Consider the following 82,874-nt stretch of genomic DNA (forward strand, 5'->3'; position numbering starts at 1 on the left):
CTGCTATTCCCGCCGCGCCCCAGCCAGAAGGCGGCGGCAACCTGGAATATTGTGAGCGAACCTTTCGTCAGGCGACCTTGCCCGAAGATGCTCTGGTGGAGGCTGCGGGCTGGACGCTGACCGGAGCCGTCCAGATTTTTAACGACACAACTATCATTACCGGCATGGCAAGCGCTGACGGGATGTGCCGCCCGCTGAGTTATCAAGTATTCGTGTTTAGCAAGGGGGCTTTCGTCGGCACGATATCACCCAATGTGATGGATTCTCGCACCGACGGCAGCGTGTTCAGCGTGGATCTGTATCAACCGGACGAGTTGAGCGCTCGGTTTAACCGCTATGAACCGGAGGATGCGCTCTGCTGCGCTTCGGCAGAGAGCCGATTATTTTATGAGATTGAAACTGAAGGTGAGACGGCAGTGCTAGTTCCCAATCTGCCAGCAACCACCTTCTCCAGCCCCGATGCTCAGTAGCTCAAGTCTCAATTTTTAGGCTCAAATGATATCCCTTGGTTCCAAATCTGTTCAGTCAGAGCAGGTAAAGCAAGCCGCGCTGGAGTTAGGGTTTCACAAAGTGGGCATTGCGGCCGTTGCAACCGTCGAAGCAGAATCAGAGGGACTGAACCGCTGGCTGGCGCAGGGCTATCACGCGGATATGGCGTGGATGGCAAATCCCCGACGGCAAGATGTGCGGCAAATTATGCCGGAGGTGCAGTCCGTCATCTGCGTCACGATCAATTACTACGTTGACCTGGAGCGATCGCCCGACCCAACCACCGCCCACATCTCGCGCTACGCCTGGGGACGAGACTATCACCGCGTCCTGCACAAAAAGCTGAAGGCGCTGTGTCGCTGGCTGGAGGCGCAGGGCGACGGCATCCAGACGCGCTTTTATGCCGACACAGGGCCGATTCAGGATAAGGTGTGGGCGGAACGGGCCGGGCTGGGCTGGATTGCCAAGAACAGCAACCTGATTACCCGCGAGTATGGCTCCTGGGTGTTTTTGGGTGAAGTGCTGACGAACTTCCCGCTGGAAGCAGATACACCCCACACCCAGCACTGCGGCACCTGCACCCGCTGCATCGAGGCGTGCCCCACAGGCGCAATTGTGGAACCCTTTGTCGTCGATGCCAACCGCTGCATCGCTTACCACACCATCGAAAACCGCGCCGCAGAACTACCCGCCGACATTGCCACCAACCTCAACGGCTGGGTGGCAGGCTGCGACATCTGCCAAGACGTGTGCCCCTGGAATCAGCGCTTTGCCCAACCGACGGATGTAGCCGAGTTTCAGCCCTATCCCTGGCACGTCAACCCGCCGCTGGCAGAGCTAGCCGAGATCTCGGATGAAGAATGGGGCGATCGCACGACGGCTTCGGCGCTGCGGCGGATCAAGCCGGAGATGATGCGGCGCAATGCGCGGGCGGCGATTGGCGAGGGGCAGATGAAGTGAGGATGCAAGGGGGAGAGGCGATGACAGGGGGACAGCGTGTTGAAGTATTGGCATCCCAACGAAACAGAACACGGCTCTCATCATTCTCCCCCTGCCTGATTTCCTGATCCCATCATCTCATTACAGCGTTTTTGAAGCTAGTGAGGTACGCAGAAGGCTACAAAACCTTTGTCTTTGCAGGACAGCGCGATCTCACCCTGCAAGAAAATGCTGTATCTTTCGCAGGCTAATAGCTATCTCCTTTACTAACGGTTTTTTGCCCCAACTGGTGATTCGCCTGATGTAGCCGATTGGCGATCGCCTGTCGCCAGACCAAATCGACATTCGGATCAGCAATCACCTCCTGAGCCAACTGGCGATAGAGAGCGCTGGTGGCCGCATTGACCTGTTCCAGCAGCCGGAGGTTGTGATACACGGTGCGAGGAGAGGGAGTATTCATAGGGGTCGGGGGGTAAGGGGTTGTAGAAGAAAAGGGGTAGAAACGATGAGCATTTTTCATCCCTTACGGCAGATCTGTGCTGCCCATCAAGTAGCGATCGCACTCCCGCGCTGCGCCGCGCCCTTCGTTGATCGCCCAGACAATCAGGCTCTGTCCCCGGCGACAGTCGCCCGCGGCAAACACGCCAGGAAGGCTGGTGGTGAACTGACCGTGGGCAGCTTTGATATTGCTGCGGGGGTCGCGCTCGATACCCAGGGAGTCCAGCAGCGGCTGTTCTGGGCCCAGGAAGCCCATCGCCAACAGCACCAGTTGAGCGGGCAGCACTTTTTCTGTTCCGGGAACGGGTTCGGGAATGAACTGGCCTTTGTCATTCTTTGTCCATTCCACCTGCGTAATGTGAATCGCTTTCACGTTCCCATTTTCATCCCCTTCAAACTTCGTTGTAGTGGTGAGGTACGTGCGCGGATCCGCCCCAAACATGGCTGCCGCCTCTTCTTGCCCATAGTCCATCTTGTAGACCTTGGGCCATTCTGGCCAAGGGTTGTTGGCAGCGCGTTCTAGCGGGGGTTTGGGCATGATTTCAAGCTGCACCAGGCTCTTGCAGCCGTGGCGAATCGACGTTCCCACACAATCGGTTCCGGTGTCCCCGCCACCGATAATCACTACATCCTTTCCGGCTGCGGAAATGTAGTCTTTTCCGGGTTGTTTATCGAGAACGGCGCGGGTATTTTCTGTGAGAAATTCCATTGCAAAGTGAATCCCGTTCAGGTTCCGCCCTTCAATCGGCAGGTCGCGCGGTTTGGTTGCGCCTGTGCAAAGAATCACGGCATCATAATCCCGCAGCAAGGCTTCGGCTGGCAGGTCTTTGCCGATTTCCGTATTGCAAATAAACTCGATGCCCTCGGCTTCTAACAAATCCAGCCGCCGCCGCACGATCTTTTCCTTATCCAGCTTCATGTTGGGGATGCCGTACATCAGCAGCCCACCGGGGCGATCGGCCCGCTCAAACACCGTCACCCAGTGGCCAGCGCGGTTAAGCTGGTCGGCGGCGGCCAGCCCGGCCGGGCCAGAACCGACGATCGCCACTTTTTTGCCCGTGCGGTGGGCGGGCGGTTTGGGCGTGATCCAGCCTTCTTCCCAGCCTTTTTCGATGATGGAATACTCGATGTTTTTGATGGTGACGGGCGGATTGTTGATGCCCAGCACGCAGGAGCCTTCGCAGGGAGCCGGACAGACGCGCCCGGTAAATTCAGGGAAGTTGTTGGTCTTGTGGAGGCGATCGAGGGCTTCGCGCCACAGCCCGCGATACACCAGGTCATTCCATTCTGGAATCAGATTGTTGATGGGGCAGCCGCTGGCCATGCCGCTGACCAGCATTCCCGTATGGCAAAAGGGAATGCCACAGTCCATGCAGCGGGCCCCTTGAGTGCGGAGCCGATCCTCCGGCATGGGGTTATGAAACTCGTTCCAGTCGCGAATGCGATCGCCCGGTTCGCGTTCGGTGGGCGCTTCGCGGAGAAATTCGATAAAGCCAGTTGGTTTTCCCATGGTGGTGTTTTGACGGATTAGATCTCTAAAGGGATGAGTTAGGCTAGGTTCAGCGCAGAAACGAAATCATGCAAGTTCCAGATAATCAAAGCAATAGCGACATTCGAGATGTCCTGATTCAGTTTCGAGACGAATTTATTCTGTTTCGAGATGACGTGAATCAGAAGTTTGAGCAGCTTGATAATCGGTTTGAGCAACTAGAGCAACAAGTCCAAGGAGTTGGCGGCAAGGTTGAACAGTTGGAGAATCAAGTTGAAAAGCTAGACTACAAGTTCGATGCTTATCAGAAAGGGACAGATGGGATGGTACGGATGGCGACGACCATCATCATTGCAACGGCTTCCGTTGTAGTGCTGGCGAATCTAAGTCCAGCCGTCAATGCCCTAATTACTGCCTTCTTTAAGACAACTAGCGGCACATAGGCGTTACAGAGTAGGCGCAAACCCACTCTGTAACAAGGATTTAGCTGCCGCCCACGCGGGCCACGTCGCGGGCGTTTTGCTCGAAGGCGGCAGCGAGAGCGTCATCGCCGCTGAGTCCAGAGGACATGGCAGCGGCGATCGCCTCTAGCACGCGCTTATAGTCCTTCGGCATCACCTTGACGAACTTCGGCACGGTATTCTCCCAGTCAGCCAGGACTCGCTGAGCCACAGCGCTCTGGGTATAGTCAGCGTGCTGCTGAATCAACTGGCGCAGGTCGCTGATTTCTTCAGCGTCCTCCAGGCTTTCCAGCCCCACCATTGCCGTGTTGCAGCGGGTCGCAAAATCGCCTGCCTCGTCCAGTACGTAGGCCACGCCGCCGCTCATGCCCGCAGCAAAGTTACGCCCGGTGCTGCCCAGCACGACCACCTTGCCGCCGGTCATATATTCGCAGCCGTGGTCGCCCACACCCTCCACCACCGCCGTCACGCCAGAGTTGCGAACCGCAAAGCGTTCGCCCGCGATGCCCCGCGCATACAGTTCGCCAGCGGTCGCTCCATAGAGCGCCACATTCCCGACAATAATGTTTTCTTCCGCCACAAACGTCGAACCAGCAGGTGGATAGACAATAATCTTGCCGCCGCTGAGGCCCTTACCCAGGTAATCATTCGCGTCGCCCTCCAGTTCTAGCGTTACGCCGCGCGGCACAAACGCACCGAGGCTCTGGCCCGCGCTGCCCTGGAAATGCAGATGCACGGTGTCGTCCGGCAACCCTTCCCAATGGCGCTTGGTGATTTCGTTGCCGAGGATCGTGCCGACAACGCGATTCACGTTTTTGATCGGCAGCGTAGCGCGGACGGGTTCGCCCCGCTCGATGGCGGGCTGGCAGAGATCCAGCAGCGTTGTCAGGTCGAGGGATTTTTCCAGCCCATGATCCTGTGGCATCTGGCAATAGCGGCCGACTTCTGGCCCGACTTCTGGCTGATAGAGGATTTTGGAAAAGTCCAGCCCTTTGGCTTTCCAGTGGTCGATAGCGCGTTTGGGTTCCAGCACATCCGTCCGGCCAACCATTTCGTTCAGCGTGCGGAAGCCCAGTTCCGCCATGATTTCTCGCACTTCCTGGGCGATGAAAGTCATGAAATTGACCGTGTGCTGCGGGTCGCCCGTGAACTTCTCGCGCAGCCGAGGGTCTTGGGTGGCAATCCCCACCGGGCAAGTGTTGAGGTGGCAGGCCCGCATCATGATGCAGCCCAGCGTCACCAGCGGCGCAGTAGCAAAGCCAAACTCCTCGGCTCCCAGCAGAGCAGCAATGACCACATCCCGCCCCGTCTTCATCTGCCCATCGGTTTCTACCACAATGCGCGATCGCAGATTGTTTAGCACCAGGGTTTGGTGGGTTTCCGCCAGTCCCAGTTCCCAGGGCAAGCCTGCGTGCTTGATAGAGGTCTGGGGCGATGCGCCCGTGCCGCCATCGAAGCCAGAAATCAGCACCACGTCGGCGTGGGCTTTTGAAACCCCAGCGGCAATCGTGCCCACGCCCACTTCGGAAACGAGCTTGACACTGATGCGGGCCTCGCGGTTGGCATTTTTTAGGTCGTGGATTAGTTCCGCCAGGTCTTCGATGGAGTAAATATCGTGGTGCGGCGGCGGCGAAATTAGCCCCACGCCAGGGGTTGAGTGGCGCACCTTGGCAATCCAGGGATAGACCTTCTTGCCCGGAAGCTGGCCGCCTTCGCCGGGTTTTGCACCCTGGGCCATCTTGATCTGGATTTCCTTTGCCTGGGACAGGTAGAGACTAGTCACGCCAAAGCGACCAGAGGCGACTTGCTTAATCGCGCTGTTTTTGGAATCGCCGCGCTCGTTCGTCCAGGTGTAGCGGTCGGGGTCTTCGCCGCCCTCGCCCGTGTTGGACTTGCCGCCAATGCGGTTCATGGCGATCGCCAGCGTTTCGTGCGCCTCTTTGGAAATGGAGCCGTAGCTCATTGCCCCCGTCTTGAAGCGCTTCAGAATCGCCTCCACCGGCTCCACTTCCTCAATCGGCACGGGCTGCCGTGGCTTGAATTGCAGCAATCCGCGCAGCGTGAAGTATTGTTGATTTTGCTCATTCACTAGGGCGGAATATTGCTTGAACAACTCGTAGCTGCCCTCGCGCACAGCCTGTTGCAGCGTGTGGATCGTCAGCGGGCTGAACAAGTGCGCTTCGCCATCCTTCCGCCATTGATATTCGCCGCCCACATCGAGCGTTTCGTTATCCGTCGTGCGTTCCGCGAAGGCATGATGATGTCGCAAAATCGCTTCCTGGGCAATGACCTCTAAGCCTACACCTTCGATACGCGAGGCCGTCCAGCTAAAGTAGCGATCCACGACGGCCCGATTTAGCCCGATTGCCTCAAAAATCTGCGCCCCACGATAGCTCTGGATGGTGGAAATGCCAATCTTTGAGGCGACTTTGATCACGCCCTTGGTGGCAGACTTGACATAATTTTTACAGGCCGTGGCGTAGTCCACATCCACCAGCAGCCCGTCGTCGATTATGCCCTGGAGGGTCGCAAACGCCAGATAGGGATTAATCGCGCCGCAGCCATAGCCGATCAGCGTCGCAAAGTGATGCACCTCACGAGGTTCGCCCGACTCCAGCACGATGCCGCAGCGGGTGCGCGTGCCTTGGCGAATCAGGTGGTGGTGCAGTCCCGCCACTGCCAGCAGCGCCGGGATGGGGGCCTGAGTTTCGCTGATGGAGCGATCGCTCAGGATTAAAATACTGGCTCCAGCGGCGATCGCCCCATCCGCCGCCGCAAACAGCGCATCCAATGCCTGCTCCAGCCCGGCCGCACCGGCCTGCGGGTCAAACACGATCGGCAGCGTTGCCGAGCGGAACGGCCCATCTTGTTGTGCCTTCAGCTTCGCCAGTTCTGCATTCGTCAGAATCGGCGTTTTCAGCTTGATCATCTGGCAGCTTTCGGCCACGGGTTCCAGCAGGTTGCGCTCGGAACCGATGGTGGTTTCCGCCGAGGTAATAATTTCCTCACGAATCGAGTCGATGGGCGGATTCGTTACCTGGGCAAACAACTGCTTGAAGTAGGTGTAGAGCAGCTTGGGGCGATCGCTCAGCACCGATAGCGGCGTATCCGTGCCCATTGCGCCCACCGCCTCCACGCCGTCTCGCGCCATCGGCAGCAGCAGCATCCGCAGGTCTTCAAAGGTGTAGCCAAAGGCGGTTTGCAGACGAGTGAGGTCGGCGGGGAGAGCAGCGGGAGATTCAGTTGCAGAGGGCAAACTGGCGAGATCCACCAGATACCGATCCAGCCACTCGCGGTAGGGCTGCTGGGTGACGATTTGCTGCTTTAGCTCGTCGTCGGCAATGATGCGTCCCTGATTCATGTCTACCAGGAACATGCGGCCGGGCTGGAGGCGACCCTTGTGGGCGACGCGCTCTGGCTCGATGGGCAGCACGCCCGCTTCCGAGGCCATGATCACCAGATCATCATGCGTGACATAGTAGCGGGAGGGACGCAGCCCGTTGCGATCTAGCACCGCTCCTACTACAGTGCCGTCAGTAAAGGCGATGGAAGCAGGGCCATCCCAGGGTTCCATCAGGCAGGCGTGGTATTCGTAAAACGCCTTCTTTTCCTGGCTCATGGACTCGTGAGCCGTCCAGGGTTCAGGAATCATCATCATGACGGCGTGGGGGAGCGATCGCCCGGCCAAGGTCAGCAGTTCCAGCGTGTTGTCGAAGATTCCGGAGTCACTGCCGTTGATGTTGATCAGGTTGGGGACTTTTTTCAGGTCATCCCCAAACAGATCGGACTCAAACAAGGCTTGACGGGCGTGCATCCAGTTGATGTTGCCTCGCAGGGTATTGATTTCGCCGTTGTGGGCGATGTAGCGATAGGGGTGCGATCGCTCCCAGCTTGGGAACGTGTTGGTACTAAAGCGTGAATGCACCAGACCCAGCGCACTCTCCATGTCTGGATCATGCAAGTCGGGATAGTATTTGCCTACCTGCTCCGGCATCAGCATCCCTTTATAGACCAGCGTGCGGCACGACAAACTAGCCTGATACCAGAACGGATCGATACCAGCAGTGCGAATGGCTTTGTGAACGCGCTTGCGAATGACAAATAGCTTGCGCTCGAACGCCAGATCATCGGTCAAATCGGGCGATCGCTGAATGAACAGTTGCCGCATAAACGGTTCGCTGGCCTTTGCGGTGTTGCCCAGGGATGAATTATCCGTTGGCACGTCGCGCCAGCCCAGCAGCGTTTGTCCTTCCTCGGCGATAATCTGAGCGGCGATCGCCTCTCCCCGCCGCCGCTGTTCCGGATCGGGCGAGGTGTAGGTCATCCCCACGCCATACTGCCCCGGTGCAGGCAGCGCAATGCCTTCGACTGCTGCTACTTTCTCCAAAAACTTGTGGGGAATTTGCATTAAAATTCCCGCGCCGTCGCCCGTATTGCTCTCGCAGCCACACGCGCCCCGATGATCCAGATTAATCAAAATCGTCAGCGCTTGCTCAATGATGTCATGGGATTTTTGCCCCTTCATCTGCACCACAAAGCCCACACCGCAGGCATCATGCTCAAACTGTGGATCATAGAGTCCCTGACAATCGGGCAGGTGATTCAAAACATGGGGCGGCTCAGCGGACAAAGCGTGCTGGTTCATGGCGACGACCTGAAGGCGAAACGTGAAGTTTTATCTAGACGCAGGTGTTGACTACGCTTCTAGATGCAACTGGCATTTTCTAACAGGCTTTTGGGTGAAGGTGCAGGTCTTAAGGATGTTGTCAGATCTGGCGTAGAAATGTCATCATTTGGTGTGTTTTACAACAAAGCTGGGACGCAAAACCGTTGCAGAAGTTATTAAAAATTCACTCGATTTGAGCAAGCGTTATTCTCTAGGAAAGCCCTGAGAGCTAAGTACATCTCACTTTATGTGCCTCGCTCTTTTCTGGTCTGCCAAAAGCTTTAAGCCAGGGTAGCCCTAAAAATATCCCTAAAAATATAAGGATGGGCCGCGCACCGTGCGGCCCATCCTTATGCCCTTATGCCAAGAATCATTACTTTTCGGGCACTGCCTAACCCAGAAAAGGGTGGAGGCTAAGAAATGCTGCGTCAAACAGGTTAGGGCTTGAACAAGGAGAATTTAGGGAGATCTGACTGCGTCAGTCCTGAGAGATCGGGAAGGATCAACCTACTTAGATTCAGCCCATCAAGATCACGTTATCAATGACGTGAATCACGCCATTGTCCGCTTCCACGTCGGGCATCACCACCGTCGCATTTTTCACCTCAAAGGCATCGGACAGATCAAGCGGAATTACTGAGCCTTCGACAGAAGTCAGGCTTTTCAGTCCCTTGAGATCCGCCTGGGTGTACTTACCAGACACGACATGATACTTCAAAATGCGCCCAAGCTGCGGCGGATTTTGCACAAGGGTTTGAATAGTGCCGGGTGGCAATTTGGCAAAGGCATCGTCGGTTGGTGCGAACACAGTGAACGGCCCGCCGCTCTGCAACACCTCTACCAGACCCGCCGCTTGAACTGCTGCGACGAGTGTAGAAAAGCCTTCCGTTTGCACAGCAATATCGACAATCGTAGGCATAGCTTAAGGAATGTTAAATGGATTGGTCAGTGAACAAATCAGTGAATTGATTTAAGAGTCAATTAGGACTCATATGTTTAAAGCCTATTTGAAGCCTCCGGGCCTGATCCACCCTCAGCCCTTCTTGTTAAGGCTACTGTGTATACACATCTCGCTTGTTTGCGTCAGGCGCTGAAAGATCCCCTTAAATCCCCCTTAGCAAGGGGGACTTCCGATCCAGTTCCCCCCTTATTTAATTTAATGGGGGTAGGGGGGATCAGTTCCCCCCTTGCTCAAGGGGGGCTAGGGGGGATCAAAGCATCGCCGCTCAAGCATAGAAAACTTGGATGTACACAGTAGCTTGTTCAGGGGGAACCGAGCCTGTCCGCAGAGACTTCAGTCCAAGGGAACTTAAGGAGAACCTAGCGATAGTCTGGACTCTGGATATCGCGCAGGCGGGCCTCTGGGCGCAGGAACCGATCCATCTGCGCTTCAAAGAACTTGCGATTGGCCATGCGGTGCTTAGGATTGGGATCATCCAGCGGATACAGCAGCGCCGTCCGCAATGCCTGAATCACCGCCGACGTGACGTTGTACATCGACCGCTGGAACGTAATTCCCAACTGCACTAGCATGTCGTCTTCTCCCCGGCAGTGTTGATGATAATATTCCACGAGGTAGGGCGGCAGGAAGTGCAGCATGTCCTGCATCAGCAGCGTCGGCGGAATGCCCGCAGTACCTACAGGAAACACGTCGGCATAGAGAATGCCGTAGTGAAAGTCTTTCTGGTCTGCGGGCACTTGGTTAGCCTGGGCGTTGTAGGACTTGGTGCCGCGGAAGGGAGAGGTGCGATAGAACACAGCTTCTACGTAGGGTAGCGCCGCCTCGTAGAGCCAGGTAAACCCCTTGGACTTGGGAATGATTTCGTAACATTCGCCGTCGATGTAGGCGTGATGGTAGATGGGGCGGCCGGCGATCGCAAAAATGCCGTTTACCAGGAAATTCATCGCGTCGGGTACGCCTTTAAACCCGCCCTCATCGTAGATGTCCGACATTTCGAAGAACACCGGAGCCATCACTTCCCAAAACAGCCCCAGGTTGGCGTAGTAGGAAAGTTCGCGCACCTTCTCCAAGAACATATCGGGGAAGATCTTATACAACCCCAGCATCACCGGGTTTTTCTTGAAATAGGCGCGAATGGCGCGATCGGCGTTTTGCTTGTACTCTTCAGAGTCTAGGTAGGCATCAAACTGGTTCACTGGGGCGTACATGTGCCGATGCCACAGCATTGCCCGCATACATTCTTCAGCAAATTCCATATTCACCCGGTCGTGCCAGAGGTGGTGCAAGAGCTTGGGCAGCTTTTTCTTGAGTTCACCCTTTTCCATAAATTCCAGCAGTTCCGGGTGGGCAGACGCTCGACCGCGCCAAATCCGCAGGTCGGCGGTGTCTCCAGCATAGTGGTTGGGGCGATCCAGATATTCCTGGGAAATGAAGTACTTGAAAAAGGGAAACGGGTCAAGAAACACCTGCTCCGCAATGTAGAGCAAGTCGCGCCAGTAGAAATCCATCGGCACGGCGTAGGCTTTGTAAATGCCGATGATCTGCATTAGGTTTTCAGGGGTGTCGGGCAGCATGGAGCCGCCAGCTTCTAGCCGATGGATGATGTCGGCGTAGGGGTGGCGTGAGGGAGGAATGAGGGTAGGGGGTGCTTCGAGGGTCGTGACCATAGGGGTTACCAGAGGAGGAATGAGTCAGGATAAAAAAGAAGGAAATGATCCTAAAGTCAGCCGCAGTTTTGAGGAGGGAGGGGACGGGGAAACGACCGACTCTGCCGCTCTACCACCCTCCAACTTGTCATTACTTAATCCTTGGGCTAGACATTGCTGGGCTAGACATGAGAAATGAGCTGACTGATTGGGACGTGGGGGCGATTCCCATAGGGATCGCTTCGCGAATCGCCAGACGAGCTTCAGCAGGCATAGTCACAGCGGCGATTAGCGTATTGCTCGTAGCTTCGACCCAGCGGACAAGCCAGCTTGGCTGAATACCCAGCAGGAAGATGATCCAGGCTAAAACCAGGGCTGGCGTGCGTTCTGCCCATCGCACTTGGGGGAAGTAGGCGATCGCATTGTCGAGTCTGCCAAAGCAGGTGCGGTTCAACAGGATGACAAAATAAACGGCTGTCATGCCTGTCCCTGCAACAGCCATTAGAGTTTGCACTGGGAAGACGGCATAGCTGCCCTGGAAAATCAAAAACTCGGCAACGAAGCCAAATAGACCGGGGATGCCTGCGCTGGCCATGCCGCCCAGAATTAGCAGAGCGCTAATGGATGGCAAGCCGCGAATTGGGTTCAGCAAGCCATTGAGCACATCGAGGTCGCGGGTGCCGACTTTGGTTTCAATCACGCCCACCAAGTGAAACAGCAACGCTAGAATCACGCCGTGGGCAAACATTTGGGAAATTGCGCCGACCATGCTGAGGCTGGTGAGGGCTGCGCCCGCCAGTAGCAAGTAGCCCATGTGCCCGACGGAACTATAGGCGACCATGCGCTTGATGTCCTTTTGGGCGATCGCCGTGGTTGCGCCATAGAGGATGCTGATCGAGCCCCAAGTCGCCAGCCAGGGAGCCAGCAGCGTCCAGGCATCGGGAAACAGGGCCAGACAAAAGCGAAAGAGACCGTAGGCTCCTAGCTTGGCCAGCACACCGCCTAGCAGGATCGCAACAGGAGCCGATGCAGAAACGTAGGTATCGGGCAGCCAAGTGTGGAAGGGCACCAGCGGCACCTTAATCCCAAAACCAACCAGCAGCGTCACCAGTAGCGCAACTTGCAGACCCAGCGGCAGCGTTTGCCCCATCAAGGCGTTGTAGTCAAACGACTTGGCTCCTGTAAACCAGACCAGCCCCAGGAATCCTGCCAAAATCAGCACTCCCGAAAGAGCGGTGTAAATCAAAAACTTGACCGCTGCATAGCCTCGCTTTTCGCCCCCCCAGATGGAAATCAGCAGATAAAAGGGCACCAGTTCCAGCTCATACAGCAGAAAGAACAGCATCAAGTTTTGCGCGACAAACGCGCCCGCCACGCCGCCGCTGACCAGCAGCACAAGGGAATAAAACAGGCGCGGCCGCTCGGTCGTTTCGGAACTGCTGAAGATAGCGATCCAAGTCAGCAGACTGTTCAGCACGAGCAGCACTAGCGATAGCCCATCTATGCCGAGTCGATAGTCTAACCCCAGCGGCTCAATCCAGGGCAGATACTCTTGCATCTGTAGACCTGGGTTGGTGAGGTCAAACTGGCTCGCAAGAAACAGGGTGTAGAGCAGAATGCCAGCGGAACCCCAGAGGGCGATCGCCCTTACCCTTGTACCGGGAATAGAGGGCGGGAGCAGCGCCAGCACGAAGGCAATTACAACTGGTAACCAAATGAGGACGCTAAGCATAGGTTTAGTCAGGGGTCAGGACGTAAGGGAGCAGGAATCAGGGAGGGCTGATGGTCTTAACTCTCTTTTACGAGATTGAACCCTGAGAAATCAGGGGGCAAACCAGCGAGAGTGATCTGCAACCACCGTAAGCGAAGAAACTAGCCGAGGGTAACCAACTTCAGGTTAGACAAAATTGACCAAGCGCTCAGTAGAATTAGCACCGTCACACCTACCGCAATGGTGAGTGCGTAGGACTGAGTTTTTCCAGTGTTGCCATACTTCAGCGTCTCGCCGCCAAAGATAGAGACAATGCCGACTAAGTTGACCAAGCCATCGACAATGTAGCGATCGCCCCAGTCCACCAAGCGCGACAAAATATCCACGCTACCAACCACGCTAGAACGATAGAGTTTGGGGGTGTAAAAGTCGTAAGCCAGGAGGTCTTGCAGCGGCTTCCAGGGTAGGCGCACCGGCTTTTCAACGGGGCCAAGGTAAACCACAGCAGCAATTACAATCCCTGCCAAACTCGACCAAGTGAGCAACAGCGCCACGGTTTTGTCGATTTGTGCCCAGCTTGGCAGCAGGCTCAGGCTTTGTAGCACCAGCGGCAGATGCACCGTGAGGGAAGCCACGATGACCATCGGCAGCGTGATAGTCCAGAGGTTTTCGGGCGATCGCTGCGCCATCTGCTTCGGCTGATTGCCAAAAATTAGGCAGAACCCGCGTACTAAGCTAAACGCTACCAAGTCGTTCACAACGAGCAGCAGCACCGCCACCGTAGGATAATCATCCCGCAGTCCATCCACCAGCTTGAGCAGCGCCCAAAACCCACCCAGCGGCGGAACTGCGACCATTCCCAAAGCACCGACAGCGTAGGCCAACCCGGATATCGGGCGACGGCTCCATAGACCACCAAGCTGCGTCACGTCCTGGGTAATGCTGTTCAACACAATCGAACCACAGCTCATGATCACGGACGAAACAGCGATCGCATAGGTCAACAGTAGCAGCAGTGCCGCCTGGGTTTGCCCTGCACCCACCGCCATAAACACAATGCCCATGTAAGCGCTAGCCAGATAAGAAAGCACCCGCTTTACGTCAATCTGAGCGATAGAAATTAGAGATGCACCCAGGGCAGTGACGGCTCCGATAGCAATCACAGCAGTCGTGACAGTGGGCGATAGAGCTAGGACAGGCTGCAACTTAATCAACACCCAGGCTCCCGTCGCAACAACCACCGAATTTCGCAGCACTGTGCTGGGGAAGGGCCCTTCCATCGCCTCGTCCAGCCACAAGTGCAAGGGAAACTGGGCGCATTTGCCCATGGGCCCTGCCACCAGCGCCAGCCCAACTAGCGTCATCAGCTTGGGATTCACTTCGGCCGTCTGGGCCCAGGCTGCCAGCCCGTCAAAGTCCCAAGTGCCCGCCAGCGGATAAATCGCCAGCACGCCCATTAGCAAAAACAGGTCGCCAATCCGCTTGGTCAGGAAAGCATCTCGCGCCCCCGTCACCACCAGCGATTGATTAAACCAGAAGCCAATCAGCAGGTAGGTTCCCAGCGTTAAGATCTCTAGAATCATGTAGGAGAAAAACAGCGAGTCGCACAGCGCCAAGCCGCACATGCCGCCTTCAAACAGAGCCAGGAGCGCATAAAACCGCGCCCAGCCCCAATCCATCTCTAGGTAGCCGACGGCGTAGAGCTGGGCCAGGAAGTTAATTCCAGTAATCAGCAGAATTGCGCCTACCGTCAGGGCGGAGACTTCCAGCGGCAGGGTCAGATTTAGCCCTGCAACAGACAACCAGGGGAATTGAAACTCGACGGCGGGTTTCTGCCAGATTGCTGGAAAGACGAGGAGCGCGTGTAAAAAGGCGATCGCCGTCATTAACAAATTCACATATCCCGCCGGACGCGGGCCGGTCAGGCGAGTAATTGAGGGAAACCAGAGCATGGACAGCGCCATGCCCATCAGCGGGTAGCAAGGAATGAGCCAGACGCTTTGAATAAGGAATTCAGCCATATTCAGAGATTGGGGGTGAGGGATCGGGTCTGAAAGCGAAGTAGCTCAACACCTCAACCATCCAGACCTACTTCAAATCAGCTCTGTGATGCAGAACCGTACATCAGCGTCAGAGTGTAGGAGGTCGCGGTTGGAAGCTTGAGCGCGAAGACCTAAGTCTATGACGACCTAGATAGATATTGAAAAAAATCTATATCAGATGTTCTCTAGATTAGCTTAAAACCTAAAGCAAATCGAAACTGGATAGATTTTCTTCGATATGGATCGCTTAATGCATCGAAGAAAGTCTGCTTATATCGCTTCTCCGTTTATTGTCCTACGATTCATTACACAAAAAGCGGATGCCAGGAGAAGAGTTTCTAGGCATCCGCTTGGTCTTGGAAAAAACCCTCCCGCACTGGGCAAGGGGTAAATAGGGCTGAGGGTTCGCTTAGGCTGGGACTATGGCTCGATTTTCACTGACAAAATTTTGTCGCCGGGGCGAATCGCGTTCACCACGTCCATATCTTCTGTCTTGCCAAACACCGTATGCTTGCCGTCTAGGTGGGGCTGGGGCGAATGGCAGATAAAGAACTGGCTGCCGCCTGTGTCTTTTCCAGCGTGGGCCATCGACAGGGAGCCAGCCTGATGTTTGTGGGGGTTGCCAGCGGTTTCGCACTTGATGGTGTAGCCCGGGCCGCCGCGGCCGTCGCCGTTGGGGCAGCCACCCTGAATCACAAAGTCGGGGATGACGCGGTGAAAGTTCAGCCCGTCATAAAAGCCTTTGTTCGACAAATCCACAAAGTTTTTTACGGTGTTGGGCGCGTCCTGGTCAAACAGTTCCAGGGTAATCGTGCCCTTCTCGGTTTCCATAATGGCGCGGGTCATGGGGTCTCCTGAGATTGCAAACGAGCATCTAATGAAAAATGCCTGGGAATGCATATTCGGATGAAGAATATGCCGTCTTAGTGTATCAACTGGGGCGATCGCTCAGATCAACGCCCAGAAATCGATCGAAAAAGCGCGATCGCCAGATAAAGCGCAGCAGCAGGCACCATTCCACCGCCACTAGCCCGATGTAGAGATAGCCGGGAAGGCTCAGCGGCGACAGTTCAAAGAATTCTCGCAGCGGCGGCAGGGCGACGATTAGCAGGTAAATCCCCAGCAGGGCGATCGCCATCAGGGTATAGCGCCAGTCGCCGCTGTAGGGTTCGCCGCCAACCCAGGCGCGGGTGGGGGGTTTGAGAAACGGCAGCAGGCACAGTTGCCCCAGCACTAAAATCGTCACCAAGGCGCTGCGGGGCAGGGAATAATCGACCTGGCGGAGTTCCTGAAACGGCGGCAAATCCAGCACAGCGCTGACCAGGAAAAACAGGTACACCAGCAGCGACACCAGCGTCAGGCTGAGGGTGGCAGGCACAACAAAATGCAGCATCGAGCGCACCAATCCACCGCGTGGCGTGGGCGCAGGCTTGGCCCAGACAGGGATAAAGATTGTCGGCAGCCCCACGCCGATCAGCGTTACCACTGCGCTTTGCTTGTTTTCGAGGGGGAAACTGTCGGTGACGATGGCCGTGGCAAAGATCAGCAGCGTAACGCAAAACACGCGCACCAGGAATAGCTTCATCACGTCCTGGATGCCGCTGCGAATCCGCTGTCCCTCCAGAAACGCATGGGGCAGTGCGGCAAAAGAGTCCCGCAGCAGCACGATGTCGGCGACCCCGCGTGTGGCTTTGCTGCCGCTTTCCATAGCGATCGCCAAGTGGGCCTGCTTCAGCGCCAGCACGTCGTTCACCCCGTCGCCAATCATGGCAACATAGCGCCCCGATTTTCGCAGTGCCCGCACCAGGTCAGCTTTTTGGTCGGGCGTGATGCGGCCGAAAATGGTGTGCGCCTGAGCGGCCTGGGCAAACTGGGCGGCATCGAGGCCGGCCAATTCTGTGCCGGAAATGAGCGAGATTTGGTCGCTCAGTCCTGCCTGCTTGGCCAAGGCGGCGACGGTCTGGGGGTTGTCGCCAGAGATAATTTTCACCTCGATCCCCGCCTGCCGGAAGCCCTGGAGCGTTTCGTAGGCCTCTGGCCGCAACTGGTCGCTAAAGCAGAGCAGCCCCAGCGGCGCGAGATCGGGCGGCATCTGGGGGACGGCGGCGGTTTCCTTGAGCGCTGCCCAGTCGGCACTCCAGGCCAGCAGCACCACCCGCAGTCCTTCTTCTGTCATGCGCCGTATTCGGCTGACCCAGTTGGCGGGCAGGGGCGCGGCTTTCAGGAGAATTTCGGGCGCACCCAGCACGTAGGTTCCGGGACGCGGGCCGTCGTCAAAGGCGATCGCACTCCATTTTCGCGCCGAGGAAAAGGGCACTTCGGCAATGGGCGATCGCACGGAGCCAGGACAAACAGAGGCGATCGCCTCGCTGGTGCGGTTCGTAGCGCTGAGGTTGGCGGCAAAGTCGCCCAAGTGCGATCGCAGTTCTTCCTCTGGAATATCAATGGGATAGATCGCTTCCAGCGTCAAGTGATTGGTCGTCAGCGTCCCCGTTTTGTCCAAACACAGCACCTCCACATGGCTCAGCGACTCCACCGCATTCGCCTGCTGAATCAACACCTGCTGACCCAGCATCCGCACTGCTCCCAGCCCGTAGGCTAACGTAATCGCCAGCAACAGCCCTGCGGGAACTAGCCCTGCCACCACGGCCGCCCGCTGCGCCACGTCGTTGAGCGAATAAGACTGGCTGAGAAAGCTAATGCTGATCAAAATCCACAAAAAGCAGGCAATCAGCACGAACACGCGAATCACGACATTAATCTCACGCTGGAGCGGGGTCAGGATGTTGCGAAACGCCCGCGCCCCCGCCATTAGCTGATAGGCAAAGGTGTCCTTGCCGACTTTCTGCGCCTCGTAGCAGGCTGTCCCGCTGACGCAAAAGCTGCCGGAATAGACCCGTTCGCCCGCAGTTTTAGGAACGAGTTCTGATTCGCCCGTCAGCAGCGATTCGTCCAGCTCTGCATGGCCGTCGCCCAAGATCGCCCCATCCACCACCACCTGGTCGCCCGGCCGCAGCAACAGCACGTCTCCCAGCACGATTTCACTGGGGTCAATTTCGCGCTCCTGTCCGGCGCGGATGACGGTCGCCTTGGGTCGGCTGAGGAGGGCGATCTGATCCAGCTTCCGTTTCGCCCAAATTTCCTGGTAGATGTTAATCAACACGCCGCCAAAGATGACGACCACCACCAAAAATCCGTCACCTGGCCGCCGCAGCAAAAACATCACCAGGCTGAGCAGAAAGAAGACGCTGTTGATAAACGTAAACAGATTTTCGCGAAGAATCTGCCCGTAGGAGCGGGTGGATTGGAGGGTGACGTTATTGCCTTGTCCTGCTGCGCGTCGGGCGATCGCCTCGTCCTCGGTTAGCCCATGCAGCGCAAATGCTTGAGGAACACCCGCTTCACTCATATGCGTGCGTCAAGTCCGTATGACGGCTAGTGTAGCAAGTTAGGGGTTGGGGGTTATGGATGGCGCATTGGTATCGGCTGAGGTTGTGGAGGAAGGGGCTGAGTCTGGGACGGGCGATCGCTCGATGCGAATCTGGTGCAATCGGGGGCCGGCCGCCGAGGTTACCGTCAGGTGCAAATCGCCGTAGCGGAGGCTGTCGCCCTGCACGGGGATTTTTTGCAATTGGTGAATCAAAAAGCCACCCAGCGTTTGGTAGTCGTCTAGAATCGGCAGATCGAGGTCGAGTGCTTCGTTCACCTCTTCGAGGGTCATCTGCGCCTGCACCAGCGTCGTTCGTTCATCCAACTGCTGGATCATCGGCTCCTCTTCGGGAGTGTCTGGCTCGTCAGGATAGCCAATAATCTCGGAGGCCAGATCCTTCAGCGTCACCAGTCCAGCCGTGCCGCCAAACTCATCGACGACCATGACCAGGGCCTGGCGCGATCGCTGCATCAGTTGCAATAGCTCACTGAGTTCCAGGTTTTCGGGCACAAACTGGGCCGGGCGCACCCAGGGCGTAATCGGGCTTTCGAGCGTGATTTGTCCCTGCACCAGCGGAGCCGCCAACTCTTTGAAATAGATAATGCCCAGGATGTCATCCAGCGAGTCGCCAATCACGGGATAGCGAGAGTGCCCCGTTTCCGCCACAGCATTCAGCAAGTCTTGAAAGGAGGCATCCTGGGGCAGCGCCGTGATGCTGATGCGGGGCACCATGACCGCCTGCACAGACACTTCGGCAAACTCCAGCGCGTTGCTGAGGAGTTCCCGCTCTTCTTCTTCCAGTCCGCTGGTTTCGCTGGAGGTCTGGATGATGAGCTGTAATTCTTCGGGCGTGACGCGGTTGTACCAGCCCTGGTTGCTGTCGCGGATGCCAATCAGCCGCAGCAGCCAGTGGGTAGACTGGTTCAGCACCCAGATAAAGGGGTTAAAAAAGCGGGCGATCGCCAGACTCGGCGGCCCCAGAAATCGAGACAGTTGCTCTGGATAGAGCAGCGCCAGTGCCTTAGGACAGAGTTCCCCCAGCACAATTTGCAAATAGGCAATCAGCAAAAAGGAGGCCAGAATGCCCACAGAGTGAGAAATCGCCAGTTGCCCCGTCGCGCCCAGCGGCAAGCGGCTGAGTCCGGTTTGCAGCAGCACGGCTACCGTTTTTTCCCCAATCCAACCCAGCGCTAAACTGGATAAGGTAATGCCCAACTGGGCAGTAGACAGCAGCTTTTCTAGACTGCGCTGCAAATCCTGCACAGTTCTAGCCTGCACATCACCCGCCAAGACCAACTGGCTGATGCGCGACTGCCGCACGGACACGATGGAAAATTCTGCTGCCACAAAAAATGCATTGATGGCAATCAGCGACAGAACCGCCAGAAGTCTTAACATCACGCCAGAGGTCGTGAGGGGCTGGGCAGCGCTGAGCGCAACAACCAAAGCAGCAAGGGGAATCATCCGCGACTATCAGGAAAACAGGGACAAGACCAAAGACTCATCCAAGCCACCACCCGGCTGGATTGACAGGGTTGATAGTGTCCTCCTTGGCTCCAGCGTCGCTGACTCGTCCCAGTCCTTCTGTGCTGGAGCGAGCAGGCTGACTGTTGTTGATTCGATTTTTTACATCCTCGATGATTTTAGATTCGGGAATGATGATGATCTCGTCGCGGCTGCCCTGTTCTCCGGCGGCTTCGCTGCCCAGCGAGGTCGGCCGCACATCGGGCTGGGTCACGCCGCGCAGTGCCTCACGCCCCAGCGCATAGCCCCAAATGCCGCTTGCCACCCCCGCTGCGGCCATGAGCGTCAGCAAGATTAACGTGAGTGCGACGGTAGAATTAAGTTTCATAGAGGCTTTTAATTCTGTAGTAAAAGCTTTAAGGAATTGCGGAACTGACGCGATGCGAGGCAAGTGGGGTTAACTAGCTTTGAGATACGAGCTTGAGACGTGAGCTTGAGAGGAGATTCTATTGAGAGGAGATTCTATTAAGAAAGCAAGCGCTTCCAAAAATACAGGCACTTCAGAATGCACGCTTTCAGAATCAAGAATATCAACAGCCTGGAAAATCGGCACTGGAAAATTCAAGCATGTGTTGACTTGAAATCCCCCACTCCGACATTACAATGGACTAGCAAAGGCATGGTGCCCCGTGCGGGCGATTTGCCTAACCAGGGTTGGCCGAGCGGATTAGGCAGCGAACTCATAATTCGCCTCAGGCAGGTTCGACCCCTGCACCCTGGATTTTCTGGGTTTTCAAGATCATCCTAACCTACAACATGACCCTCCAAAGTTCTAGTCCACACCCTCCTGTTGCTGTGGCCACCTGCGACCTGCCTACGCTGCGCCAGTCGGTGCTGGATTTATTTTGCGAGGCGGCGTACAAGGAAGGTGAGTTTACCCTGTCCTCTGGGCAGACGAGCCGCTACTACATCAATGGCAAGCTGGTGACGCTGCATCCGTGGGGTGGGTTGGCCTGTGGACGGCTGCTGCTGGCCCAGGTTCCGGCGGCGGCGGCGGCGGTGGCGGGGCTGACGCTGGGGGCCGATCCGCTGGTGACGGCGACGAGCGTGGTGGGGGCCTATGAGGGGCGATCGCTCGCCGCGCTGATCGTCCGCAAAGAGGCGAAGGGCCACGGCACCCAGGCTTATATTGAAGGGCCGGTTTTGCCGTCGGGTAGCCCAGTGGTGGTGCTAGAAGACGTGGTGACCACAGGACAATCGGCGCTCAGAGCGGTCGATCGTCTGCGCGATGCCGGGTATGCGGTGAACCATATTATTTCCCTGGTCGATCGCCATCAGGGCGCAGCAGACTTGTATTACCAAGAGGGGCTGGGCTTTCAGGCGATTTTTTCGATTACCGAGATCCAGTCTCGCTGGGCAGCGCTGCAACGAGCGGGTGAGGGATAAAGAAAATGCTGGCAGCCGTCCTCTATGGTCAGGAAGACCTGCGCCTGGAGCAGCAAGCCCCACCCGCGCCGGGGCCAGGAGAGGTGCTGCTGCGGGTGACGGCGGCAACGACCTGCGGCACGGATCTCAAGGTGTGGCGGCGGGGGGGGCATGCCAAGATGCTGAGGCCGCCGACTCGCTTTGGGCACGAGGGCGCAGGGCATATCGCGGCGCTGGGCGACGGGGTGACGGGCTGGCGGGTGGGCGATCGCGTCGTGGCGAACAACTCTGCGCCCTGCATGGGCTGCTTTTTTTGCCAAAAGCAGGAATACTCGCTCTGCACCCAACTGGTGTTTAACAACGGCACATTTGCAGAGTTTCTGACCATTCCTGCGCCCATTGTGCAGCACAACCTCTTGCCAATTCCTGAAGGCATGTCCGATGCGATCGCCGCGATGACGGAACCCTTGGCCTGCGTGCTGCACGGGCTGTCTCGCTCGAATATCCAGCCGGGCGATCGCGTCGTGATTTTGGGCGACGGGGCAATCGGGCTGATGTTTGTGGCGGCGCTGTCGCTGGGCTATGGCGTTGGGGGGAGAGGGGGAGAGGCGGAAAGAACGAAAAACGAAGAACGAAAAACGGAACCTCTTCGTTCTTCGTTCTTCTCTCTTCCCTCACGCCAACACGCCAATACTCCTTGCGAAATCTTCCTCTTTGGCGGTAGCCCAACACGGCTCCAGGTCGGCGAGGTGTTTGGGGCATCGCAGGGATTCAACCATCGCCAGGTGGCGGATGTGCCTGGGCTAGTGAAGACGCTGACAAACGGCTGGGGCGCGGATGTGGTCATCGAAGCGACGGGAGTGCCCAGCGTGTGGGAACAGGCGATCGCCTGTGTGCGTCCGGGGGGAACCGTGAATCTGTTTGGCGGCTGCCCACGGGACACCACAATTACCGTCAGCACCGAGCAACTGCACTACAGCGAACTGACGCTGAAGGGAGTCTTTCACAGCACGCCGCGCCACGTTCGCGATGCGCTGGCGATGCTGGCGGCGGGCGATCGCCCCTTTGAAAAGCTGATTAGCGACGAGCGGCCGCTAAAGGACTTGCAACAGACTTTTTACGATATGCGCGATCGCACTGTGATCAAAGTCGCTATGCGCCCCTAACGCCTGGGAAATCGCGTGAAAATGCGGACGGATCTCGCCTTCACCCGGCATACCCTAATGCTTAGAGAGCGGAACCAGGAACCCCAGGGATGAGGAGCGGGAGGCAGCTCTATCGATTCTCGATTTTGGATTTGCGATTTTGGGTTGCTCGTCAAGCGTCTGCAAGGCTTCCAGCAATCTCATTCGCAGCTCCGCTCAAGAGAATTGATGTTGCGCCACTTCAGCCTAATCCAGGCTAAATCCAAAATCCAAAACCCAAAATTCCAAACCCCCTCCGGAACATAGCCCTACAGGACTGAAGCATCAATTAGAACTAGCCTGTCTGACCTGCGAAACTTCACCCACTTGTACCAGGTATAAACCTCCCCCTCAGCGCTACACTTAGCAATGAGATTCACCAGAGCTAGCTTTCAATTCGCTTCACTCTGTCTAGGAACTTAACTGACCTCAACCGAGACGGCTTTATTCATCCCCCCGTCTCCAGGAGATAAGCCAATGAGCGATTTTGTTCTCGATGCACCCGCCGCAAGCCGCAACACCTACTTTGTGGCATACTACGGCAGTCAATATCAAAAGCAGACTGCGGTTCTCCATGTTCAGCACAACTTTGATGATTCGATTCAAAAGCTGCACCTGCTGATTCGCAAGCGAATTAACGAGGTTCTCGGAGAAGAGACCCCCGCTTGCTATCACATCCTGGCGCTGGCAGCTCCTGAAACGATTCCTGTTTAATGCTTCTGTCTAATTTAGTTGTCTAATTTAGAAGGCTCATCCAGAAGCGGCTGACCATGAGCGGTGTGGAGTTCGTCCATCATCGTTGGATACAGATCAAACAACAAAAAGACTAGGTTGGGGATTCCCTCGCCTAGTCTTTTTGAGTTTCTAGCCTGGATTTTTAGGGAGCCAAGGCGTTGCCGCGCAGGAGACTGCCGATGGTTTTGGCAGTAATCTTAAGCTGCGTCAGTGGGTTGGCAGGCACGACTGTCTTGTACAGGTAGCTGTCGAAGGTGAGCTTTTGCACGTCGATATCGGCGCACATTTCCACAAACGCTTCGCGGGTCGCATCGGAGCGATAGAACACGCGCTGAAGCAGATCCAGCACTAAGTACGTTGCGCCGTAGGCTTTGTCCCAGCGCTTGATGTAGACCTTGAGGTCGTCTTCGGTGGGGATGCGTTGCCCTTTGTTGGACAGTTCCACAATCGTTTCGGCGCACATACGACCCGACTTGGCGGCAAAGTAGATGCCTTCGCCAGAGGACTTGGTGACATAGCCAGCAGCATCGCCCACCAGCGCCACACGGCCCACCACCCGACGAGGACGGGGATGTTCGGGAATGGGGTGCGCTTCGACTTTGATGATTTCGCCGCCTTCTAGCTTAGCTGCGGCGCGTTGGCGAATGCCCGCTTGCAAATCTTTGATGCGGGACTTGTTCACCTTCATCGTGCCCGTGCCAACGGCAACGTGGTCGTATTTTGGGAAGACCCAGGCGTAGAAGTCAGGCGACACGTCATCGCCGACATACATTTCGGCTAGCTCGTGGTAATACGCCATTTTGTCTTGGGGCAGGCGAATGCGCTCCTGGAAGGCGATCGCATAGTTGTAATCCCCCGCATCAATGGCTTTGGCAACGCGAGAGTTTGCGCCGTCTGCACCAATCACCAGGTCAACTTGCAGGGTTTGGGCAGTGCCCTCCACGCTGCCGTTGGAGTGGTCGGCGTAGTGGAGGGTGTAGGGGTCGTTGCTGGTTTTCGGCAGATCCAATCCATAGACAGTGCCATTGATTAGCTTTGCGCCGAGTTTGGCAGCGCGATCGCGCAAAAAGCCATCCAGCACTTCGCGGCGGCACATGCCGATATATTCATCATCCTTGAGCGTGCTGCCGATGTTGACCTCGATATTGGAGGGCGAGATCATTTTCATCTTGCGGACGCGGCGATCGATAATTTCTGGCGGCAGGTCAAATTCGCCTACCATGCAGAGCGGAATCGCCCCCCCGCAGGGTTTTGCGTTGTCTAACTTGCGTTCAATGAGATAAGTTTCGATACCTGCTTTTGCCAGGGTCTCGGCAGCGGAAGAACCTGCCGGCCCGGAACCAACGACAGCAACCCGTAGAGCCAAAGGTCGTCTCCCAAATTTTCATGTAAAGCGTACGAGTGGCATCGTAGCATGAGCGGGGAGCCTGATTCAGCAAGGGTTTTGGGGATATGGCGAAATTGAAACAGACTGTAACTTCTCGTTACGAGAATTAGGCTGGGTCAGATTCTTTTTGCACGCCAAATCCCTGATTCTGCGTGTGTTTCAGACCTTGCATCCAGGCGTATTGAAGTTTGTCAATGGCTATCCTTAGTTTTTCCAGCGTCGAAAGGACGGGCTAACAGCAAGCCTGCATCCCTTGAGCCGATTAACCATCGGTCTTGCTGCAAGAATGACTAGCTGGGCGATCGCAGTTTTAGATGCTTGGGCGGATTCTGTGGCGAGTCGTTTGGCAAGTCCTTGGCTAAGGGGTCTGCCTGGAGCAAGTCTGACGGTACTTGCTTCGTCAACCACACCAGAAAGTTGCCCAACGTGCCCTCTAGCAGTTCCTCCAAATCCCCTTCCAGAAACACCTCGAAGGCTTGTTGGACATCTTCATAGAGCGACAGTTCCCAATCAAACCAGCACACCTGCGTCCAGTGCAAATCCGCTTCGAGGCGATCGCCCGGCAGCAGTTTCCCAAAGGGTAGTCCCGAATATTGCTCCAACTGCTGAGCCGCAAAGTTAACGACCGCTTCTGCAATGCCCAGCGATTTGCCGTAGGTGTGAAACCATTCCTGGGGGCTGAGGCATGGCCGCCGCTGGAGCGATCGCACCACCCGCCGCCGCATTGCCAAATCAGGACGCAGGGCTGTGTAGCTACGCAAGCTATAGAACCAGTTTCGGAGCCGATGCCACATAGACGCAGGAGATGGGTAAAAACCCAGAGGGCACTTTCCACAAAGTATTCCCATTTGACCGGGAATCTCTCAGAAGGGGCCTGATCCCCAAGGCAGAGATTGCCACCCCAAAACCCGCGCCAGTCTGTTACTTCGTCCTATTACTCCGTCTACTCCGTCGCGTTCAGGTCAAAAATCACATCCTGTTCCAGGTCAAAGATGTGGTCGTAGTCAAAAATGAGTGAATTCGGGTGGCGCATCAGCGAAAAGCCAAAGTTCGAGACGACATCAGTAGTAAACGTCGCCATCACCAGTTCAACCAGCCGCTTTTCGGGAATTTCTGGTTCCTGTACAAAGTAATTTCGCCGTGCAAAAAATACGCCCTCATCCTTGGGCACGACGATACTATTGACCCGATGGGCGTATTGAATCGGCTTAATATAAGTGGCAATAAATTCGTCCTGGTTGCGCTGGAGGCGATACAGCTTTTCATGCTGATACCAGCTCATGCGAAACATCATCTTTAGCAGCTCAAAGCCCAGCACATAGCTGAACACGTTGTTGCGCTCCTCGGTACTGAAGACCAGCCGCAGCGCCGATTCCAGGTATAAATCTGGCTGTCGCCGCGCATCCTGGGCGGAATGCACATAAAACTGGCGGATATAGCGTCGCAGCACACCCGCATCTAGCTCGGTGGCAATGCGAAATTCCTTGAGATAGTCTCGTACCCGCTGCTCGGTTTCTTTGTCCTCCAGCTTGCGCGACACCAGCCCATCGGCCGTGTAGTCGTCCAGAAACTCAGCCTGCACCTCTGGCGATGCTGCACACATCAGGTGACACAGCGACAGTACGTAACGCCGCTGGTGCCAGGGCAGGCTTTCTACCCAGATCTTTGCCTCTGGCGGCAGCTTGTTGAGAATGCTCCCAACTGTGTCGTCTCGATAAACGTCGTCTCGATAAAAACCGTTGCGTCGGGGAGGTCGGGGTTTTGCCATAGAAGGGCAAACGGTCTAGCGCCAATAAAGAGCCGTCGAGGGTTGATGAATTGCGATATTTCTATAATTTAACGTTTACTGCCGGATGCCTACCCAGTTTAATGGCTACCCAGTTGGCCTGCAATGACTCGGTTAAAAAGGCGATCGCTCTTCATCCAACTCTTCATCCACCCGTTCTATCCAACCCCCACTCGCGTTCCCATTAGCCCACCCGCTCCAAGTATTTACGGATATCGAACAAAAAGCATGAACTTTTATCTCGATTTCCCAGTCACTCCGTGTAAAGCCGCTTCATCTTGTCCATTCGTTTAGACAAATTAGAACTTACGCAGTTGGACGATTTCTCGCGGGCCAGCCCGTGAAAAATCGTCCAAAACCCAGAAAACCTATCGCAAGTGCGTAAGTCCTGATTTTTTTTGGTTTGGTTTGGGGTGGGATGGGATTGGCAGACCGCTCATGCATGCCTGAGCCGCTGTGTCTTGCCAGCCTAGCCTCAGATAAAGACACTTGTGCCTTTTCTGGAAAAAGCTAAGCGACCCGGCTGCTACAAAGCTCTACAAATCCACAGACTTGACCACGGGCAGCATCACCCGCGACGGCGCGTCTGTCATGCCAGAATACACCGACACCGTAATCACCCGCGCATCCATCAGCTGGCTATCGGCCGGAAGCGTGCCGCCGCCCACATTCACCGGATAGGCGGGCGAACTGGCTCCGCTGAGGCTGAGGCGCAGGGCGCTGCCCTTGGGAAGCTGGATGCAGGTGGGCTGGAGGGCAATCGTATAGCGCGGCGCGGGCTGGGCTGGATAGTGTGTGCCAATTCGCAGATAGCCCTGGGTAAATTGCAGCACTGTGCCGTTGGGCTTCACTTCCGATAGCGCTGCGCTCAGGTCAAAGCTAAAGGTGTCGGCGTTGCAGCACACGTCCACCAAAATTTCTCCAGCGATCAGCAGGTCATCGGCAAGCGGTTCGCTGGTGTAGGTGACGACATCCGTGCGGCTGTCCAGCGCCGCCCGATCCACGGGGCCCGGCGGCACAGTGGCATGGCCCCCTAGCGCAGGCACCGGCCGCCACGGGTCATGCACAAAGCTATCGGGCACTGCGGCTTCGCGGTCAGCATCTTCCTCTGAAGCCCCAATTTGGGGGGTCAGCGTGCCGTGTTCGTCGCCCATCGCCGCCAGCCCATTGCTGGCCAGCCAGAGCGGCGTTTTGGGCGGATTAGGGAACGCACCGAGCGATCGCCACTGGTTGGTGCCCAAATCAAACAAATGCACTGGCGACTCGTACATTAGCTCAGAATCAATGCCCTTGAGAAACTGGTCAAACCAGCGGATCTGCACCTGGTCAATCGGTGAACTGGCCGCCGGGCCATAGTCCACGCTGCCCACGCGCCGCCCCCAGGGCAGATGCGCCCAGGGCCCCACCCAAAGGTGCTGGAGATAGCTGCTGCGGGCCGCCATCGAGCGATAGAGCCGCAGCGTACCCCGCAGGTGCGTATCAAACCAGCCGCCGATGTGCAGCATGGGTAAATCCACCTCGCCCCAATAGGTCTTGGGCGAAAGCTGCCGCCAGTAGTCCGCTGTGGGGTCGGGGTTGCTCAGCCAGTCGTGATAGAAGGAGTCGGGCGCGAGTCGCTCTAGCAGTTCCGAGCGGGGACAGACCGGATCGACCTTGAACGGCGCATGGGCAACTGCATACAGCGCTTCGTAAGCCTCTGGGTCGCCCTGGCGACGGGCGGTTTCGCTAGCCAGTTGCAGCGCCCAACTGAGATTGTTCTGATAGCAAAAGGCTCCGCCTTCATAGGCCCAGTCGGCATAGAGGTCAAAGGCGACCATACTGGGGCAGATGGTGCGGAGGGCAGGGGGCTGGGCGATCGCCGCGTAGAGTTGGGTCATGCCTTGATAAGAAAAGCCGTACATCCCCACTTGCCCATCACTGCCGGGAAGTTGGGAAGCCCACTCCACCGTGTCGGCTCCGTCCTCGATTTCGTGGGCAAACAGGTGGAACTCGCCCTCCGACGTGCCCCGCCCACGCACGTCCTGAATCACCACGATATAGCCGTGGGCGGCATACCAGGACGGATGGGCATAGACCACCGTCGAGGCGATCGCCCGTCCGTAGGGCTGGCGCATCAGCAGCACCGGAAACGGCCCCTCTGCATCGGGATAGTAGACATCCGCATCCAGGCGCACTCGGTCGCGGGTGTACATGGACGCAGTTTTCTTAGGCAGCACAGGCAGCATGGCGAAATCGCGGGGAGAAGGGGGCACTATAAGCAGGGAGTGATCGGAGGACAACATCAGGAACCCTCAATGACTGAATTGGAAGATTTAGCTTCACCTCAAGCTAGCTTCACAAATCGTCAACTGGGGGAAAACGCGGAGCGCCTTACAAAAAGTTTCCAGAATTGTAAGGAATTTTCAGCATCAACAATGAATCTTGTTAGTATCATGAGCGCCGTTGAAAATCCTGCACAAGGACTGGCATAGGTCTGTACGGGTTTCGCATAGAAAGTTGCAGAGAGTTGCACAGAGTTGCACAGACCCAGATAGGGACAAGGCGCAACTTGCTAGGTTCACAGGCACTTTCAACGCTATTCATCACTCCTGGCTCATTGCGGTTGGAACCTAAACTGGGGCTGAATCTCGCTCAGCGGCGACCCATCTCTCTAGATTAGAAATTTCCAACCCATGTTTCCCTAACGTTGCTCCCACTGAGTTTCGGTCACTGAGTTTCGGTCACTGAGTTTTGACCGAATTCCCAATCCGTTCCCAGGCAGGCTCTCAAGCTAACTACGAGTCAATTTAAGGATGTTCCTATGAGAAATCGACGATTTCAATATAAGCGGTTGGGGCTGTTGCTGGCACTGTCCACCGGGCTAAGCTGCGTATCACTGGGGTTGCCGCTTCAGCGGGCCCTGGCCAACGGCTGGATTCTCTATCAGGAGGGGAATTTGCAACCACTGGTGGGGACGCACACCTTTGCGGGGACAGCCGGGCAAACCGTGGCGATCGCCCTTCGCGTCAATGGCTTTACGGGCGCAGTAACGCTGATTGCCCCCAATGGCGATGAAATTGCCAGCAATGAATACTACGGGCGTTCCGGCGTTCCCACGATTGTAACGACTCTGCCCAGCAGCGGCGCATACAAAATCCTGGCGCGATCGCCCTATGGCCAGGCAGGCACCTACACCGTCAACGTGCGTGTGGCGACCGCCTACGATTTGGCATTTTCGCGGGGCGTTCAGTTGAACCAGCAGGGTGACTATGCTGGGGCGATCGCCGCCTTTAATGAAGCCATTCGGGCCGACCCGCAAAATCCCGATGCCTATGTAGAACTCGGCGACTTGCTCTATGCCGAAGCAATGCGACTCAAGCCGGAGGAGGCTCGTAGCATTGTTTCGGCCTATGAGCGAGCCGCCGCCGCCTACGAACGGCAGGGAAACTCGGATATGGCGCAAATGCTGCGCGACCAGATTGCTGGGATTCAGGCAGAAGCGGGTCTTCTTTCGCCTGAACCCGTGTCTGGGCAGGGCATTCGATAGCCCGACGGAGCTACTGGAGACTCTTTTCAGCCCCCTTAGCAGCCCCCTAGCAGCCCTCTATGCGAGGGTTTCCTATCTGAAAGATTCAGGCATTCAAAGCAACGGCCGCCCCTGCGCGGTCTTTTTTGTGGCTCTGGCCGCCTCACTGCCCCATCGTTGCTGCCCTCGGTTGAGGTGTATCCAGCAGAACTTACCGTTTCCGATACTTTCTGAGAGTATCTTTAGCAGCTTGGCACCGGGCATGGTGTCCAGGCAAAAGTGTCTGCTCGCAGGTGATTACTTCAACACCTGCTTTGACGACCCGCCTTTAGAGAGCGTGCTTCTTAACGTGCTTTTTAAACAGTTTGTTTTAGAAAGGCGGCTTAGCGCTTGTCCGTAGAGCCAATCCTATCGGTGACTTTTGATGATGCGACCCCAGCGATTTTTCCCAACGGTTTGCCTTGCGCTCTGCGCCACAGCAGCATCGGCACTGCTGTTTAGTCCAGCGGCAATCGCCCAAACTGCTCCGTCTCAGCCTGGCCCGATGCTCGCCGGAGTGGTGCTGAGTCAGGCGACTCCCGATACTGTGGCAGACGTTCTGGCAGAGGATCTGAATGTGCGGATCGACGGTTCGCCCACGATGCTGCCCATCAACCAGGCACTCAAGAAATATTACGAGCAGGAAGTCGCAGGCAGCGAAGTCACCATCGACGCAAGCGGCACCGACGCAGCGATTGAGAAACTGCTGGAGGGTGACATTGACCTAGCGGCGATCGCCCGTCCCCTCACCCGCACCGAAAAGCTCAAGGGCTTGAAGGAAATTCCCATCAGCCTGGAAAAGATTGCCATTATCGTTGGCAAGAACAATCCCTTTGACGGCGTGCTGACTGTCGAGCAGTTTGCCCAAATCTTTCGGGGCGAGATTACCGACTGGTCAGAGGTCGGCGGCGAACCGGGGCCGATCCGCTTCATCGATCGCCCGCTAGACAGCGACACCCGCTTGGCCCTGGGCAAATACGGCATTTTGCAGAATACCGAGGTGGCGCTGGGCGACAACGTGGTGCGCCTGGATAAGGACGACACCGCCGAAGTGATTCGCCTGCTAGGGAAAGACGGCATTAGCTACGCGATCGCCAGCCAACTCACCAACCAAACCAAAGCCCGCCCGGTGAAAATCGGCGTGCTGCAAGAAACCCTGCCTGAAGACACGATTTATCCCTATACTGTGCCTCGTGGCTATGCCTATCGCGACGGCAGCACGGCGATCGCCTCGTTTCTGGGACTGGCTCAGGGTGAAAGGGGTCAGTCGGCGATCGCCGCCGCCAAGCTAGAAGAAGCCAAGGCGATCGCCACCGGCCGCGTAGTCAAGAAAGTTGCAGAACCCGTGGTCGAAACCGTGGCCCAGGCTGCCGACGATGCCGTCGTGGCAGAGCGACGCGGACTTCCCGGCTGGCTGTGGCTGCTGCTGCCTCTGGCGCTGCTGGCGCTGGCGGCCCGCTGGCTAGGGGGCTGGCTGGCCAAGCGCGGCCCGGCGGTCCAGGATGTACAGCAGTCGTCGATGGTTTCCCCACCTGCACCCAAAGCAGAAACCCAGGTGGAACCTGTAGTTACGGAAACGGTGGAACCTGTGGTTACGGAAACGGTCGCCGTAGAACCCGTCGTTGCGCCGCAGCCCGTGATGGAACCCGTCGTTCCTGCGGAGCCTGTGGTCGCTCCTCGCGTGGTGGACGTGCCTACGCTGTTTATCCAGGCCTCCAAGCTGGTAGAAAGTGGCCGCTATGCCGAAGCACTGCCCTACCTGGATGAGGTCGTCGAGGCAGAATCCAACGACCCGCAGATCTGGCTGAATCGGGGGCTGGCCTTGGCGGGGTTGGGCCGTCGAGAGCCTGCCATCGAAAGCTTTGACCGGGCGATCGCCCTCCAGCCTGACCTGACTGAAGCCTGGATCAGCAAGGGCGAAACCTTGGTGCTGATGGGCCGCGAGGACGATGCCCGGGCCGCGTTTAATAAAGTCGTGGAACTGCGCCCGACCTTTGTGCGCCCTGGCTATACCCCTGTTCCTATTGTCACGCCAGAGCCGGAGGTAATCGCGCCCGCGCCCACAGAGTCGCCTGCGGTGACGGAACCTGAAATTGTAGAACTGATCAGCACCGAAGAGGTGATTGAGCTAACGCAGCAGCCCGCTCCCGAAGCGCCCGTGGCCGACTCCTTTGAAGCGCTGAAGGAATCGGTTGAAGAAGCCGTTGCGCCAATCGTGGAATCGGTAGCGGAACCTGTGGCGGAAACAGTCGAGGAGGTAATTGACACGGTAACAGAAACGGTCATCGAACCCGTCGCAGAACCGATTATGGAATCCGTGATGGAATCCGTTGCGGAACCCGTCACGGAAACTATTGAGTCTGCGATCGCCCTCCCGACTGAACCCGTCGCGGAACCCGTCGCGGAACCCGTTCCAGAAACGCCTGTGGAACCAGCGGGTGGAACACTGAAGCAAGCCTTTTTGGACGCGCTGATGCACTATTGCGGCAAGACCCTCGACACGGCGGAACCCTGGGACAAGTACATGGCGCTGTCCTACGTGGTGCGCGATCGCCTGCTTGCCCTGAGAACGCCAGAGACGGATTGGGCCACCCTGGGCGATCGCCTGGTAATTGAGCTTTCGGCAGAATATCTGCCCGGGCCCCACTTAGCCAACAACCTGCTCGCAATGGGCCTGTCGCCGGAAGCCCAAACCTCGCTGGCAGAACTGGGCATTACCCTAGAGGATTTGATCGCGCTGGAAGAAGAACCTGGTCTGGGCCGCGGCGGGCTGGGTCGGCTGATGATTTGCTATCTGGAGTCGCTAGCCACGGCCACCATCCCAGCGATCGGCTATGGCATCCGCTACGAGTTCGGCATTTTCGACCAGGACTTCAGCGACGGCTGGCAGGTCGAAGTGGTGGACGAATGGCTGAAAAACGGCAACCCCTGGGAAATTGAGCGCCCGGAAGCAGCGGTGAACGTGCTGTTTGGCGGCCGCAGCGAAGCCTATATGGATGCCGACGGCCGCTACCGGATGCGCTGGGTTCCCGACGAAGCCATTCGCGCCATCCCCTATGACACGCTGATTCCGGGCTATCGCTCTGGCGCGGCCAGCCTGCTGCGTCTGTGGAAGGCAGAAACAGATGAAAACCTGTCCAAGGTGCTGTATCCCAGCGACATGGAGGAATACGGCAAGGAAGTGCGCCTGCGGCAGCAGTTCTTCTTTGTATCGGCCTCGCTGCAAGACGCGATTCGCCGACACCTGGAGGCGGGCGGCCGCATCGACACCCTGCCAGAGCGGATTACCATCCAAATTAACGACACTGACCCAATCATTGCCATTCCCGAACTGATGCGCCTGCTGATGGACGGGCACGGGCTGGAGTGGGATCAGGCCTGGGACATCACCTGCAAGACCTTCGCCTACACCAACCACAGCCTGCTGCCGGAGGCGCTGGACTCCAACCACTACTCGCTGCCGACGGTGCAAAAGCTGTTCCCGCGCCACTTCGAGATTCTGCTGGATCTCAACAGCCGATTTTTGGGTACGGTACGCGAACAGTATCCCGGCGACGAGGGCAAGGTGATCCGCTTGTCGCTGGTGGATGAGGCGGGCGAGAAGCATTTCCGCTTGGTGAATCTGGCGCTGTTGAGCAGCTACGCGGTCAACGGCGTGTCGGCCCAGCATACCGAGTTGCTGAAGCAAAGGTTTGCTGATTTTGTCGAACTGATGCCGCAGAAATTTAGCAACCAGACCAATGGCGTGTCGCCGCGCCGCTTCTTGGCGCTAAGCAACCCGCCCCTAGCCGACCTGATCACCCAAAAGCTGAGCAGTGGCTGGGTCACACATCTGGAAACGCTGAAGGATCTGGAAGCCTATGCCGAAGACGCAGAGTTTCGGGCCCAGTGGCGGCAGGCCAAGCTGGCGGCAAAGCAGTCGCTCGCAGCGCTGATCCAGCACCAGTGGGGACTCTCGGTGAATCCGATGAGCCTGTTTGACCTGCAAGCGAACGAAATCCACGAGCATAAGCGCCAGCACCTCAACTTGCTGCATGTGGTAACGCTTTACAACCGGATTAAGGCGAATCCGGGCGCTGCCTTTACGCCGCGTGCCGTGCTGTTTGCAGGCAAAGCCGCGCCAGACTATGCCACAGCCAAGCTGATGATTAAGTTAATCAACGCGGTAGCGGAAACGGTGAATGCGGATGGGGAAGTGGGCGATCGCCTCAAGGTAGTTTTCATCAAAGACTTCACCATCAAAAATAGCCAGGTGATTTTCCCGGCGGCCGATGTGGCGGAGTACATTGCCACAGCGGGCACCGAAGCCTCTGCCACGGGCAATCTGATCGCCGCTCTCAACGGTGGCCTGCTATTGGGCACGCTGGACGGCTCCAACCTGGAGCTGGCAGATGCCGTCGGTGCAGAAAACAGCTTCCTGTTTGGACGCACGGCAGCGGAGTCTCTGCCGCTTTATGAAGGTGACCACAACCGCTATCACCTGTACGAGTCGCTGCCCGAACTGAAGCAGGCCATCGACCAAATTGCGTCGGGAGCATTCTCCTATGGCGACGGCGGCCTGTTCCGCCCGCTGCTGGATCGGCTACTCTACGGCGATCCCTACGGTGTGCTGGCAGACTACGCCGCCTACGTAGCCGCCCAAGATCGAGTCGCCACAGCCTACGGCGATGTCGAGGGATGGACGCGCAAATCCATCCTGACAGCGGCGCGGGCGGGCTACTTTTCGAGCGATCGCGCGATTTACGGCTACAGCCAGTCCATCTGGAAAATTGCCACCAGCCCACTGCAATCCTCGATCTCGATTCCTGGCTAGTCTCCTACTAGCAGGGGTTCAGGTTTGATGGTCGGGGTGTGAAACAAACGCAAGAGACGCTGCGTGAACTGGAAGGTTTTACCCGATTTACGCAGCGTCTATGAACTTTACACTTAGTTCATAAGCCCGTATAATCCACGCTTGAAAAAGGAAAATTTATTGTCTTGATTTCATCACTTTTCGATGGCTTTAGGTAAAGCTGCCAGTTGGCATTTTTGAATGAATTCAAGTTGTTTCTGTTTTAGTACAAGAGGTTAGCAATGGTGGGTACTGTCGTCGCCGAACTGGATGTTCACAGTCAGCGGAACTGCTATTTTTTCACGCCTGAGCAAATGGAGAAGCTGCAAAAGGAAGTTGCGGTTTCCACCGTTTTAGAGCCGGGTGTTTACACGCTGAAAATCAAGAGTGGAACCTTTAGCTATCGCGGGCTGAGTGGACACTCTGGTGAGCCTCTGGTGCTGCTGTGGATTTATGGCGGACCATTCACCAATCGAGACACAGGGGTTTCCGTAGGCGCAACCTGGGTCTCGCTAAACGGCTACGAAGATGCAGTGACGCTAGAGGTCAAGGGGCAGACTACCGTGTCTGCTTTCTTTTTTGACACCTATCTGGAGGACAACAGTGGTGAACTTTTTTTAACCGTTGCCAAGCACTAGTTTTCTGAGTTTTCTAAGTGCTGTCCTGTCCACTGAGCAGTTTTCTGAGCGTTGATTTCGGGTTGAATCGCTGAGCGAAGTTGTAGCGAAAAGTACGATCCGTACCTTGGTAAGAGGACACGCAGTTTCAACGGCTGTTTTCTTCTAAAGTTTCCTGCATTTCCTAACAGTTTCTCAATATTTGCTCCATTTACTTCGGTTGATTAACCATGCGTTTAAAATCTTCTGTCCTTCGACTGTCGGCTACAGTGCTGACGCTAGCCGCCGCCACAGATGCGATCGCCGCATCGCTGAATCGCCGCCCCACGCTGATTTCCCAAGTCATTGCCCAGGCTCCCCGCTTCACTCTGCCCGATTCCCTGCCCGCAGATACCGTCGTGCGAGTAGATGGCTCCAGCAGTATGCGGGTGCCCAATGAGGGGCTGAAGGGTCGCTTTGAGGGCAAGTACGGTGGCTCCAGGGTAGAACTGGCCGAAAGCGGCAGTATCCCCGCGCTAGAGGCGCTCGACGCGGGCAATATTGACATCGCGGCCATCGGCCGTCCCCTCACCGAAGCCGACCGGGCCAAGGGCTTCCGAGAAGAAAAGCTAGAGCGCGAAAAGATTGCGATTATCGTCGGCCCCAACAGCGCCTTTGACGGCGACCTCACCTTTGAGCAATTCGCTCGGATGTTCAAGGGTGAAATCACCAATTGGTCAGAAGTCGGCGGTCCGAACCTGCCAATTAAGTTTGTCGATCGTCCGGACTCCAGCGACACTCGCCTTGCTCTAAGTACCTACGATGTCTTTAAGGAGGTGTTTGCAGGTGCGCCGATTGCAGTCGGGGCGAACGGTGTGCAGGTTGCAGAAGACACCACCGAAGCCGTAACGGCGGAACTGGGCGAAAACGGCATCAGCTATGCGATCGCCGATCAGGCCATTGGCAACAGTGCCGTCAAGATCGTGCCCATGCACAAAACCCTGCCGGACGACCCCCGCTATCCCTACTCCCAGCCTCGCGCCTACGTTTATAAGGATTTGAACCCCGGCAGTGAGGCCCTGCTTGGGTTTGCCACCACCGCACCGGGTCAGGAAGTGTTTGCAGCAGCCAGCCCTGCGGCATCGCCTTCGCCCAGCCCGGTTGCTGAATCGCCGTCCCCCACACCGACCCCGACTCCCACGGAAACTGTTGCGGCTGCTCCAGCGGAAACTGCTCCAGCACGGGGCGGCTTCCCCTGGTGGCTGTTGCCGCTGCTAGCGGCCGCGGGCGGCTTGCTGTGGTGGCTGACTCGTCCCAAAGCTGCGCCTGCGCCCGTGGTGGCCGCGCCGCCCGTGCCCCTGCCGCCCCCGGTGCGCCCCAGCAGCCGCGTAGTGCTAACGCCTTACAACTGTCGAGATGCCTATGCCTATTGGGAACTGACGGACGATCAGAAGGCCGACCTGAAGCGTCGGGGCGGTCGAGATCTAAAGCTGAAACTGCTGGACGTGACAGACATCGACCTGAATCGTCAGGAGCCGCACAGCGTCCAGATGTTTGACGTGGCAGAAACCGACCAGGATCGCCACCTGCCCATTGCCGTGGATGATCGCGATTACTTGGTGGAGGTGGGCTACACCACTGCCGACGGCACCTGGCTTCCCGCAGTACGCTCTGAGCATGTGCGCGTCCCCGCTTGCCCGGTAGAAGCAGCTGATATTGCGCCTGTGGCGGCGATGCCCGAAACCCACGAAGTTATCCAGGCAACTCGTGTCCCCGGTGCAGCAGTGCTAGGGGGCGCGGCGGCCGCAGGGGCAGCGCTGGTGGGGCTGGCAGGCAAGGACAAGACTGGCCGCATCGTGCTAACCCCCCGCGATTCCAAAACCGCCTACGCCTATTGGGAAGTGCCTGATGAGCAAAAGGCAGACCTGAAAGCGAAGGGGGGGCGCGACTTTAAGCTGAAGCTGTATGACGTGACCAACATTGACCTGGACAAACAATCGGCCCACGATGTCAAAACCTATGACGTGTCGGAGCTAGACCAGGATTATCATGTGCCTATTAGCACGCCCGATCGCGACTATCTGGCCGAAGTCGGCTACACCACTGCCGATGGCACTTGGCTCCCTGCTGCTCGGTCGGAGCATGTGCGCGTTCCTTCGGTGTTTGCCGATGGGGTTCCAGCCGCAGGCGCGGTGCTGGGGGGCGTAGCGGCGGGTGGTGCGGCGATCGCCAGTTTAACCCAGCCGACCTATACCTCCGTCGCCGACCTGAAGGTAGACAGCAAGGCTAACTGCCTCCTGCTGAGCGATCCCGACATCAGCCGCATTCAGAATGACATCGCGGTTAAGACCGATCTGGCCCCCGGCAAGTATGCCATCCGCATCACGGAAGGAGCCTTTGACTACAAAGCCGAAGCCGGCCATCCGGGCGAACCGTGGGTCATCCTGTGGATCTACAACGGCAAGGTGATCAACCAGAAGACGGGCGTTCCCGTCGGCGCAACTTGGTCTACGCTGAACGGCTACGACGACGTGCTGCACCTGGAAGTGCTGGAACCGGCCAAGCTAGATGCCTTCTTTGTGGATACCCACCTGGAGGACAACGAAGGCGTTGTCAAAGTGGTGGTGACCAAGGAATAGCGCGGGTTCGCATTTCATTCACCTGTTTTTAGCCTGTTTTCAGAGCGATCTCATAAGCGGCATGGAACAAGTCGAGTGTTTCCGTGCCGCTTACGTTTTTGACCTCGTTGCCATGAGATATCAGGAGGCCTTGATTCCCAATCTAAAATCCAAAATCTAAAATCCGAAATCCAAAATCCCCAAAACCCACACCCTTACAGTCGCCCTGTCACCGATAGCCCCCCCACCACCACCGACGGCGTATAGCAAGAGCCATTCCATTCAGCATCGCCGCCCAATTCAATCAGGTTTCGCAGCGCCGTATAGACATTCCCCGCAACCATTGTGTCTTTGACGCGGCCCACCACCTCACCGCGCCGCACTCGATAGCCCAGATCGACATTGATCGAAAATTCGCCCGAAATGCCTGCGCCGCCGCCCAGCATTTGATCCACGATAATGCCGTCTTGCATAAGCGCCAGCAGGCTTTCCAGCGGCTTAAAGCCCGGTTCGACAATCAGGTTAAACAGGCCCGGCGTGGGATAGCTGCCCAAACCCGGACGAAAGCCGTTGCCCGTGGTGCCGCTGCTGAGGGCGCGGCCGATGGTGCGGTCGGTGTAGAACAACTGCAACGCGCCCTCTTTCACAAAGGTGATGGGCTGGGTCGGGCTGCCTTCATCGTCGAAGGGGCAGCTAAAGGGGCCGATGTCGGGATGCTGAGACAGCGTGAGGCGCGAATCCATCACGGGTTCCCCCAGGCGATCGCTCCAGGGCGAGGCCCGCTCGATCACCTGTTTACCGTTCATGGCAGATTGCACCGTGCCCCAGAGCATATCTGCGGCTTTGGAGGTGAACAGCACAGGCACTTTGCCCACGGGCGGCGCGGTGTTGCGTTGCGCCCAATCCAGCCGCTGCACAATCTGCTGCGCCAGGGAAACCGGGTCGAGAATGCCGCGCTCGGTCTGCCCGTCTGCCACGCTGAGAAAATCTTCGCCGCGAATCCACTCTGCCGCCATGTAGCAGCTTAGGGTGGTGTCGGTATAGCCGCAGTCCAGCCCGTTGGAGTTGATCAGCCGCGTGGTTTCCACGTCGCACTCCCAGTCCGCCGTGCAGAGCGCTTCGGGATATTGCTCGCGTACCAGGGCGATCGCCTCTCGTCCCCATTCCACTAGCTGTTCGATGGGTACACCCACCCCCAAATCGGGATACTGCTTGGGATGGGCGGGAGCCAGTTCGATGATTTCTGGCTCACTCAGCTGACTGAGGGCGATCGCCCGCTCCACCAGCGCGGCTGCATCCACCGGCCCGTAGGCCACCGCCAGCCCCGGCCGCCCATCTCGCCACAGCCGCAGCGCAGTTCCCTCTGCCTGTGAGGTTTCCAACTGCTTCAGCCGATTTGCCTCAAAAAACACTGGCCGCGACAGCGATTGCGACTCATACACCTCTGCCGCCTCGGCCCCAGACCGCAGCGCCAATTCCAGCAGTTGTTCTGCCAGGGATAGGGGTGAGGTCGGACGTGGAGGCATAGGCGGGGTTTTGGGAAAGTGGTAATGGAGCGATAGAGAGGGAAGGCGGGGAGACGGGGAGAGCAGATTTTCATCCTTGCCTCAGCCCAGCACCAGCTCCGCCAGCAGCCAGAATCCCTTAAATTCCTCCGCCTGCGGATCGGTTTGCACGGCGATGAAATGGATGCCGCTAGCTTTGGCTTTGGCCGTTTCAAACTGGGCGGCTTCTTGCTGGAGGGCGGCCGTCGTCAGGGTAGCCAAAATCCAGGAGTCGCTGCCGCCTGTTTCCAAGAGCAGTTGGGGCGGCTTGGATTCAGAGAGATATTTCACGTAGGCGAGTTCCAGCCCTGACATCCAGGCAGCAAGGGGCAAAGCGCGGCTGGAAAACAGCAGCAGACCCGGAACAGCTGTGTCAGGGGCGAGTCCGGCTAGCGCCAGCGGAAACGATTCCCCAAAGTCGATCGCCCATTCGCTCAGGTCGTCAAAGGCTGCTGCCTCCAGCGTGACGAAGGCCCACTTTTCGCCAATCAGGGCATCCGGGAGGGGCTGGGGCGTGGGGTTGGGCAGCAGCACCGAGGGATTGCCGCCGGCCTGATAGTTGGGCATTTCTGGGTAGACACTGGCCAGGCGCTCGTCCAGCCAGCGGCTGAGGGCAAGGGTGCGGCGGCTGGCGTAGGCGGGAATGCCAGCTTCTTCGCAGGCTTTGGTGATCATGTTCGACATTTGCCGCCGAAAGAAGCGGATTTTGTCGGGTGGGGCGGGGGCCTGGGCGATCGCCGCTTCGACCGATTCCCGCAGCTTGATCGAGTTGACCTCCGTGTTGCTCAAAAAGGTGGAATAGCGAAATAGCCCGTCCACTGACTGCTTCACGTCCAGCGGGCTTTCGCAGATCAAAACTTCCCACAGCTTTTTGCCCTTCTCATCCAAAACCGGACGAGAATAGAAATCTAGCTCCCAGATGGTTGGCATTCCCGGTCTTCTAACGTGCGTCTCTGCCCTTGATCATACGGGACGGTGGATCATTAAAGGTTTTGGATTTGGGATTGGGAATTTCTGGGGTTTGGATTGAGAACTTCTGGGGTTTGGATTGAGAACCGTCGGGAAACAACGTCGTGAAACCATGAGGAAAAAATGTTGGGGGTTAAGGCGACTGTTGGGGTGGATGCTGGCACTGGGGCTGGGATTGTGTTTAGGGGCTTTAGCGCCAGCCTTGCAGAGCAGCATTGCCGCGCCCATATTTTGCCAAGTGGTGGACGGGCATTCGGTGTGCGTGCTGAGCCTCCAGCGCAGCGCCAAGAACTTTTGGGAATATCGCGCAGCCGTGAGCGTAGACGGCGTAGTGCGTCCGGTAGAGGTGTATGACTGTCGCGATCGCCTCCGGCAAAGGGCAGACGGCACAACAGTTCCCTTTTCTAAAGACATTGCGGGGGCGATCGTTTGTCGCCTTTACAAGCGCTGATTAGCCATCTGCCCTCAACGAATCAGCCATTAATCAGCCATTAATCAGCCATTAATCAGCAATCGTTTGCAAACTTTGATCTGCAACGTGCCGCGCCAAAATCGCCTGCAAGTGTTCTACCACTAGGTCGGTCTGTTCAACCATGGCCAGGTGCCCGCAGTCGGGAAGCTGAACCACATTCTGCCCACACTGCTGAAACAAGCGATGGAAGCTGGCCAGATGCAGCACATATTGCGGCTCCATCACGGTGTCGTTTTGTCCAGCGATGAAGTAGACTGGCTGCGACAGGCGGGAGACCACCTGCGGCAGTCGATGCACCTCGGCTTCGGTCGTTGAGTCGAGCAGTGCGCCGATGGCTGCTGCTGGGTCGGCGCTTACCCAATCTACCAGGCGTTGCCGTCCCCAGGCGCGGTCGATGGGGTGGGCGACGTTCATGTAGGTCATCATCAGATCCACCAGCGGCAGGTGGCAGAGCCAGCGGGGGCGCAGTTTGACCAATTGCTGCCCTGCGGTCCGAAAGCGCTCAAATTCTTCTTTTAGGTAAATACCGCCGCCGGAATTGACGCAGATCACGCCCTTCACCCGATCGGGCATTCGGTCTGCGGCCCACAGCGCAATGCTGCCACCGAGGGAGTGCCCAATCAGCCAGGCGTTGGAAATATCCAGGGTTTCGAGGAGCTGCTCCAAGTCGCAAGCGTAGTCGCTGGGGGTATAGCCCGGTCGAGGTTGCGGGGCGATCGCCCGAGGCTGCGACGAAACCGTTACAGCAGCCAAGCCGCCCGGAACGCTGCCAGACCCGCTATTTGCAGACTGCCTCAAAGTGCTGGCAGGATAGGGCGAGGCGGGAGAGGCGTCGCTGGGCTGATAACGCATCGTTGCCCGTCCCCTCTGCGAATCGCCAAACCCGCGCAAATCGTAAGACAGGCAGGTATAATCTGGCGCAAGCTGCTGAATCACGGGTTGCCAATAGGCGCGGCTTAGCAGCCAGCCGTGAATGAAAACCAGGGTGATTGGTGTTTGGGTGGGAGCAGTTCGCTCGTAGGCGTGGGGGGTGCCCAGGACATCGACGACATTCATCATACTTCCATCCTATCCCCAGAGTGGGGCCGATGGGGAGTTTGGGTGAATACTTATCGTGCAGAGGCTAGCAGGGGCTAGGAGGGGAGTGGGTGCAATACTCAGTAAAGCTACTGATATATTTTACCAATCAATGTTCAAAAATGTCCTCGTAATGCAGCAAATCTAGGTTGACGAAGGTAGGGAGGCATTGGAAGCAGGACTCCGCCAACGCGAACCGCTCTTCGCGCTGGAGCATCTCGGTCAGCTTTTGGCGGATGCTCAGCAGAAACCGCACGTCATTGGCGGCGTAGCGGAGTTGCTCCTCCGACAGGTTTAGCGCGTTGCCCCAGTCAGAGCTTTGGGCCGTTTTGTCGAGTTCCACCCGCTCTAGCTCCTGCACCACCTCCTTGAGGCCGTGGCGGGGGGCGTAGGTGCGGGCCAGCTTGCTGGCAATTTTGGTGCAAAAAACTGGACGAACCGCAATGTTGAGATGGTACTGAAACGCCGCCATGTCAAAGCGGGCAAAGTGAAAGACCTTGGTGATTTGCGGCGCTTCTAGCAACTGCTGGAGGTGGGGGGCGGCGGTTTGTCCCCGCAGAATGCGAACGACCGACACGCGCCCCGCAGGATCGCAAAGCTGCACCACACAGAGGCGATCGCGCCAGGGACGCAGCCCCATTGTCTCCGTGTCAACGGCGATCGCCTCCGCAGTCAAATACCCCGCCAGCGCCTCCGCCGACAGATCTTCATCAAATACCTGAAACTCGTCTAACGCCATGCTCTAGCCCCGGTTCAGGTATTTAGTGCAAATCCAGGTATTTCGCGACGTTCTGCATATCCTTGTCGCCGCGGCCGGAGCAGTTGATCACAATGCGGGGGCTGCCTTCCAATTGTGGGCAGAGCTTGCTGAGATAGGCGATCGCATGGGCCGTTTCTAGCGCCGGAATAATGCCCTCTAACCGCGACAGCAGTTGCAGCCCCTCCAGCGCCTCCGCGTCCGTAATGCTGTAATACTCGGCCCGGCCGGAATCCTTCAAAAAGCTATGCTCTGGCCCCACGCCCGGATAGTCCAGCCCCGCGCTAATGGAATGCGGCTCGATCACCTGCCCATCTTCGTCTTGCAGCAAATAGCTCATCGCGCCATGCAGCACGCCCACCCGCCCGCGAGTCAGCGTCGCCGCGTGCTTCTCCGAATCCAGCCCTTCGCCGCCCGCCTCAATACCGATCAACCGCACCGACGGCTCATTCACAAACTCATGAAACAGCCCCATCGCGTTGGAGCCGCCGCCCACGCAGGCCAGCAAGATATCTGGCAAACCGCCCCACTTTTCCTGGGCCTGCTGCCGCGTTTCCTGCCCAATGATGGCTTGGAAGTCGCGCACAATCATCGGATAGGGGTGCGGCCCCGCCACAGACCCCAGAATATAGTGCGTCGTTTCCACATTCGTCACCCAGTCGCGGATTGCCTCCGAGGTCGCGTCCTTCAGCGTGCCCGTACCCGCCGCCACCGGGCGCACCTCCGCCCCCATCAGCCGCATCCGAAACACGTTGAGCGCCTGCCGCTCCATGTCATGCACACCCATGTAGATGATGCACTCCAGCCCAAACCGCGCACACACCGTCGCCGTGGCCACGCCGTGCTGCCCTGCCCCCGTCTCGGCGATGATCCGCTGCTTGCCCATGCGCTTTGCCAATAGCACCTGTCCCAGGGCGTTGTTGATTTTGTGGGCCCCCGTGTGGTTCAGGTCTTCCCGCTTTAGGTAAATCTGTGGGCCTGTGCCATCGGGTTGGGCGAAATGCTGGGTCAGCCGCTCCGCAAAATACAGCGGCGTGGGGCGACCGACGTAATCCTTCAGCAGCGCCTGAAACTCAGCCAAAAACACTGCATCGTCGCGATACTGATAAAACGCCGCCTCCAACTCACTCAGCGCGGGCATCAGCGTCTCTGGCACATATTTGCCGCCAAATTTGCCATATCGGCCAAGGGCATCCGGCCGCTGAACTGAGGTTTGGTTGATGGGAAGCGGAGTCAGAGTCACGGTAGTAAAAGCGCTTTGAATACTTACAGCCCCCATTATCAGGCTACTGGCGCGAGATGGCTAGGGGTGTGGGCTTTTGAGTCCCTTCTAGATTGTCACTCTTCTGGTTCTAGATAAAAAATCGCTGTGCAGCCATTAAGACACACAGCGATCTCTGCAAATTCTAAGACTTTAATTCAGGGTACCTACCTTCAGCAATTCAGGCGATATTGATTCACAAGATATGCTCTTATACAAAAAAGCATTCTCATCTATACATATGTCGGGATCAGATCTAGTTGATAGTTGGTCGAGAAGTTACCTGTAAATCTGGGTTTTACTCTGAGGAAATAGGAGCCAGCTTGCAAGTCTCTAGTGAGCGAAGTGGTACCAGAAGAGCCGACTATAGCAGAGCCTAGAATCTCATTGTTGTCAATTAGACCGTTGTTGTTGGTGTCTCGAATCAGAACAAGATCGCTGGAGATGTCGGACGAATTAGTGAGTCTAGCCTGCAAATTGGCAGCCCCGCTCAATGTAAATCGATAAAAGTCATCTGAATCGAGTACACCAACATACTCTTTTAAGGAAGTGGTACCAAAAAGTACACCTAGATCACGAGCAGATGACAAGGTGTTTCCAGGATCGGGCAAGCCATTACCTCCATAGGGAGTCCCTACCAAAGTCAGTTCATAGGAAGTAGAAAAGTTAACGCTGTTGAATCGAGGGTCTACACGAACAAAATAAGTACCCGCGGGCACATCTACATTAATTCTGGCAGGAGTGTTTACACCAGATCCCTCTCTAGAAATGAATGCTTCGTTAGCATCAATCAAACCATTATTGTTGGCATCTCGAATCAACTGTAAACGAACGGGAGTAGTAGAAGCAGTGCCAGTAATTTGAAGATTTGAGAGATCATTCAAAGTAAATCGATAGAAGTCCTCTGCGTCGAGCCTGCCAACATATTCTCTAAAAGCACGAGTACCAGAGAAGACACCCAAATCAGCGGCAAGCGGTAATGTGTTTCCTGGCTCCGGAGATACATTACCGCCAAAAAAGGTAGGTATCAAGTCAAGCTGATACTGGGTTGCTCGAACAGATGTAGATTCAACTCTAACGAAGTAGGTACCAGGAGGCAAGTCCAGGGATCGACTGGCAACGGAATTGCCAGCAAAGCTGCTATCAGTCGCTAGAATCTCATTATTATCGATCAAGCCGTTAGCGTTAATGTCGCGAATGAGTTCAAACTTGGTTCCTGTGTCCGAACCATTGGTTCTCACTTGCAGGTTTGCAATGTCATTAAGAGTGAACTTATAAATATCGGAAGGATCTGTCGCACCGACAAACTCCGAACTCACAAAGGTGCCTGTCAGAACTCCGAGATCGCGGGCGGTGTCGAGGCGTTCGCCGGGTTCGGCAGGGCGGGCGGCGGCGGTAATTTTGTAGTTCACTTCGCCCCTAGTTCGCTGGACACCGATGAAGTAGGTGCCCGGAGCAAACTCATCTCGAAAGGTGATATTCCTACGGCCTGCATTGAAACTGCGGATGACAGCACCCCTGGCATCTCGGAGGGTGACGCGGGCGCTGCTGGCTCGGTTGGCGATCCGCCCAATCGAGAGAACGAGTTCGCGCACGTCGCCCAGGGTGAATTTGGCAAAGTCAACCAAATCTCTAGAGCCGACGTATCCGTTGATGCGCCTGCTGCCGTTGTCCAGTCTTCCGAGATTGCGAGCGCCTCTGAGGGTGTTATCTCTATTGCTAATTGACATGATTTTGGGAGTAGTAGACGATGGGTCAACGGCTCAACAGCACTAAAATTGGGCGAAAATTGCCCTGTGTATGAGCCTTGCCCTAGGTAGTTCTGCGGGCTAAGAAGTTATGCAACAGCAAAACAGTGGTGTCCCCAAGCCAACCGTTTGTCGAGCGGGCGATCGCCTGAAATAGAGACTTTCCAGGAGGGCGATCGCCCGCTTGAACACGGTTCCGACTGTTTTTTCACATTAAGAAAAATTTTTGGGCAGCTTAACCTAAAGTTTGTTTAATTGCGAACTCCCTGCGTCTGCCCTCGAACTTTTGTAAGCATATAACAACACTCTAGGAAAATACTGAGATTTTCGGTGTTTTTATTGTGAAGCTGTTGTATTTCTTGGAGTTCAGGAAGCTCTCTAAGCACAAATACTGAATCTTTGCGGAATATTGACATCCATGACACCAACCCGTTTTACAGCGTTTTTGAAGCGAGTGAGGTATGCAAGGGCCTGCGACACCGCTGTCTTTTCAAGTCAGCGCTTACTGCACCCTGCCAGAAAATGCTGTAGTAGATTTAGACCCATTAAATCGAGTGATTATGAATAGCTCAAACCGTAAGAAGGATACAAAATCCACGGGTCAAGCACCAAAGGATAAAATCGCCTGGCAGGAATTTGGCGCGGGCACTCCAGAGAATCCAACTTTTGAGCGCCCTGTGCAGGAACTACCGCCCAACCAGCAGCAAATTCGGGTGCAGGCCTCGCGTAAAGGTCGCGGCGGCAAAACGGTGACGGTGATTAGCGGGTTTCAGACCAAGCCCGAAACGCTGGCAGCACTGCTAAAAACGCTGAAAACCCAGTGTGGCGCGGGCGGCACGGTGAAAGACCTGGAAATCGAGATTCAGGGAGATCACCGCGAAAAGATCATGCAGGTCTTGGTGAAACAGGGATATAAGGCAAAGGTGAGTGGCGGGTAGGAACGGAAAAACGAAAAATGAAGAACGAAAAACGAAAAATGAAGAACGAAAAACGAAAAATGAAGAACGAAAAATGAAGAACGAAAAATGAAGAACGAAAAATGAAGAACGAAAAGCGAAAAATGGAAGCCTCTTCGCTCTTCGTTCTTTTGTTTTCGTTCTTCCCTCTTCGCTCTTCCCTCTTCTGTTTTCGTTCTTCCCTTTTCCCTCTTCGTTCTTCCCTCTTCTGTTTTCGTTCTTCCCTTTTCCCTCTTCGCTCTTCGTTCTTCTGTTTTCGTTCTTCCCTTTCCCTCTTCCCTCGCCCCGTTTTGCCCAATTTAGAGTACTCTGGTTCGAGTAAATGCCCGGTTTTTCGCGAAGCGGGTTAGGAGATTTTTCTGCTTTGTAGGATAAGCTCATGCGATCGCGAACCATTCGAGAAGGCTCTGTTGGATTACTGATTCTGCTGGCGTTGGGTATATTCGGCAGTCTGCTGCTGTGGCTGCGGGGGCTGAGCCTAGGGAATCGCAGCTATCGCGCCGTGGTGGAGTTTCCGAACGTGGTGGGCATGGTGGAAGGCTCCCCAGTGCGCTATCGCGGCGTGATTGTGGGCAAGGTGCGGAAGATTCGCCCGGGGGCACAGTTTGCGGAGGTAGAAATTCAGATTTCACCTGCAACGGTAAAGATTCCGCGAGATTCGGCAATTCAGACCAATCAAGCGGGGTTGATTGGGGAAACGGCAATCGACATTGTGCCCCGTCAGGAATTTGTGGGAACCGTGGTGACCAATCCACTGGCGGCAGACTGTCCAGGGAGCGAGATTATCTGTGATGGCGATCGCCTACCTGGAGAAGTCGGCGTCACCTTCGATGCGCTGATTAGCTCCACGATTCGCCTGTCTAACCAGTTTTCTGATCCAGAACTGATCGAAAACTTGAAAGCGCTGACCTTCAACTCTTCCCTGGCGGCGGCGGGCGTGACAACGCTAACGGGCGAAGTGACTGAACTCGCAAAGTCGGTGCAGATGGAACTGAGAACCCTGGCGGGGTCTGCCAATCGAACCACGACATCAGTGGGCGGCGCGGCGACTCAGCTTGGCCTTACCGCTGCCCAGGTCAACTCGCTGTTGGAAACCAATCGCTACGCCATCAGCGGCACGCTGTCTAACCTGGAGCAAGCCAGCAACCAGGTGCGCCTGCTGACGACTCGACTCACGCCGCTAGTGGACGATAGCGCCTTTGTGCAAAACCTGAACGCGCTGTCGGACAATGCGGCCCGCGCCTCGCTGACACTGCGGAGCCTGACGGATGCAATTGGCACACCCGAAAATGCGCTGGCGCTCCAGCAAACGCTAGATTCGGCCCGCGCCACGTTTCAAAATGCAGAAAAGATTACCGCAGATTTAGACGAACTGACGGGCGATCCGGCATTTCGCAACACCGTCCGCGATTTGCTGCGGAGTTTGGACAATTTGCTCTCTTCTACTCAGCAGCTTGAGCAGCAGGTCGAGCTAGAGCAGCTCTTGACCCCAGCGGCGATCGCCCTGCAAGGCAAACCCACTGCTCCGCTCGCGCCTGAGCCAGACACAGCAGTTCCGCCAGCCGCGCCAGCCCCGATGTCCGCTGTTCGCCCGCTCGCCGCATCGCCGCACCCTGCGGTTCGCCAGTCTCCGCAACTGGGGCGATCGCTCTCCGTTCCAGAAGCCCCATCTGCTGATAAGCTCAGAACCGTAAACACAAATTTGCCAGAGTAATTTACCGAGTAATTTCCTAAATCATTGACCGGGTATTTTACCGGGCAAATGACTCGGCAATTCGCAGAGTAACTCACTATGAACGCTTGGCTGGTGTTGGGTTTGGTGCTGCTGGCGGCCTATTGGCTGGGAGCCACGCCGACAGGCTACTGGGCAGGCAAACTGCTCAAAGATATCGACATTCGGCAATATGGCTCCAAGTCTACGGGCGCGACGAACGTGCTGCGGATTTTGGGGCGCGGCCCGGCGATCGCCGTTTTGCTGATCGATATCTTCAAAGGCGTGGCGGCGATCGCCCTCACTCGCTACGTCTATAGCCTGCCCAACATCGCCGCGCTGCCTTTACCAAGCGGGCTACCGCTGGGCACCTGGCTCCCCTGGGCGGTGATGCTGTCTGGGCTGGTGGCCATTGTGGCCCACAGCAAATCCATGTGGATTGGGTTCAAGGGCGGCAAGTCGGCAGCAACCGCGCTGGGTGTGCTGTTTGCGCTGTCGTGGCAGGTGGGGCTGGGCGTAGCAGCCGTTTTTCTGCTGATGCTGACGCTGTTTCGCATCGTGTCGCTGGGGTCGATCGCCGGAGCCATTTCCGCCTCGCTGTGGATGATTGCCCTGAGACAGCCCTTGCCCTACCTCTTGCTGGCGATCGCCGGAGGCATTTACGTCCTGATTACCCACCGGGCAAACATTCAGCGCCTCCTAGCAGGCACAGAGCCAAAGGTTGGGCAAAAGCATTTGTAGCGGGCGCATCCCAGTTCTGCAAGTTTGCCCTCATCCCCCAGCCCCTTCTCCCAAAATAGGGAGAAGGGGAGCCGGATTGGAAGTCCTCTCCCGCTTTGGGCGAGGGATTTAGAGTGAGGGTTACAAAAGTGGGATGCACCCTTTGTAGCATTTGTAAAGACAGCCTTTGTGAACGCAGCCTTCGTGAATAGTGGCCGTCGAGTAAGGGATGCGAAACGGAGATGCGAAACGCTGGAATCGCCTTGCTTGAGCATTGAGCCGACCCTATGACCAAAGTCATGCTTCAGGTCGTGACCTTTGCCTGAGGCGATCGCCCCATCCAGCTTCATAGGATTAATTCATCCCCCAAGCCGTTTAAGCGACTCTCGTCGCATGGGGGACACACCATTTGGAGGTTCTATGAAACTGAATCGAAAGGCGTTTCTTTGGGCTGGCATCGCGGCTGGCGTGATGGCGATCGCACCCCTAGCGGCGATCGCTGATCCTCCGGGCGGCATGGGCGGGCCCCGTTCTGGCCCAATGGAGCGTCTGAATTTGACGGAGGCCCAGCGCCAGCAGTTGCAAGCCATTCGAGAAAACAGCCGCCGCCAGATTGAGGCCGTGTTGACGGCAGAACAGCGCCAGCAGATGGAAGCCCGCCGCGCCGAGATGGAGCGCCGCCGTGAAGAATTTGCCAACCTCACCCCAGAACAGCGCCAGCAGCTTCGCCGCGAACGCATGGAACAGGGCGGTGGCCCTGGCGGCCCGGGTGGCCCAGGACGCGGGCCTCGCCCCGAACCCTTTGCCGACCTGAACCTGACCGATAGCCAGCGTCAGCAAATCCGCACCATTATGGAAAATGCCCGGACGCAGAGCGAGGCAGTCCTCACCCCGGAACAGCGCCAGCAGCTTGAAAACCTGCGCCCAAATCGGGGCGATCGCCCCGGCCCGGGCCCAATGGGTCGCGGGATGAGCCGTTCTGGCCCGTCTGGGCAGGGGCAATAGCCCGATTCAGCGGTTTTTGGGCAAAAACACTGAACTGAAACACTGTACTGAAACACTGCGTTGTTGAGTGAGATTTGCGGTTCACACCCGCGGATCTCACTCCGCTCAATTCCCCTCCACAGAAATCCGCAGCGCCCCCTCTGCAACGACAAATTACGAGTCGTAAAGAACTAAGCAAAGCCGTCTTGCGATCGCCCGAAATGATGTAGAACTCAGAGTCTAGGGCTGGTTTCAAGGTTGGCACGGCTCGAAAAGCGCCCGCCTTTAGCAGTTTAAATCAGCCCCTTTTTGTAAGGAGTGCGGCGATGTCTGAGGTGGGGTCTGAGGTGCTGATCAAGGGCGGGCGGATTGTGACAGCGGTGGATGACTACGTGGCAGATATTTGGGTGAAAGATGGGCGAATTGAGGCGATCGCCCGCGACCTCTCCATCGACAGCGCCACCGTTCACGATGCCAGCGGTCTGATCGTGTTTCCTGGCGGCATCGATGTCCACACCCACATGGAATTTGACCTGGGCGCAGCGCAAACGGTAGACACCTTTGAAACTGGGACGCGCTCGGCGGCCTTTGGCGGCACTACAACGATTGTGGACTTTGCGCTGCAAAAACAAGGCGACACGCCCAAACAGGCACTCGATCGCCGCCTTGCTGCCGCCGAACCGCAATGCTGCGTGGACTACAGCTTTCACATCATCCTTACCCACGTCACGCCAGAAGCCCTGGCCGAACTGCCCGACTTGGTAAACCACGACGGCGTATCCAGCTTCAAAATGTTCATGGCCTATCCGGGCGTGCTGATGGTGGAAGATGCAGACATCTTTCGCGCCATGCGAAAGGTCGGGGCCCACGGCGGCATGATCAACCTGCACGCCGAAAATGGCAGCGTGATTCAAGCACTGATCCAGGAAGCGCTGGAGCAGGGCAACACCTCGCCTAAATACCACATGCTAACCCGCCCCAGCATCATGGAAGGCGAAGCCACCCATCGGGGCATCCGGATTGCGGAACTGGCGGAGGTTCCGGTGTATTTTGTGCATCTGTCAGCCGAGGAGGCGCTGAACTCAGTAGTGGAAGCGCGCGATCGCGGCATTCCCGCCTACGCCGAAACCTGCCCGCATTATCTATTCCTGGACGAGTCGGAATACGATCGCCCTGGGTTTGAAGCCGCAAAATACGTAATGACCCCGCCGCTGCGATCGCACACCTGCCAGCACGCCCTCTGGCGCGGTCTGAAAACCGATGACCTGCAAATTGTTTCCACCGACCACTGCCCCTTCTGCTACAACGAGTCGCCCTTTGGGCTGCGTAAGTCTAAGCAGATGGGCCGCGACGACTTTGAGAAAATTCCCAACGGTGCGCCCGGTGTCGAATTCCGCTTGCACCTGCTTTACGATGGCGGCGTAAATGCAGGTCGCCTCTCGCTCAATCGCTTTGTGCAGTTGACTGCCACTGCCCCCGCGAAGATGTTTGGACTGTTTCCTCGCAAGGGAACGATCGCCGTTGGCAGCGATGCCGACCTGGTGCTGTTCGACCCCCACCAGCGCCACACCCTCAGCGCCAGCACCCAGCATTCCAATGTAGACTATTCGCTCTACGAAGGGCGCGAAATTCTGGGCAAGGTGCAGAAGGTATTTTTGCGCGGGGAGTTGATTGTGGAGGGCGATCGCTGGCTCGGTCGCGCCGGACAAGGGCAATTCCAGCGGCGATCGGCCTCTGGCCGCGTATAGTGACCCAACCTATCTCTGAATAACATATCTGAATAACATAAATGACAAATGACCAGCCCCAAAGGACTGGTCATGGAGACGGCTTGTTGACGATTTTCAAAACAGAACTCAACCAAACCCAAAAGATGCAAAAATCTTAGGAACCCGTCTGGATCGTCTGCATTTGCAGGAACGACACCATCTGCTCTAGCCCGCGCTGGATGCGGCGCGTCACGGTCATCGGGCTAACGCCGATACGCTCGGCGACTTCTTTGCGCGACAGGTCACTAAAAAACACAAACTCAATCGCCGCACGGGTCTTGTCTTCCAGTTGGTTTAGCGCCCGCTGGAGCTGCTGACGGTCTTCTTCGAGGCGCTGGAGCGCTTGGTAACGCACATCAGGCAGCGTTTCGCCAAGGGTGATGGAGGAATCGACCTGCTGAACCGTCGCATCCAGGCTCAGGGGCAGGCGGTTACGCACGGCCATCTTGATTTCCCGCCACTCGTGAACCGAGATGCCCATGTGTTCCGCAATTTCCTGATCCATCGGCTGGCGGCCCAGATCTTTCACCAATTCTGCCCGCACGCGCTGACCCTCTTTTTGCAGGTCTTGCCAGCGGCGGGGAACTTTCACTGCACTGCCGCGATCGCGCAAAAAGTGCAGCATCTCACCACGAATATAAGGCACCGCAAAGGAACTGAAGGCACAGCCCTGGCTGGGGTTAAACCGCTCGATCGCCCGAATCAGCCCCAGATAGCCAATCTGCTCTAGATCTTCATAAGGCTCTGCACACTGATGGCTGACCCGGTGGGCAATTTTGCGAACTAGACCAGCATTCAACTTCACAAGCTGATTGCGAATGCTCACCGACTTGTTCTGCTGATAAGCCATCAGCAATTCCATGCTGTGGGAACGGAGAGAAGGTTGAGTAGCCGTCATCTGGGAAGTACCTGTTCTCTAAGATTTAGGCTCATTGTCCGCACTGGCGAGGGGTGAAACCATCGTTATTTCACGGGAATGAACAGCGTACCTCTTTGGTATGTCAGCGTAAACACGGAGTTTCCCTGAAAACGCGCCTGCTTTGCCTGCGGTTTGTGAGGCAGCAAGTCTACGGGAAAGCGCTTGCCCGGCCTCGGTTAACATCCGCCAAATCGCCTAAAATCGAGGCACTAACTCAAAGACTGCAACTGTGTTAACGATTCCATACTTAAGTTGCCGGACGTAATCCCCAAATTTTGAGTAACCTGGAATGAACTAACCCCATTCGTCAACGGTTCGATTCACAACCTTTCAGCGACTAACAGAGTACGTATGAGCAACACCAGTAATTTTCGAGATGCCATTCGCAAGGCCCAGACTCACGCCTTGGTTGGCCCTAACGTGATTCGCAATGCCTTGCCCTACGTCGGAGGCGGGCTGGTGCTGACAGCCCTGGGAACCTACGGGGGGCTGGGCGTAATGCAAAACAGTCCCGCGCTGTTCATGCCGACTTTCATCGCAGCGCTGATTGCCCAGTTGGTTCTCTTCTTTGTGGCACGGGGTGTCGCAGAAAAAGGCAACAACGGTGTGGCGCTGCCCCTTTTGGCGACCTACAGCCTGCTGACGGGCTACACGCTGACGGGGCTGATTGCGGTTGCCCTGGGAACCTCTGGGGTCGGTGTGGCAGGGATTGGGCTGGCCGCCCTGGGCTGCGGCGCAACGTTCATTGTGGCGCGGCAGATTGGGTCTAACCTGTCGGATCAGGACGGCATGGCGCTAACCAGAACTGTTCAGCTTGGCATGATTGCCCTGCTAGTCGTCTTGGTCGGGCAATTGCTGCTGGCTCTGTTTGGAGTATATACGCCTACTTTTCTGGAAATTGGCATTTCTGCCTTTGGCGTGTTTTTGTTCGCAGGGGCGGCAGTGGTAGATTTCTACATTCTTCCTCGCACGTATCGCGATGACCAATATCTGCCTGCGGCGCTGTCGATGTATTTGACCTACATCAATTTGTTTGTCTTTATTCTGCGCCTGCTGATTGCGTTCAACCGGGATTAAGGTCAAGGAAGGTAAAGGCTTGACTCTGCATGACGCAATCCATGATGCAAGCGTTGTGCAGAGCAAGCCTTTTCTGTAGGCGCACGCAGTCGGTCTGCACCTGATAACAATTGGGCAAAATAACAATTGGGCAAATGCGGGTTTGATGGGCAATGCCATCACAAATTCTGCCCTTTGCCCTGATGCATAGCGCACCGATACAGCATTTTCTTGCCTCGTGAGGCACATGCTGCCCTCACGAGGCAAGGGCTTATTGACTATCCGTGTGCCTCACTAGCTTCAAAAACGCTGTAGCCTGCCGAGGTACTGTTCATCGACAATCTGGCGGGCGATCGCCGACAAATCCTTACTTTATCGGAGCATCCTTCAGGAGGGTGTCAGACTGAGAGTTCGCAGGCAACTGTAAAGCAGGATGTCCTGTATCTGGCGTGGCGACCTTGCACTGACCGAACAAACAGTCTGCCAGTCCTGGGTCTGGGCAAAACCCAAAATTGCAGATATTTGCGGCGACACCAGAACAGTCGTAGAAATTGCAGGATTGTACAGCAGAAACGGTTGGTTCCAGCAGGGCAGTAAGAGCCACACCCAAAGCCCCAATTCCAATGATCTGCCCAGCGACTTGACTCAGTTGTACGGCGGTTGAAGGTTGCATAAGGGTATCCGTCAATCAACATCGAAGGAGTTGAGCAAAGGAGCCAAACCGAGTCAACTCAGATTCTTAGCGGGGAATCATCAGCAAAGACAGCCAGCGAGATCTGGATGATCCCGTCCAGCACTGAGTTAACCTGGTTTTGTCGTGAGAGTTTCAGGAACTGGGCAAGGCTTGGATCTAGTAGCCTGAGGCTTCGCACGTCTCAAGTGCAATGAGAGATAAGATAGCGAAGAGTTTCTGCGAACTGATTGCTCGCTAGACTGATTCCTCGCCAACTATCAGTGGCAGACGTTTATCTAGACGTTTATCTACGTTTACCTCGTTTATCTATAGATGCTTATCAGCAAACGTTCATCTACAGACTTCAGCCTTACTGTAAATCCTACTGGGAAGTCAGTAAACTTTTTGTCAGGGGTTCTGGGAAATTCCGTAAAATTCCCATCAAGAAAATTGAGACTCTGTCCGCTGTGCAGCTACCCGCCCGCGCCAAGGGCGATCGCCCCCAGTCCCAAACACGATACCAGCGTTGTGAACAGCGCCCGATAGACCCAGCGCATGGACTCTGCACAGTGCTGCTGCAAAAGCGGCTGGATGCGATAAAAGGCGATCGCCCCTAGAGCAGTGCCCACCAGACCCACCAACACAGCGGCGATCGCGCTAGTGGAAGCCCCCTGAAGGATCAACAGCGGCCCAAACAGCAGCAGCCAGCTCAGCACAATATGTCGCACGACCTGCCACTGATGGCGACGGCTCCAATAGCGGACAGGCGATAGCCCCGCCACACAAATCACCGCCAGATTCACCGCAAAGGCGAGCGTATAGGGATAAATCAGTTGCGGTTGGTCAAAGGTCTGCGCCAGAAATAGCCACACCAGCCCCGCCGCCGCCACACTCAGTACGGCATAGACATTGTGAATGCGCGTCCAGGCGTTTGAATCATGCTCCGTAGGCTGCCAGATCATGACGGCTTTTTCGGCGGGGCTGAGGGGCTGTTGTGCGGTGGGACGATAAATCAGCAATGGATAACACAACACCAGCGTCAGCGGAGCCAGCAGCCAGGGCCAGCCGCCAACCGACCAGCAAAAATAGCCCACCAGCGCCGCCCCCAGCAGCGCCCCATCGTTGAGTGTTGTGTGACTGCGCCACAGCCAGAGAAACCCGATCAGTGCGCCCAGCACAACCAGCCGCGTCACTAGGGCGGGCGTATCCATTGCCAGGTGGGTTTGCAACAGCAAAAAGCTGCCCAGCGGAATGAACAGATTGTCAAGTCCCTGCCAGGCGATCGCCTCGATTAGCATCACCAGTAGCCCCAAGATTGTGGCAATCAGCAGCGATTCGGGTCGCCCCGCCTCGCTAAATAGCAGCAGCGGCACATGCACGCTAAAAAACGTCGCCATAAAGAAGCTGAGCGATCCTTCGGTGCTTTTGTAGCCCTCAGTGGCGACGTAGCGCATCTGTCCATAGCGCGTCCCCACCAGCGCCGCCGCCGCGTCTGCCAGCGCCAGGATCAAAATTGGAATGACGTAAAGCAACGGCTGGCCCGGCGTGAGGGCAAACAAGATCACCACCGACAGCGGAAAATAGACCTCGCCGAGCGATCGCCGTCCCACGCCCCCCAGCACCGACCCCAACCCTTGCGCCAGCGGTCGATAGAGCCGCAGGGTCATCAGCCAGGCGATCGCCAGTCCGCCCAACACCGCCACCTGCCAAACCGACTCAAAGAGCCAGGGAAACGTCAGCGTCACCATTCCCATTGGAATGTGCAAGAGCTTCCGCACCAGTTCTGGATTGGGCCGCGCCGTCCGCTGCCAGCGTCGCAGCGCCAGCATCAGCCCACTAAGGATGAGTAAGATCAGGGGAATGTTTAGCCAGGCGTTCATGCAGGAGAGGGCAACATCAGGGACTTGCCTCGATCATCGCATTTCTCTGGGATGACTGGGAAATAGCATCCATTCTCCACAGACGCTTGACTGACAATTTAAAATTGCAAATCTAAAATCGCAAATCTAAAATCGAGAATCGACAGGGCTGGAGGCGATCGCGCTTCTGCATTACCGTCCGGGCAGGTTTGTGGCGACTGGATGGCTCTGGCGGCGAGGAATTTGGATTATGAACTCTGTGCCTTCATTCAGCTTAGAACGACACACAAGCTGACCATGATGCTGGTCGGTGACAATCTGGTAGCTAATCGACAGCCCCAACCCCACGCCCTGCCCAACGGGTTTGGTCGTAAAAAAGGGATTGAATAAACGGGGGAGATGGCCCTCTGCAATACCAATCCCATTGTCAATCACATGAATCGCCACGGAGTCGCCGATTTGGCGGGTTTTCAGCGTGATTTGTGGCGTTGGCTTTGGCCCTTCCAATTGGCGATACCGCTCCTGCACCGCATCAATGGCGTTGGTCAGCAGGTTCATAAACACTTGATTTAACTTACCCGGATAACATTCAACCAATGGCAACGGCTCAAAGTCTTTGATGATTTCGATTTCGGGCAGGTCGCCGCAGGCCTTGAGCCGATGTTGCAGAATCATCAGGGTGCTTTCTAAGCCCTCATGCAGGTCTGCGTCTTTAAAGTCGGCTTCGTCGAGGCGCGAAAACGTGCGGAGCGATCGCACGATATCGCTGATCCGCTTGGTGCCCATCTGCATCGATTGCAGCACCTTGGTTACATCCTGCTGTAAAAACTCCAGATCGATCTCCTCCAGCAGCGCCTGAATACCAGGAGTTGGGATGGGATAAGCGTCCTGATAGGCGGCAATGACTCGCAGAAGTTCCTGGACATAGGTCTGGGTGTAGTTCACGTTGCCATGCACAAAACCCATGGGATTGTTAATCTCGTGAGCAATCCCGGCGACCAATGTTCCCAGCGCCGACATCTTTTCAGCTTCAATCAGTTGAACTTGCGCCTGCTGCAACTGTGAGAGGGTTTGCTCCAGTTCTTGCCCGCGCCGCGCCAAAGAAGACCTCGATGCCTCCAGTTCTGCAATCACATTCCGCATGAGGTTTTCAGAGCGATCCATATTGGCTTCAAGGATTTGGCGATCGCGCTCTGAGCGTTCCAGTTTCTTGCGAAGAATCCGGTTCTCCTTCTCTAGCGCCGCCAGCCGTTGCGCTGGAGTCGGTTCGGAACTCTCCTGACATTCAACAGACCGCAGGGGCGTGGAACTGATGCAATTCTGAGCCGATGCAACAGAGGGAACAGCAACAAGCTTTTGGGCTATATCCATCTAAGCGGTTCCTAGCAGCAGGGTAACGAACGTGGAGTGATGCGCCCGGGATGTAGTGTTTGGAGTCAGTGGAGCGATTTCGCCGTAGGTATAGAACCCGGCAGTTGCTGGCATCTGTGGCAGTGCTTCCTGCACCATCGCGTATTCTTGCTGAGTCCTAAGCCCCAACAGCGTATGACGCACACAGCAGGAAAACAAAAGCACGGCCTCGATGCGCTGTCCTGGATAGCTGGCCAAGGCCGCCTGCATAGAAGTGCGTGCGCCTTCAATAATTTCATCCCGGCTGCTTCGGGCAATTTGCACCTGGGCGTTTTGGGGCCAGAGGGGAATAGCCTGAATACTGCCTGTCTCTGAATCAAAGCCGATGGAAGCTCGAAGATAATAGCCATCTGCGCCCTCTTCCCAAACGGCCAGGGGAAACTCGGTCGAGGGCAACAAATCGTTCATGTAGCGCTGATAAAACTCTAGCGCTGGCCGGTGGTCAATTTCCTGGAGGAGATGACCATCAGCGCGGGTAATGGTTCCTCTTTCGCCCGTGGGTGTCCAGCCGTGGGCCACGCCATGACCCAGCTTCAGATCTCCAAAAAACAGCAGGATGGGAATCGCATCCGTCAACACTTCGGAGCCATAGAACTGATAGGTTTTTTGAAACTGGCTTTGGTCGCCTGCGAAGCCACCGAAGAGCGGAACCGAGTCGCCCAGCGCTTTTTGCAAATGAGCAACAACCAGGGGGCTATCGTAGGTTAGGCTTTCAGGAAACGTGAGACAGAGGGACGGAACCGCATCGGCAGGGAGGTTCAGGCCGCTGCGGGCCTGGGCGATCGCCCGCTGAATCGCCGCTTCAGGATCTTGCGAAAGGCTGTAACCTACGCCTGCACCGATGGCGAGAGTATCCGAGGCGATCGCCATTAGCACCACTGAGTCTTGCTGAAACGCCAGCTCAGACGACAATTCACCATCGGTGGTGCAGCCGACGACGACCATCTCTGGAAACGACGCGCTCAGGGTTTCCAGAATCAGGCTGTGGTCAAAATCGAGCGCTGCAAACAGGATGCCGACCTGGGGCGATCGCCCCTGAAGCTTTGTCTGACACTGCTCAATCACGTCCTTTGCAGCCGCATACGCATCCGGATCGTCGCTATGGCCGATGGCAACCGTTAACACAGCATTCTCCTCTAAAATTGACCAGCATTTGACCAGCATTGCAGGCCGCACAAACCCCATGCTGCCGGGAATCAGCCGGGAGCGCTATCCCCAGCGACGCAGCAGTAAGGGCATCAGCCCGTGTAACTATTCAAATTATGAGTTTTGGAAAAAGCGGATGACATCGGCAACAGGTCAGCCAGTTGGCGGAACTCCAAACAACTTAGCCAATTCCTTAAAAAACGCAGATTTGCATGAGTTTTTAACAGGTTTTTCGCGACAACTGCCTCTCACATGGTTTAGCCTATGCAGGGAAGATTCCGTGCCTAACTCATTCCTAACTGTTGCATCAGCGAGGTGAGCTATGAAACAACCCAACCGCACGGCAGCCCTGCTGCTAACGTGGCTCTTGGGTGGACAAACGCCAGGACTTGCGTTTGTGCCCGCAGCCCCAGGGCGATCGCCCGGACAGATTACCGCTCCCCGCGTGGCCCGCTCGCCAGCAGCGCCGACGCTGGCAGATGCCGAACGGCTGTATGAGGAGGTGAATCAACTGTATGCCCAGGGGCGCTATGAAGCAGCGCTAGACCGAGCAAAACAGGCGCTTCGAGTGTTGGAACAGGTGTTGCCATCGACTAATCCCAATATTCCCCACGGATTTAACCAGGTGGCGGTGCTGCTGAGTTTGCTAGATCGCCATGAAGAAGCCGAAAGCTATCACACGATGGCTCGCTTACTGATTCGCGGAGGAAAAGGCACACCGATTGCGCCCGCGGCTCTTGCTCAACTAGCCCAGACCCTCCCCCAGAATGTGGTTGGGCAACTGGATGTCCGCAGCATGCAGGCAAATCGTCACGATTATCTAGAAGTCTTTGAGCCTGTGCTGTCCAGCGTAGCGCTTTCCCAATTGCCCCAGATGCCGCTGACGGGGGGCTATTTCAACCTGCACCAGTTTGATGGCGTGGCGGGGCAGACGGTCAACCTGGCGGTCACAAGCGAGGATCTCGATGATTTAATCATTTTTGTATTTAGCCGCCAGCAGGGGTTTATCGCCGCCGCCAGCGGTCGAGCAACTCAGATTTCCCTATCGCTCGAAGACGCGGGCCCTTATCAGGTGACGGTGGGGTCTCGGACGGCGGGCCGCACGGGGCGCTATCGCGTGTGGTGGGGCAACGCCAGCGGCACGGCTACAAACGCCCTCACCTATCGGGGAGAACACAATCGGGTGCCCAGGGGCGGGGAATATTCCCTGGATAGCCTGTATACCCTAGCAGCCCCAAACCTGGAGGGGCATATTGCGCGGTTGCGGGCTGAGAAGGGCGATCGCCATCCTGAGGTGGTTGAACCGCTCATCTCCCTGGCGACAACTTACGTCCTGGTAGAGCGTTGGGCCGATGCGGGCAGCGCCTATGCAGAAGCCCTGGAGATTCTGCGGGCCCAGCGTGACCCCAATCCTCAGCACTTAATTCAGGCCATCGACGGCGTCGCTTTGATGGCTTATCAGCAGGGGGATTTGGAACGAGCCGTTGCTCTGCATCAAGAGGCGCTTTCTTTGGAACGGGCAACGCTAGGAAGGACTGCGCTGCTGGATGGCGAAGCGGGCTTTGTGGCGCAACGGGCGATCGCCGCAAGATTGCTGTTTCTAGTTCAGATTTACCAGACTCAACAGCGCTACGACGAAGCAGAACCGCTGCTCATCGAGATGATTGACCTCGCCAGGCGCTTCAACCAGCCGTCAGAACGGGCCATTTTCCTGGAGGCAGCGTCCACCATCTATCGCACCCAAGGCCGCAATGCCGAGGCAGACGCTTTGGCTTTAGAAGCCTTTGAAGGCCAGCCGACCGCGCCCGAAGAGCGTTCTCCCCGCGATCCACACCAGCTCAATGGTCGAGCGCTGACTTACCATAGCCAGGGGCGCTACGACGAGGCCGAACGCCTCTACCGTCAGGCCCTAGACGCAGCAGAGACTTTGTATAGCGGCGATCTGCAAGCCTTCCGAGCGCCCATTTTTTACAACCTTGCGGGTCTATATCAGGCCCAGGGAAAAATCCCGGCTGCGCTGGAGGTTTTGCAAGCAGGCATCGCCCTAGAGCAGCAAGAGTTTGATCGCCGCCTGGCCACACTGAATGAAACAGCACGACAGCGCTATACCGCCTCGGTGGCCAACACGCTGAACCACGCGATTTCGCTGCATCTAAAAACCGCGCCAAACGACCTAGCTGCGGCTCAGCTGGCGGCGACGACGCTGCTCCGCCGCAAGGGGCGGGTGTTGGAGGCGGGCATCACCACCCTGGCGCTGCTGGAGCAGAATCCCAACCCGGAAGATGAGCGGCTGCTGGCCGAACTGGATCGGCGGCGGCAGCAGGTTGCAGAAATCACCTTTGCAGAACAGGGGTCTTTCCCACAAGCGCAAGCCCAACTGAGGACGCTGCGGAGCCAAATCGATGAGATCGAAGCGGTGCTAGCCCGTCGCAGCGCGGCCCTGGCTGGGGATGCACCGTTGGTGAACTTGGCAGACATTCAGGCCCGCCTGCCGGCCGACGGCGCGTTGGTGGAGTATGTGCGCTACCGCCCCTTTGACCCCCGCAATCCCCTGGGGCAAAAGCCAGCTAGCAACCTGAGGAACTGGAGCGACAGAGGATTTGGCGACCCCCGCTATGCGGCCTATGTGCTGCTGCCGTCTGGGGACGTGCGCTGGGCTGACCTAGGGGATGCAGCCGCCATCGATGGACAAATTCAAAGATTCCTGGAATTTTTGCGCTGCGGAGAGCGACGGGCCACGCCCTGCTATGAACCTGAACAGTTGAAACCTGTTGCCCAGACGCTTTATCAACTGATTTTTGCACCTGTTCAGGCCCACTTGGGGAACGCCAGCCATGTGCTGATTTCTCCCGATAGCCAGCTTAATCTGGTGCCCTTTGCGGCGCTGGTGGACGGGCAAAATCGCTACCTGATTGAAACCTACACCCTGACCTATCTCACTAGCGGGCGCGACCTGCTGCGGCAACAACCCACGGCTCCCCCGCAGCAGCCGCCGGTGGTGTTGGCGAATCCAGACTTCGACACCGCCGATGCCCAGGGCGTGATTCAGGTGGCCTCTGCCAGTCGCGGAGGAGCGCGATCGCCCGATATGGGCAGTCTGCGGTTTAGGCCGCTGGCGGGCAGCGCCCTGGAAGTGGCAGCGATTCGTCCCTGGCTGGGCGAAAAAGCGGTGATGCTGACGGAAGCCAGAGCCACAGAAAACGCCCTCAAGCAGGTGCAGGGGCCGAGCATTTTGCACCTAGCCACCCACGGATTCTTTTTGCCGGATGTCCCCATTTCCCCACCAGAAACGGGGGTTGGAACCTTGCCCCAGAGCGCCAATCGGGTCGAAAATCCGCTGCTGCGGTCGGGGCTGGCCCTGGCCGGCTTTAACCAGCGGGAGAGCGATGGCGAAGATGGCGTACTCACGGCCCTGGAGGTGGCCAGTCTGAGCCTGCGGGGGACGCGCCTGGTGGTGCTGAGCGCCTGCGAAACCGGCCTGGGGGATGTGGCCGATGGCGAAGGGGTTTACGGGTTGCGGCGGGCGTTTGTGCTGGCGGGGGCCGAAAGCCTGCTGATGAGCCTGTGGCAGGTGGGCGATCGCCGCACCGCTGACCTCATGCAGCAATATTACGAACGCCTAGCCCAAGGAACTGGGCGCAGCGAGGCCCTGCGTCAGATACAACTTGCCGCTCTAGAAAATCCAGCCCATCGCCATCCCTACCACTGGGCTGCTTTTTTCCTTTCGGGTCAGTGGACTGCAACGGAGCCACTCTAAATGACTGAAGATGACTGAATAGGTGCTGAGTTCAGAGAACTATAGCCCTAAGGATTCAAGCTGATTCCCCGAATCCCCTTTGAGTTAGGAGGGAACTGGGGTAAAAGTCCCCCTTTTCACTGCTTGAGGGAGATTTAGAAGGAACTGCGGCATACGTCCTCAGAGCAAAGTCCACTGGTGGGCTATTGCTACGGTTAAGTCGGGGTCGCCTTTATCGGGTGGCATACAGCCTTTTCTGGCAGGATGAGGCACGCGCTGCCTTGACGAGGCGAGGGCTTCTTGACTGTTCGCGTCCCTCACTCGCTTCAAAAACGCTGTACATATCGGATTGAAACGCTGCTGAACGGTCACCAGATTCATGGATAACGTTTTTCGCTATTGGCAACTCATGCGGCTGACCAGCACGGGCCAGCCCCAACCCATCGAAATCTCCACGGTGAAAACCTGGCTAGAGGACACCTATCCTGATACATTGCTCGGGTCGGAAGGGACAGACCGCAAGCTGCAAAAGACTTTACTGGGGGTGTGGCAGGGGCAGGGCGAAGGTTCTGAGTTGGCCCAGATGAGCCTGCGCTGCTGGATCTCGCACCAAATTCGCAATAGCTGTGTCGGCTTGGCCCGGCGCTATGGCGATCGCCACGGGTTTGCCGCAGCCGATTTGTTTCCGCTGGTGCTGGATGACAATGGCCATGCCGAACCCACCTATCGCCCCCTCAGCCTGGAGATCCTCACCAGCTTCGACTCGACCAAAGCCAGCCTGGGCACCTGGTGCAGCCTGCTGACCAAGAGCCACCCGGCCCTGACGCGCCTGCTGCTGGAAAAGGGCATCTACCTGGCGAGCGACTGGGCCATTCTGAATGACACAGATTTGGATCGGGCGCGGCGAATTTTGGGAGAGTATCACCTTTGTAGTGCCTTTGAGATTGATCAGGCGGTAACGCTATTGGAACGCTATCAGGCAGTGTATCAGCGCGATCGCATTCGCCAGCGGCAGGCCGGGCAAACCGGACGCTGCCCTGAACCGACCCCTGCCCAACTCCAGGAAATGATGCCGTCCCTCAGCCCCAAAGCGGTCAAAGCCCAACTCAAACACCTGGCCAGCCAACTGCGCCAGTACCGCATCCACGCCCGCAGTGGCAATCCCCAAATCTACCAGCCCCAGGACGACAGCGAGCTAGAGCGCCTGGGCGGAACTCAGACTGGTTTGGCAGCCGAAGACGACTCCAGCACATTTCTCCATCGCTATCGTCAGGTACTTGATCAATTGCTCGGGCAGACCATTGCAGCGGCGATCGCCGCGAATGTGTCCCGCTTTAGCCGTCGCACCCCGCCCCAAGATCGGCCCTATGTCCAGGGGCTGTACCTGCGCCTCTGCGAGGGAGTCTCCATGACCCAAATTGCGCCCCGCATCGGGCTGACCTCTCAAGTGCAGGTCACGCGCCTGCTAAATCTGAAACGGCTGCGAGCGGACGTGCGCCATCTCCTGATTCCCCAACTCACCGCAGCGGTGCGGCAGGAAGCAGCAGAGTTGGTGTCTGCCGATCGTCTTCGAGACCTCGATGCCACCCTAGAAGCCGTTCTGTCTGAACAGGTAGACACCCTGATGGCCGATGCCGCCGCCGAGGCCCAATCTCCCAAACCCCGCAAGGTCAAAAGTCGATTTGCCGATCGCCTCTGTGCCGAAATCCATGCTTTTATGACAGGTCAAACCCCATGAACCCACGGATAATAGCCTCTATTCCCTTTGTCTCCATCCCCTCTCCGAGCCTGCACCCCATGCGCCATTCCACCGAACTCTCAGACTATGCGTTTGAACCGCTGCAACCGACCACGGTGGCCCTGTCTCCTGCTGCGGTGGACTGGGCAGCGCAGATTTGCCAGCAGGTGCCTCCAGAGCAGCAGTGGATGACGTTTTTGCGAGCGCTGGCGCTGGGGGGGGTGCAGCAGTGGCTTGAAGACGGCGTGTCAGGCTTGACGCTGACCTACGACCCCGCCCAGCCGCCGGGTTTGAATGTGCAGGGAACGGTGAATGGGTTTCGCCTCTGCATTGTGCCCCAGGGAACCCTCAGCGATGGCCAGGTGCCCATTCCCCAATCCACGCTGGAGGATGGCCAGGGGTTTGCTCACCTATATCTGCTGGTGGAGGTGCGAGAAGAGGTCGATCAGGTGACGATTCTGGGTGGGCTGCGGCGCGATCGCCTGCTGGCCCAGCAAGACGCGCTCCTTCGACACCCCAACGGCACATCCCTCATCCCCGTAGCCTCCTTCGACACGGCTCCTGAGGAAATTCTGCTTTATCTCAACTGCCTCGACCCGGCCCAGTTGGAAACAGTGGGTCAACTGCCCCAAGCCGCTTCCCCAACCCAGGAGGCGATTAATGTGTGGCGCTGGCTGGGCGATCGCCTCGATACGCTATCCAACACCGTCACTAGCACCCTGACCTGGGCGCTGCTGCCGCCGCTGGCGATGTCCCCTGCGCTGCGGTCGAGCCACGGCCCGGCTGAAACCCTGGCCACTGTGCTACGTCAGCTAGAACCGGCGGGGGTGATGATTCCTGCCACGGCCCGGGGAGCCTATACAGATTTGCAGCGGGCGGGCGTGCCCCTGCGCCTTTGTGCCCTCACCTGGACGCATCTGGAAGGCTCCCAGCCGGAATGGTGTTTGCTGTTGGTGCTGGGGCCGACCCCCGGTGAACAGATCTTGCCGGGGACGCGCCTGGTGGTGCGCGATGCCGAGACAATCCTGGCAGATAGCACCCTTTCTCCGGGTTCAGGCGCAAACCACCTCTATGCCCAGGTTTTCGGCACCTGGGAGGAAGCCTTCCGGGTTTCCGTTACCCTGCCGGATGGGTCTACTTTAAGCTGGCCGCCCTTTGTATTTCATCCCGAAGCATGAGAGGACGGCAATGGTGTATCGTCTCACCGTCCACAAAATTGACCAAAGCTGCTTGTTTGACCTGTCCTGGGGCGAAGGGCAACGGCTGACCGCCAGTGTGGTCTTTCCAGAGGAGCTGCTGTCGCTCTACGCAGCCTGGCAGCGGGCTTATCTGGGCTATTACAAGCAGGCATTGCGGGGGCGGGCAGGCGGGGCAGGGCAGGTGGTTGCCCCTGCGATCGACTGGCATAGCCAACTGGTGCAGGCAGAGGCGCGGCTGTTGTCGGAGTTTCACACCTGGCTGAAACAGGGCGATCTGTATGATTTGCGCCAGGAAGTTGTGACGGCAGCCCAGGCGCAAGGGGTTGCGGAACTGTTTCTCACCTGTACGCCGCTGGAGTTGGCCCGGCTGCCCTGGGAAACCTGGGAACTGGGTACGCCAGTGCAAATAGTGCGATCGCCCGCCACAATCCGAGCCACCACAGCCCACCGACCCACCGGCCGACGCAGCAAGGCTAGGGTGCTGGCAATTTTGGGTGACGAAACGGGGCTAAACTTTAGCGGCGAACGGCAGGCCCTCGATGCTCAGCGGCGGCTCTTGGAGGTTCATTATGTGGGCTGGCAACCGGGAGAAGACCCCATCGCCTTGAAGCAGCGGGTGTGTGAGGCGATCGCCGATCCGCGGGGGTGGGATGTGCTGTTTTTTGCCGGCCACAGCAATGAGGCGGCCCTGGTGGGTGGACAAGTGGCGATCGCCCCCCAAACCACCCTTACGCTCAAAGACCTGACTCCCTATTTGCAAACCGCCCAGCAGCAAGGTCTCCAGTTTGCCCTCTTCAACTCGTGCAGCGGCCTCGACATTGCCCAGGGGCTAATTAACCTCGGCCTCAGCCAGGTCGCCATCCTGCGGGAACCGATTCATAACGAAGTCGCCCAGACGTTTTTGGTGCAACTGCTGCAACGGCTGACCCAAGGGCACAACGTGCAGGAGGCGCTGCATGGGGCCTGTCAGAGTCTCCGGGCCGAGCAAAGCCTCACCTATCCCTCGGCCTACCTGGTGCCGTCGCTGTTTCGCCACCCAACCTCCGTGCCCTACCGCCTGGAACCCAAGGATTGGCGATCGCGGCTGCGGCGCTGGCGGCCTGCGTGGCACGAAGCCCGCACCGTTGCAGTTCTAGCCCTGGTGAGCCTAATACCAACGCTGCCACCGACAGAATTTCCGGTTTCGCCCCAGGCTTGGCTGCTGGATCGGCGGGTCCTGGCCCAGGCCGTTTATCGGGACCTCACTGGGCAACTGGGAGACGATGACCCGTCCGCCGTGGTGCTGGTGCAGATCGACGGCGAAAGCTTCCGCCAGTGGGATATTTCCACTTACCACCCAATCAACCGGGTGATGGTGGCGGATATTGTCGCCGCGCTGGTCGATCGAGGTGTGGCCGTCGTGGGCATCGACTACCTGCTCGATCTGGCTCAGCCGGGGCAGGATGACCAACTGAATGAAGTTTTGACAGGGGCGATCGCCCAGCAGCAAACCTGGTTTGTGTTTGGCACGGTGCGACAGAATGGCCGCTGGCTGCCACCTCATCCTAATGTGATTGACTCAGACCGCATCCTGCTGGGAGATGCCTGGTTGCCCTGGCGACGGGTGCAGCCCTACCGCCCCCAGAGCGATCGCCCCGGCCCGTTTAGCCACCAGCTTGTTGTTGCCCAACGGCTCCGTCAACAGCGACGCACCGGGACGCGCTCCGGGCCACAGCCCATGCTCCAGGGACCGCCCCTGGCTGATCAGGTTCGCCGCGCCCCGCAAACCCACGACCTGAATCTGTCCCCACGGGCTACGCTGCACCCGCTTACCGAACTGTCCTACGATGCCTGGCAGCACTGGCTCCAGCCGATTCTTGATTTGTCCTTGCCGCCAGAGCGGGCGTTTACCGCCATTCCGGCCTGGTCGCTGCGTCAGGATGCCGCAGCGTTGCCCGACTTTAGGGACGCGATTGTGATCGTGGCCGCAGGGGGCTACGAAGCAGCCGGGCTGGCCCCCGATGGAGCCGACAACCTGGTGCCGCCGCCGGCCCTGCGCTATTGGCGCGATCGCACCCTGCATCCCGCCACCCACTTCACGGGCGGCGAAGCTCACGCCTACATGACCCACCACCGCCTTGCCAACCGCCTGGTCATTCCTATCCCCGACCTGTGGATGATTCTGCTGGCGGCTGTAGGCGGCAAGGCCCTAAGTCTGTATTTGGGCGATCGCCCCTACCCGCGTCGCTTCGTTGTGGTGGGCCTGAGCGCTGCGACCGCTGGATACGGGCTGCTGTCCCTGCAACTCTACATCAGCGCTGGGGTACTGCTGCCCTGGCTGCTGCCATCCCTGGTGGTGTGGGGTTATAGTTTACCCAGACTACGGGAGAATACGGATGAACCTCGTTAAAACCCCAGCAATCCCCCAGAGCTTGTGGGCTGGTCTGTTCGTGGGACTAGCTGTCTTGTCACCCTCCATCGCCCTGGCAAACCCCACCGACCCCTCCCAAGCAGACTCTCAAGGCGCTGGTTCATGGCGGCGCTTTGTGGAATTTTTTGAGCGCGAGCGAGAAGATCGCAGCCGGGGCGAACCCGGACTTTCTCGCGGCCCCGATGTCCCCCCCAACGACACCTTTTGCATTGTCACCCCCGGACGGCGCGAGGTGATCTGGCACCAGCAGCCGATGTTTGTCATGCAGGGACAGGTGAACCGAATGCACCTGCGGCCTGCCTGGAAAGACCTGACCCAGCCCGCACCCCCGACGCTGGGAACCGATCGAGCTGCCCCCAACGCTGGTGGCTTCGTGACGACTCGCTTTGGCAATCTGGCGCTGGAACCCGGCGCTGAGTACGAGTGGCTCTTCTACGACACGCCCACCGATGACCTGCTCTACCGTTTGCCCTTCTCCATCATGGCAACCGGAAAAGAGCGGGATCAAATTGCCGCTGATCTGGCCCATATGGAAACGGCGTTGTCGCAGCAGGGAGCCAATCAGGAGGCGATCGCCCAGGCCAAGGCCACCTATTTCCTCGAAAAAGACATGCCTGCCGACGCGCTCCATGTCCTCTTTGCGGTGGACAATCCCACGCCAGATTGGGTCGCCCTCCAGTCCGAGGCGATCGCGGCGATTTGCAGTTTTCCCCTGGGGCTATAGGCCATTGCTGGGTGAATTAGTCGCTATTTGCCAGAACTAGAACGAGCCAGTAGTCCACGATTTTTTTCCTGACCATGGCTCTACAACCGATTCCTACAACCCCGTCCTCCATCATGGGGCGATCGCTCGTGCGGCGATCGCTGCTCACTGCCTGTGCTGCCCTGTCTACGCTGGGTGTCGCTCTGGACAGTGCGATCGCCTCCGTCCGCGTGCAGGCCGAACCCCTGCGCGGCATTTCGCAAATGCCTGTGCGCGTGATGAAACTCTGTCATTTGGGCAGTCGCGAAGAGCAACTGCAAGCGGCGGTGGTGCAATACCTCAACCGCCACAACATTCCGGCGGTCTCCAACCCGCGCGGACAACCTGTGGCCACCCCGCGATACGTGATCTCCATTGAATGTACCGACGATGGCGGGGCGATCAGTGTGCGGGGCAGTGTGTTTCACAACGTTCAACTCAATGGCCGCACCATAGAAGCCGGTATCTACAGCAGCGGGGGAGGATACGGATCTCTAGGTTATGGGATGAGTTATTCCCAGGCGGAAAGAGAGCTATTGACCGGTCTGCTAGACACATTCATCCGGGATTGGCGATCGACCCGGTAAAGCATTACAGGTTGAGGAACTGCGCCCCGTTGCGTTCGTTTCTACGAACCACCTCGCCCTTCCCCAGGATGAATACGTTTTTCCTCGTTAGCACGACCGGCCTTCAAGAAGTGGTTATCGCAAATTGGCTGAATAAGTGCGTCCCATCCAGAACTATGACCTGACAACTGCAATGCCACCCGTTTATGAGGACTTACCCTATGCAGATTTCTCGCGCTCGTCGCTGCGCCCTTGCGCTGGGTTTACCTGGCTTGGCTCTGACCTCACTATTGGGAAGCACCCCCAGCCTCGCCGCTGCCCAACCCTCAAGCGCAGCCCACGTGGCCGCAGACAACTCAGCCATCGTAACGAACCCGTTGGAAGCCCCGCAAGCGCTCAACACCGCTCATCTACCTGTCCAAAATCTCCAGGAGAGTCCAGCCTCGACTCACTATCTCCTAGCTCAAACTCCCCGTGAGGCCAATCGAATTAGATTGCAGCAGCAGGCTGAAGCCTACAGACGACGGGCAGAGGAACGCAGGCGACGAGCAGAACAGCAGCGGCAGCAGATCCAGGAACGCAGACAGCAGAATCAGGAACGCCAACAGCGCATCGCTGAACAACATCGGCTATAAGCAGAGCGGCGGCGGCGATATTTTGAAAGTCTCTCTCCAGAACAGCAGCAGGCCTATTTAGCTCGGCAGAGAGCTTTGAGACAGCAAGCGGATCAGGCTGCTGCCCTCTTCTGGATATGGGTATTTTCAAATAGCTTGAGTTCAGGCGGGTCTGGCTCGGCTCCGTCGCGCAGTCCTGACTACTATGTGGTTCCAGACAATCGTCCTGCCCCTCAGCCTGCCCCAGCGCCGGTCGCTCCCATCAGCCCCTTCTATGGCGATCGCCACTGGTAACCCCTAATCTGCCCCAGTGCTATAAGACTGGGGCACTCTACTCAATTCCATAGCGCTGAATGAGTTCAGACCACTGAGAACTAAGAACTTGCAGCCCCCACCTTTGAACTTTACTTTACAAACTGAAGGAAGCCTTCCATGCAATACGCCGTTGCTCATTACCTTATTCGCGCTAATCTTACTCGCAAGCTGGGACTTCCCAGCCTGATTCTCGCTTCACTCCTCAGCACCTCCCCCAGCCTTGCCGCAACGCAAGTCCGCGGAGCCACCGTCCCCAACGAATCTAGCCCGGTGTTGATGGCCAATATCTTCCGGCGCATTCGTGAAACCGTTCGAGATGTCACGGATACAATCAACACGATTGACTCCTCCTTCCCGCGAGGCAACCGGGGCGATCGCGAGAATACCTCACCGCCACAGCCCCAGCCCGCCCCACCCAGCGCGAACTCTGCCCCTTCTGCGCCTCCCGCGTCTCGCCCGGCTCCGGCTTCGAGCGATATCCAGGTGGTTCATCGAGATAATGCGCCTAGTCGCTGCCAGGCTCAAGGCAACACTCTGCTGAGATGTGAAGCCTTTCAAATCGCAAGGGTTCACTCTGAAGGCGCTCTGGTCTTTAGCTACTACTTTAACGGCAGTCCCTTTTCGTTTGTCACTGATGCCGCTTCTGAATTTCGCTTGGATCATGCCTCAAGCTATCGTGTTGTGGGGCTGATGTATGGTGGCGAAACGAGAGAGATACGTGGCTCCTGCGGTGTCACTCTCATCGGTGGTCAATATCGAGGAGCCGTCTGCCAAGCCGAGAACGGTATAGAGTTTACGTATCTCAATCGCAATTAATCGCCCTCATTCGCCGCCAGGAAACGCTCTATGCCACCCACTTTTAAGTGCTTGAAACTCTGGGGCGGGCCAATCGCTGCTGCTCTCAGGCTGCTCGTTGGCATCGGTCTGTCCTTGGCCCTGTACCCCAGCCCCGCGTGGGCCAACGGCGGCAGCGCCCTGCTGTGGACAGGTCTGATTCACTTGGTGGTCGGCAACCTGGTGATTGCTTATCTAGAAGCGGGGCTACTCTGCTGGTGGTTTGGCACTCCCAGGGGGCGATCGCTCCTATTGCTGCTGGTGGCCAACTACGCCTCGGCCTGGGCGGGGGCGCTGCTGCTAGCCAATCGCCTGTCGCAGTATTCGGGACTCACCATTGCGAATGTGCAGGTCTGGCTGGCGATCGCCGCCTTACTCGCTTTCTTACTCACTCTGGTCATCGAGTATCCCTTCTTCTGGCTACTGCTGCGCCAGCGCAAGCGGTCGATTCAGACCGCGCTCAAGGCGACCCTGCTGATCCACGGCCTCAGCTACCTACTCCTGTTTGGCTGGTACAGTTTCAATAGCCAGACCAGCCTGATTAGCCAGACGCGAGTCGTGCCCGCGGCCCAACTCCAGCCCAGTTTCTCTTACAGCCTGCACTACCTCAGTCCCGATGGCGCTCAGGCGCTACGACTAACCTCAGGCGAAACAGAACCCGTTGCCATCGATCGTGCCACCTTTGATGCCCTCAGCCCCGAACCCCAGTCCCGCTTTGGCCCCGTGCCCAAACTCACGACCCACACGGACTGGGATTACTACACCCACGTCTTTGGGGCGGGTGGTCTAACTGGGCGCAACCGCATCACCGAAGCAAGCCAGCACTTTGCTCTGGAGACTCCTTTTGCGGTTTGGACTATCAGCCACGCTACGCATCTCCCGGACGATTGGCTGGTCTTCCAGCTTGGTCGCGACCAAATTTGCCTACTGCACCCCGCCAGCCAGCGCATTGCCCTAATTGCCCGTGGCAAAGACCCTGTGGTGACGCTCTCTGACCCTCCTGAATCCGTTAAACGCCCCTAGAACTAAGTCTGGAAAAAGCTCCTATCCCACACCTAGTCTGCGCCAAAATCTTGCTCCCTGCCCACGATATTCTTGCCCACAGTATCCAGTGAATGACGACTATGTTCCTCACGATTCAGAAAACGATGATGAAGTCGATGAAGTCTGCCTTAGTTTGGTCTGTTTTGCTGGGAACCTCAGCGGTGCTGTCAGAGCCTTTGCGGGCGATCGCCCAGACTCCCCAATTACTAATTGCCCAAAGGGCTGGCCGTCAGCCTATCGATTTTGCTGCCAATCCTGACCTGTGCAGGGGACAAGTGGTCAACAATGGGCAAATCTGCGTGACAAACCTACCCGCTACCCAGCGCCCTGGGCAACGGCTAGCCACAATGGGCTACCTTTACACCGACCCCAATCTTTTCACGCGCACTGTAACCACTATCCGAGTTGTCGAGATGGAACCCAACCCGGCAAACCTGTCCTACTCGGTCTTTGTAGATGACAGAACGTTACCCAACCAGTTCAACCCCGACGGGTTTGACCGCCCTCTCCTATTTCTCGGTATCCGCAATGATGGGTCAGTCGCCATTAACCCAGGCTATGGCCAGTATCCTCCCCAGTTTGACCCAGAAGAAGAGGCCAACCGTCTGCTAGACCTGCACCAACCCGCGATCCAGCAGTTAATCAGCGCCCTGATCCAAACCCGATAACTGACACCCATGGCCGACCCTCCACTCTGAAGCAAACCACTCCAGCGAGCTTGCCCAGCCCCATCTCTGGGATTCCTGGCCAGGGAGAAGGGTTGGGGATGTAGCTTGCTTCCCGCAGGGTGGGCAATTCATCAGATTGGGCGATTCATATCTGCGCTTAGCAACGTCCAGATCAGCAACGCCCAGATCAGCAACGCCCAGAATCCTTGAGGATACTGACAGCGTGAAAGCTTTAGGCTTTAAAAGCTTCAGGCGGGAACGCTAGACATCCCCACCTGAAGCCGTTTCACTTTATTCTCAGACCGTCTTGGGTGTTCAACCCCGTTCGAGATTGCCCTATAGACAAATCCTGAACCTGGGATCACTCAATGATGCCCCTGCCTTGAGAGCGCTTCACCGACGGTTGTACCCCGCCTATGCCAAGTCGAAGCGATCCAGATTCATCACCTTATTCCACGCGGCCACAAAGTCGCGCACGAATCGCGGCTGCGAGTCTGCACAAGCATAGACTTCTGCCAGGGCGCGGAGCTGCGAGTTGGAGCCGAAGATCAGATCGACACGGGTTCCCGTCCACTTGAGTTCGCCCGTTTTGCGATCGCGCCCTTCAAACAGGTTTTGAGCATCCGAGACGGCCCTCCACGTCGTCCCCAGATCCAGCAGATTCACGAAGAAATCATTGGTCAGCGTCTCGCGCCGCTGGGTAAAGACCCCGTGCTGGGTGCCTCCAAAGTTTGCCCCCAATACCCGCAGTCCCCCTACCAGGACGGTCATCTCAGGGGCGCTGAGGGTCAGCAACTGCGACCGATCCACCAGCAGTTCCTCTGCCGACAGGGTGTGATCTCCTTTGAGGTAGTTGCGGAATCCGTCTGCCGTTGGCTCCAGCGGGGCAAAGGCTTCCACATCGGTCTGCTCCTGAGTTGCATCGGTTCGCCCCGGCTGGAAGGGAACGGTAATGTCATACCCGGCATTCTGGGCCGCCCGCTCGACGGCAGCACAGCCCCCCAAAACGATCAGGTCAGCAATCGAAACCTGCTTGTTGCCCGACTGGGAGCGATTGAACTCCTGCTGAATGCCTTCCAGGGTTTGCAACACTGTGGCCAATTGGGCAGGCTGGTTAACCTCCCAATCTTTTTGTGGGGCCAGGCGAATCCGGGCCCCATTCGCCCCGCCGCGCATGTCAGAGCCACGGAAGGTGGATGCCGAGGCCCAAGCCGTGGTGACCAGTTGCGACACTGACAATCCCGAAGCCAGAATTCTAGCCTTGAGTGCAGCGATATCTTGCTGATCAATCAAGTCGTAGGTAGCGGGGGGAATCGGGTCTTGCCAGAGGAACTCTTCGGCGGGAACTTCGGGGCCTAGGTAGCGCGATCGCGGCCCCATATCGCGGTGGGTCAGCTTAAACCAGGCCTTAGCAAAGGCCATTTCCAATTCTTCGGGATGGGCCAGGAAGCGCCGCGCGATCGGCTCGTAGATCGGGTCCATCTTCATCGCCATGTCCGCCGTGGTCATGATGGGGGCGTGGCGCTTGGAGGGGTCGTGGGCATCGGGCACCGTCCCTGCGCCTGCCCCGTCTTTCGGGGCCCACTGATGCGCCCCTGCCGGACTTTTCACCAGTTCCCACTCATAGCCGAACAAATTTTCCAGATAGTTGTTGTCCCATCTCACGGGGTTGGTCGTCCAGGCTCCTTCGATGCCGCTTGTAATGGTGTGGGCACCAACGCCCGTGCCAAAGCTGTTTTTCCAGCCGAGGCCTTGCTCCTCAATGCTGGCTGCTTCCGGTTCCGGCCCTACTAGCGTCGCACTCGCCGCCCCGTGGCATTTGCCGAAGGTATGGCCGCCCACCGTGAGCGCTACGGTTTCTTCATCGTTCATGGCCATCCGCCCGAAGGTTTCGCGAATGTCTCGTCCCGCAGCCACGGGATCGGGATTGCCGTTTGGGCCCTCTGGATTCACGTAAATCAGACCCATCTGCACGGCCGCTAGGGGATTCTCCAGTTCGCGATCGCCCGTATAGCGCTTGTCGCCCAGCCATTCGCCCTCAGACCCCCAATAAATATCTTCCTCCGGTTCCCAAATATCCGCCCGTCCGCCTGCAAAGCCCAGCGTTTTGAAGCCCATCGATTCCAGGGCGCAGTTGCCCGCCAGGATCATCAGGTCAGCCCAGGAGATTTTTTCGCCATACTTCTGCTTGATGGGCCAGAGCAACATCCGGGCTTTGTCGAGGTTGGCGTTGTCGGGCCAGCTATTGAGGGGCGCAAACCGCTGGCTCCCGGTGCCCCCGCCGCCGCGACCGTCGCCGATGCGATAGGTTCCGGCGCTGTGCCAGGCCATCCGAATGAACAGGGGACCATAGTGACCATAGTCGGCGGGCCACCAGTCTTGGGAGGTGGTCATTAGCTCAAAGAGGTCGGCTTTTAGGGCAGCATAGTCCAGGCTTTTGAACGCCTCAGCGTAGTTAAAGGCTTCACCCATCGGGTTTGACTTGGGGGAGTGCTGATGGAGGATGCTCAGGTTCAACTGATTCGGCCACCAGTCTCGATTCGACGTGCCATGACCCGCCGTGAACTTCTGAACTCCGCCCATAAAGGGGCATTTGCTTTCACTGCTCATTAGTGACTCCTACTGATACATGGTTCAATATCTAAACTCGAAGTCAATTAAACGCTTCCTGACTGCGAGATTGATGAGTAAAGACGGCCTCTTAGATGAGTAAAGAGTCCGCCCCAGGACAGTCATTCGTCCTCACACCTCCGTTTGGGTCTGCCAAATCTGCCAGGCATGAATGGTTGTGCCCAGTCGCTCAATGGCTTTCAATGACTTTCAGTGACTTTCAACAACTTTCAACAACTTTCAAGAAGTCAACAAGTCATACTCGTCATGAGTATGACTTAGGGAAAAGTGTACAGTGAATTCTTTTCAAACGGTTAGACTGCATACAAAACGTTACGGTAAACGCGCAGCCTCGACGGGCTTGCTACTCAGTCATGAAGCCGCTGCCTGTACGGATGCGTATGGCGCGTTAGGGCGCGTTAGGGCGTGTTAGGGCGTGCTTTCCGACAGGAGAGAATCCAGGCGGGTGGCGTAGCCTGTGAGTTCTACATAGCCCTCTCCCCGAATTGGCCGGTCTTGCCAGGTGCCCTCAAAGGCGGTTGCCCCTTCCCAATAGGTGGCTGTGGAGGTGTTGAGTTCCTGGTCTGCGAGGCGCGATCGCCCTTCTAGCAACAGTTCCAGTCGGGGAATGCGAATTTGCCACTGGGCGGGATAAACTGCGTTGCTGCGGGGGCTGGTCCAGGTTTTGAGGACGCGGATTGTCCAGTCGTCGTGATTCAGAGGGGTCGTCTCGCCGGAGGCCGAGATAAACGTACCTGCAGACGTGATTTCGGGCGTACCGTCTTCGTGGCGCAACTGGTAGAGCATCAGGGCTGCTCCGTCCTCCAGTTGAATCGAGAACCAGTCCCAGCCGACCGTGCCTGCGGTCAACGCGCTGGTGGAGAATTCGTGATCCGTCCAGGTTTTGCCCTGTACCGAAAAGGCTTGGCCCTGAATCGTGATGGTTCCGCTGGTGGGCTGCTGCACCAGAGAATAGTAGTAGGACGCATTCCCCGGCTCCAATCCCTTGATGCTGAGGCCGCGATCGCCCTGCAACACAGGCGGACGGGTCTGCTGAACCGTGAGGTCAATGGCGACCTCTTCGGATTGGGCCTGAAGCCGCACCACGCCGGGTTCTAGCTCAGTAGCCGACCAATTGTTGAGCCAGACGCGGTAGGGCAGGGCCTCGGCTCCCGCCAGCCCAATGGCGTTGCGGCTAAATCGCTCGTCTACATAAAAGCCGCTGCCCGCAATATCGCTGACGGTGAAATGGGCGGAATAGATTTGATTCGTGCGCCAGCGGGATGGCGTAGAGTCTGCTGCCACCGTTGCCACGGATGGAGAAATGGCTTGCCGGAAGAAGGTTAGCTGAAAGCCAAACGGTCGCCCCTCCTCGGTTTCCAGGTTGCCCGTATAGTACCACCATTCCGTTTGGTAGCCATTGTGCGGGCCAAAGTCTTCAGGAAAGTGCCAGTCTGGTAGGGCGATCGCCTTGCGGTATTCTCCACTGGCTGCGGGTAGCGGTTGCCAGGTAACGACATTGGCGGCGATCGCCGGACATGCAGCCCCAAGGAACACACCCAGGAATGTACCCAGGAACACGCCGCAGAACCCCAGCAGTACGCCAAACCGAATCAAGCGCGATCGCATTTCACCTCTCCCCTACCTATTCTTCCGAAACCCACGCCGCATCCTCATCCGAACGCCCTACTGAACCCTCCCCGACAACCCCTGCGTAAGCCTCAACCGAGATCCAAAACCCAAAATCTAAAATCCAAAACCCAACATCACTCCTGTCTCAGCGCCGCCGCAATATTCATCCGCCCCAGCCGCAGCGCCGGATACAGACCCGCGAGTAAAGCAGCGGCGATCGCCACCAGCCACGCCTGCCAGAAATAGCGGGCCTCCAGCGCCATTTGCAGCGTCCAGCCAAAGGAACGCACGTTGATCACATAAATCAAAATCCAGGCGAGGACAAAACCCAGCGGCATGGCAAACACGCCCGCCAGCGTCCCCATCAGCCCCGTTTCCAGCAGCGTCAGCTGGCCCAACTGGCTGGGGGTCATGCCCGTAGCGCGGAGGATGCCCAGTTCCCGCGTCCGCTCCAGTTGCAGGCTCATGAGCGTACTGAGAACGCCGATAAAGGCAACGACCACCGACAGCAGTTGCAGAGCGCTGGTAATGGCAAAGGTGCGGTCAAAAATTTCCAGCGACCCCTGCCGCAGGCTGCGGTTCGACTGCACCAGCAAATCCTGTCGCCCCTGAAAGTGGGATCGAATATCTTGCACCATTGCTTCCACATCGACACCGGGCTGGGTGAACAGGCCCAACGAAGCGATGCGGTCGTCTTGCCACAGGTTCAGATAAACGTCGTCATCCAGAATAATCGTGCCGCGATCGGAGGAATAGTCGTAGAAGACTGCGAGAACGGGAAACGGGCGATCGCCCACTGGCGTTTCCAGCGTGATCGTCTCCGGCGGCGCGGGCAGGTTTTCTCGACGGATCAGCGCTTCGGAGATAATCGCGCCCTCGCCCGCATTCAGCGCTGTCCAGGGGTCGGGTTCCAGCCCCGGACGAATCCAGGCGTAGGGCCGCTTGCCCTGAGACACGTCGCCATCGGCGGAAATCAGCTTGGCAGTGCGGTCAAAGTCCACCACGCGCACATCGGCATCGTTGTAGCTGACGGCAAACCGCAGTCCTTCCCAGTGCCTCAGCGCCTCCACCACCTGCGGATCGAGCTTGCCCAGCACGCGATTGGCCGTCGTGGTGGGCGGCGACACGTAGATATCTGCCTGAAGCGTCTGATCCAGCCATTGCACCACTGTTCCCCGAAACGAGCCGATCATCACCGACACACCGACAATCACCGACACCGACACCATGAGGGCGGCGATCGCCACGGAGGTGCGGCTGAGCGATCGCAAGATATCCCGTGGAGCCAGCCGCCCCACCACGCCGAACAGCCGGTAGCCCGCTGGCACCAGTCCCCGCATCAGCAGAGCAATGGCAGGCGGAACCAGCAACGCAGCCCCTAGCAACACGGCAAAGAGTCCCGCAAACGCCGCCACCAGCCCCCCCGATGACCACCGCAGCAGGGCCACGCCCGCAAGGGAAAACCCAGCCCAGCCCAGGGTCAGCAGCGGCAGCAGCTTTTGCACCTTGCCCTCCAGGGTCGATCGCTGCAACGTGAGCGTCGGCGTGGTGTTCATCGCCTCTAGCGCGGGCAGGGCAGAGGCAAACAGCGCCGCCGCAACGCCAATCACTAGCCCCTTGGCGATCGTGGTGTTGGAGAGCGTCACCTGCTGCACCGAGACGACAAAGTAAAAATCATTAATCGTCTGGGTGATTAGCCCCACGATGCTGCGCCCCAGCACAATGCCCAGCCCCACGCCGAGCAGGGAGCCGACGATGCTAAACAGCGCCGCTTCGCCCAAAATCAGGGCAAAGAGCTGTCCCCGCGTCGCGCCAAGGCAGCGCAAAATGCCGAATAGGGGACGGCGCTGCACCACGCTGAAGGTAACGGTGTTGTAAATCAAAAACATGCCCACCACCAGCGCCAGCAGGCTGAGAGCCGTAAGATTGAGTTCAAAGGCGGCCGTCATTTGCTGCACGGCGTTTTTCTGAGCCTCTGCTGTTTCCAACTTCAGGCCAGCAGGCAGGGCGGTTTGAATGGCGTTGATTTCAGCAGGAAACGGGGCGATCGCATCGATATAGCTCAGCCGCCCCGTCTGTCCCAAAAGTTCCTGCGCCGTGGCGATGTCGGCAAACAGCAGCGTGCTGAGGGCGCGGCGGTTGAGGGAATCATCGGACTGGACGAGGGCAACCGCAGTGACATCGCGATGCTGGCCGGCGATGTCCAGATGCAGCGTGCCTCCCAATGCCACCCCGTACTGAGCCGCCACATCCTGCGACAAGACAATCGCCTGGGGATTGGTCAGCAACTGCACCGAAGCTGCGTCTAGGCTTTCGCCCTCGGCCCCAAAGTAATTGCGAAAGGGCGACTCTGCCAGCACGTCCACCCCTACCAAGCGCATCGGCTGAGCGCCCAACTCTTCCACCAGCACGTAGCCTTCCACGATCGGTGCGAGGGGAATGCGGGGGGCGACGCGGTGCAGGTCAGCATACACCGTTTCGGGAATGCCCGTGGGGGCGATCGCCTCGATGCGGTGGGTGGCACGTCCCGTAATCGCGTCGGTAGACAGGGCAAAGGCCCGCTGCGCCGAACCGTTCGCCAGATCGATCGACACCATCATGGCAACGCCAAGGGCAATTCCCAAAATGCAGAGAAGATATTGCAGCGGGCGCTGCTGAATTCGCTGCCACGCCAAGCGCCAGAGGGGTGCGTTAGAAACGACTGCCGTCATGCCACCACTTCCTCGGCTAAGTCAGGATGCACAATCACAGGAATCAGATGCCCGTCTTGAACCCGCAACACGCGGTCGGCGTGGCGAGCAATATCTGGATTGTGGGTCGCCATGATCAGGGTTTTGCCCTTCGTGCGGGTGAGATTGAGTAACAGTTCCAACACCTGCTGCCCCGTCTCCTCGTCTAGGTTGCCCGTCGGCTCATCCGCCAAAATGACCTGCGGATCGTGGGCCAGGGCGCGGGCGATCGCCACTCGCTGCTGCTGCCCACCGGATAACTTATCTGGATAAGTCTCCAGGCGATCGCCCAGCCCCACCTGCTGCAAAAGCTGAAGCGCCGACTGACGCGCCGCGCTCGGCGACTTGCCCGCCAACTCCTGCGGCAGGGTGACATTTTCCAGCACCGTCAACGTCGGAATCAGGTTGAAAAACTGAAAGACGAATCCGATGCGATCGCGCCGAAACAGGGTGCGCGATTTCTCGTCCAGTTCGGTAATGGCCAGGTCGTTGATGCGAATCGTGCCTCCAGACGGCTGATCGATGCCGCTAATCAGGTTCAGCAGCGTACTTTTGCCGCTGCCGCTGTGCCCCAGCAGCACGACAAATTCTCCCGGTTCAAACTGCAAATTGATGCCATTCAGCACCTTCCGCGTCACGTCGCCTTCCTGAAATTCTTTGCACAGATCCGTGAGCGCAACCCTGGCCCCCTGAGCAGGCGAGGCGCTTTCGAGGGCGATCGCCGGTTGAGCCGAAGCGAATAAACCAGACCACCAGGAACTTGCTGACATAGGGACACCGTGGGATACCGTGGGACACCGTTTAGAATGACGCTAGCAAGCCTTCTGAGAAAGCTCTTAAAGAATCTTAACGTAGATCGCCGGACAAGTCTTCTGCTTTGGGCGACAGTCATTCAAAGTTTCCCTACTCCAATCACAATCGGCTTCCTGTAAAGCACCCCGAAGATGAAGCGTGGGTGCGTAAGATTTTGCAGCCAGCCGACCTAGAGAATCCGGTTTCAGGCGATTTGTCGTAAAGTGCTTCAATACGAAGCTTTAAGGCAGTGCCTCTGCGGCTTTTCGGGCCAGCTTGGCGTAGGTTTTGGCGGTTTCATAGCGCAGCCCCAGGTCTTCAGCAATGTCTTGCAGCGATTCGCCCAGTTCGCGCCGGGCCAGGATGGTGGCCCAGGTTTCGGCGATCGCCATTGCTCGTTCTCCTCCAGTGCGCTTACGTTGCGTTAGGAAATGCTCAGTAAGGGCGGCAATTCGCTGAGCCAGCAGGTCTTGCAGGGTAGACTGGGGCGCTTCGGTTTCGGCAGGCGACCAGCCCAGGCGGGTTTGCCCCAGCCCAAAGGTCGTTTTGTGCCCAGTGCCGCAATAGGGGGCGAGGCGGCCCAGCGCCATAAACAACTGCACATATTCAGAGTCTTCTAGCGCTGTCTTACTTAAGCTTATCTCAATCGCTCCGGTAAATCCCGTCACCGAGCCCCGCTTGCCTGCGACCGTTTTGACAGACTGCAAGTGATGGCGGGTGATAATCACCGATTGATCGATCCAGTCGAGAAAATCTTCCTGGTCATACTCAAGCTCTGAAAAATCATTCCAGCGGCGCAAGTAGCTGTGGAATAAGTTAACGGGCACAGGGAGTGGAAAGTGATGTTTGTGGCGGCGAAAGCTGGTGGGCGAGCGGAAGGAAAGGGCGATCGCCGGATTGGGCGGAATCGCCACGTCAAACAACTGCTTGTAGGTCACAGGCGGATGGGAGGGAGCAGTCAGCCCCCAGTCGAGTATTTTGAGCGGTGCGCCCCGCAGGTCGATGGTTTGGGGGGGTTGCCGCAGCCAGTCTGTGAGCCAGGCGACGACGGGTTGAGAGAGTGCCGTAATCGTCCAGGTATAAGGGCGATCGCCCCTGAGCCTTGGGCTGCCGCCGGGGGCAATTTCTACGCCTTGCAGCGCAGAAATTGTAAAGGGTTTTTCGGACTCGCCATCGTGCAGATAGGCAGATAACTCCGGATTCATCTGGCGCACCTGGTCGAGCAACCAGGCATGAAGCCCAATGGTGTATTGCGGATAGAGCGTGCTGTCGGCGTAGGGCTGAAGCTGGAGCGTCAGGCCGACCAGTTGCGTGTCTGCGGGCCAGTGTGCCGCAGCAGGGGGTTTTTGAACCGTGGCGCGAGGGCGGGGCATAGATGCCGGGGAAACTCAGCAGTATTTGCGTTTCATTTTAATCCCCCATTGGGGATTTGGCAGTGGGGATTGGGCAGTGGGGATTGGGTAGTGGGGATTGGGCACATCCCAATTCTGCAAGTTTGCCCTCATCCCCCAGCCCCTTCTCCCAAGCGGAGAGAAGGGGAGCCGGACGGATCGGAAGTCCCTCTCCCGCTCTGGGAGAGGGATTTAGGGTGAGGGTTACAAAAGTGGGATGCACCCTGGGGATTTGGAACTGGGCGATCGCCCCATTGATTGGAAAGGGAGCTTTCCAGCAGGGATCTATTCTGTGGTCAGTTGCGTTCAATACTTAACCTACAGGATGCCCCAATCGAAAAAAGCCCCAGCCCTTTATATCTTGGTTTGCTGATTCCGTTGCGCTAAACCAGTCCTGCTCACTGCAACCTCTTAACTCCTGATTCCATACTTTCAAAAAATAGGAACCCCACTATGAACGATCAACGCTTGATCAGTCGAGTTTCCCTGATGTGCCTAGCGATCGCGCTCATGGAAGGGCTGAACCCGCTTGCGGCAAAAGCGGAGCCAGTACGCCCCCTTTATGCTGGAGAGGCCAATTGGGCAACATTAACAATCAATAGACCAGGAAGCTACATCCTTGAAGTAAGCTCCGCACTTGGCGATGTGGATGTAGAACTCTACGACCCCACAGGTCGGCAATTTGCTCGGGGTCGTCGATTTGGAAACGAAACCATTTTCTTTAATGTTCCCTCCGGTGCAGAAGGTGTTTTTCAAGTGCGCTACAGTATGCCGTTTTGCGTCAACCCACTGGGGGCTTGTAATGTAAATATCAATATATATCGCCAATAGGAAGAAGGAAGAAGGAAGAAGGAAGAACGAAGAACGAAGAGGGAAGAACGAAGAACGAAGAACGAAGAACGAAGAACGAAGAACGAAGAA

60 protein-coding genes and 1 tRNA gene (1 of these 61 only partly in view) are annotated in these 82,874 nt (G+C 57.3%); 31 read left to right on the forward strand and 30 right to left on the reverse strand.

Going from position 1 to position 82,874, the window contains the following annotated elements; translation table 11 throughout:
- Both IGS16_RS15705 and queG read left to right on the forward strand, forming a co-directional pair.
- A protein-coding gene (locus IGS16_RS15705) for an LppP/LprE family lipoprotein (RefSeq protein WP_297086987.1) crosses the window boundary here: on the forward strand, positions 1-470 show its 3' portion. 166 nt of this gene lie to the left of the window's left edge; 470 of the gene's 636 nt are visible here — the last part of the coding sequence; its start codon lies beyond the left edge, outside the window; the stop codon is at positions 468-470.
- Between the two features lie 25 nt (positions 471-495).
- The gene (gene queG, locus IGS16_RS15710) at positions 496-1,449 is read left to right on the forward strand and encodes a tRNA epoxyqueuosine(34) reductase QueG (protein ID WP_297086989.1); all 954 of its coding nucleotides are present in this window, start codon (positions 496-498) and stop codon (positions 1,447-1,449) included.
- Positions 1,450-1,675: 226 nt separating this feature from the next.
- Here queG and IGS16_RS15715 read toward each other — a convergent pair whose 3' ends face one another.
- On the reverse strand, positions 1,676-1,888 hold the full coding sequence (locus IGS16_RS15715) for a hypothetical protein (RefSeq protein WP_297086991.1): 213 nt from the start codon (positions 1,886-1,888) through the stop codon (positions 1,676-1,678).
- Between the two features lie 63 nt (positions 1,889-1,951).
- Positions 1,952-3,436, reverse strand: a complete 1,485-nt coding sequence (locus IGS16_RS15720) for a glutamate synthase subunit beta (protein ID WP_297086993.1) — start codon at positions 3,434-3,436, stop codon at positions 1,952-1,954.
- Positions 3,437-3,504: 68 nt separating this feature from the next.
- On the opposite strand from IGS16_RS15720, the gene IGS16_RS15725 reads away from it, so the two are divergent.
- Complete coding sequence (locus IGS16_RS15725; RefSeq protein ID WP_297086994.1) at positions 3,505-3,858, forward strand: hypothetical protein; 354 nt, start codon at positions 3,505-3,507, stop codon at positions 3,856-3,858.
- 40 nt (positions 3,859-3,898) lie between these two features.
- Here the strand turns inward: IGS16_RS15725 and gltB are convergent, their stop codons facing one another.
- From gltB to IGS16_RS15770, 9 genes are all read right to left on the reverse strand, one after another.
- Positions 3,899-8,521, reverse strand: coding sequence for a glutamate synthase large subunit (gene gltB, locus IGS16_RS15730; RefSeq protein ID WP_297086996.1), 4,623 nt, complete (start codon positions 8,519-8,521; stop codon positions 3,899-3,901).
- A gap of 538 nt (positions 8,522-9,059) precedes the next feature.
- Positions 9,060-9,461, reverse strand: coding sequence for a fasciclin domain-containing protein (locus IGS16_RS15735; RefSeq protein WP_068515115.1), 402 nt, complete (start codon positions 9,459-9,461; stop codon positions 9,060-9,062).
- A 401-nt stretch (positions 9,462-9,862) separates the two neighbouring features.
- Positions 9,863-11,170 (reverse strand): CO2 hydration protein, encoded by a 1,308-nt coding sequence (locus IGS16_RS15740; protein WP_297086998.1) that lies wholly within the window; start codon positions 11,168-11,170, stop codon positions 9,863-9,865.
- Positions 11,171-11,300: 130 nt separating this feature from the next.
- Positions 11,301-12,881: an NADH-quinone oxidoreductase subunit M gene (locus IGS16_RS15745; RefSeq protein ID WP_297087000.1), complete on the reverse strand. Its 1,581-nt coding sequence runs from the start codon at positions 12,879-12,881 to the stop codon at positions 11,301-11,303.
- 140 nt (positions 12,882-13,021) lie between these two features.
- A complete protein-coding gene (locus IGS16_RS15750; protein ID WP_297087001.1) occupies positions 13,022-14,881 on the reverse strand; it encodes an NAD(P)H-quinone oxidoreductase subunit F in 1,860 nt (619 codons plus the stop codon).
- Positions 14,882-15,322: 441 nt separating this feature from the next.
- Positions 15,323-15,748, reverse strand: a complete 426-nt coding sequence (locus tag IGS16_RS15755; RefSeq protein WP_172357986.1) for a peptidylprolyl isomerase — start codon at positions 15,746-15,748, stop codon at positions 15,323-15,325.
- An 85-nt stretch (positions 15,749-15,833) separates the two neighbouring features.
- On the reverse strand, positions 15,834-18,311 hold the full coding sequence (locus IGS16_RS15760) for an HAD-IC family P-type ATPase (protein ID WP_297087004.1): 2,478 nt from the start codon (positions 18,309-18,311) through the stop codon (positions 15,834-15,836).
- Positions 18,312-18,350: 39 nt separating this feature from the next.
- Positions 18,351-19,796, reverse strand: a complete 1,446-nt coding sequence (locus tag IGS16_RS15765; RefSeq protein ID WP_297087006.1) for a hemolysin family protein — start codon at positions 19,794-19,796, stop codon at positions 18,351-18,353.
- Between the two features lie 37 nt (positions 19,797-19,833).
- Positions 19,834-20,184: a hypothetical protein gene (locus IGS16_RS15770; RefSeq protein WP_297087008.1), complete on the reverse strand. Its 351-nt coding sequence runs from the start codon at positions 20,182-20,184 to the stop codon at positions 19,834-19,836.
- Positions 20,185-20,504: 320 nt separating this feature from the next.
- Between IGS16_RS15770 and IGS16_RS15775 the strand changes: the two genes are divergently transcribed.
- The 4 genes from IGS16_RS15775 to IGS16_RS15790 all read left to right on the forward strand — a co-directional run bounded on the left by IGS16_RS15775 (position 20,505) and on the right by IGS16_RS15790 (position 23,119).
- Positions 20,505-20,577: transfer RNA gene (locus tag IGS16_RS15775), tRNA-Ile, on the forward strand.
- 35 nt (positions 20,578-20,612) lie between these two features.
- Positions 20,613-21,242: an orotate phosphoribosyltransferase gene (gene pyrE, locus IGS16_RS15780; RefSeq protein ID WP_297087010.1), complete on the forward strand. Its 630-nt coding sequence runs from the start codon at positions 20,613-20,615 to the stop codon at positions 21,240-21,242.
- Between the two features lie 5 nt (positions 21,243-21,247).
- Entirely contained in the window at positions 21,248-22,387 is a 1,140-nt protein-coding gene (locus IGS16_RS15785) for an alcohol dehydrogenase catalytic domain-containing protein (protein WP_297087012.1), read from the forward strand.
- A 495-nt stretch (positions 22,388-22,882) separates the two neighbouring features.
- Entirely contained in the window at positions 22,883-23,119 is a 237-nt protein-coding gene (locus IGS16_RS15790; protein WP_297087014.1) for a hypothetical protein, read from the forward strand.
- A gap of 163 nt (positions 23,120-23,282) precedes the next feature.
- On the opposite strand, the gene chlP is transcribed toward IGS16_RS15790, so the two are convergent.
- The 4 genes from chlP to IGS16_RS15810 form a co-directional block, all read right to left on the reverse strand.
- Positions 23,283-24,506 (reverse strand): geranylgeranyl reductase, encoded by a 1,224-nt coding sequence (gene chlP / locus IGS16_RS15795; RefSeq protein WP_297087016.1) that lies wholly within the window; start codon positions 24,504-24,506, stop codon positions 23,283-23,285.
- 311 nt (positions 24,507-24,817) lie between these two features.
- On the reverse strand, positions 24,818-25,321 hold the full coding sequence (locus IGS16_RS15800) for a hypothetical protein (protein WP_297087018.1): 504 nt from the start codon (positions 25,319-25,321) through the stop codon (positions 24,818-24,820).
- Positions 25,322-25,470: 149 nt separating this feature from the next.
- Positions 25,471-26,295, reverse strand: coding sequence for a cobyrinic acid a,c-diamide synthase (locus IGS16_RS15805; RefSeq protein ID WP_297087020.1), 825 nt, complete (start codon positions 26,293-26,295; stop codon positions 25,471-25,473).
- Positions 26,296-26,849: 554 nt separating this feature from the next.
- Positions 26,850-28,538 (reverse strand): CocE/NonD family hydrolase, encoded by a 1,689-nt coding sequence (locus tag IGS16_RS15810; protein WP_297087093.1) that lies wholly within the window; start codon positions 28,536-28,538, stop codon positions 26,850-26,852.
- Positions 28,539-28,607: 69 nt separating this feature from the next.
- Between IGS16_RS15810 and IGS16_RS15815 the strand changes: the two genes are divergently transcribed.
- The 5 genes from IGS16_RS15815 (at position 28,608) to IGS16_RS15835 (ending at position 37,923) form a co-directional block, all read left to right on the forward strand.
- Positions 28,608-28,784 (forward strand): hypothetical protein, encoded by a 177-nt coding sequence (locus IGS16_RS15815; RefSeq protein WP_297087022.1) that lies wholly within the window; start codon positions 28,608-28,610, stop codon positions 28,782-28,784.
- Positions 28,785-29,113: 329 nt separating this feature from the next.
- Positions 29,114-29,839: a tetratricopeptide repeat protein gene (locus IGS16_RS15820; RefSeq protein ID WP_297087024.1), complete on the forward strand. Its 726-nt coding sequence runs from the start codon at positions 29,114-29,116 to the stop codon at positions 29,837-29,839.
- Positions 29,840-30,242: 403 nt separating this feature from the next.
- On the forward strand, positions 30,243-34,670 hold the full coding sequence (gene glgP / locus IGS16_RS15825; protein WP_297087026.1) for a glycogen/starch/alpha-glucan family phosphorylase: 4,428 nt from the start codon (positions 30,243-30,245) through the stop codon (positions 34,668-34,670).
- A gap of 260 nt (positions 34,671-34,930) precedes the next feature.
- Positions 34,931-35,326, forward strand: a complete 396-nt coding sequence (locus IGS16_RS15830) for a hypothetical protein (RefSeq protein WP_068515140.1) — start codon at positions 34,931-34,933, stop codon at positions 35,324-35,326.
- A 209-nt stretch (positions 35,327-35,535) separates the two neighbouring features.
- Entirely contained in the window at positions 35,536-37,923 is a 2,388-nt protein-coding gene (locus IGS16_RS15835; protein ID WP_297087028.1) for a DUF4912 domain-containing protein, read from the forward strand.
- 194 nt (positions 37,924-38,117) lie between these two features.
- Here IGS16_RS15835 and IGS16_RS15840 read toward each other — a convergent pair whose 3' ends face one another.
- Both IGS16_RS15840 and IGS16_RS15845 read right to left on the reverse strand, forming a co-directional pair.
- Positions 38,118-39,428 carry a TldD/PmbA family protein gene (locus IGS16_RS15840; protein WP_297087030.1) on the reverse strand — a complete coding sequence of 437 codons (1,311 nt, stop codon included), beginning with the start codon at positions 39,426-39,428 and terminating at the stop codon, positions 38,118-38,120.
- An 81-nt stretch (positions 39,429-39,509) separates the two neighbouring features.
- Entirely contained in the window at positions 39,510-40,376 is an 867-nt protein-coding gene (locus IGS16_RS15845) for a Tab2/Atab2 family RNA-binding protein (RefSeq protein WP_297087032.1), read from the reverse strand.
- A gap of 151 nt (positions 40,377-40,527) precedes the next feature.
- On the opposite strand from IGS16_RS15845, the gene IGS16_RS15850 reads away from it, so the two are divergent.
- Entirely contained in the window at positions 40,528-40,866 is a 339-nt protein-coding gene (locus IGS16_RS15850; RefSeq protein ID WP_297087034.1) for a hypothetical protein, read from the forward strand.
- A 51-nt stretch (positions 40,867-40,917) separates the two neighbouring features.
- Here IGS16_RS15850 and IGS16_RS15855 read toward each other — a convergent pair whose 3' ends face one another.
- The 4 genes from IGS16_RS15855 to IGS16_RS15870 all read right to left on the reverse strand — a co-directional run bounded on the left by IGS16_RS15855 (position 40,918) and on the right by IGS16_RS15870 (position 45,712).
- The gene (locus tag IGS16_RS15855) at positions 40,918-41,943 is read right to left on the reverse strand and encodes an alpha/beta hydrolase (RefSeq protein ID WP_297087095.1); all 1,026 of its coding nucleotides are present in this window, start codon (positions 41,941-41,943) and stop codon (positions 40,918-40,920) included.
- A 130-nt stretch (positions 41,944-42,073) separates the two neighbouring features.
- Complete coding sequence (locus tag IGS16_RS15860) at positions 42,074-42,703, reverse strand: ribonuclease H-like domain-containing protein (protein WP_297087035.1); 630 nt, start codon at positions 42,701-42,703, stop codon at positions 42,074-42,076.
- 22 nt (positions 42,704-42,725) lie between these two features.
- Positions 42,726-43,964 carry a tryptophan synthase subunit beta gene (trpB, locus tag IGS16_RS15865; RefSeq protein WP_297087037.1) on the reverse strand — a complete coding sequence of 413 codons (1,239 nt, stop codon included), beginning with the start codon at positions 43,962-43,964 and terminating at the stop codon, positions 42,726-42,728.
- A 251-nt stretch (positions 43,965-44,215) separates the two neighbouring features.
- On the reverse strand, positions 44,216-45,712 hold the full coding sequence (locus tag IGS16_RS15870) for a hypothetical protein (protein ID WP_297087039.1): 1,497 nt from the start codon (positions 45,710-45,712) through the stop codon (positions 44,216-44,218).
- 578 nt (positions 45,713-46,290) lie between these two features.
- On the opposite strand from IGS16_RS15870, the gene IGS16_RS15875 reads away from it, so the two are divergent.
- The 5 genes from IGS16_RS15875 to hydA all read left to right on the forward strand — a co-directional run bounded on the left by IGS16_RS15875 (position 46,291) and on the right by hydA (position 51,849).
- On the forward strand, positions 46,291-46,668 hold the full coding sequence (locus IGS16_RS15875; RefSeq protein WP_297087097.1) for a translation initiation factor: 378 nt from the start codon (positions 46,291-46,293) through the stop codon (positions 46,666-46,668).
- 397 nt (positions 46,669-47,065) lie between these two features.
- Positions 47,066-48,400 (forward strand): MlaD family protein, encoded by a 1,335-nt coding sequence (locus IGS16_RS15880; protein ID WP_297087042.1) that lies wholly within the window; start codon positions 47,066-47,068, stop codon positions 48,398-48,400.
- Between the two features lie 78 nt (positions 48,401-48,478).
- A complete protein-coding gene (gene plsY, locus IGS16_RS15885; protein ID WP_297087043.1) occupies positions 48,479-49,138 on the forward strand; it encodes a glycerol-3-phosphate 1-O-acyltransferase PlsY in 660 nt (219 codons plus the stop codon).
- 399 nt (positions 49,139-49,537) lie between these two features.
- A complete protein-coding gene (locus IGS16_RS15890) occupies positions 49,538-50,122 on the forward strand; it encodes a hypothetical protein (RefSeq protein WP_297087045.1) in 585 nt (194 codons plus the stop codon).
- A gap of 305 nt (positions 50,123-50,427) precedes the next feature.
- Positions 50,428-51,849, forward strand: coding sequence for a dihydropyrimidinase (hydA, locus tag IGS16_RS15895; RefSeq protein ID WP_297087047.1), 1,422 nt, complete (start codon positions 50,428-50,430; stop codon positions 51,847-51,849).
- A gap of 136 nt (positions 51,850-51,985) precedes the next feature.
- Here hydA and IGS16_RS15900 read toward each other — a convergent pair whose 3' ends face one another.
- Positions 51,986-52,768, reverse strand: a complete 783-nt coding sequence (locus tag IGS16_RS15900; RefSeq protein ID WP_172357015.1) for an RNA polymerase sigma factor SigF — start codon at positions 52,766-52,768, stop codon at positions 51,986-51,988.
- A gap of 372 nt (positions 52,769-53,140) precedes the next feature.
- Here IGS16_RS15900 and IGS16_RS15905 point away from each other — a divergent pair, with 372 nt between their 5' ends.
- A complete protein-coding gene (locus IGS16_RS15905) occupies positions 53,141-53,866 on the forward strand; it encodes a Bax inhibitor-1 family protein (RefSeq protein ID WP_297087048.1) in 726 nt (241 codons plus the stop codon).
- Positions 53,867-54,991: 1,125 nt separating this feature from the next.
- Here the strand turns inward: IGS16_RS15905 and IGS16_RS15910 are convergent.
- From IGS16_RS15910 to IGS16_RS15920, 3 genes are all read right to left on the reverse strand, one after another.
- Positions 54,992-56,398, reverse strand: a complete 1,407-nt coding sequence (locus IGS16_RS15910; protein WP_297087050.1) for a hypothetical protein — start codon at positions 56,396-56,398, stop codon at positions 54,992-54,994.
- A 171-nt stretch (positions 56,399-56,569) separates the two neighbouring features.
- The gene (locus IGS16_RS15915) at positions 56,570-57,748 is read right to left on the reverse strand and encodes an ATP-binding protein (RefSeq protein ID WP_297087051.1); all 1,179 of its coding nucleotides are present in this window, start codon (positions 57,746-57,748) and stop codon (positions 56,570-56,572) included.
- Complete coding sequence (locus tag IGS16_RS15920; RefSeq protein ID WP_297087054.1) at positions 57,749-58,912, reverse strand: FIST N-terminal domain-containing protein; 1,164 nt, start codon at positions 58,910-58,912, stop codon at positions 57,749-57,751.
- Between the two features lie 343 nt (positions 58,913-59,255).
- Between IGS16_RS15920 and IGS16_RS15925 the strand changes: the two genes are divergently transcribed.
- The 11 genes from IGS16_RS15925 to IGS16_RS15975 all read left to right on the forward strand — a co-directional run bounded on the left by IGS16_RS15925 (position 59,256) and on the right by IGS16_RS15975 (position 72,799).
- Entirely contained in the window at positions 59,256-62,690 is a 3,435-nt protein-coding gene (locus IGS16_RS15925) for a CHAT domain-containing protein (RefSeq protein WP_297087055.1), read from the forward strand.
- Positions 62,691-63,048: 358 nt separating this feature from the next.
- Positions 63,049-64,407, forward strand: a complete 1,359-nt coding sequence (locus IGS16_RS15930) for a hypothetical protein (protein ID WP_297087057.1) — start codon at positions 63,049-63,051, stop codon at positions 64,405-64,407.
- A gap of 59 nt (positions 64,408-64,466) precedes the next feature.
- Positions 64,467-65,585: a DUF1822 family protein gene (locus tag IGS16_RS15935; protein ID WP_297087059.1), complete on the forward strand. Its 1,119-nt coding sequence runs from the start codon at positions 64,467-64,469 to the stop codon at positions 65,583-65,585.
- 10 nt (positions 65,586-65,595) lie between these two features.
- Positions 65,596-67,995 (forward strand): CHASE2 domain-containing protein, encoded by a 2,400-nt coding sequence (locus IGS16_RS15940; protein WP_297087060.1) that lies wholly within the window; start codon positions 65,596-65,598, stop codon positions 67,993-67,995.
- Positions 67,982-68,740 carry a hypothetical protein gene (locus IGS16_RS15945; RefSeq protein WP_297087062.1) on the forward strand — a complete coding sequence of 253 codons (759 nt, stop codon included), beginning with the start codon at positions 67,982-67,984 and terminating at the stop codon, positions 68,738-68,740. Before IGS16_RS15940 ends, IGS16_RS15945 begins: the two co-directional genes overlap by 14 nt.
- Before the next feature lie 74 nt (positions 68,741-68,814).
- Complete coding sequence (locus IGS16_RS15950) at positions 68,815-69,345, forward strand: hypothetical protein (RefSeq protein ID WP_297087064.1); 531 nt, start codon at positions 68,815-68,817, stop codon at positions 69,343-69,345.
- Positions 69,346-69,545: 200 nt separating this feature from the next.
- Positions 69,546-69,959, forward strand: a complete 414-nt coding sequence (locus tag IGS16_RS15955) for a hypothetical protein (RefSeq protein ID WP_297087066.1) — start codon at positions 69,546-69,548, stop codon at positions 69,957-69,959.
- Between the two features lie 135 nt (positions 69,960-70,094).
- A complete protein-coding gene (locus IGS16_RS15960; protein ID WP_297087068.1) occupies positions 70,095-70,232 on the forward strand; it encodes a hypothetical protein in 138 nt (45 codons plus the stop codon).
- Positions 70,233-70,370: 138 nt separating this feature from the next.
- Positions 70,371-71,069, forward strand: coding sequence for a hypothetical protein (locus IGS16_RS15965; protein WP_297087070.1), 699 nt, complete (start codon positions 70,371-70,373; stop codon positions 71,067-71,069).
- Positions 71,070-71,099: 30 nt separating this feature from the next.
- Positions 71,100-72,110, forward strand: a complete 1,011-nt coding sequence (locus IGS16_RS15970) for a hypothetical protein (protein ID WP_297087072.1) — start codon at positions 71,100-71,102, stop codon at positions 72,108-72,110.
- Positions 72,111-72,202: 92 nt separating this feature from the next.
- The gene (locus IGS16_RS15975; protein ID WP_297087074.1) at positions 72,203-72,799 is read left to right on the forward strand and encodes a hypothetical protein; all 597 of its coding nucleotides are present in this window, start codon (positions 72,203-72,205) and stop codon (positions 72,797-72,799) included.
- A 414-nt stretch (positions 72,800-73,213) separates the two neighbouring features.
- On the opposite strand, the gene katG is transcribed toward IGS16_RS15975, so the two are convergent.
- The 5 genes from katG to cas6 form a co-directional block, all read right to left on the reverse strand.
- The gene (gene katG / locus IGS16_RS15980; RefSeq protein WP_297087076.1) at positions 73,214-75,409 is read right to left on the reverse strand and encodes a catalase/peroxidase HPI; all 2,196 of its coding nucleotides are present in this window, start codon (positions 75,407-75,409) and stop codon (positions 73,214-73,216) included.
- Between the two features lie 429 nt (positions 75,410-75,838).
- The gene (locus IGS16_RS15985; RefSeq protein WP_297087077.1) at positions 75,839-77,038 is read right to left on the reverse strand and encodes a lipocalin-like domain-containing protein; all 1,200 of its coding nucleotides are present in this window, start codon (positions 77,036-77,038) and stop codon (positions 75,839-75,841) included.
- Between the two features lie 137 nt (positions 77,039-77,175).
- Positions 77,176-79,752, reverse strand: coding sequence for an ABC transporter permease (locus IGS16_RS15990; RefSeq protein WP_297087080.1), 2,577 nt, complete (start codon positions 79,750-79,752; stop codon positions 77,176-77,178).
- Positions 79,749-80,540, reverse strand: coding sequence for an ABC transporter ATP-binding protein (locus tag IGS16_RS15995; RefSeq protein WP_297087081.1), 792 nt, complete (start codon positions 80,538-80,540; stop codon positions 79,749-79,751). The genes IGS16_RS15990 and IGS16_RS15995 overlap by 4 nt, the downstream gene beginning before the upstream one ends.
- 264 nt (positions 80,541-80,804) lie before the next feature.
- Positions 80,805-81,935, reverse strand: coding sequence for a CRISPR-associated endoribonuclease Cas6 (gene cas6 / locus IGS16_RS16000; protein WP_297087083.1), 1,131 nt, complete (start codon positions 81,933-81,935; stop codon positions 80,805-80,807).
- A gap of 471 nt (positions 81,936-82,406) precedes the next feature.
- Here cas6 and IGS16_RS16005 point away from each other — a divergent pair, with 471 nt between their 5' ends.
- Positions 82,407-82,784 (forward strand): hypothetical protein, encoded by a 378-nt coding sequence (locus IGS16_RS16005; RefSeq protein WP_297087085.1) that lies wholly within the window; start codon positions 82,407-82,409, stop codon positions 82,782-82,784.
- Positions 82,785-82,874: the final 90 nt, after the last annotated feature.

Source organism: Thermoleptolyngbya sp. C42_A2020_037, assembly GCF_015272455.1.
Taxonomy (GTDB): Bacteria; Cyanobacteriota; Cyanobacteriia; order Elainellales; family Elainellaceae; genus Thermoleptolyngbya.

Excerpts from the sequence above, each read along its gene's own strand:
- IGS16_RS15785 (WP_297087012.1), top strand. The coding sequence starts at position 21,248 with ATGCTGGCAGCCGTCCTCTATGGTCAGGAAGACCTGCGCCTGGAGCAG.
- IGS16_RS15745 (WP_297087000.1), bottom strand. The coding sequence starts at position 12,881 with ATGCTTAGCGTCCTCATTTGGTTACCAGTTGTAATTGCCTTCGTGCTG.
- IGS16_RS15985 (WP_297087077.1), bottom strand. The coding sequence starts at position 77,038 with ATGCGATCGCGCTTGATTCGGTTTGGCGTACTGCTGGGGTTCTGCGGC.
- IGS16_RS15995 (WP_297087081.1), bottom strand. The coding sequence starts at position 80,540 with ATGTCAGCAAGTTCCTGGTGGTCTGGTTTATTCGCTTCGGCTCAACCG.
- IGS16_RS15725 (WP_297086994.1), top strand. The coding sequence starts at position 3,505 with ATGCAAGTTCCAGATAATCAAAGCAATAGCGACATTCGAGATGTCCTG.
- IGS16_RS15870 (WP_297087039.1), bottom strand. The coding sequence starts at position 45,712 with ATGTCAATTAGCAATAGAGATAACACCCTCAGAGGCGCTCGCAATCTC.
- IGS16_RS15950 (WP_297087064.1), top strand. The coding sequence starts at position 68,815 with ATGGCTCTACAACCGATTCCTACAACCCCGTCCTCCATCATGGGGCGA.
- IGS16_RS15880 (WP_297087042.1), top strand. The coding sequence starts at position 47,066 with ATGCGATCGCGAACCATTCGAGAAGGCTCTGTTGGATTACTGATTCTG.
- IGS16_RS15850 (WP_297087034.1), top strand. The coding sequence starts at position 40,528 with ATGAGGAAAAAATGTTGGGGGTTAAGGCGACTGTTGGGGTGGATGCTG.
- IGS16_RS15860 (WP_297087035.1), bottom strand. The coding sequence starts at position 42,703 with ATGGCGTTAGACGAGTTTCAGGTATTTGATGAAGATCTGTCGGCGGAG.
- katG (WP_297087076.1), bottom strand. The coding sequence starts at position 75,409 with ATGAGCAGTGAAAGCAAATGCCCCTTTATGGGCGGAGTTCAGAAGTTC.
- queG (WP_297086989.1), top strand. The coding sequence starts at position 496 with ATGATATCCCTTGGTTCCAAATCTGTTCAGTCAGAGCAGGTAAAGCAA.
- IGS16_RS15915 (WP_297087051.1), bottom strand. The coding sequence starts at position 57,748 with ATGGATATAGCCCAAAAGCTTGTTGCTGTTCCCTCTGTTGCATCGGCT.
- IGS16_RS15815 (WP_297087022.1), top strand. The coding sequence starts at position 28,608 with ATGACTGAATTGGAAGATTTAGCTTCACCTCAAGCTAGCTTCACAAAT.
- IGS16_RS15735 (WP_068515115.1), bottom strand. The coding sequence starts at position 9,461 with ATGCCTACGATTGTCGATATTGCTGTGCAAACGGAAGGCTTTTCTACA.
- glgP (WP_297087026.1), top strand. The coding sequence starts at position 30,243 with ATGATGCGACCCCAGCGATTTTTCCCAACGGTTTGCCTTGCGCTCTGC.
- IGS16_RS15965 (WP_297087070.1), top strand. The coding sequence starts at position 70,371 with ATGCAATACGCCGTTGCTCATTACCTTATTCGCGCTAATCTTACTCGC.
- pyrE (WP_297087010.1), top strand. The coding sequence starts at position 20,613 with ATGACCCTCCAAAGTTCTAGTCCACACCCTCCTGTTGCTGTGGCCACC.
- IGS16_RS15740 (WP_297086998.1), bottom strand. The coding sequence starts at position 11,170 with ATGGTCACGACCCTCGAAGCACCCCCTACCCTCATTCCTCCCTCACGC.
- IGS16_RS15840 (WP_297087030.1), bottom strand. The coding sequence starts at position 39,428 with ATGCCTCCACGTCCGACCTCACCCCTATCCCTGGCAGAACAACTGCTG.
- IGS16_RS15990 (WP_297087080.1), bottom strand. The coding sequence starts at position 79,752 with ATGACGGCAGTCGTTTCTAACGCACCCCTCTGGCGCTTGGCGTGGCAG.
- IGS16_RS15790 (WP_297087014.1), top strand. The coding sequence starts at position 22,883 with ATGAGCGATTTTGTTCTCGATGCACCCGCCGCAAGCCGCAACACCTAC.
- IGS16_RS15835 (WP_297087028.1), top strand. The coding sequence starts at position 35,536 with ATGCGTTTAAAATCTTCTGTCCTTCGACTGTCGGCTACAGTGCTGACG.
- IGS16_RS15810 (WP_297087093.1), bottom strand. The coding sequence starts at position 28,538 with ATGCTGCCTGTGCTGCCTAAGAAAACTGCGTCCATGTACACCCGCGAC.
- IGS16_RS15855 (WP_297087095.1), bottom strand. The coding sequence starts at position 41,943 with ATGAATGTCGTCGATGTCCTGGGCACCCCCCACGCCTACGAGCGAACT.
- IGS16_RS15930 (WP_297087057.1), top strand. The coding sequence starts at position 63,049 with ATGGATAACGTTTTTCGCTATTGGCAACTCATGCGGCTGACCAGCACG.
- IGS16_RS15940 (WP_297087060.1), top strand. The coding sequence starts at position 65,596 with ATGGTGTATCGTCTCACCGTCCACAAAATTGACCAAAGCTGCTTGTTT.
- IGS16_RS16005 (WP_297087085.1), top strand. The coding sequence starts at position 82,407 with ATGAACGATCAACGCTTGATCAGTCGAGTTTCCCTGATGTGCCTAGCG.
- IGS16_RS15945 (WP_297087062.1), top strand. The coding sequence starts at position 67,982 with ATGAACCTCGTTAAAACCCCAGCAATCCCCCAGAGCTTGTGGGCTGGT.
- gltB (WP_297086996.1), bottom strand. The coding sequence starts at position 8,521 with ATGAACCAGCACGCTTTGTCCGCTGAGCCGCCCCATGTTTTGAATCAC.
- IGS16_RS15750 (WP_297087001.1), bottom strand. The coding sequence starts at position 14,881 with ATGGCTGAATTCCTTATTCAAAGCGTCTGGCTCATTCCTTGCTACCCG.
- IGS16_RS15925 (WP_297087055.1), top strand. The coding sequence starts at position 59,256 with ATGAAACAACCCAACCGCACGGCAGCCCTGCTGCTAACGTGGCTCTTG.
- plsY (WP_297087043.1), top strand. The coding sequence starts at position 48,479 with ATGAACGCTTGGCTGGTGTTGGGTTTGGTGCTGCTGGCGGCCTATTGG.
- IGS16_RS15900 (WP_172357015.1), bottom strand. The coding sequence starts at position 52,768 with ATGACGGCTACTCAACCTTCTCTCCGTTCCCACAGCATGGAATTGCTG.
- IGS16_RS15755 (WP_172357986.1), bottom strand. The coding sequence starts at position 15,748 with ATGACCCGCGCCATTATGGAAACCGAGAAGGGCACGATTACCCTGGAA.
- IGS16_RS15760 (WP_297087004.1), bottom strand. The coding sequence starts at position 18,311 with ATGAGTGAAGCGGGTGTTCCTCAAGCATTTGCGCTGCATGGGCTAACC.
- IGS16_RS15935 (WP_297087059.1), top strand. The coding sequence starts at position 64,467 with ATGCGCCATTCCACCGAACTCTCAGACTATGCGTTTGAACCGCTGCAA.
- IGS16_RS15875 (WP_297087097.1), top strand. The coding sequence starts at position 46,291 with ATGAATAGCTCAAACCGTAAGAAGGATACAAAATCCACGGGTCAAGCA.
- IGS16_RS15910 (WP_297087050.1), bottom strand. The coding sequence starts at position 56,398 with ATGAACGCCTGGCTAAACATTCCCCTGATCTTACTCATCCTTAGTGGG.
- hydA (WP_297087047.1), top strand. The coding sequence starts at position 50,428 with ATGTCTGAGGTGGGGTCTGAGGTGCTGATCAAGGGCGGGCGGATTGTG.
- IGS16_RS15805 (WP_297087020.1), bottom strand. The coding sequence starts at position 26,295 with ATGGCAAAACCCCGACCTCCCCGACGCAACGGTTTTTATCGAGACGAC.
- IGS16_RS15830 (WP_068515140.1), top strand. The coding sequence starts at position 34,931 with ATGGTGGGTACTGTCGTCGCCGAACTGGATGTTCACAGTCAGCGGAAC.
- IGS16_RS15770 (WP_297087008.1), bottom strand. The coding sequence starts at position 20,184 with ATGAAACTTAATTCTACCGTCGCACTCACGTTAATCTTGCTGACGCTC.
- IGS16_RS15970 (WP_297087072.1), top strand. The coding sequence starts at position 71,100 with ATGCCACCCACTTTTAAGTGCTTGAAACTCTGGGGCGGGCCAATCGCT.
- IGS16_RS15905 (WP_297087048.1), top strand. The coding sequence starts at position 53,141 with ATGAGCAACACCAGTAATTTTCGAGATGCCATTCGCAAGGCCCAGACT.
- IGS16_RS15720 (WP_297086993.1), bottom strand. The coding sequence starts at position 3,436 with ATGGGAAAACCAACTGGCTTTATCGAATTTCTCCGCGAAGCGCCCACC.
- IGS16_RS15820 (WP_297087024.1), top strand. The coding sequence starts at position 29,114 with ATGAGAAATCGACGATTTCAATATAAGCGGTTGGGGCTGTTGCTGGCA.
- IGS16_RS15765 (WP_297087006.1), bottom strand. The coding sequence starts at position 19,796 with ATGATTCCCCTTGCTGCTTTGGTTGTTGCGCTCAGCGCTGCCCAGCCC.
- IGS16_RS15890 (WP_297087045.1), top strand. The coding sequence starts at position 49,538 with ATGAAACTGAATCGAAAGGCGTTTCTTTGGGCTGGCATCGCGGCTGGC.
- cas6 (WP_297087083.1), bottom strand. The coding sequence starts at position 81,935 with ATGCCCCGCCCTCGCGCCACGGTTCAAAAACCCCCTGCTGCGGCACAC.
- IGS16_RS15715 (WP_297086991.1), bottom strand. The coding sequence starts at position 1,888 with ATGAATACTCCCTCTCCTCGCACCGTGTATCACAACCTCCGGCTGCTG.
- IGS16_RS15955 (WP_297087066.1), top strand. The coding sequence starts at position 69,546 with ATGCAGATTTCTCGCGCTCGTCGCTGCGCCCTTGCGCTGGGTTTACCT.
- IGS16_RS15800 (WP_297087018.1), bottom strand. The coding sequence starts at position 25,321 with ATGTGGCATCGGCTCCGAAACTGGTTCTATAGCTTGCGTAGCTACACA.
- IGS16_RS15975 (WP_297087074.1), top strand. The coding sequence starts at position 72,203 with ATGACGACTATGTTCCTCACGATTCAGAAAACGATGATGAAGTCGATG.
- IGS16_RS15845 (WP_297087032.1), bottom strand. The coding sequence starts at position 40,376 with ATGCCAACCATCTGGGAGCTAGATTTCTATTCTCGTCCGGTTTTGGAT.